Origin of the sequence: Buttiauxella sp. WJP83, from assembly GCF_027594725.1 — a bacterium.
In the GTDB taxonomy this organism is placed as follows: domain Bacteria; phylum Pseudomonadota; class Gammaproteobacteria; order Enterobacterales; family Enterobacteriaceae; genus Buttiauxella; species Buttiauxella selenatireducens.
Map to the genome: position 1 here is coordinate 519,044 of NZ_CP110080.1, position 115,343 is coordinate 634,386.

A 115,343-nucleotide genomic window follows, 5' to 3' on the forward strand; every position below is an offset into this window, starting at 1 on the left:
ATAACCTTGCTGTCTTTGTTCGCATTTTCGTTGAGCAAGGCGGAGTTGGTTTGTTCTACCAGGCCACGGATTTCCTGGTTTAAACGGCCACGTTTCTCACGTTCAATATCACGGTCGTGACGATATTCGATGTATGCGCGTGCCAGCTGCTTGTAGTCGCCCGCCATCAGTTGGTTTTCAACGGCAGTCTGGATTTCGCGAATATCAACCTGACTGCGGCCTTCCATCTGAGCACGCACAATATCTGCGACGGTGGCGCAATAGTCTGCGTCATCGACTCCCGCTGCTTTAGCTGCACGAAGAATAGCTTCTTTAATGCGCTCTGATGTGAAAGGCACTTTGCACCCGTCTCTTTTCATCACATGCGGTGTCATGATCTCTCCGTTTTTAAAATAGGTTATCCACAAAAGGATGTAACAGCCCGGAAGCAGATATAGGTGAGTATTGCCAAAGACTTCCGGATTTCGGCCCACTTTATCCACAGTTAATCCCCAGAGTTATGCTGTGGGCTGTATCATTATAGTAGATGGTAAATACAACATATTGGGCCGGCGTGCATTTTAAGGTCTATATGTAGTGATTTGCATCAAAGATGTTTGTGATTTTATTGATTCAGGACAAAGTAATTTGAGCGGTGCAGGAAGGATGGGGATGAGCAAAAATGCGGAGGAGTTTTTTAGGAGAAATACTCGCCAGCTTGCGAGTCATAACTCAACAATGAAAGATTTTGATGAGGTCTGTCTGAAAGAACAGACCTCACCAGGAACAGATTATTGCAACCAATAAACCGCTTCAAATGGCCTTAAACTTATCTCGCCAGGGTTAGGTGCCGCATCAGCGTAGTTCTTCATCAGCACTTCCCAGTTGCCTTCGAAGGCTTCTGGCGTCCACCACTGATTCTCACGACTTAGGTTTGCCGCAACGACCAGCGTTTGCCCTTGCCACTCGCGACGATAACACCACAAATAAGGATGCTCAGGCAGTAAGTCCTGATAGTTACCCCAGGTGAAGACAGGGTTAGCCTTGCGCAGCTTAATCAGCTGTTGATAAGCATAAAACACCGAGTCAGGGTCATTCACTGCGGCTTTGGCATTGATAGTTTGATAGTTATCGCACAGGTTGATCCACGGCGTCCCGGTGGTAAATCCTGCATTTTCTCCATCGTCCCACTGCATCGGCGTACGGCTGTTATCGCGGGATTTACTGGCGAGGATCGCCAACAGATTGTCGCTGTCCCGGCCCTGCGCGCGTAGCTCGGCGTACATGTTGTGGCTTTCGACATCGCGGTAATCAATGATGCGTTTGAAATGCGGATTGGTCATCCCCAGCTCTTCGCCCTGATAGATATACGGCGTTCCCTGCATACCGTGCAGCACCATCGCCAACATTTTCGCCGCCGGAACACGCAGTTCACCTTCGTCACCAAAGCGCGACACAATGCGTGGCTGATCGTGGTTACACCAGAACAACGCATTCCATGCGACGTTGTGCATCCCCTGTTGCCAGTGGCTAAAAATGGCTTTCAGCGCCACGTAATCAGGCGCTGCCAGGGTCCATTTTTGCCCACCAGGATAATCCACTTTCAGGTGATGGAAGTTAAACGTCATCGACAGTTCATTGCTGTTGAGTGCTGCATATTGCTGGCAGTTGTCGAGCGTGGTCGACGACATTTCGCCTACGGTCATCAGCTCACGTGGAACAAACACATCGCGGCTCATTTCTTGTAGATATTCGTGAACTCGTGGCCCGTCGGTATAGAACCGACGGCCATCCCCGCTTTCAATATCGTTCGGGAAATCCTGGTCTTTGGAGATAAGGTTAATCACGTCGAGACGCAGGCCATCCACGCCACGATCGGCCCAGAATTCACAAACCTTTTTCAGCTCGGCGCGCACTTGCGGGTTCTCCCAGTTGAGATCCGCCTGCTCTGGCGCAAACAGGTGCAGATAATACTGGCCGCTCTCTGCGTGCCAGCGCCACGCATTACCGCCAAATTTAGAGCGCCAGTTGTTGGGCAAAATGTCCGGCGTACCGTCGCGCCAGATATAAAATTCGCGGTACGGGCTGTCCTTATTAAGCGACTCGTGGAACCAGGCATGCTGCGTGGAAGTATGGTTAAACACCATATCCAGAATGATGCGAATGCCGCGCTCATGAGCGCCTGCGACCAGCAAATCAAAGTCATCCAACGTGCCGTAGGTATGATCGATTGCACAGTAGTTTGCCACGTCATAGCCATTATCGATCTGCGGCGAGACATAAAACGGCGTCAGCCAAATCGCATCAACGCCCAGCAGTTTGAGATAATCAAGGCGCTTAATGACGCCGATTAAGTCGCCGGTTCCATTGCCGGTGGTATCCTGGAAACTCTTCGGGTAGATCTGGTAGATGACACCATGTTGCCACCACGGGGGAGTTGTATTCATAGCACTTTCCTAAATCTAAGGGGCCGCTGACGGCCCCAATAAAAACTAAACCACTAACAGCGTGCCCTGACGGTGTTTGCGTTTGTACATCACGCTGGTCAATACAATTGGCACGATCACAGCGATCAAAATTGCGAGGGAATAGACTTCCCAGTAACGCGGCTGAATGGACAAAATGCCCGGCAAGCCGCCAACGCCAATCCCATTCGCCATCACGCCGCTCAAACCACACAGCAAGCCAGCCAGACCTGAGCCGATCATTGCGCACAGCATTGGGAATCGGTATTTCAGGTTGATGCCGTACATCGCCGGTTCGGTCACGCCGAGGTAGGCCGAGATCGCCGCCGGAACGGAAATCTCACGTTCGTTATGTTTACGGCTACAAATAATGATGCCGACGACCGCGGACGCCTGCGCAATGTTCGACAGAGCAATCAATGGCCACACCGGTGTGCCACCCATGCTCTGAATCATCTGCATATCAATGGCGAGCGTTGTCTGATGCACACCGGTAATCACCAGGGGTGCGTACAGGAAGCCAAACAGCGCGGCACCAATCGGGGCAAAGCTGCCGGTCATCAAGTGACGAACCGCAAAGGCCACACCGTCACCAATCCAGCGACCAAACGGGCCGATAAACGCATGTGCCAGGAATACCGCCAGAATCAATGAACACACAGGCACTACTACAAGATAGAGGTAATCTGGCACGATGCGTTTCAGACGCGTCTCAATAAAGCCTAAAGCCAGGCCCGCCAGCAGTGCTGGGATCACCTGCGCCTGGTAGCCCACTTTCTCGATAGTAAACAGGCCAAAGTTCCACACTTCAGGAATTTTGCTACCCAATTCATAGGCATTCATCAACTGCGGTGAGACCAGCGTGACGCCAAGGACTATCCCAAGGATAGGTGTCCCACCCACTTTTCGCACAGCAGACCAGCAAATACCGACCGGCAAATAGAAGAAAATCGCCTCGCCAATCAGCCATAAAAAGTTATAAATCGATTGTAACGACGGGTACATTTGCGCAAGCGTCTGCCCGTTGCTCATCGGTAAATCGCCGATAACGTTACGGAAACCTAAGATCAAGCCACCGCTTATCAAGGCCGGTAACAGAGGGAAGAAGATCTCAGCGAAATGGGAGATCAACTGCTCATGCCATTTCATGTTCTGGCGTGCCGCGAGTTTGGCTTGTTCTTTATCTGCCGTGCTATGCCCCGTGGTGGCGATCAACGCCTGATAGTAATCACCCACCTCTGGACCAATCACCACCTGGAACTGCCCGGCATTGGTAAAGCAACCTTTGACCATCGGCAGCTCTTCGATCTCTTTTGGTCTGGCAATGGCGGGGTCGTTGAGCACAAAACGCAGTCGCGTAATGCAATGACTGACGGTTGCGATATTGGCACGCCCGCCGACAAGGTCTACCAGCTTGTCTATATCCTGTTGTTTCACTTTGGCCATGATGATGTCCCGAGGTGTTAGTAACTGCCTGCAAGGTTATCTTTTAATCTTTTCTTCTAAAATGGGAACGTTCCCGAAACAGGGCGACGATCACAATAAACCGTAAACGAAGGGGATTACTGCAACGATCCAGGGATAACGATCTGCCGGAGATCGCACGTTTGAGTGATTTGGCCGATCAACTGCCTTGCAGCCTGACGACCCGCTTCGGCGTAGCCCGGATCAACGGTGATAATCTCTGGATGGAGGAATTTCATCAGCGGTGTGCTGCCGACGCTCGCCAATTGCAGGCCGGTATGTTGATGTTCTTGCAGATATTTACTGGCACCCAAAGCGAGGGTATCGGTGGCGCACACCAGGGCAGTGGTGGCGGGTGTCAGCACTTCCTCAACATGATCATAGCCTTGTTTCATTGCCAGACCTGGCAGCACAAACTCAGGCGTCAGCTGGTGGGTGTTGCAGAAGGCAAGATAGGCCTGATGGCGACGGTAACCGGTGGTGACATCACTATGGGGAACACCGAGGAAACTTATCTGACGATGCCCTTGTTCATAAAGATGTGCCATTAAAATATTGATGGCCCCCTCATCGTCATAACACACAGAGGCAAACCCTTTCGCGTCCCGGGCCATCAGAACCAGTGTTGACTGCCACGGCTGCAACATTTTCTCGTTGATACCGGTGAAACCAAACAAAATGACGCCATCAATGTTACGACGCTGCAATACGCCCAAATGCTCTTCAACCATTGTTGGAGAAAACTGACTTTCCATCATGATCGGATCGTAACCTTGCTCGTAGAGCGACGGCAGCATGGTTTGCACCGCGAGGTTTTCTGATAACGAGTCCAGACGCGTCACGATAATGGCAACGACTTTATCGCTCTGCCCACGCATGGCGCGTGCCGAACGGGAAGGGGAGAAACCTTCTTGCTGCATCACCGCTTCCACGCGCTCACGTGTGCGGGCGCTGACCCCGCTTTCATTATTTAGAACCCGCGAGACAGTAGATTTTCCCACACCGCTTAAACGCGCGATGTCTTTGATGGTGAGACGGTTTTGCATTGTTCTGGTTTTTCCATTTTTTCAACGGCTTGTGATTTATACAGCAAAGTCAGGCCATCCAACAAACGACAAAGGGACAAAATCTGGTTTACGTAACGTTTAGATAGACAGGCGTAAGCTATATGCACTTTCATTGTGCCCAGTTGCGTAATGAAAGCATCCCATATTCTTTAACCGGAGGCGACATGGAACCTGATCCCAGTCCAAAACCTGTAATGACAGGAACCCTCCGGTAAGACACTCTTCTTTGAAGCGGCTGCCTTACCGGATTGCGTAAGGCAGTGGCACTACCCATCATACTTCAAGCCGCAGGAGCGTTGGCTGCACTCACAAACCCGAATCACTTACCTAAGTAAGCTCATCGGGATTTGCTCAATTGCCGCCTTCCTGCACCTCGAATTATTTTGGGTATAACGATCTTTCGATTATGTCTCTGCTGAAAAATAAAATTGGCCTGCAAGGCAAGGAATAGCCGCGCCTGCATGTCACCAGGTACCGCATATTGTGGTGCCGAGGGGCTACTATGCTGTTAAAAAATCTGACCCGGCAGTTGTTTGCACAACTTAGCCGCCACCTGCCTCGTCGCTTGATCCAACGCGACCTGATGCTGGACGACAACACCGTTGCACAGGCACAAGAGATACCCGCTTCTCTGAGCGAATCCTGCCTGAAATATGCCGCAGCTTCTGACGAACAACTGTATCGCGATTTCCAGAGCCATCCTGAAGGGCTGAATGCGCGGGAAGTTGAAAGCGCTACCGAACGTCATGGCCCGAATCAAATCCCGGCGCAGAAAGCGTCGCCTTGGTGGGTTCATCTGTGGCTGTGCTACCGAAATCCTTTCAATCTCTTACTGACTATTCTCGGCATTTTCTCCTACTCGACTGAGGATCTTTTTGCCGCAGGCGTGATAGCACTGATGGTAGTGATTGCGACCTTGCTGAACTTCGTTCAGGAAGCGCGCTCCACCAAAGCGGCGGATACCTTAAAAGCGATGGTCAGCAACACAGCGACCGTGCTGCGTGTGGTTAATGAAAACGGCGAAAATGCGTTTGTGGAAATCTCGCTCGATAAGCTGGTGCCGGGCGATATCGTTAAACTTGCCGCAGGAGACATGATCCCTGCGGATCTGCGTGTGTTGCAGGCGCGCGATCTTTTCGTTAGCCAGGCGTCACTGACTGGCGAATCGTTACCGGTTGAAAAGGTCGCGGTTGCCCGTGATATGTCGCACAACAACCCGCTGGAATGCGACACGTTGTGCTTTATGGGCACCAACGTCGTGAGTGGTACGGCGCTTGCGATGATTATCGCCACGGGTGGCAACACCTGGTTTGGCCAACTGGCCGGGCGTGTCACTCAACAAGAAAGCGAGCCGAATGCCTTCCAGAAAGGGATCAGCCGGGTGAGCTGGGTGCTTATCCGCTTCATGCTGGTGATGACGCCTATCGTATTGCTGATTAATGGCTTCACTAAAGGTGACTGGTGGGAAGCGGCGCTGTTCTCGCTCTCTGTCGCGGTGGGTTTGACGCCTGAAATGTTGCCGATGATTGTCACCTCGACGCTGGCTCGCGGTGCGGTAAAACTCTCTAAACAGAAAGTGATCGTCAAGCACCTCGATGCGATTCAGAACTTTGGTGCGATGGATATTCTGTGCACCGATAAAACCGGCACGCTGACGCAAGACCGCATTGTTCTGGAATCTCACACCGATATTCTTGGTGCGGTGAGCAACCATGTTTTGCATACCGCGTGGCTTAACAGCCATTACCAGACCGGGCTGAAAAACCTGCTGGATGTGGCGGTACTGGAAGGCGTTGAAGAAGAGAGTGCGCGCAACGCCGCAGCACGCTGGCAGAAAGTGGATGAGATCCCCTTCGACTTTGAACGCCGCCGCATGTCGGTGGTGGTCTCTGAGCAGCCGGAAGTGCACCAGTTGATCTGCAAAGGCGCGTTACAGGAGATCCTCAATGTTTGTACGCAAGTTCGCTACGGTGATGAAATCGTGCCGCTTAGCGATTCCCTGCTGGCGCGCATTCGTCGTGTGACCGACGATCTGAACCGCCAGGGTTTGCGTGTGGTGGCCGTTGCCACCAAATTCCTGCCTGCTAAATGTGAAGATTACGGTCGTGCCGATGAATCGGATCTGATTCTGGAAGGTTACATCGCGTTCCTGGATCCACCGAAAGAAACCACCGCACCAGCCTTGAAAGCGCTAAAAGAAAGCGGGATCACCGTGAAGATCCTGACCGGTGACAGCGAACTGGTCGCCGCGAAAGTGTGCCGCGAAGTCGGGCTGGATGTGGGTGAAGTTGTCATCGGCAGCGAAATCGAGAATATGGCAGATGTTGACCTTGCCGCTCTGGCATTACGCACAACACTGTTTGCCCGCCTAACACCTATGCACAAAGAGCGCATTGTGCGCCTGCTGCGTGGAGAAGGGCATGTAGTGGGCTTTATGGGCGATGGCATCAACGACGCACCGGCATTACGTGCGGCCGACATTGGCATTTCAGTGGATGGCGCGGTGGATATTGCTCGTGAGGCTGCCGATATCATCCTGCTGGAAAAAAGCCTGATGGTGCTGGAAGAAGGCGTGATTGAAGGGCGCAGAACCTTCGCCAACATGCTGAAATACATCAAAATGACCGCCAGTTCTAACTTCGGTAACGTGTTCAGCGTGCTGGTGGCCAGCGCCTTCCTGCCGTTCCTTCCGATGCTGCCGCTGCACTTACTGATTCAGAACCTGCTGTACGATGTCTCCCAGGTGGCGATTCCGTTCGATAACGTCGATGACGAGCAAATCAAGAAACCGCAGCGCTGGAACCCGGCGGACTTAGGGCGCTTTATGGTGTTCTTCGGGCCAATCAGTTCTATCTTCGACATTCTGACATTTTGCGTCATGTGGTGGTTGTTCAAGGCTAACGTGCCGGAAATGCAAACCCTGTTCCAGACCGGTTGGTTCGTGGTGGGTCTGCTGTCGCAAACATTGATTGTGCATATGATTCGTACCCGTCGGATTCCGTTCATTCAAAGCCGTGCCGCGTGGCCATTAATGATCATGACGCTGGTGGTGATGGTGGTCGGAGTTAGCCTGCCGTTCACACCACTGGCAAGCTACCTGCAACTTCAGGCGCTGCCGCTGAGCTACTTCCCATGGCTTATCGCCATTCTTACGGGATACATGACGCTCACCCAGTGCATGAAAGGGTTCTTCAGCCGTCGTTACGGCTGGCAGTAATACCCATCATCCTTCAAGCTGCAGGGGTGTTGGCTGCAGACGCTCACCCCAGTCACTTACTCAAGTAAGCTCCTGGGGATTCTCGTCCTGGCCGCCTACCTGCAACTCGAATGCTAATGGGTATAGTTAATACCTGCGAGATGTGATCGGCATCTCGCCATTTCCTTCCATAGTCTTGATGAATATTTCGACGCGTGTTACCAGAGTGTTTTGCTGTTTTCTGGCCCGTCACTGTTAAAGGAATATTCATGTTTAAATCAATACGTTTGAGCTTGCTGGCTGGTTGTATTGCGGCAACCTGTCAGGCTTGGGCGGCACCGGCAGGCGATCTGCCGTTAATGCCCTGGCCGCAGCAAGTTGACCGCCCGGCGGCGGATGGATCGCTGGTTCTTGATAACGCCATTTCAATTAAAATTAGCGGCGATAAACTGCCTGGTGCCACAGAGCGCTGGCGTCAGCGAATTTCTCAACAGACCGGATGGCAACTGCAACCGGCTCAGGCCAACCCTGACAAACCCACCATTGATATCCAAATCAAAACAGCCGTTGCCTCTTTACCCAAACTCGACAGCGACGAAAGCTACGAATTAAGCGTTACAGCAGAAGGGGTAGAACTCTCGGCAAACACGCGTTTCGGTGCCATGCGCGGCATGGAAACCCTGTTACAGCTCATTCAGAATGGCCCGGAAAATACCGCGATTCCGTTTGTGACCATCAAGGATAAACCGCGTTTCCCGTGGCGTGGTTTGTTAGTCGATTCCGCCCGTCATTTCATGCCAGTTAAAGATATTCTGCGTCAGTTAGATGGCATGGCAGCTGCCAAAATGAACGTCTTTCACTGGCATTTGACGGACGACCAGGGCTGGCGCTTTGCTTCCACCGCGTATCCAAAATTGCAGCAACTGGCCAGTGACGGGGATTTTTACACCCAGGCGCAGATGAAAGAAGTGGTGCGCTATGCCACTTCACTGGGGATCCGCGTGGTGCCAGAAATGGACTTGCCGGGCCACGCTTCCGCTATTGCGGTGGCGTATCCAGAATTGATGAGTGCGCCGGGACCTTACCAAATGGAGCGCCATTGGGGTGTGTTAAAGCCGCTGCTTAATCCTACCAACGACGCTGCCTATAAGTTTGTGGATACATTAATTGGTGAGCTGACCGCTATTTTCCCGGACAACTATTTGCACATTGGTGGTGATGAAGTCGATGACGAACACTGGAAAGCATCACCCCAAATTCAGGCATTTATGAAGCAGCATAATCTGGGTGACACCCACGCCTTGCAGACTTACTTCAACCAGCGACTGGAAAAGATCCTCGAAAAACATCATCGCCAGATGATGGGGTGGGATGAGATTTATCACCCGGAATTACCGAAAAATATCCTGATCCAATCCTGGCAAGGGCAGGACGCTTTAGGGACGGTTGCGGCGAACGGTTATAAAGGCATCCTCTCTACCGGATTTTACGTGGATCAGCCGCAATCGACCGCGTACCACTATCGCAATGAGATCCTGCCGCAAGGGCTTAATGGCATCGATACTATTACCGCTGCGGATAGCGCTCAAAGTTGGTTCTTCAGTATGCCGCGTCTGAAAGGCAAAGCAGTAGAAGGCAGTTTTACTCTGGTGAACAGCGAAAAGGCCTGGCGTGGATTCATCGACTTCAAAGGAAAATCCCGCCGTGCAGTGCGTGATATTGAGTGGTTAAGCCCGACTCAAGTGACCTTTACCGTTGATACCTGGATGGGGGAAATGCGTCCGGTATTAACTCTGGATAACGATAAATTGAGCGGTTATTTGCTGGTGGGCAACGTGCGTTATCCGGCCACCGGACAGAAACTGGATAATATTCCGGATGGCATCCAGCCGGTGGTGCCAACGCCTGAACAGATGACCAATATTCTCGGTGGTGAAGCGGCACTCTGGGCAGAAAACGTGATATCGCCATTGCTGGATATCAAACTGTGGCCGCGCACGTTTGCGGTGGCAGAACGTTTCTGGTCGGCCGAAGATGTGAAAGACATCGATAACATGTACCAGCGTTTGCAGGCGATAGACGCATGGTCGAGCGTATCTGTTGGTTTGCAGCAGCACACGGCGGCCACTCAACAGCTGACGCGCCTTGCGGGCACACCGGACATTATGCCGCTGCAAATTTTGTCTCAGGCTGTTGAACCGGCGCAGTACTACACGCGCCAGCATCTGAAATTCCAGGCGGGAAATTACCATCACTTCGAACCGCTAAACCGTTTTGCGGATGCGTTAGGTGCAGAAAGTACGCAGGTGCGGGCGCTGGATCGGTGGGTCGATAAGCTCATCGCCGATCCGGAAGACGGTAACAGCGCGGATTCTCTGCGCCATACTTTTGCGCGCTGGCAGAGTAACACCTCAGATGTGCTGGAACTTATCGACGGGAATTATCAGCTCAAGGCATTAAAACCGGTGGCTGAGAATGTCGATAAACTGGCGGGCATGGGGCTGCGATTAACGGATCTGGTAGCGAAACAGGGGACGTTGAGTGCGGACGAATCTCATGCGATTCAAAAACAGCTCGATGACGCAGCACAAACACAGGATGAAGTGGTGATTGCGGCGGTTTATCCGTTGCAGAAACTTTTGCGGGCGTGTGTGAAGTAAATTGATTTTTGTAGGGCGGGTAGGTTTGACTCACCCGCCACTACAACTTAATCGTTAGCGGCGGATAGCAATCGCTTCGATTTCAATTTTCACATCTTTTGGCAGACGAGCGACTTCTACGCAAGAACGCGCTGGGAAAGTTGCTTTGTGCTCAGTAAAGAAGGCTTCGTAAGTCGCATTGACGGTTGCGAAGTCATTCAGGTCTTTCACGAAAACGGTCGTTTTAACGATATCGCCCACTTTCAGGCCAGCCGCTTCAACGATGGCTTGCACATTTTCCAGTGACTGACGCGCTTGTGCAGCGACATCTTCTGGCACGCTACCTGTTTTCGGGTTAACAGGGATCTGACCAGACGTGATAATCATGCTGCCAAGATCTACACCCTGAACATATGGGCCGATAGCTGCTGGTGCGTTTTCGGTGCTGATAGTACGAGAAGACATTTTCAATCCTTATAAGAAGTGACAAAAGCTCCCGTCCATTATAAGGACGAGAACTATCCCGGCAATGATTAATCAGCCAGCACAACGTAATGTGCGAACTCCTTCTCACAATATTTGCATTTGAGGCTGATACTTTCGTCGCGTTTTTTCACTGCGAATGAAGAATGAACAGGTTCGCTGCGGCTGATGCAGTTGGTGTTTGGGCAGACCAGCACTTTATCAATGCGCGAAGGCAGGCTCGGTTTGCTTTTGCCGACCACTTCATATTCATCAATACGGTTTACGGTTGCGTGCGGTGCATACAGCGCCAACTGGTTAACTTGCTCGTCGGTCAGGAAGGTATTTTCGATTTTGATCAGATCTTTACGACCTTGTTCGCGTGACGGCAAGTTCAGGCCGATAGTAATGCGCTGTTCGGTTTCCGTTAACTGGAACAGGGTCAGCAGCTTAAAGCCCACCTGAGCAGGAATATGATCGATAACCGTACCGCGTTTAATCGCTTCAACTTGTAATTTGTTGTCGTGTGTCATCTTAATCTTCCTCTTACTCAAACCAGTTCAGGATTCAAAACTAACGCCAGTAGTGCCTGGCGAGCATAGATACCGTTGCCTGCTTGCTGGAAATACCAGGCGTGAGACGTTTTGTCGACATCCGTGGTGATTTCATCAACGCGTGGCAGCGGGTGCAGGACTTTCATATTTTCGCGCGCATCAACGAGATCGGCAGCACGCAGAACAAACTGCGCCTTCACGTTGGCGTATTCCGACGGGTCAAGGCGCTCTTTCTGTACGCGCGTCATGTACAGAATATCCAGGTCGGCAACCACATCGTCGATAGCTTCGTGGCAGCTCCAGGCAATACCTTTTTCATCCAGCATATCGAGAATGTACTTCGGCATCGCCAGCGCATTAGGTGCGATGAAGTAGAAGCGGTTGCCTTCAAATTTCGCCAGTGCCTGCGCCAGGGAGTGCACGGTGCGGCCATATTTCAGGTCACCAACCATCGCGATATTCAGGTTTTCCAGACGCCCCTGCGTTTCCTGGATGGTAAACATATCCAACAGCGTTTGAGTCGGATGCTGGTTGGCACCGTCACCCGCATTCAGCACCGGTACATTGCCTGAGAATTCAGTGGCCAGGCGCGCCGCCCCTTCTTGCGGATGGCGCATGACGATGGCGTCAACGTAAGTGCTGATGACCGAAATGGTATCGGCCAGGGTTTCGCCTTTTTTACCCAGTGACGTATTGCTGCTGTCTGAGAACCCGACCACTGACGCGCCCAGGCGGTGAATAGCGGTTTCAAAAGAGAGGCGTGTACGCGTTGATGCTTCAAAGAAACAGCTGGCAACCACGATATGTTTTAACAGCTCCGGCTGCGGTTTGGCTTTCAGTTTTGCCGCAGTTGAGAGCACCAGTTCAAGCTCTTCACGACTGAGATCGTTTATGGAAATGATATGTTTTTGATATAGGGGGTTAGCCATGGTTATCTCCTGTTCTCGGGCGTCGGGCAAAAAAAAAGGCCCCTCAACGAGGGGCCTTTGGAATTGATTGAAGCAACGGAAAGAAAAACAGGTTAGCGCCGTCTTTCAGACGACGTGGTGTGGCAATTTTTTGAACACACTGGACCATGCTTCCTCCCGGCAAATTGTGGCGCATTATACGCGTGTAAGAGGACACTTCAAGCGAATAATTCACATATTTTCGCCATTAGCAATCGGTTGCAGTGGGGACATCCACATTTCGAATATCCCCTTTGATTGGCTTAATCAGACTTTCTTCTCACGCAGTTCGAAACGTGGAGAGATCAGACCATACAGCGTCCAACCCAGGAAGGTCACGATGGCACCATACATCATCGCTTCTTCACCGGATGAATACAGCGCGTAGAAACTATACATTGCGCCAATAAACGCAAAGATGTTGGCCAGACGCGCTTTACTCGGATCCACTTTCGCCACTTTCTGGATGATGACTAACGCCGCCATCGACAGGATGTAAGGGATAATATTGGTCACAACCGCCAGGTTAACCAACACGTTGAACTGTTTGTTCAGTGATGGACTGATGGTCATCAAAGACAGCACCGACTGGATGATAACGATAACGATCATGCCTTTTACTGGCGCTTCGGCTTTGGTCAGTTTAGAGAAAACTTTCGGGAAATAACCTTCGTCAGCAGAAGATTTAAATACCTGAGCAATTGTGAACTGCCAGCCCAACAGCGAACCTACGCAGGACATAATCATCAATGCCATGATGATTTTACCCACTGTTGGGGTAAACATCTGAGCAAAGGCTAAACCAAACGGCGCGGTTGAATTGGCCAGATCCATGTTTGGAACGATACCGGCGATAACGTTAGTGGAAACAATATAGATAACCGCAGCACCCAGTGTCCCGCCTAATACGGCGATAGGCACGTTACGCTCTGGGTTTTCAACAACATCTGTGTTCGCACAGGCAGATTCTAAACCTAAGAATGCCCACAGCGTCATGGCGATAGAAGAACCGACGGCTTCAAAGACTGGAAGATGATGCGGGTTCCATGACTCAACATACATCGTTGGACTGAACCAGAACCAACCAATGATTGAAATGCCCACGACAGGAATAATCACACCCCATACCGTTACGCCGCTAATGCGCCCGGTAATGCGTGCACCGCCGAAGTTTGCAACTGTCGCCAGCCACAACACTGCGATTGTTGCGATACAAATCCCGATTGGCGATAACGTGGCATTCAACAATTCTGTACCGTAACCCACTGCGGAAATTGCAATCGCAACGTTCGCAATGAGCAGAGAAACCCCGTAGGTGTAGTTCGCCATAAAGTTGCCAGATTTGCCGAAGGCATATTCTGCATAACCGCCCATACCACCTGATTTGCGGCTGAACATCCCACATTTAGCAAATGCGTAAGCCAGGGCCATAGAGCCCAATGCTGTGACTAACCACGAAACGATGGAAAGTGTACCCACTTCCGCTAATTTGGTTGGCAACATGATGATCCCTGAGCCCATCATGTTTACCGCGGTCAAAATGGTGAGCTGAACCACACCCATTTTGTTGTTGCCCTTAGACTTACTCATAATCTGTTTCCTTTTTACCCTTCATACTTCAAGTTGCATCTTTGTTGGCTGCGTTCACTCACCCAAATCACTTACTTTTGTAAGCTCATCGGGATTCATTCTCTTGCCGCCTCAATGCAACTCGAATTATTTTGGGTATATAAACTTAGGATGTGAAGAACCGCACATCACGGTTCTTCACTGTTTCTTTTTATGGAAAAATCAGTTTTTGCCAGTAACCCTGACGTTTGCTGACTTCAGATTTATTGTTTAATAACATAGCCATAAGCGCGTTTTTTACGATCGTCATCCTGCTTGATATAGACACCCTGTAATTCAGGCGCAAAGCCTGGTAACAGATTGATCCCTTCTTCCAGTGCCAGGAAATAACGCTGCACAGAGCCGCCCCAGATCTCGCCCGGAACAACACATAAAACACCCGGAGGATATGGCAGGGCACCTTCAGCAGCGATACGACCTTCAACCTGAGATAACGCCACTAATTCAACGTTACCGCGTACAAACTCAATGTTTGCCTCTTGAGGGTTCATCACCACTTTCGGGAAGTGATCTTTACGGAACATCTCTTTTTGCAACTGCTTCACGTTATGGCTGACGTACAAGTCATGCATTTCCTGACACAGCTGACGGATGGTGTAGCCTTCGTAACGTTCTTCGTAGGTTTTGTAGATAGATGGAAGCACTTCAGATAACGGAGCATCTTCTTCGATCAAGCGTTCAAAACGAGCGATTTGAGCAACAAGATGCTGCATCTTCGCCATGTCTTCGGCAGGCGTCATCAGGAACAGAATGGAGTTGAGGTCACATTTCTCCGGTACGATGCCGTTCTCACGCAGGAAGTTGGCGAGGATAGTCGCTGGCACACCGAAGCTGTCATATTCACCGGTCTGAACATTGATACCCGGTGTGGTCAGCATCAGTTTGCATGGGTCAACGAAGTATTGATGTTCTGCGTAATTATCAAATGAGTGCCAGCGTTCACCTGGGATGAAGTTGAAGAAACGCAGGTCATTCGCCATGGTTTCAGTATCAAAATCTTCCCACTTACGACCATCGATGGTTTCCGGCACGAACGGACGGATATGTTTGCAGAGTTTTAACAGCAACTTACGGGTTTCAATTCCCACTTTTACGCAGTCCATCCACATGCGCTTACCGCTTTCGCCTTCATGCATTTTGGCGTTAACGTCAAGGGCCGCAAACAGCGGATAGAACGGGCTGGTGGAAGCATGCATCATAAACGCATTGTTCATACGTTTATGATTTACATAGCGAGATTGGCCTTTAATGTGTTTATCTTTTTTATGGATTTGCGAAGTCTGAGAGAAGCCCGCCTGCTGTTTATGTACTGACTGTGTGACCAGGATACCAGGATCATTTTCATTCAGTTCAAGCAACAGAGGTGAACAGTCATTCATCATCGGAATGAATTGCTCGTAACCCACCCATGCGGAGTCAAACAGGATGTAGTCGCACAGATGACCAATCTTATCGACAACCTGACGCGCGTTATAAATTGTACCGTCGTAGGTGCCCAGTTGAATCACTGCCAGACGGAACGGACGCTTTTCAGCGCTACGATTTGGCGCAACTTCACGAACTAAATCACGGAGATATTTTTCTTCAAAGCAGTGGGCATCGATACCGCCGATAAAACCGAACGGGTTACGTGCTGTTTCCAGATAGACAGGTGTCGCGCCAGCTTGAATCAATGCACCGTGGTGGTTGGATTTATGGTTATTACGGTCAAACAGCACCAGGTCGCCCGGTGCTAACAAGGCGTTCAATACCACTTTGTTAGAAGATGAAGTCCCGTTTAATACGAAGTAGGTTTTATCTGCGTTAAACACTTTCGCCGCATGCATCTGAGCAGTACACGGAGCGCCTTCGTGGATCAGCAAATCACCCATTGAGACGTCAGCATTACAAAGGTCAGAGCGGAATAACGTTTCGCCAAAGTAATCAAAGAATTGGCGTCCGGCTGGGTGACGACGGAAGAATTGTCCACCCTGGTGTCCTGGGCAGTCGAAGGCGGCATTACCCTGCTGCACATAGTCCACCAGGCTGCCGAAGAACGGTGGCAGAACTTCTTTCTCATACTTAACCGCAGCGGCTTCAAGTTGTTTGCCGTAGAAATCAACATTTCCATCGCACAGTTCAAACACGCCAGTGACGCGAGGCAACACTTCTGCTGGCAGCTCTTCTTCGCAGCAAACCGCGACAAAGATTGGAATACCGAAACCCGTTTGTTCAATGGTATTCAACATACCCGATGTCGCATCTTTAACGGAAATAACGGCAGCTGACACATCAGTAAAATTAGTATTCGTTATATCGACAGTTTCGCGCTCGGTGTTAAAGCATTCTGTCGTGTTGGTACTCACTGCTATTTTTAATTTTTCCATTTTGATTTTTGTCTCTTGTATTCTGAGTAAGTAAAATTTGGGTATAGCATGGCCGTCAGATATTCCCTCAAGGGAGCCCGATGCTTATTATTTTTTTTAAGGCAATAGTTCCCCGCAATAATTCTTATTATTGAATTACTGAAATGAACCAATAAATGCCAGGTGATTGATTCACCGGATTGGCTTAAATGCTAATTTGGATAGTCGGGCGCTGCACATGAAATGACAGGTAACAACATGCTATTCAGCACGTTACTGAGATTTCAATTGTTCAGTGACCAGCAGGCACGAGTATCCGCATAAGCAGATGCCGTGTGGGGAGTTTACTTAGAGTTGAAAAGATGAAAATCAAAACAGCTACGGTGGATGAGCATCATAATATGTGTAACCCGTCGAATGTGGGGCATGGACTTATTATTGTTTTCCATTTTCTATTTCCTTATATGGTGGGAAATCGAGGCTATTGTAATCAGAGGAATATATAAAACCGTGACATTGGTCACTAAATATTTTTAAGTCCAAAATAAAACATTGTTTTCATTTAAGTTAAATGAATAAAATATCGTTTATCCTGGTTGTTGAAATGTAAAGTAATTATCTCAGGAAAGAAGAATATAAACGAAATTATCACCAGCCATCAGGAACACAGTGCCAGTTCTTGAAAATGAGGCATGTAACCTCACCGTGTTGATAACAAAATGGGTGGGATATGTTAATTATTTGTATCGATAGTGGTTTTTTTCAATAACTCATAACCATTCATTTAAACTATGTGATAGTGCATTTTTATTCATTGTAATTATGTTAGCAATTGATGCTGTATTGAGTTTATTTTATGAAGCATATCTCTGGTTGTTGATCGTTATCTGGTTTTTATCTGCTGTTTTTCTTGGTTTCGTCTCTTAACGATTTGCTGTGAAAACAGTAAAAAATGACAAATTCCGCATAAAAAAGAACAGCCGAATTGAGCAACCCCGAAGCTACGACCATTTTTAGGATGCAGAGCAGATTTTCATAAAAAATTCGTAGCGGCAGAAGTGGAATGCTCGTATAAATACAATAATAAAACATCGTTTCAAAAATAAGGTATCGATCATGATTATTGGCAACATCCACTCTTTGCAATCCTGGCTGCCGGAAGAGCTGCGTCTGGCGATTGAGCACGTTAAACAACACATCACCCCAGAAACGCCACTTGGGAAGCATGATATCGACGGCAATCGCCTGTTTATGCTGGTTTCTGAAGATTCAACACAGCCAATCGAAGATCGTCCAGCGGAATTCCACCAGCGCTATCTGGATATCCAGATTGTGATGCGAGGCCTGGAAGGGATGACGTTTAGCTGTCTGCCTGCGGGCACGCCAGAGACTGACTGGTTGGCGGAGAAAGACATCGCCTTCCTGCCAGAAGGCGTGCAGGAAAAGACGGTCATCTTAAATGAAGGGGATTTCGTGGTGTTTTATCCAGGCGAAGTTCACAAGCCATTGTGTGCGGTGGGCAAACCTGCGCCGGTGCGTAAGGTTGTCGTGAAAATGTTGGTAGAATAGTCCTTCGGATGTCGGGTGGCGCAGCGTCACCCGACAATTAACATCTCAACTCTGTCCCAAAGTCGCAACCATCACAGCTTTAATGGTATGCATGCGGTTTTCAGCCTGATCAAAAACAACGCTGTTCGGTGATTCAAACACCTCGTCTGTCACTTCCATGCCACCGTGCAGACCATACTGTTCCGCCATTTTTTTGCCCATAGTCGTTTGGTCGTCGTGGAATGCTGGCAGACAGTGGAGGAATTTCACCTCAGGGTTGCCGGTCAGTGCCAGCATGGCGCTATTGACCTGATAATCACGTAGCAGATTGATACGCTCCGCCCAAATCTCTTTAGGCTCGCCCATCGACACCCACACATCGGTATAAATGAAGTCGGCACCTTTGACACCCGCAGCTATATCTTCTGTCAGGGTAATATTCCCACCGTTGTGCGCGGCAAGAGCCTGGCATTCTGTGACCAGTTTTTCATCCGGCCAACAGGCCTTCGGCGCGACCAGGCGCAAATTCAACCCCGTCAACGCGGCAGCTTCCAGCATCGAATTGCCCATGTTATTACGCGCATCGCCAGCATAAACCAGCGTCATCTCCTGGAATGTTTTGCCTGGCAGTTGCTCTTGCATGGTCAGCAAATCCGCCAGTAATTGTGTCGGGTGGAATTCATTGGTCAGTCCGTTCCAGACGGGGACACCAGCATACTGCGCCAGGGTTTCAACGATTTCCTGGCCAAACCCACGATACTGAATGCCGTCGTACATCCGGCCTAATACGCGAGCAGTATCCTTAATTGATTCTTTATGCCCAATTTGGCTTCCGCTTGGACCGAGATAAGTAACTCGCGCCCCCTGGTCATATGCGGCAACTTCGAAAGAGCACCTCGTACGAGTCGAGTCTTTTTCGAAGATGAGCGCAATATTCTTACCAGTAAGATGCTGAATTTCAGTGCCTTTCTTCTTATCGTTTTTCAGTTTGGCAGACAGGGCGAGTAATTCTTTAAGTTGTGCAGGGGTGAAATCCAATAATTTTAGAAAATGCTTTTGATAGAAATGACTCATATTTTCCTCTCATGGCATAAGCCGACAATTGAATACAAATTCAATTTATATGTATAGATATTCATTTGCAACCCCGAAAGTAAAATCTTTATCGGGAAAGGTGGAGGCAAACTCAGCCGTGTGTGAAAATAGAAGTATCTGTCTACAAAATTGAGGAAAGGGCCATGGCAAATCCAGAACTGCTGGAAGAGCAACGCGAAGAGACGCGTTTGATTATTGAAGAATTATTGGAAGACGGCAGCGACCCTGACGCGCTGTACACTATCGAGCATCACCTTTCCGCAGACGATTTCGAAACTCTTGAAAAAGCCGCTGTTGAAGCATTCAAAATGGGTTACGAAGTCACTGACCCAGAAGAGCTGGAAGTGGAAGAAGGTGACACGGTTATCTGCTGTGACGTGCTGAGCGAATGTGCGCTGAAAGCCGAGCTGCTGGACGAACAAGTTGAACAACTGCTGAACCTCGCCGAGAAATTCGGTGTGGACTATGACGGTTGGGGCACTTACTTCGAAGACCCGAACGGTGAAGAGGGTGACGAAGAAGGTGACGACGATATCGTCGATGAAGACGACGACGGCGTACGCCACTAATCTCTTTTATGCAGCGGTGCAATGCCGCTGCATATCAAGGATCAATAACGACCAATTATGAATTACCCACAACTTCTCTCTCCGGTACTTAATTTCCTGCATTGCCCAACGCCCGGCGCCTGGATTGAAAAAGCCCGACAGCCAGAGCATTTGCCACTGTTGCTGACGGATCATCTGGTGTGCGAACTCAAAGCGGCGCAAACGGCTATGTTTTTCATTCGTAGATATGTCGCGGATAAAAATAGTGCCCAGGCGTTACTCGACTGGCTTAAACCCTACGAAGATTTCACCTTCCGAGAAGGTAGATCACCGGATTTTGTCGCGCTGCATAAAAGTCTGAGCAAAAGCGTGATGCCAAAAACGGAAAGTGACTGGGGCCAGCAACTTATCGACAGCATGGTCTTGTTGATTAAAGAGGAACTGCACCACTTTTGGCAGGTTCGCGAGATTATGCTCGCCCGCAACATTCCCTATGTGAAAATCACCGCCAGCCGCTATGCCAAAGCGCTGCTGAGCGAAACGCGGACCCACGAGCCGGTGATGTTGGTGGATAAATTGATTTGTGGTGCGTATATCGAGGCGCGTTCATGTGAGCGTTTTGCCGCACTCGCGCCGCATCTGGATGATGAGCTACAGAAGTTCTATTTGTCGCTGCTGCGTTCAGAAGCCCGTCATTATCAGGACTATTTAGCTTTAGCGGAAACGATCGCCGGTAGAGATATCACTGACCGAGTGCGTTTCTTCGGTGAAGTTGAAGCGGCATTAATCAGCAGTCCGGATAGCGAATTTCGTTTTCACAGTGGCGTGCCTGCCGTGTAAAGCGCCAAAGCAAAAGCTTTGGCGGCACATCTGCCTGTCGGAGATCAACGAGTCTCCCCTTACAATCGCTTAAGGCTTGAACAGCAACACGCTTATCGCTAAGGTAAGCGCGTTTTTTACCTTCCTGGAAAATATCATGGTAACCATCGCCCTTATTGACGACCACCTTATCGTCCGCTCCGGCTTTGCTCAGCTGTTGGGGTTGGAGCCGGATTTTCAGATTGTGGTTGAGTTTGGTTCCGGGCGCGAAGCGTTGGCCGGACTGCCAGGGCGTGGCGTACAGGTGTGTATTTGCGACATCTCGATGCCAGATATTTCCGGGCTGGAACTGCTCGCCCAACTGCCCAAAGGCATGGCGACCATTATGCTCTCGGTGCACGACAGCCCGGCGTTGGTGGAACAGGCTTTAAATGCCGGTGCGCGGGGCTTTCTGTCAAAACGCTGTAGTCCGGATGAGTTGATTGCTGCCGTTCATACGGTGGCGACGGGCGGTTGCTATCTGACGTCGGACATTGCCATCAAACTGGCAGCCGGACGGCAGGATCCATTAACCAAACGCGAACGCCAGGTAGCGGAAAAACTCGCCCAGGGCATGGCGGTAAAAGAGATCGCTACTGAGCTTGGGCTGTCACCAAAGACGGTTCACGTTCATCGCGCCAACCTGATGGAAAAACTCGGCGTCAGTAATGACGTTGGGCTCGCTCACCGTCTGTTTGACGGATGGTGATGCAACCCTTTTTCTCCCGGCTTATCTCCGTGGTCGCCAGCTTTTTTATCTTCTCTGCTGCGTGGTTTTGCCTGTGGAGCATCAGCCTGCACCTGGTGGAACGGCCCGAGCTGGCAGTTCTGCTCTTTCCCTTCGGCCTGCGCTTAGGCCTGATGCTGCAATGCCCGCTCGGCTACTGGCCCGTATTACTGGGGGCGGAGTGGCTGATGCTTGGCTGGCTGGCGCAAGAAGTGGCGCTGGCGCATCTTCCGCTATTGATAATGGGCGGCGTGCTAACCCTCCTGCCGGTCGCGCTGATTTCCCGCTACCGCCATCAACGTGACTGGCGCACTTTGCTCCGTCAGGGTGGGGCACTGGTTGCCGCAGCACTCTTACAGTCAATGCCGTGGATCGGGCAAGGGCAGGAGACGCTGAGCGCGTTGCTGATAACTCTAACAGGCGGTTTAACCCTGGCTCCGACCTGTCTCGTCTTCTGGCACTATCTCACCAGCACCGTCTGGCAGCCGCTGGGGCCGGGACTGGTTTCACAGCCGGTAAACTGGCGCGCCCGCCATCTTATCTGGTATCTGCTGCTGTTTGTGGTCAGCCTGTGGCTACAGCTTGGGTTGCCCGACGAGCTGTCTCGCTTTACGCCGTTCTGCCTGGCATTGCCGATCATCGCCCTGGCCTGGCACTACGGCTGGCAGGGAGCGTTGATCGCCACGCTGATGAATGCGATTGCGTTGATCGCCAGCCAAACCTGGCACGATCATCCGGTGGATCTGCTGCTCTCACTGCTGGCACAAAGCCTGACCGGGCTGCTGTTGGGGGCGGGGATCCAGCGCCTGCGTGAGCTTAACCAATCCCTGCAAACTGAGCTTGCGCGCAACCGCCGCCTTGCTGAACGCTTGCTGGAAACCGAAGAGAGCGTGCGGCGTGAAGTGGCGCGCGAGCTACATGACGACATCGGCCAGACCATAACCGCGATTCGTACCCAGGCGGGTATTGTGCAACGCCTGGCGCCGGGCAATGAAGGGGTGAGGCTGGGTGGGACGCACATCGAACAGTTATCCCTTGGGATTTACGATTCAGTACGCCGCCTGCTGGGAAGGCTGCGCCCACGCCAGTTGGATGATTTATCTCTGAAGCAGGCGATTCGATCGCTGATGCGTGAAATGGAACTGGAAGGCCGTGGGATCGTGAGCCATCTCGACTGGAAAATTGATGAGCTTTCTCTGAGTGAAAGCCAGCGCGTGACGCTGTTCCGCGTGTGTCAGGAAGGGCTGAACAACATTGTGAAGCATGCCAGCGCCAGCGCGGTAACGATTCAGGGCTGGCAGCAGGACGAACGGCTGATGTTGGTGATTGAAGATGATGGCAGCGGCCTGCCGCCTGACTCCGGGCTGCAAGGTTTTGGCCTGGCAGGCATGCGCGAACGCGTGACGGCGCTCGGTGGCACCCTCGCTATTTCCTGTACTCATGGCACGCGCGTCAGCGTAAATTTGCCAAAGCGATACGCATAAGGGCTGACGATGTTCACTTTCCTGAAAGCCCCCTCGGCGGCGAGCCCAATCAGCGATAAAGCTGAAATTGACGCGCGCTATAGCTACTGGCGTCGGCACATTTTGGTCACCATCTGGCTGGGCTATGCGCTGTTTTATTTCACCCGTAAAAGCTTTAACGCCGCCGCCCCGGAAATCCTCGCCAGCGGCGTAATGGCGCGTACCGATATCGGCCTGTTGGCGACGCTGTTTTACATCACTTATGGGTTGTCGAAATTTTTCTCAGGCATTGTCAGTGATCGCTCAAACGCCCGTTATTTCATGGGATTAGGGTTAATCGCTACCGGCGTTGTTAACATTCTTTTCGGTTTCTCCACCTCTCTTTGGGCATTTGCTTTGTTGTGGGTACTGAATGCTTTTTTCCAGGGGTGGGGCTCGCCGGTGTGTGCCCGTTTGCTGACGGCATGGTACTCCCGGACTGAGCGCGGTGGCTGGTGGGCGGTATGGAATACCGCGCATAACGTCGGTGGGGCGCTGATCCCGATTGTGGTTGGCGCAGCGGCGCTGCATTACGGTTGGCGAGCGGGGATGATGATCGCCGGTTCGCTGGCTATTTTAGCAGGGCTATTTCTCTGTTGGCGTTTGCGCGATCGCCCGCAAACTGTTGGCTTGCCGCCGATTGGCGACTGGCGGCACGACGAGCTGGAAATCGCCCAGCAGCAGGAAGGAGCAGGGCTGACGCGCCGGGAAATCCTCTACAAATACGTGCTGGGGAATCCCTATATCTGGCTGCTGTCACTGTGCTATGTCCTGGTCTACGTGGTGCGTGCGGCAATCAACGACTGGGGGAATCTCTACATGTCAGAGACGCTGGGCGTGGATTTGGTGACGGCCAACTCAGCGGTAACGATGTTTGAGCTGGGTGGATTTATCGGCGCACTGGTCGCAGGCTGGGGTTCGGACAAACTTTTCAACGGCAACCGTGGGCCGATGAACCTGATATTTGCCGCCGGGATTTTGCTCTCAGTCGGCTCGCTGTGGCTGATGCCCTTTGCCAGCTATGTGATGCAGGCTACCTGCTTCTTCACCACCGGTTTCTTTGTCTTTGGCCCGCAAATGTTGATTGGCATGGCGGCAGCGGAGTGCTCTCACAAAGAGGCGGCGGGGGCTGCTACTGGCTTTGTTGGCCTGTTCGCTTACCTCGGCGCGTCGCTCTCTGGCTGGCCGCTGGCACAGGTTATCGACATCTGGCACTGGAATGGTTTCTTCGCGGTGATCGCTATTGCGGCGGGGATTTCTGCCCTGCTGTTGCTCCCGTTCCTGAATGCCCAGTCCCCGCAGACTCATCGCGAAGCGTGATGCATCTCACCTTTTTACCCGGAATAACGCCAAACTAAGAAATTTTCCCGGTTTCTCCTGGAAGCCATCTCAGGCCAAAGCCGCTGCTGATTTTTACAATGCCTGCTATCACGCAGGTTTTTAAATCAGGAGTAATCCATGCTGGCCTTACTAAACCAGGTGCGCAAGCCGACCCTGGATCTGCCGCTCGACGTGCGGCGCAAGATGTGGTTCAAACCGTTCATGCAGTCTTACCTGGTGGTCTTTATCGGCTATCTGACCATGTACCTGATCCGTAAGAACTTCAACATCGCGCAGAACGATATGATCTCTACCTACGGGTTGAGCATGACGCAGCTGGGGATGATAGGCCTGGGCTTCTCCATCACCTACGGCGTGGGTAAAACCCTGGTTTCCTACTATGCGGATGGCAAAAACACGAAGCAGTTCTTGCCGTTTATGCTGATCCTCTCTGCCATCTGCATGTTGGGCTTTAGCGCCAGCATGGGGACGGGTTCGGTCAGCCTGTTTATGATGATCGCTTTTTATGCTCTGAGCGGCTTTTTCCAGAGCGCGGGTGGCTCGTGCAGTTACTCCACCATCACCAAATGGACGCCTCGCCGCAAGCGCGGAACCTACCTGGGATTGTGGAACATCTCCCATAACCTGGGCGGTGCGGGTGCGGCTGGTGTGGCACTGTTTGGCGCGAACGTCCTGTTCGATGGCCACGTCATTGGCATGTTTATCTTCCCGTCCATTATCGCGCTGATTGTGGGTTTTATTGGCCTGCGATATGGCAGCGACTCCCCAGAATCTTACGGCCTGGGAAAAGCGGAAGAGCTGTTCAGCGAAGAGCTCAGTGAAGAAGATAAAGAGACTGAAGACGAGTCGATGACCAAATGGCAAATCTTCGTAGAGTACGTGCTGAAGAACAAAGTCATCTGGCTGCTGTGCTTCTCCAACATCTTCCTCTACGTGGTGCGTATCGGTATTGATCAGTGGTCTACGGTTTATGCCTTCCAGGAACTGAAGCTTTCTAAAGAAGTCGCAATTCAGGGCTTTACCCTGTTTGAAGTGGGCGCGTTGGTGGGCACGCTACTGTGGGGCTGGTTATCGGATCTGGCGAACGGTCGCCGTGCGCTGGTCGCCTGTGTTGCGCTGGCATTAATCATCGCTACCCTCGGCGTTTATCAGCACGCCAGTAATCAGTATGTTTACCTGGCATCGCTATTCGCACTGGGTTTCCTGGTGTTTGGCCCGCAGTTGCTGATTGGTGTGGCGGCGGTCGGATTCGTTCCGAAAAAAGCTATTGGTGCGGCTGATGGCATCAAAGGAACTTTCGCTTATCTGATTGGCGACAGCTTCGCTAAGCTGGGGCTGGGAATGATCGCCGACGGTACGCCAATCTTTGGCCTGACCGGCTGGGCAGGGACTTTCGCCGCGCTGGATGCGGCTGCTATTGGCTGTATCGTGCTGATGGCGATGGTTGCAGTGATGGAAGAGCGTAAAATTCGCCGTGATAAACGCATTCAGCGTTTAGCGACGAGCTAAAACGTTGAAGGGTTTGCTGGGTCGAGGATTCAGCAAACCCGCATGAAAAAGGTTACAGGGACTTAATCATTCGCACTTCGCAATCCACATGCCCGGTGCAGCCCAGTGGCTCAGAAATATGTTCAAAGCCCAGACGTTCATACAGCGCAATGGCTTCAGTCAAAAACGCAGTGGTTTCCAGATAGCAGCGATTAAACCCTTCTTCGCGGGCATAATCCATCGCCTGTATCGCCAGACGTTTTGCCAGACCTTTACCCCGCACTACCGGCAGGAAATACATCTTCTGCAATTCACAAATATCCGGCTCGCTGCACGTTAACGGTGCGACGCCACCGCCGCCAACCACTTTGCCGTCCAGTTCTACAATCCAGAAAGCATGCCCTGGCTGGCTATAAACTTGAAACAACTCATCCAGATTGGGATCGGCAACGGTGTATCCTTTGTCGGCGGTTAAGCCGTATTCAGCAGAGACTGTGCGGATAACTTGGGCGATAGCCGGATTGTCGTGGGCGGTTATCCGGCGCAGTGCGATTTCAACCGGAGCAGCAAGATTCATAGCGTGACTCATTAAGGATGGGGTAAAGACAGCTCATTTTAATACCACTGAGAAAGTTAACAAGCAAGTTCCTAAAGTGTTTTGTCGTTCCCGTTTCGGAGTATTGTGCAGGGGGGAGTTGTGGTTCAATGCTCATTGGCAAGTTTTTTATTAATAATAAAACAATATAAATGGATTCAGTCCATAAGGAAATATATGTCTGAAATACAAACGGAAATAGAAGAAACGTATTCCAGAAGTCTGGTGTTTCATGGGACGGGTAAGGGATATTTCAAAATATGGATAGTCAATGTGCTCTTAACAATAGTGACCCTGGGCGTTTATGGTGCATGGGCTTTAGTCCGGTCAAAACGTTACTTATATAATCATACTGAGCTTTCTGGATCGCGTTTTGATTACAAGGCGACGGGCGGTACAATATTTGTTAGTTGGTTATGCCTGTTGATTTATATTTTTGCTCTTGAGGGGGCTCTCATTGGTCGCCATTCGCTAACGGCTGCGGCTATGGCGTTATTGTTAATTCTATTTTTACCCTATTTATTAGTGCAAAGTATTCGTTATCAGATGCAGTCCACCACATTGAACAACGTGCGTTTTAACTTTAAATGTTCAGGTTTTAAAGCATGGTGGGTGATGCTGGGATGCCCATTATTAATGGGGTTCGGTGTCGGTTTGATCTGCGTTTTGATCATGAGTACTTGTAGTTCAGCCACACTCTTTGACATGCAGCGCATCATCATTACGGCGGTTATCGCGGTATTAGTCGGCATTCTGGGGATGGGGATTATTCAGGGAGTTGCAACTGCGCTTGGGCTGAATCTATTATTCAATAATTTAAGCTTCGGCAAGCAAATATTCAGCTCTGACATTAGTTTCAAAAAATGTATTACTATTTGCCTGATTAGCATTTCATTGATGATTCCTTTCATACTGATTGTATTGAATCTAGTATTACCAGCTTATCTTGAAATAGCCTCTATGGCATTTCTGGATAACCCAGAGCGATTAGCCGAAAAAATGAATTCATTGCAGGCAACGATGGCAGTGGCCTACTTGATTTATCTTTTTGGTATAATCATTTGCGCAAGTTTTCTCTACGTTAAGATGCGTAATTATTATTATTCTGCCGTTGTGCTAAGTGGCCGTGTTGCTTTCCGTTCAACCCTGACCATCAGTGGATTTATGGGGCAGGTAATCATCAATCTTTTGATCACAGTTTGTACACTCGGCTTTGGTTATCCGTGGGCGCGAGTTCGCTACTGCCATTATCTGGCACAAAACACTTGGATTGACGGTGATTTAGATTCTCTGAATCTGGAAGATCATGACGATAAAATTGCCACAGATATTGTGAGCCGCCTTTCTCGTGGCCTGGTACCAAATATTAGCTTGTAGCCATAAAAAAGGCCGGGGAATTTCCCGGCCTTTTATTGCGTGAATGACTAAGATAAGAATGATTGATGCAGGGGGCATATTTCATTGTGAATATTTAAAAGTGCTATTCGAGTCATGTTTCCTGGTGCAGAATTCACTTATCGTTGGTTCCATTCTGTTGTCTTTATTTATGAATGATTAAACCATCACGCAAAGGAATGTTTCATGAACTCAGACATGTTGTTATCAATGCAATTGCCTCTAAAAGTTTTCGCTACGTATCATCAGTTTAATGCCCTTAATGAAGATGACATGCAATGTGGCGATTTAAACGACATGGATATGCGTAGCCTGGGCCTACAAGATATATCTGCAAAAGTAGATCCTTACAGGCTAATAGCTTTCGAATCTCAACCTTTTATACTCGATGATTCCGGTTTTAATCCACAATATCCAGCAGGAAGAGCTATTAGCCACTATGAGTGTGCGAATATTCTCTTTGATGAAATGAAAGAGTTGTCTCACTCTTTTGCCTTTGGAGATTATGGTGAGATTATTATTGATTTGATTGATCATTTTCATTACAAGCAAGGGCAGGATTATCAAAGCCTTCTGTTAGATAAAGCATATACACAAATCATAGAAGGAATTGGTACAAATGAAACATTAATGAAAATAACTAATGAAATTGATAGCCATTTGATAAGACGAAGTAATGTTTTGTTTAATTTAAATGACTTGCAGAGTTTAAGGTTTATTATAAATAAAACAGTATTACCTAAATTTAACCGATGGGAGGATAGATATAACGGGCTTGGTATCAGTGTGCATGATATCTACGCCCAAGAGATAGAAATTGTTAATCTACATAGGTATGCTCAATCTTGGGACGCGATGCTTTATTTTAAGGCTCAAGATCACTTTGGATTAGGCAGAGAGGATATTAATAAAAGTCTATACAGGTGTTTCCGCTTTTTTAGAATCTGGTTCTTTTTACAGCGCCATGAACGTTTTGCTTTTAAACCTTTTTTTACTAACTTCAGCGCTCATGTTCATACCCGGGGTGGGATGTGATTATGTTTGATGCGATTGTTAATTAAGAAATAGTTATTGGTGAACGTGAGATAATGAAATCAATGAAAACTGTTTATAAAATTATAGCTATTGGTTTGTTTGTCACACCTTTTTTATATTATTTATGGACATTGCGTCCTGTTGAAATACTGAGCGAGGAAGCTTTGTATAATTCAGATCCTCAGGGAGTACATGGGCTTTTCATTGGTAATGAAAGTGGTTTTCCGGGTGGTTATTATTACAATGTGGTTGTTGACCATTTACCATTAACAAAATGGGATCAGGTGCATTGGTATATTGTAATGGAATCTGAGATTAAAGTATCTCTTCATATTCCGGATAAAATCGCTCACCATATTTCGATATGGGACGTCGGAGGTGGCTTCATTAACCCTCATCGTTCAGGTGATGGTGATTTAGTTTGTTTCAGAAACATAAAGTCAGAAAACAATTGTATCGAGAAAAACCATCGCCTTTCTATTGATGTTTCTGAATATGGCCAGGAGAAATTTGATTTTAGCAGCGATGACCGAACGTGGATATTAACGAAGCAAGGTGAGTTGGTTACTTATGAATAAAAAAGCCGGGGAATTTCCCGGCCTTTTAACTTTCAGCTAATCCAATTACAGCGCGGCAATCACTGCCTGCTGCTCAATCAGTTTTGCTTTTGCATCGGCGAAAGCCACCATGCGCTCACGCTCTTTAGCCACCACATCTGCTGGTGCACGTGCGACGAAGCCTTCGTTAGACAACTTGCCTTCGATTTTGCCAATCTCGATTTCGATCTTCGCAACTTCTTTAGCCAGACGCTCAATTTCAGCGGCTTTGTCGACCAGGCCTGCCATTGGGATCAGCAGTTCTGCACCGTCGATGATTTTGGTCACTGAAACCGGGCCTTTATCATCAGCAGGCAGCAGGGTGATGCTTTCCAGACGTGCCAGGTTTTGCAGGAAGGTACGGTTCGCGTTTACGCGACGTTCCGCTTCTGCACTCACGTTACGCAGCAGCACTTCCAGCGGTTTGCCCGGAGCAATGTTCATCTCAGCACGAATGTTACGCACTGCGGTGATTGCCTGCTTCAGCCACTCGGTATCAGAGAACGCCGCTTCGTCATCCTGAGCGCTGTTATACGCCGGGAACGGTTGCAGCATAATGGTATCGTCGGTGATGCCTTTGAAGGTTTTCACACGCTGCCAGATGGTTTCCGTGATGAATGGAATGATTGGATGCGCAAGACGCAGCAAACCTTCCAGCACGTTGATCAGCGTATTACGCGTACCGCGCAGTTCCGCCTCACTACCGCTGTTCATGACCGGTTTTGTCAGCTCCAGATACCAGTCACAGAACTGGTTCCAGGTGAATTCATACAGAATGTTGGCCGCGATATCAAAGCGATAGGTGTCCAGCGCTTCACGGTAGGCTTTCACTGTGCGGTTGAATTCCGCCAGAATCCAGCGGTCTGCCAGCGACAGAACCATTTCGCCGCCGTTAAAGCCGCAATCCTGGTCTTCGGTATTCATCATCACGAAACGGCTGGCGTTCCACAGCTTGTTACAGAAGTTGCGATAACCTTCCAGGCGCTTCATGTCCCAGTTGATGTCGCGACCCGTAGAGGCCAGCGCTGCCAGCGTAAAGCGCAGTGCGTCGGTGCCGTGTGGTTCGATGCCGTTCGGGAATTGCTTCTCGGTACGTTTGCGGATTTTCTCAGCCAACTGTGGCTGCATCATGTTACCGGTGCGCTTCTCAAGCAGGTCTTCCAGGGAAATACCGTCAACCATATCCAGTGGATCGATAACGTTACCCTTGGACTTAGACATTTTCTGCCCTTCGTCATCACGGATAAGACCGGTCATGTAGACGGTTTTAAACGGAACCTGTGGCTTGCCGTCTTCATCTTTGATGAAGTGCATGGTTAGCATGATCATGCGCGCAATCCAGAAGAAGATGATGTCGAAGCCGCTGACCATCACGCTGGTCGGGTGGAAGGTGCGCAGCGCTTCGGTATTCTCAGGCCAGCCTAAAGTGGAGAACGTCCACAGACCGGAAGAGAACCAGGTATCCAGAACGTCTTCGTCCTGGTTAAGCGCAACGTCGTCGCCCAGGTTGTTCTCAGCACGCACTTCCGCTTCGTTGCGGCCTACATACACGTTGCCATTGGCATCGTACCAGGCCGGGATGCGGTGACCCCACCACAGCTGACGAGAAATACACCAGTCCTGAATATCGCGCATCCAGGAGAAGTACATGTTTTCGTATTGCTTCGGCACGAACTGAATGTCGCCTTGCTCAACCGCTTCAACGGCAACTTTCGCCAGTGGAGCCGTGCGCACGTACCATTGGTCGGTCAGCATCGGTTCGATAACCACGCCGCCACGGTCGCCGTAAGGAACGGTCAGATCGTGTGGTTTGATCTCTTCCAGCAGACCCATTTCTTCGAATGCAGCAACGACAGCTTTACGTGCGGCAAAACGTTCCAGTTTCTGGAACTGAGCCGGGATCTCGTTACCATAAACGGTAGATTCTTCACCGTTGGTATCAAACACTTCTGCCGCTTCACGGATATCACCGTCGAAGGTCAGGATGTTGATCATTGGCAGAGCATGACGGCGGCCAACTTCGTAATCGTTAAAGTCGTGTGCAGGGGTGATTTTTACACAGCCGGTGCCTTTTTCCATGTCTGCGTGTTCGTCGCCAACAATTGGAATAAGACGGTTAACCAGCGGCAGCATCACGAATTTACCGATCAAATCTTTGTAACGCGGATCTTCTGGGTTCACCGCTACGCCAGTATCACCGAGCACGGTTTCTGGACGAGTGGTAGCAACAACCAGGTAATCTTTGCCGTCAGCGGTTTTCGCGCCGTCGGCCAGCGGATAACGCAGGTGCCACATAGAACCTTTGGACTCGCGGTTTTCTACTTCCAGATCGGAGATAGCGGTACGCAGTTTCGGGTCCCAGTTTACCAGGCGCTTGCCGCGATAAATCAGGTCTTCTTTGTACAGGCGTACGAACACTTCTTTCACCGCGTTGGACAGACCTTCGTCCATGGTGAAGCGTTCGCGCTCCCAATCTACGGAATTGCCAAGACGACGCATCTGACGGGTGATGGTGCCACCAGACTCTGCCTTCCATTGCCAGATTTTCTCGATAAACGCATCACGGCCGTAGTCGTGGCGTGTTTTACCTTCTTCGGCGGCAATTTTGCGCTCTACGACCATCTGGGTCGCGATGCCGGCGTGGTCAGTCCCCGCCTGCCACAGGGTGTTTTTACCCTGCATGCGCTGGTAACGAATCATGGTATCCATGATCGTCTGCTGGAAGGCGTGACCCATATGCAAGCTGCCGGTAACGTTCGGCGGCGGGATCATGATGCAGAAGCTTTCCTGGCTGGTGTCGCCATTTGGCTTAAAGTAGCCCTGCTGTTCCCAGTGCTCGTAAAGCGGCTGTTCGATATCTTGCGGGTTATATGTCTTTTCCATTGTCTGCTATGTCGTTCCCGGCGGGGTATGAGTCGCCGTAGTCAAGTGGAAACCAGCAACGCGATACGCCTTGTAGCGATCGCGGGCCAGTTGTTTCTGGGATTCTTCGTAAGGTACGAAGTCTATCACTTCATGGAAAGCGGTGGCAAAATCTGCGAACTGCGGCAAAAGGCTAATCAGTAAATCGCGTGGTGAACTACCACGTCGCTGCGGCCAGGCCAATTCTACCGGAGCACCATAACGCGGGCCTTCACCGGCAAGATTATGCGGGACAAACGCATGTGCGTCGCGCTGCCAAAGTGCTTCATCCAGACGGATAGCTTGTTGTTCATCAACACAAGCAATCAGCAGGCGTTTCCCTGCGCGAAAGCTTTCTGCCGCCAGTTCACACACCAACGCTTCAACGGCATTCAACTCCCCTGAGGGCGTGTCGTTGTCGAGCAGGTAGAACGTCGCGTTTTTCATTTGTGCTGCTTCTTATGTTCAATGTGGACGCCCTCACCCTAACCCTCTCCCCCAGGAGAGGGAACTTTCTTTTCCCCCTCTCCCTTGAGGGAGAGGGCCGGGGTGAGGGGGGATTTCGTCGTTAGTCTTCGCCGTTAAACCCTGAACGATTTAACAGGAATTGCGACAGTAACGCCACTGGACGGCCGGTCGCACCTTTGGCTTTACCTGAACGCCAGGCCGTACCTGCGATATCCAGGTGAGCCCAGTTGTACTTACGGGTAAAGCGTGACAGGAAGCAAGCCGCAGTAATTGCGCCACCAGGGCGGCCACCAATGTTTGCCATATCAGCAAAATTGGAGTCCAGTTGATCCTGGTATTCATCGGCGATTGGCAGACGCCACGCACGGTCACCGGCTTGTTCGGATGCACCGATCAGTTCGTGCGCCAGCGGGTTGTGGTTAGACATCAAACCGGTGATGTGGTGACCCAAAGCAATCACACATGCGCCGGTCAGAGTTGCCACATCGATAACCACATCTGGCTCGAAGCGCTCAACATAGGTCAGCACGTCACACAATACCAAACGGCCTTCTGCGTCAGTGTTGAGCACTTCGACAGTTTGGCCGGACATCGTTGTCAGCACATCACCCGGGCGATAAGCACGTCCGCCAGGCATGTTCTCACAACCCGCCAGAACGCCAATCACGTTAATCGGCAAGTTAAGTTCTGCAACCATGCGCATAACGCCGTACACAGAAGCGGCACCGCACATGTCGTATTTCATCTCATCCATGCCTTCGGCAGGTTTGATGGAAATACCGCCGGAGTCGAACGTCAGGCCTTTACCGACCAGCACGATTGGACGCACATCAGGATCGGCGCTGCCTTTGTATTCGATGACAGACATCAGTGATTCGTTCTGGGAACCATCACCTACCGCGAGGTAGGAGTGCATGCCCAGCTCTTTCATCTGCTGTTCGCCGATAACACGAGTGACGACGTTTTTGCTGAAAGAATCTGCAAGCTGGCGCGCCTGGGATGCCAGGTACGCTGCGTTACAGATGTTCGGTGGCATATTGCCCAGATCTTTTGCTGCTTTAATACCGGCAGCAATGGCCAGACCATGCTGAATAGCACGTTCGCCGCTCGTCAGCTCGCGACGGGTTGGCACGTTAAAGACCATTTTACGCAGCGGGCGACGTGGCTCGCTTTTGTTGGTCTTCAACTGATCGAAGCTATACAAAGACTCTTTTGCCGTTTCCACTGCCTGGCGTACTTTCCAGTAAGTGTTACGACCTTTAACGTGCAGTTCGGTCAGGAAGCAAACGGCTTCCATCGAGCCAGTATCATTTAGGGTATTGATCGTTTTCTGGATAACTTGCTTATACTGACGCTCATCCAGTTCACGCTCTTTGCCACACCCAATCAGCAGAATGCGCTCTGAAAGCACGTTCGGAACATGGTGAAGCAATAAAGTTTGACCGGGTTTTCCCTCAAGCTCACCACGGCGCAATAAGGCGCTGATGTAGCCATCGCTGATTTTATCGAGTTGTTCGGCGACCGGGGACAGGCGACGCGGTTCAAAGACTCCCACAACGATGCAGGCACTACGCTGTTTCTCGGGGCTACCGCTTTTTACACTGAACTCCATGCACTACGCTCCTGAATCTTAAAGACAACAACGGTGGCTACAGCTAGAATTGCAAGCTTTCGTAACTCATGTCCGCGGTTGCGATGACTTCGTGTTAATCTTACGAGTATGTTTTTACAGTTTCGGCGACGTTAATTAAATCACTTTGTGCCAGAAACAGGCTGAGCTTATTAATCTTAGCGATGTTTTCGACGACTCAAGAGAATAAATGACGTATAAGCGATGAAACAAGCGATTTTCCTGCAAAAAGACTCGTTTTCACAGGCGTATTTAATGTGATTATCATAAGATATCTGGTTCGGGAGACGTTCAAAAGCCAACTTGCGATCCTCTTCATCCTGCTGCTGATCTTCTTTTGTCAGAAGCTTGTCAGGATCCTTGGGGCGGCGGTTGACGGCGACATTCCGACAAATCTCGTTTTCTCTCTTTTAGGGCTGGGCGTGCCTGAAATGGCGCAACTTATCCTGCCTCTTAGCCTTTTCCTTGGGCTACTCATGACGTTTGGCCGTCTGTATACCGAAAGCGAAATCACGGTAATGCATGCCTGTGGCTTGAGTAAAGCGGTGCTGATCAAAGCTGCAATGATCCTCGCACTCTTTACTGGCGCGGTGGCTACCATCAACGTGATGTGGCTCGGCCCGTGGTCTTCACGTCATCAGGATGAAGTGTTGGCGGAAGCCAAAGCTAACCCTGGTATGGCTGCTCTGGCACAAGGGCAATTCCAGCAAGCGACCGATGGCAGCTCAGTACTGTTTATCGAGAGCGTCAACGGTTCAAGCTTCAAGGATGTGTTCCTTGCGCAATTGCGCCCGAAAGGTAATGCACGTCCCTCTGTCGTGGTGGCTGATTCCGGCCATTTATCACAGCGGCCAGATGGCTCTCAGATTGTGACGCTCAATACCGGTACCCGTTTTGAAGGTACTGCGATGCTGCGTGACTTCCGTATCACTGACTTCCAGGATTATCAGGCGATTGTTGGGCACCAGACGGTAGCGCTTGATCCCGATGATTCCAGTCAGATGTACATGCGCACCTTGTGGGCAAGCGATGCACCGAACGCCCGCGCAGAATTACACTGGCGCCTCACGCTGGTGTTGACCGTATTTATCATGGCGTTGATGGTTGTTCCGTTGAGTGTGGTGAACCCGCGTCAGGGTCGTGTGCTTTCGATGCTGCCAGCCATGCTGTTGTATTTGGTGTTCTTCCTGCTTCAGACGTCCCTGAAATCCAATGCGGCGAAGGGGAAAATCGACCCAATGATTTGGATGTGGTTGGTTAACCTGGTCTATTTTGCCATCGCAGTTGTGCTCAATGTGTGGGATACGGTGCCGATGCGTCAGCTACGTGCACGCTTTAGCAAAACACGAGGAGCAGCATAAATGTTTGGTGTTCTCGACCGTTATATCGGTAAAACCATCTTCACCACCATCATGATGACGCTGTTCATGCTGGTGTCGTTGTCGGGCATTATTAAGTTTGTTGACCAGTTGAAAAAGGCCGGTCAGGGCAGCTATTCGGCGATGGGCGCTGGGGTTTATACCGTCCTGAGTATCCCAAAAGACATCCAGATTTTCTTCCCGATGGCCGCACTTCTTGGAGCGCTGTTGGGGCTGGGAATGTTGGCACAGCGTAGTGAGCTGGTGGTCATGCAAGCCTCCGGTTTTACCCGTATGCAAATCGCATTGTCAGTCATGAAAACGGCGATTCCGCTGGTGTTGCTGACGATGGCGATTGGCGAATGGGTTGCACCGCAAGGTGAACAAATGGCGCGTAATTACCGTGCACAACAGATGTACGGTGGTTCTTTGCTGACGACCCAACAAGGTTTATGGGCGAAAGATGGCCATAGCTTTGTCTATATCGAACGTGTGAAAGGTAACAACGATCTCGCAGGCGTTAGCATCTACAGCTTTAGCAAAGAGCGACGTCTGGAATCAGTGAAGTATGCTGCCTCCGCGCAATACGATGTGGAACACAAGGTATGGCGATTGTCTCAGGTTGATGAATCTAATCTCAGCGACCAGAAACAAATTACCGGCTCACAGACTGTCAGCGGCGAGTGGAAAACTAACTTAACCCCAGACAAACTGGGCGTGGTAGCACTTGACCCTGATGCGCTATCGATTAGCGGCCTGAATAACTACGTGAAGTATCTAAAAGCCAGTGGGCAAGATGCCGGGCGTTATCAGCTCAATATGTGGAGCAAAATCTTTGCGCCACTCTCTGTCGCGGTCATGATGTTGATGGCGCTGTCGTTCATCTTCGGCCCGCTGCGTAGTGTGCCGATGGGGGTGAGGGTCGTCACCGGTATTAGCTTTGGTTTTGTGTTCTATGTGCTTGACCAAATCTTTGGCCCACTGAGTCTGGTGTACAGCATCCCGCCGATTTTGGGGGCGTTGCTGCCAAGCGCGACTTTCTTCCTTATCAGCTTATGGTTAATGATGAAGCGCTCCGGCTAATACCCTTCGTCTTTCGAGCTGCATTTTTGTCGTCTTTATTTGAATCAGCTTGGGTATAGAGGCTATACCCAAAATAATTCGAGTTGCAGCAAGGCGGCAAGGGAGCAAATCCCCAGGAGCTTACTTGAGTAAGTGACTGGGGTTTGTGAGTGAAGCCAACACCGCTGCAACTTGAAGTATGAAGGGTATTATTAACGTTTTCTCCCACCCATAATACTCCCCAACACTCCCCTAATAATTTGATTCGTCACCTGGCGTGCAGCAGTTTTCGCCATGGTTTGCACCACGCCATCTTTCTTGCCGCCTCGTGGCCCAGTCGTACCAAACAGAATGTCTTTCAGCCCGCCAAGAATACCGCCATCAACCGCAACCGACTCGCCTTTTGCGGGCGGTGCATTTTGCTGTTCACCCGCTGACTGAACACCTTGCTGTAAGCGCTCATAGGCGGATTCCCTGTCGACAGTTTCATCGTATTTACCGTACAGCGCAGAATGATTGAGTAACCCGTTACGCTCGTCGTCGGTGACAGGCCCCATGCGTGAACAAGGTGCTATCACCATGGCGCGTTCAACGACCGTTGGGCTGCCTTTTTCATCCAGTAAAGAGATCAGCGCCTCGCCGGTTCCCAACTCCTGAATCGCTTTCTCGGTGTCGAATTTAGGGTTTGCCCGCATGGTTTGCGCGGCGGTTTTTACCGCTTTCTGGTCCTTTGGCGTAAAGGCACGTAACGCATGTTGGATACGATTACCTAACTGCCCGAGAATAGTGTCAGGAATGTCCGACGGGTTTTGGGAAACGAAATACACCCCAACCCCTTTGGAGCGAATCAGGCGAATAACCTGCTCGATTTTATCCAGCAGAACTTGCGGCGCATCGTTAAACAGCAGATGCGCTTCATCAAAAAAGAACACTAATTTGGGCTTTTCCAGGTCGCCGGCTTCTGGCAACTGTTCATAGATTTCTGAAAGCATCCACAGCAAACTGGCGGCATACAGCTTCGGCATCTGATAAAGCTTTTCGGCTGACAGAATATTGATAACGCCTTTACCGTTGGCGTCGGTACGCATCCAGTCTTTGATATCCAGCATCGGTTCGCCAAAGAAATATTCGGCACCTTGTTGTTCAAGCTGCAACAGCCCGCGTTGAATAGCGCCAACCGAAGCGCTGCTGATATTGCCGTACTGGTTCTGGAATGATTTAGCGTTATCACCGATGTACTGCGTCGCGGCGCGCAAATCTTTAAAATCGAGCAGCAATAGCCCCTGGTCATCAGCAATACGGAAGATAATTTGCAACACGCCCGCTTGTACCTCGTTGAGATTGAGCAGGCGTGAAAGGAGCAATGGACCAAGGTCAGATACTGTTGCGCGAACCGGATGACCTTTCTCACCAAAAATGTCCCACAACACCACCGGATTATTGTGCGGTGACCAGTCCGTCACGCCAATTTTTGCCAGTCGTGCGAGCAGCTTTTCAGACTCCACACCTTCTTGCGCAATACCGGTGAGGTCACCTTTTACATCCGCCATAAACACCGGTACGCCAATCTCTGAAAATGACTCAGCCAGTTTTTGCAGCGTCACCGTTTTGCCTGTGCCGGTCGCACCGGTTATCAGCCCGTGGCGGTTTGCCATACCGGGCAGCAAATGCAGTTCTTGTTCAGTGGTTCTGGCAACCAGGAGCGGTGCAGTCATGATGATTTCCCTGTGGCGACATTTCCATAAGCATAGCAATTGCATACAGAACGTCATCAGCCAAAATCCTGGTTTGCGGCAGTCCTCGCAGCAAAGGCTATGCTTTGCATATGTATTACTTATTGTTGGGAAACTATGTCCAGATTCTTCTTTAATGACCGTAATCAAATGGTCAACGACGCCATCGAAGGCGTCATCATCAGCTCTCGTTTTCGTAATCTGAGCCGTTTAGAGACCGATCCCGCCATCCGCGTGGTGGTACGCAAAGACTGGAACAAAAGCAAAGTCGCGATTATTTCAGGCGGTGGCTCGGGTCATGAACCGGCTCACGCAGGGTTTGTTGGCAAAGGGATGTTAACCGCTGCCGTTTGCGGAGACCTGTTTGCGTCACCCAGTGTGGACGCCGTGTTAAACGCGATTGTGGCGGTCACGGGGGACAGAGGCTGCTTGCTTATTGTCAAAAACTACACGGGCGACCGTCTGAATTTCGGCCTGGCAGCGGAGAAGGCCAAAAAACACGGCCTGAAAGTCGAGATGGTTGTTGTGGGGGACGATATTTCTCTGCCCGATAACAAACAGCCTCGTGGGATTGCCGGAACCGTGCTGGTACACAAAATTGCGGGCTTTGCCGCAGAGCAGGGGAAGTCTTTGAGTGATGTTCGAGACATTGCGCAAAGTGTCTGCGACAGCATTGCCAGCATGGGTGTTGCCATGCAAACCTGCAATCTGCCGGACCAGGATGAGGAAGAAGGGCGTATCAAAGGCGGACATATCGAGTTAGGGCTGGGGATTCACGGTGAACCCGGAGCCAGCACGCTGGATAGCCAAAACAGCCAGAAGACGATTGCCACGCTTGTGAAACATTTGCGTAAAAAGACCGGCACTGATGCAAGGCTCGCAGTGCTGATTAACAATCTTGGTGGCGTTTCGCCTCTGGAAATGGCTCTGCTCACCAAAGAGCTCGTGCATTCAGAATTAAAGGATCAAATCGACTATTTAATTGGCCCGGCACCGCTGGTTACCGCGCTGGATATGAAAGGGTTTTCACTTTCAGCCATTGTGCTCAATGAGACGTTTATCAAAGCCTTGCATGCCGATGTGGAAACGGCAGGCTGGTGTCCGCTGGTGAAACTCCACGCGATGCCGATGCAAAAACACAGTGTGGTACGTACAGCGTTATCGGCGAAACCGTCGGAAAACGCGGATGTCAAAGCGCTGGTTGCAAACATTACGCATACGCTTATCGAGCAAGAAAAAGCGTTGAATTCGCTGGATGCGAAAGTGGGGGATGGCGATACCGGCTCCACATTTGCGCAAGGTGCCAGGGATATCGCGCAGCTCAATGAGGATGGCAAACTGCCACTCAATGATAGCGCTGCGTTGTTAGAGTTAATCGGGGAGAGACTGGCAACGGTGATGGGCGGTTCAAGCGGCGTGCTGATGTCTATTTTCTTTACCGCCAGCGGGCAAAAAGTGGCTAAAAAGCAGCCGCTTGCGGATGCGCTGTTATTTGGTCTGGCACAAATGAAACGCTACGGTGGAGCAGATCTGGGCGATCGCACGCTCATTGACGCGTTACAGCCTGCGCTGGAAGCCTTCAAAAATAGCGACCTGAGCGCTGCGGTGAAGGCCGCGCAACAGGGCGCTGATGCCACCGCGCAAATGCAAAAAGCCAATGCCGGGCGCTCGTCATATGTGAACAGCGAGAACCTGAAAGGGGTGAAAGACCCAGGCGCTGTGGCAATTGCAGCGGTCTTTGCAGGGCTTGAAAAATAACGGCACCGGGGAATTCCCCGGTTTATTATGCTTGCCCGTTCAAGGCCATCTGCGTCAACCACAGCCGCGTATCAAACTCCAGTTGGTGATATTGCGGTTCCATATGGCAGCACAACGAGTAAAACGCTTTGTTGTGATCTTTTTCTTTCAGGTGCGCAAGTTCGTGAACCACGATCATGCGCAAAAAGGCTTCCGGTGCATTTTTAAAGACCGTTGCCACACGAATCTCAGCTTTAGCTTTTAACTTGTTTCCCTGAACGCGGGACACCGCCGTGTGTAAACCCAACGCATTATTCAGCACATGAATTTTGCTGTCGTAAGCCACTTTGTTGATCGGTGGCGCATTACGCAGGAATTGGTTTTTAAGGTCCTGCGTCCAGGCATACAACGCTTTATCCGTGGTGATGCTATGGGTATCGGGATACCGTTTTTGCAGCACTTCCCCCAGACGTTGTTCAGCAATCAGAGTCCGAACCTGGGAGAGCAAATGCTCCGGGTAGCCTTGTAGGTAAGTTAATTTGCTCATTCGTTCTCACTTGCTTGACGTCTTTCAAAAGGCAGTTTGGAAAAAAAAGGGTATACTCACGCCCCCATTCGGGGATTACGCCGAAATTTTACCATCCAGGAGGGCCGATGAGCCAATTAGACAACGGTTTCCGTTCACTGACACTAAAACGTTTTCCAGAAACGGATGACGTTAACCCACTACAGGCGTGGGAAGCTGCGGATGACTACTTACTGCAGCAACTGGACGAAATCGAAATCAGTGGCCCGGTCCTGATTTTCAACGATAACTTCGGGGCGCTTTCTTGCGTGCTGGCTGAACACAAGCCGTATAGCATCAGCGACTCGTATCTGAGCGAACTGGCTATCCGTGAGAATTTACGTGAGAACAACATCGTTGAGTCCAGCGTCACGTTCCTTGATAGCACCGCAACATATCCGGAAGCACCGGCAGTCGTTCTGATTAAGATCCCTAAAACGCTGGCCTTGCTGGAACAACAGTTGCGCGCACTGCACGCCGTGGTCACACCGGAAACCCGTATTATAGCGGGTGCGAAAACGCGTGATATTCACAATTCAACCATCGAGTTGTTTGAAAAGATCCTTGGACCGACCACGACCACTCTGGCCTGGAAAAAGGCTCGTCTGATCAACTGTACTTTCAATGCACCAGTGCTGAAAGAATCCGCAGAAACCCTGAGCTGGAAACTGGAAGGCACGCCGTGGACGATTCACAACCACGCGAACGTCTTTTCTCGTACCGGTCTGGATATCGGCGCACGCTTCTTCATTGAGAATTTACCGACAAACCTGGAAGGCGAGATCGTCGACTTAGGTTGTGGTAACGGCGTGATTGGCCTGCATTTGCTTGAACAAAACCCGGAAGCGAAGGTTGTTTTTGTTGATGAATCACCGATGGCGGTGGCGTCAAGCCACAAGAACGTTGAATTCAACATGCCGGAAAACCTGGAGCGCTGCGAGTTTATGATTAACAACGCGCTGTCGGGCGTTGAGCCGTATCGTTTTAACACGATCCTGTGCAACCCGCCGTTCCATCAGCAGCATTCACTGACTGACCAGGTTGCGTGGGAAATGTTCCACCATGCGCGTCGTTGCCTGCAAAATGGCGGTGAGCTGTACATCGTTGCTAACCGCCATCTGGACTACTATCACAAACTGAAGAAGATCTTCGGTAACTGCGATACGGTTGCGACCAACAAAAAGTTCGTTGTTTTAAAAGCGGTAAAACTCGGTCGTCACCGCTAAATCTCCAGCGCTAACTGGGTGCCCTGCGCGATTGCGCGTCGGGCATCCAGTTCCATCGCTACATCCGCACCACCAATCAAATGCACGGTTTTCCCCCGTTCTTGTAATGGCTCAACCAGTTCACGGCGCGAATCTTGTCCGGCGCAAATAATCACGTTATCCACGTTTAGTGTTTGCGGCTCTCCACCTACCGTGATGTGCAGCCCTTCATCGTCAATGCGTTCGTAAGTTACCCCTGCCAGCATTTTTACACCACGCGCCAAAAGCGTCGTGCGATGTATCCACCCCGTCGTTTTGCCTAGTCCTTCACCAGGTTTACTGGTTTTGCGTTGCAGCATCACAATCTGGCGCGGGCTTTTATGCAACTGAGCACCTTCAGGACGCAGGCCACCCGCGTGTTGCAGGCTGGTGTCGATACCCCATTCCACACAAAACTCGGCGATATTCTGGCTGGTGGATTCTCCTTCCTGGCTTAAATACATCGCGGTATCAAAGCCAATACCGCCAGCCCCGATAATCGCTACACGGTTACCCACTGGCGCTTTCTCACGCAAAACATCGATATAACTCAAGACTTTAGGGTGTGCGATGCCCTCAATAATCGGCAAACGTGGTTCGATACCGCAGGCAAGAATAATCTCGTCGAATGCTTCGAGCATGGGCGCGGTGACGTATTGATTCAAACGAACCTCAACGCCTGTTAAATCCAGCATGCGACGGTAATAGCGCAGCGTTTCGTAAAATTCCTCTTTGCCAGGAATCTGTTTGGCGATATTAAACTGGCCGCCAATTTCGGCGCCGGCATCAAATAATGTCACTTTGTGACCACGCCCTGCGGCATTAATCGCAAAGGCCAGGCCCGCAGGACCAGCACCGATGACCGCCAGATTTTTATGCACCATCGTCGGGATAATCGGCATTTTAGTTTCATGACAGGCGCGTGGATTGACCAGGCATGACGTCACTTTGCCGAGGAAAATCTGATCGAGGCACGCCTGATTGCAACCGATGCAGGTGTTGATTTCATCTTCGCGCCCTTGCTGGGCTTTGGATACAAACTCCGCGTCGGCGAGGAAGGGGCGCGCCATTGACACCATATCGGCGTCGCCATTCGCAACAATGTTCTCAGCGGTTTGTGGATCGTTGATTCGGTTGGTAGTGACCAGTGGGATCGTCACCGCGCCTTTGAGTTTGCGTGTTACCCAGCTAAACGCCCCGCGTGGAACCGGCGTAGCGATGGTTGGAATTCTCGCCTCATGCCAGCCAATGCCGGTGTTAATTAATGTGGCACCTGCTTTTTCTATCGCTTTAGCAAGCTGTATAGCTTCATCAAGCGTGCCACCGCCATCGACTAAATCCAGCATCGACAGGCGATAGATGATAATAAAATTCGTCCCCACTTTTTCACGCACCGCCCGTACGACTTCTATCGCAAAACGCATGCGTCTTGCGTAATCGCCGCCCCATTCGTCATCGCGCTGGTTGGTTCTTGCTGCCAAAAACTGGTTAATCAAATAGCCTTCGGAACCCATAATTTCGACGCCATCGTATCCGGCAAGCTGCGCAAGGTTTGCGCATTGGGCGAAATCTTCAATCAGGGTCAGGATCTCTTCATGGCTCAGGGCATGGGGTTTAAAACGGTTGATCGGTGCCTGAATTGCGGAAGGGGCAACAGGGTTTGGCTGGTAGCTATAACGCCCGGTGTGCAAGATTTGCAGGGCAATTTTTCCGCCTTCGCGGTGCACCGCATCGGTGACAACCTGATGATTGGCCAGTTGGCTGACATCATTGAGTACCGCGCCGCTTTCTACGCCAACACCCGAAGGTGAAGGTGCGACACCGCCTGTGACAATCAGCGCAACACCGTGGCGTGCGCGCTCAGCATAAAACGCCGCTAAACGATCGGCACCCTTTGGGTGTTCCTCAAGTCCGGTATGCATCGAACCCATTAGCACACGGTTTTTCAGCGTGGTGAAACCCAGGTCTAGCGGGGCGAACAGCGATGGATAGCTCATATTTTCTTCCTGCATATACCCGTCGTCTTTCAAGTTGTATGTGCGTTGGCTGCGTTCAATCACCCGACAAATCTGCTAAAAGCAGATTTGAACGCTGCCTGCAGCGGCCCCGAAGGGGTTAGGTCCATTAGTGGGCCTAATAATCACTTACTTGAGTAAGCTCATCGGGACTCTTTCTCTGGCCGCCTGCCTACAACTCGAAATCCATTGGGTAGAGTCATTATTATTATGTGGTCGGATGAGTTAGTAATTTAGCGGGCTACGGCGCTTATGGGAAAAAAGGGATCAAATGATTGTGACGGGATTCAAAGTTCTTTCGTTTTCTTGCTCACACCTCCAACATTAACGGCGATCGCGATGAATTATGAATTTACGTTTTTTAATTCATAAATTGCCGAAAAATGATTGGTAATATTATATATCGGCACAGATATATATTTTATATAAATATATATGGTTCGTATTTTCTATTTTTACAAATATGAATGTGATGCGGATAATATATTTACTATTTGCCTGGGTGTCGGTGAATTAAAGTTGTTATGTTCTTGTTGAGTACCTCTTATAAATAACCCTGGTTTGAACGCCATTGCTGATGTGTTTGCTTAATACATTGGCAGGGGCTATTTAATAATGAATATTATAAGGACATAGTATGGATGTGAAAATAAAAACACTGGCACTTTTTGTGGGCGCAATGTTATCTACAGGAGCCATGGCATCAAGCCAGCAAAGCGCACTTGAACAACGTCTTAATCAATTAGAACAACGCTTACAAGCCGCAGAGCAGCGGGCTTCTAATGCAGAAGCAGAAATTCAACAACTTAAATCTAAACCGCAACCGGTACAGGCCACCGCACCGGTAGCGGTCGTCAGTGAGCAATCGGTTGATAGTTCAACCGATAATAAGTCGCCAAAATTAACATTAACCGGCTATGGCGATTTGAAAATATATGGTGATGTGGAATTTAACATGGACGCCGCCAGTCGCAGTAATGGCCTGACGTCTATGCGTCGCAGTGCCAATACAAATTGGGCTGATGGGAATAATGAGCGTTGGGATGTTAATGGTCGTATTCTGCTTGGTTTTGATGGGTATCGCCGGATGCAAAATGGTAATTTCGCCGGATTCACCGTACAACCATTAGCCGATTTAACCGGCCATATGAATCTTGATGATGCGGCTTTCTTCTTTGGTCATGAGAACGACTGGAAGGTGAAAGTCGGCCGCTTCGAAGCCTACGATATGTTCCCTCTGAATCAGGATACTTTTGTGGAGTATTCCGGTAACACCGCCAACGATCTCTATGGTGATGGTTACGGCTACATCTACATGATGAAAGAAGGGCGTGGGCGAAGCGATTCAGGCGGCAATTTCATGCTGAGCAAAAATATCGACAACTGGTACTTTGAGCTCAATACCCTGCTGGAAAATGGGACTTCGCTGTATCAGGACAAGTCTTATCACGGCAATGAATTGGTTAACGATAAAAATGTCGCTTACCTGCGTCCCGTTATCGCGTGGTCAAAAGAGCGTTTCTCAGTCGCCGCTGCAATGGAAGCGCAGGTCGTAGACAACGCTTACGGTTATGTCGATGCAAACGGCCAAACGGTAGATCAATCAAGCCGTACAGGCTACGGGTTGACCATGACGTGGAATGGACAGAAAACCGATCCGGATAATGGCATCGTTGCCAACCTGAATACCGCGTATCTGGATGCTGCCGATGAAACCGACTTTACCGCAGGCGTAAACGCCCTGTGGAAGAATTTCGAGCTCGGCTATATCTACGCCCACAACGACATTGATAAGTTTGATGTAACAAGTGCCGTACAAAACTGCGATAGCGACTGCTGGATAACCAATGCGGGTACTTACGATATCCACACCATCCACTCTTCCTATCTGTTCCCGAACGTCATGGGCATGAAGAACTTTAATATTTATCTCGGTAGTTACGTGTCGTGGGTCGATGCGGATAACGATTCCAGCAAAGGTAGCGACAACACCCGTTATGGCGGGCGCGTAAGATTCAAATACTACTTCTGATTTGAATCATCAACGCCCTCGCCAAACCTTAAGGGTGAGGGCGTACTACCAGCCCCGGTGCCTGCCACATTGACGTTGTCAAACCATTATCAACCAGCGTCAGTTGATCGGCATAGACCTTCATCCATTTGCGTTTCATCTCGTCATACAGTTCACGATGCGCCAGGTTCGGCTTAAATTCATGTTGCCATTGAACCAGTCTCTCGCCTGCATCTGCCAGATTGTTAAATAACCCAGCCCCGACGCCCGCAGCAATGGCGCAACCGAGCGCTGTCGCTTCTTTGACGACGGGGACGCGCACCGGTAAGCCCGTCACGTCACTTAAAATCTGGCTCCACAACGCGCCTTTTGAGCCACCACCGGCAAATACCAGCGACTCAAACTGAATACCCGAAAATCCGGAGATCTGTTCAAGATTGCAGGCCGACACAATCGCCGCGTTTTCTTCAAGCGCCCGAAATAACGTGGCTTTGTTGCATTTTTCAGGGTCGATGGAGAGATTAATAAACGACGGAGCGGCGTGATACCACTGCTTGAAATGCATGGCGTCCGAGAATATCGGCATGACGCCGTGGGAGCCCGCCGGAACGCGAGCGGCCATATCTTCGAGGAGCGCGTAAGTATCCACACCAAGCCTTTCGGCCATCAGTTTTTCTTCCGCGCAAAATGCATCGCGGAACCAGCGCATCGTCAGGCCGGTGAAAAAACTGATGGATTCTGCCTGCACCATATTACTGATAACGTGAGGATTCACGCGGATATTCATGTCTGGATCGGTTTTGATGGCGGGGAGATTTACAACCTGCTGCCAGAAGGTGCCGCCCAATACCGCCGCTTGCCCCGCCCGAACCACACCCAGCCCGACGCAGCCGAGCTGCACATCGCCACCCCCCATCACGACCGGAGTTCCTTCAAGCAAACTGCTTTGTTGCGCGGCTTCCTGGGTGACCAGGCCGAGCACGGTGCCGGTTTCTTTTACCGGAGAGAGAATATCCGCACGCAATCCGGCCATATCCAGTAAAGCGGGCTGCCAGTCGCGGGTCGAGAGATCAAGCATGCCAGTGGTTCCGGCATTGGAAGGATCGACGGCCAGTTCACCGCTGAGTTTCGCCGCCAGCCAGTCGCTGATCATCGTCACGGTAGCCGCCTGGCGATAAATATCGGGACGATGATGCGCAAGCCACAGCAGACGCGGCATCGCGCTTAATGCCAGAGTCTGGCCGGAAACATGGTAAACCTCGGATTCAAACTGGTTATCGTGGATCTCTTTAAGCTCGCTAACTTCACGGCTGGCGCGGGCATCAACGTTTGCACATGCCCAGATCGGGTCGCCATTTCTGTCATAAAGCACGATCCCTTCGCGCATCGAACAGCAGGAAATCGCGCTAATAGCGCCAGGAGGAAGATGCGCTTTTTGCAGCGCTTCGCGGATGCACTGGCAGGCAAGCTGCCAGTTGGTGATGAGGTCAAACTCCATGGAGCCGGGAACATCGGCCACACGCAAGTGTTTCCATTCGGCCTGACCGACGGCAATCTGGTGGCCTGACGTATCGAAGATCACGGCGCGGATGCTGCCCGTTCCGGCGTCCAGTGCAAGTAAATAACTCATGAAAACGATCCCCGCAGCTTATGGCGCGGGGTTAATCAGCCAGTGCTAACACCGCCCGCGCAGTCTCTTCTTCCGTCACCAGGCCATTGATACGGCGACCTTGCAGTGCGGCATAAATCGCATCCGCTTTATCTGTCCCTCCAGCAACACCCAAAATCGTAGGGAGATGCGCCAGGTCATCAAGCGTCACGCCAAGCAATTCGCGGTGAATTTCCAATCCCTCCACCAGTTCGCCATCCGCTTGCAGGAAATAGCCCAGAATATCGCCCACTGCACCTTTGCGGGCGTACATCAGTTGTTCGCCTTCGCTGATATAACCGGAACGCAAAATAGTGGCATCGCGCTTTTGATTAATCGCACCAATACCCACCACCGCGACATCCGCGGCGGTTGCAGCGAGGATCACATCGCGCACGCTGGATTCCATGCGCAAAATCTCTGCCACCTGCGGAGATGAAACCCGCAAAGGGGCGGGGATCATGCTGACACTACACGCGGCATCTAATTGGCCGATGCCTGTCATATAGGGTCCGACTCCGCCAGAAAGCGTCACCAGACGAATTTGCTGTGAACCGATAAACCCACTCAAATGTTGCAGGCAGTTCATGGTCGCTTCACCAAAACCCACCGCCAATAATTGCCCTGGTTCCAGAATCCCCATCAGCGACTGAGCCGCGCCAATGCCTAAACGAGTGTTCATCGTCGGCGTGTTGTGTGCTGGAAGCACACGGGCAATTTTCAGGTCAAAACGCTGCTGTAACTGAGTCTCCAGCGCCAGGCACCCCTCAAAACGGGAGTTAATCTGTACGCGAATGACCCCCGACTGACGGCCTTTTTCCAGCAGGCGCGAAATCTTTAAGCGCGGTAAGCCAAGTCGCTCACCAATGTCATTCTGGGTTAAGCCGTCGTGGTAGTAAGACCAGGCCACTCGCGCCAGCAATTCTTCTTCTGCCATCGGCAAGGCGGCTAACTTGCCTTCTTCTGCTGCTCGTTTATCGCTCATAGATGAACTCTTATTAAAATTTAGATCATATGTTCGGAGGTGCGAGATAAGAAATGTGAAGCACCCGGCAAAAAGACCATTTTCAGATGCAAATGGTTTAGCTGATCTATTTAAAAATTTTGTGATCTCTGCCCTGTTGTAAATATAACTCTGTGTCTACGCTTTTGAACATTATTAATTCAAATTCTCTTTTGTTCAATTGTGGAGTGAAGATGCCCAACACCACCGCAATGCTGGAAGCTCACCACATCAGCAAACAATTTTCAGGCGTAAGCGTTCTGAAAGGTATTGATTTTGCTCTGTATGCAGGGCAAGTCCACGCATTGCTGGGGGGGAACGGTGCAGGGAAGTCGACGCTGATGAAGATTTTCGCCGGGGTCGAAACTGCGGATAGCGGTGAACTGAAGGTCCACGGTAAAGCATTTGGGCGTCTTAAACCGGGGCAGGCGCATGAGTTAGGGATTTACCTCGTGCCGCAGGAACCGATGTTATTCCCCAACCTCACGGTGCGTGAAAACATCCTTTTCCGTCTGCCGCGTAAAAGTGATGTTGAGAAACGGCTGCAAGAGAAAATGCACCAGCTTGAGTGCCAGATACCCCTCGGCGCAACCGCCAGCACGTTAGAAGTGGCCGACCAGCAAATGGTTGAGATCCTGCGTGGTCTGATGCGCGAAGCGAAGATCTTGATCCTTGATGAACCGACCGCCTCACTCACGCCAGGGGAAACTGAGCGCCTGTTCCGCCAGATCCGCGCATTGCAAAATCTGGGCGTCGGCATTGTGTTTATCTCGCACAAACTGCCTGAGATCCGCCAGATCGCCAGCCATATCTCGGTGATGCGTGACGGTGCGGTGGTGCTGCAAGGACAAACCTCACAGCTGTTGGATGAACAGTTGATCAATGCCATGACGCCCGTCGACCGGAAGCAGGCGCTGAGTGATACGCAGAAACTGTGGCTGGCGCTGCCGGGAAATCGACGCACCGAGCCGCAAGATTTTCCGGTATTACGCGTGGAAGAGCTCACCGGCGAAGGGTTTATCGATCTCAGTTTTGAGTTGTACGCAGGGGAGATCGTCGGGCTTGCGGGGCTGGTCGGGTCCGGGCGCACGGAGTTAGCAGAAACACTGTATGGCCTGCGGCCGGTACGCGGTGGTCGCATCTATCTGGAAAATCGTGAGATTAGCGGTGATCGCACCAAGTCACGTCTTGATCGCGGGCTTATCTATTTACCGGAAGACAGGCAAGTTTCAGGTCTTTTTCTTGATGCGCCGATCCGCTGGAATACCGTCGCGCTTAACGAACCGAGTCTCTGGCAGCAAAGCAAACGGGAAGCCGCGGTGGTGGAGCGCTACCACCGTGCGCTGGGGATCAAACTCAATGATGCCGAACAAACCGTGCGCACGCTCTCGGGTGGCAACCAGCAAAAAGTCCTGCTGGCCCGCTGTCTGGAAGCCAATCCATTGCTGCTGATCATCGATGAGCCAACACGGGGCGTTGATGTCGCGGCGCGGGCGGATATTTATCAACTGATCAAAAGTGTGGCGGCGCAAAACGTTGCGGTGCTGATGATCTCATCCGATCTCGACGAGTTCAGTGGGCTTGCGGATCGTGTACTGGTGATGCATCAGGGCGCAATGAACGGGGAATTACGCCAACCGTCTATCACGGTGGATCGCATGATGAGCATGGCATTTGGCGGAGGTAAAGCATGAAGAAATTGCTGCGCAACCGCGAACTGAGCGCGCTACTGGCGATCGTCGCTCTGTTTGCCGTGCTGGTGGCGCTCAATCACAGCTACTTCAGCCTGCAAACCCTGAGCATGATCTTCACCAGCGCGCAGATCCTGATCCTGCTGGCTGTAGGGGCGACGATGGTGATGCTGACACGCAACATCGACGTTTCAGTGGGATCAACCGTCGGCTTATGTGCCATTGCAGTGGGTGTGGCACTAAACAGTGGTTACGACTTGCCTGTTTCGATGCTGTTCGCTTTGGGGATTGGCGCGGTGGCTGGCTTCTTTAACGGTGTGTTGGTGGTGTGGTTACGCATTCCAGCAATTGTCGCCACGCTTGGCACACTCGGACTCTATCGCGGCGCGATGCTGTTGTGGACGGGTGGCAAATGGATTGAGGGGTTGCCCGCCAGCCTGAAATCATTGTCTGAACCTATCGCGTTGGGTATTTCGCCACTCGGTTTTATGGTGCTGGTCTTAGTGGCGATCGCCGCATGGATGCTGGCGCGAACCGCTTTCGGGCGTGATTTCTACGCGGCGGGCGATAACCTTGCCGCCGCCCGGCAACTCGGTGTTGCGGTAAACCGCACTCGTCTGCTGGCCTTCACCTTCAACGGCATGCTGGCGGCCATCGCCGGGATTATCTTCGCTTCGCAAATTGGCTTCGTGCCGAACCAAACTGGCAGTGGGCTGGAGATGAAAGCCATCGCCGCCTGCGTGCTGGGAGGCATTTCATTACTCGGCGGGACAGGAACCGTGATTGGCGCGTTCCTCGGTGCATTCTTCCTCACCCAAATCGACACCGTATTAGTGCTGTTCAAGCTTCCCGCCTGGTGGAATGACTTTATCGCAGGCCTGGTGTTGCTCGGTGTGCTGGTGTTGGACGGGCGCTTACGACAGGCGCTGGCTCGTCACCAACGGGCGCAGAAATACAGCCGTTTTATACCGCCACTGCCAGGGGCAAAAAACGTACGGCAATTTCCCCGTAAGAAGAAGGATGTGGCGTAAATGACAAAGCTGAAACTTAACTGGGAAGTGGCGCTGTTACTGATTCTGGTGGTGGAGATTTTGCTGTTTGGCGCGATTAATCCACGCATGCTGGATATCAACATGCTGCTGTTTAGCACCAGTGATTTCATCTGTATTGGGATTGTGGCACTGCCGTTGACGCTGGTGATTATCAGCGGTGGCATTGATATTTCCCTCGGCTCCACGATTGGTTTGTGTGCGATTGCGCTGGGTGTGATGTTGCAGGCGGGAATGCCGATTGCTGTTGCCGTGATCCTGACGCTCTGCGTCGGTTTGCTGTGCGGATTGTTTAACGCCGCCTTGATTCACTACACCGGTATTAGCCCGCTGGTTATCACGCTCGGCACACTTTATCTGTTCGGTGGTGCCGCGCTGCTGCTTTCTGGCATGGCGGGCGCGACAGGTTATGAAGGCATCGGCGGCTTCCCTGATGTGTTTACGAATTTTGCCAATCTGACGCTTTTCGGCCTGCCGATTCCGCTGCTGATGTTCGCCGCTATCACGTTTCTGTTCTGGCTGCTCGCTCATCGCGCACGCTTTGGTCGCCATATTTTTCTGATTGGACAAAACCCACGTGCGGCGCGCTATGCGGCATTGCCGGTCAACGGTTCGTTATATGGCGTGTATGGCATGGTGGGGCTGGCTTCGGCGATTGCGGCAATCGTGCTGGTGTCTTACTTCGGTTCGGCGCGTTCAGATCTCGGGCGCGATTTACTCATGCCTGCATTAACAGCGGCAGTATTGGGTGGCGCGAATATATACGGCGGCTCCGGTTCGATTCTGGGCACGGCGCTGGCGGCGCTGTTAGTGGGGTATTTGCAACAAGGTTTACAGATGGCTGGCGTACCTAATCAGGTATCGAGTGCGTTGTCCGGTGCGCTGTTGATTGTGGTGGTCATTGGTCGGTCGGTGAGTTTGCACCGCGAATATCTACAAACGGCGTGGCGTCGTTTGCGCGGACACAAAAAACTATCGGGAGTTTGATTGATTATGAAGCAGACAACAAAACGCGTATTACAGCTCAGTGCGTTGGCTTTAGCCTTTGGTGCGGTGAGTGCGCAAGCCGCTGACAGAATTGCCTTTATCCCAAAACTGGTTGGTGTGGGCTTCTTTACCAGTGGCGGAAACGGCGCGATGCAGGCGGGCAAAGACCTGGGTATTCCGGTGACCTACGACGGGCCAACCGAGCCGAGCGTTTCCGGCCAGGTGCAGCTTATCAACAACTTCGTGAACCAGGGTTACAACGCAATTATTGTCTCGGCGGTTTCCCCAGACGGCCTGTGTCCGGCGCTTAAACGCGCGATGCAGCGTGGGGTGAAAGTGCTGACCTGGGATTCCGACACCAAACCCGAATGCCGCAGTATTTACATCAACCAGGGAACGCCACAACAGCTCGGCGGCATGCTGGTGGATATGGCCGCGAAACAGGTGACCAAACCTGCTGCTAAGGTCGCGTTCTTCTACTCAAGCCCAACCGTGACGGATCAAAACCAGTGGGTAAAAGAGGCGAAGGCGAAAATTGCGAAGGATCATCCTGAGTGGGAAATCGTCACGACCCAGTTCGGCTATAACGACGCCACTAAATCCCTGCAAACCGCTGAAGGGATCTTAAAAGCGTATCCGGATCTGGATGCGATCATCGCCCCGGATGCCAATGCATTACCTGCCGCAGCACAAGCTGCTGAAAACCTGAAACGGACTGATGTCGCCATTGTGGGCTTCAGTACGCCAAACGTAATGCGCCCGTATGTGGAACGCGGCACGGTGAAAGCTTTTGGTCTGTGGGACGTCGTGCAGCAGGGTGAAATTGCGGTCAACGTCGCAAATACCTTGCTGAAAAAGGGCGATCTTAACGTGGGCGATAACGTCGATGTGGCGAAAATCGGCAACCTGAAAGTCGAACCCAATAGCGTTCAGGGCTACCAGTATGAAGCGAAAGGCAATGGCATTGTATTGCTGCCAGAGCGCGTAGTGTTCACTAAAGACAACATCGGTAAATACGATTTCTGAGGGAGGAAAAATGGCAGATCTTGACGATATCAGAGACGGCAAAGATTACGGCATTGGCCGCCCGCAGGAGAATAAGGCGTTTTACCTGAAGGGGAGCGGAGCGCTGGATTGGGGCATGCAGTCGCGACTGGCGCGGATTTTTAATCCCGAAACCGGGCGTACCGTGATGCTGGCGTTTGACCATGGATATTTCCAGGGGCCGACAACTGGCCTTGAGCGCATTGATTTGTCCATCGCGCCGCTGTTTCCCGAAACCGATGTGTTGATGTGTACGCGTGGAATTTTGCGCAGCGTCGTGCCGCCCGCTACCAATAAACCAGTGGTGTTGCGTGCATCAGGCGGCAATTCCATCCTTAGCGAACTGTCGCGTGAAAGCGTGGCGGTGACGATGGAAGATGCGCTACGGCTGAATGCCTGCGCGGTCGCGGCACAGATTTATATCGGCAGCGAGTACGAGCATCAGTCGATCAATAACATCATTAAGCTGGTGGACGAAGGCACGCGCTATGGCATTCCAACCCTTGCGGTCACGGGTGTAGGCAAAGAGATGGCGCGGGATGCGCGCTATTTTTCTCTCGCGAGCCGCATCGCGGCCGAAATTGGCGCGCAATTTGTGAAGACCTATTTTGTTGAAGAGGGTTTCGAGAAAGTTACCTCCAGTTGCCCGGTGCCGATTGTTATCGCTGGGGGCAAGAAATTGCCGGAGCAAGAGGCGCTGGATATGTGTTTCAGAGCCATCGACCAGGGGGCATCGGGTGTAGATATGGGGCGCAATATCTTCCAGTCTGACGCGCCTCTCGCCATGCTCAAAGCGGTGAAAAAGGTGGTGCATGAGAATGTCTCCGTCCGAGAGGCGTATCAGTTCTGGCTGGATGAGAAACATCATGGAGGCAAATCATGAACGTGACGCTGGTGGAAATTAACATTAAGCCGGAACGGGTCGATGAATTTATGGATGTGTTCCGCGCCAATCACGAAGGCTCAATTAAGGAGCCGGGTAATCTGCGTTTTGATGTGCTGCAAGACCCGGAGGTTGCCACGAGATTTTTCATCTACGAGGCTTATCAAAACGATGAGGCGGTGCTGGCGCATAAGCAAACGCCGCACTATCTAGCCTGTGTGGAAAGGCTGGATGGGATGATGTCTGAACCGCGTAAGAAGAGAAGTTTTGTGGGGCTGTTGCCGGGGTGATTTATATGGCGGGTGTGAACCCGCCTGCAAATGTCACGCGACATGTTTTTTCAGCGTTTCCAGCATACCGTCAGCACTGTATTTCCAGGCAATTTCAGGCTGAACAGCGATGGGTTGCGTGAGTAAAAATTGTTTAAGTTCTTGTTGGTTATTTCCATCATAGATAAAGCAACGAGAGGGATGGTAAAACTCCTGTGCTTTGATGGCCTGGTTATTAGTGATTAATTGTTTATTGAAGACTAATGCTTCTACGGCGCGGAGTGTTAGCCCTGTCTGGTCTGGTTTGTTTATTTCAAGAACAAAGCGCGATTGGTTTAGTTTTTTTATGTTCTCGTGGTAACTCAATTTTATATTTGTGCAGTTCGATGGATAGTTATGGTTGTTGTATTTATCCATTAAATAGAAATCAGTATCACAATGGCATTCATTTAACAACGGCGTGATTTCATTTATCAGCGAAACTCTTTCTGATTGGTAGCCACCCACATAAAAGCAACGATTTTCAATGGTGTGCGCTGAATGGCTAATGGATTGAATTTGTTTCCAGGTAAATGGCAGAAACTGCGGGATGTAAGTCAGCCCGTAGGTCTTACTGTCTTGTGGGTCAAAACTGAAAATAATATCGAATACCGGCCTGACGGTTTCAATATAATCCTGATTTTGACCAAGCTGCCCTAGCGTTCTGCGCTTATTGGTCAGGGCTTCAACAGAGTCACGCAGAATGAGTATTTTCTTACATGGCATGGTTTCCACGTAATCCAGAAAAGGAAATACGCTGTAACCGTTGCAAACAATCACATCGTCTTTATTAATTGCAGAAAAACGTCTGGCACAGTGTATTTTCTTATGCATTTTTTTTAGCTGTGCGCCGGGAAGCCATTTATTCACTGATTTGAAGCGGCGCATAATTCGATTGATCTGAAGAACAGGATATTCTTTTGCTAATGAGTCAAGCATCATCTTTTCAAAATCATTAACCCATTCCAGAAAGAAATAGCGCATAAAAATCATAACCACGTGAGAAAAATTTCATGCGATTTTACAGCAATAACGTAAAACTAAAAAGAAGGGGATAAATGGCAGGTTTATCCCCTCTGTGTTTTTTAGGATCAATGTTCTTCTGTTTCGACGACTTCCGGTTGCGTGACTCTCAGACTGGCTAGCGCCTTCCTCGCACAGCCCAGCACATGTTCACACTGCTCAATCGTGATAGTCAGCGGTGGCTCGACACGAATGGTTTTCGCATTGTTGAGCGTCCCGGCGACCAGCACCTGCTGGCGGAACATTTCACTGGCAAAGTTATAGCCAATTTCGTTGTCGCTGAACTCGATGGCAATCAACAAACCTTGCCCACGCGCATCAACTACCAGTTCCGGGAACTCACGTTTCAGGGCCTGGAAGCCATCCATCAACAGTTGTCCTTTCTGTTGTGCTTGAGCGGGAAGATTTTGCTCAAGCAGAACATGGATTGTGGCAAGAGCCGCCGCACAGGCTAACGGGTTGCCACCAAAAGTTGTGGTGTGCAGGAAAGGATTATCAAACAGCACAGAGAAAACTTCTTCTGTCGCAACGGTCGCGCCAATCGGCATCACGCCGCCGCCGAGTGCTTTGGCGAGGCATAAAATATCAGGCTGTACGTTTTCGTGTTCGCAGGCGAACATTTTACCCGTACGTCCCATACCGGTTTGCACTTCATCGAGAATTAGCAGTGCGCCAAATTCATCGCAAAGCTGACGAACCGCCGTTAAATACCCGACCGGTGGGATAATGACGCCGCCTTCTCCCTGAATAGGTTCAAGGATCACGGCTGCGACATCATCACCCGTTTTACGGCACTCACTGAGCATTGTGCGTAACGCGTCGATATTGCCAAACGGTACATGTCTAAAGCCCGGCAGCAACGGCATAAACGGTTTACGGAAAGCCGATTTTGCGGTTGCAGACAATGCCCCGAGAGATTTGCCATGAAACGCGCCACTGGTGGCGATAAAGGTAAATTTCCCGCGTGGAGATTGATAGGCTTTGGCGAGTTTAATCGCCGCTTCAACTGATTCTGTACCGCTGTTGCTAAAGAAGCTGTACTTGAGTTTACCCGGAGTGAGGGTCGCAAGGGTTTTGGCTAGCATTGACCGTAAGGGGTCGAGCAGCTCCTGACTGTGCAGGGGTTGTTTTTCGAGCTGATGCTGTACGGCGGATACCACTGTTGGATTACGGTGCCCCACGTTAAAAATGCCGAACCCACCCAGACAATCTAAATATTCCTTACCCTGGGTGTCGACAAGCGTATTTAAACTGCTCGCTTGCCACTCTACGGCTCCGTAATCCCCGCCGGCGGTCACTGATTTGCGATACTCAAGAAAACCCGGATTAACATGCTGTTGGAAGTTATCGATAACCTCTCGGTTTAACGCTTTCATCTCCTCATGGCTCAGTGACTTCTTTTCGATGATGTTGAGAGCGTGCGCTGTGCAGGCAAGAGCCGAAGCGCTGGTAGGTAACCTGTTCAAAATGTGCTCCTGGGGATGACGTATCACGCGATACACGAAATAAGTATTGCAGGGAATACGCCACTTCGCTTCCCCTAAGCAAAATCAGGATAAACGCTCAGGCGGAACGCGAGTTGAGCAATGTTTACTCACAATTGAACATATTTTGTAGATTTAAATGCTGAAGCCATGCTGCTCTGAGCGGGACGATTTGCACTCTGTTTGCACGATAAATGTGCATGCTGCCCCTGGATATTGCATCACTCTATAACCAGATATATCAATGTCACTTATGGCTTCGTTGAAACCATAATTGCAACAAATTAATAACGAACGATTAATGCTTTATGTAAAGAAGGCTAAATTAATCCGTTCAGTTTTATTTATCCTATAAGGTAGACTTCTTTCTCTTATTGCTGCTTACAGGGTGGGTGGTAAATATCAATTATTAAATAATGAGAGTTCGCTTGTGCCATTAAATATCAACGACCTTGATTACTCGTTATCTGAGCTCAATATCGCCATTAAAGACCATTACGATTGGGCCGCAAAAATACTGTCTTTGAACCTGCTAGGGGGAGAGGCGGATGAAGAGATTGTGCACCCCGATTCTCATTGCCATTGCCGTTTTAGCAAATGGCTGAAGCTGCGTCTCGAAGGAGAGGCGCTGGACAGGGAAATGATTGCGCTCATCGACCGCCAGCATACGGTAATGCATGATGTCGCGCGGGAATTAATGCAGTCGATTATTTCCAAAAAGGTGACAGAAGAATTAGTCCTGCGCTACCACTCCACGCAACAGATATTGATTGAAAGCCTTGACCGTTATAAAGAATATCTCTTCTCCTACCGAAATTTACATGATGCATTGACCGGCCTGCCGTTGCGCCATTTGTTATATCGTGAATTCCCCCTTATTCGCTCAAAATATAATTTGAGCGACAGCCGCGTGTATGTGCTGATTATGGATATCGACAGGTTTAAGTCGATTAACGATACCTGGGGGCACAATGCGGGTGATGATGTATTGCGATCGGTCGCTCTGGCATTAAGAGCGGCAACACGGGATAACGAACGCATATATCGGTTTGGGGGCGAAGAATTTATTACGTTACTCATCGCGAAAAACGATGAGGATGCCGGTCTTGCTGCCGAACGTATGCGCAAGCATCTGGAATCCCATTCGATTAAGGTTGCGGGCGTTGAAATCAGTGTGACTGTGACAGGGGGGTTGACGAAAGTCAGAGCTCAGGATTCGCTGCACGAGGCGATTGGCCGTGCCGATAAAGCGATGTATTACGGTAAAAACACCGGGCGTAACCGCTGCATTATGTCCACGATTGCAGAAGATCTGATTACGCGGCATCCATGCGGTGTTCCCCGCGAACCAGAGCGGCGCGGTCGAACTCATGTTCGATGATCCCGCCTGCCATGTAAGCCGCCCGGTCTGACATATGCGCAATCACATCGGCGTCGTGGCTGACCAGCAGATAGGTCATGCCAAACTGCTGTTTAAGGCGGTTCAACAGATTGAGAATTTCTGCCTGCACCGACATATCCAACGCCGAAGTCGGTTCATCAAGCAGCAGGATTTTAGGCCGCAGCAACAGTGCCCGGGCAATGGCGACACGCTGGCGCTGACCACCGGAAAGCTGGTGGGGATAACGCTTCATGGCGTCAGCTGGCAGTCCAACCTGTAACAGCGCTTCCTCCACGCGGGCAGCAATTTGCGCCTCCCCGTGAATCGTCAGAGGTTCGGCGAGCGTTCGGTAAATCGTGTGGTTGGGATGCAATGATGCGTAGGGGTCCTGAAACACCATCTGCACATTACGCCGCAGGAAGCCCTGAAAACGTGTACCGGGTTTGATTGCATCATCCAACAGTTTGACGTCGCCTTGCCATTCGCGCTGTAACCCTGCCAGCACCCGCAGAATGGTGGATTTTCCGCATCCTGATGCGCCAATCAAACTGAATGTCTCGCCTGGATTAATGGCAAAACTGGCATCGCTAACGGCAGTTTTGACCTGGCCCTTTGCCGTAAATTGCACGCGCAAATTGCTGACTTCAACGATCGCCATGGTGTTCTCCTTGCAGATTCTGACTTCTGTCGAGCGTCGGCAGCATCGTGCCGTAAGTCGCGGCATTTGGGCGGCATGTCCAGAGTGTGCGGGTATAAGGATGTGTGGCTGTTGCCAGTTGACGGGCTTCCATTTCGTCGACTTTTTGCCCCTGGTACATCACCAGTACTCGTTGGCAGTGTTGAGCGACCAGCGGCAGATCGTGGCTAATCAGTAACATCGCCATCTGGCGTTGTTCGCATTGTTCTACCAGCAATTCCAGAATCTGGTTGCGCAGACGCGCATCCAGAGCTGAAGTGGGTTCGTCGGCGATCAGAACTTTGGGGTTGTTGACCAAAGCGATGGCAATCATCACGCGCTGCCCCATACCGCCGGAAAGCTCCGCCGGATAGCGGGACAGCACATTTTCCTGTAATCCCACCGCGTTAATCACTTCGCGGACTCGCTCGCGGCGCTGTGCCGTGGACAGTTTTTGGTGCAACCGCAACGCTTCATCAATCTGCTGAGCGACATTTTTCACCGGGTTGAGCGCGTAGCGCGGATCTTGTAAAACCATTGAAATGTCATTGCCGCGCAGGCGCTGCCAGTCGCGGTCGTGCATCGTCAGCAAGTCGTGATTCAGCACGTTGAGTTGAGTGGCACTGACTTTGCCGGGTTTGCGTACCAGTCCCATGAGCGCGCGAGCGGTCATGGATTTGCCCGAACCGGATTCGCCCACCAGTGCCAGCCTTTCAACGCCAAGCGTAAACGAGAGGTTTTCTACTACGCGTGCGCCGGGGTAATCAATGTTTAAACCCTGAACGTGAATTCGATTATCAGTCATGACCCGGCTCCAGCACGTCACGCAATCCGTCGCCCAAAAGGTTAAAGGCCAGGCTGCTGATTAAAATCGCGGTGCCTGGGATCGCGGCAATCCACCATTGATCGAAAATAACCTGCATGCCGTCGGCGATCATTGAACCCCATTCCGCCATGGGTGGCCTTGCGCCAAGGCCCAGGAAACCCAGCCCAGCGGCGGCAAGAATAATACCTGCTAAATCAAGCGCCAGCCGCACAATGGCGGAAGGTAAACAGAGCGGCAGAATGTGGCCTGCCAACAGGCGCAGCCCACTAATCCCCATCATTTCGGCGGCAGCGAGATAGTCGCTGTGACGCAGGCGTTGAATTTCGCTGCGTGCCTGGCGCGCATACGCAGGCCACGTGGTTAATGCCAGCGCCAGCGCGCCATTAACCAGGCCTGGGCCAAGCATCGCCACAAAGGCAAATGCCAGAATCAGTCGTGGCATCGACATCACGACATCGGTAAAACGCATCAGTACGCGCTCCAGCCAACCCCCGTAATAGCCAGAAATAATGCCGATAAGCAGCCCGACGGGCAGCGTAATGAGCGTGACCAGCAACACCAGACCAAGGGCCGGGCGTGAACCGTAAATCAGACGTGAAAGCATATCGCGGCCATAGCTATCCGTGCCCAGCCAGTGTTGAGCATTCGGCGCTTGCAGACGTGCTGCGGCGTCTTGCCAGCTCGGGTCGAAGGGTGCCAGTAATGGCGCAAAAATGGCAACCAGCACCAATAACGTAATAATCACCAGGCCGCAGAGCGCTGCAGGCGATCGCAAAGTACGGCGCAAAAACAGATAAGACGGCATCAGTGCACCCTCGGATCGGTGACACGCACCAGCACGTCAGTCAGATTATTGATAATGACAAACGACACGCCAATCAGCAGTGTGCCGCCCATAATCGCGGTGGTATCTCCGGCGAACAGCGCGGTAGTGAGATAGCGCCCGATGCCCGGCCAGGAGAAAACCGTTTCAGTCAGCACCGCCCCTTCCAGCATTCCGGTGTATGCCAGCGCAATGACCGTGAATAGCGTGCCGCGAATATTGGGCAGCACGTGACGCACCAGAATCGCCATCTCTCCGGCACCTTTGGCGCGGGCAAGCGTAATGTACTCTTTGTTCATTTCGCTCAGACAAGCGGTGCGCGTTAAACGGGTAATACTCGCCAGCGAATAATAGGCCAGCAGCAACACGGGTAAAGTGAGGTGGTTGATGGCGTTCAGGAATGCGTCGCGGTCACCGGAAAGCCAGGTATCAATAAGCACAAAACCGGTTTTGGCTTCTACGCTGTACTGATAAATATCGTCCAGACGCCCTGGCCCGGCGCTCCATTGCAGGCGGGCATAAAACAGCGCCAGCATCAGCAAACCCAGCCAGAAAATAGGAACCGAGTTGCCCAGCAACGTGAAGGTTCGCACCGCCAGATCCCACGGTGAGCCTGCGAATCGCGCGCAAAGCACGCCGAAGATGACCCCAAGAACGCTGCCGATAATCAGCGCGAGGGTGGCGAGTTCTAATGTGGCCGGAAAGGCGGAAAGCAAATCCTGTAAAACCGGCTGGCCGGTGGCGCTGGCTGTGCCTAAATCACCTTGCGCGAGGTTTGTTAGATAGTGCCAGAACTGAACGGGAAGGGGTCTATCCAAACCAAGCTGGTGGCGAACTTGTAAGTAGGTGGCCTGGCTTGCGTGATCGCCGACGATTTGCAGCACGCGGTCGACGGGCGAAAGTGCCGAAAGGGCGAAGGTGATGAGCAATAAGCCGAGAAGCGTCAGTGCCAGGGTAACCAGCCCCTGCGCGAACGTCAGCAACGGACGGCGAAAGCGGCCCGTTGCGGCTGAAGTGGAGATGTCTGACATTTGGACTCTTTTGTGGTGTTGGAAAAACAACCCTCACCCCGACCCTCTCCCTGAGGGAGAGGAGGGATCATCGAATTATTCCCTCTCTTGGGGGAGAGGGCCAGGGTGAGGGCGAGAGCGTCCCTTACTTAGTCACGGCGTCGTAATACACCATATCCGCATTCAAACCTTGCTGATAACCCTTCACGTTTTCACGTACTACGATTTGGGTTTTACCCTGATCAACAAATACATATGGCGAATTATGCTGCACTTCTTCCTGTATTTTCTTATACAGATCCAGGCGTTTAGCCGGGTCAACTTCCGCAACGGCCGCCAGAGTTTGTTTGTTCAGCTCAGGGATTTCCCAGCTATTTAAACCAGCAACCGTGCTGCCTTTGCCGTCGTTAAACGCAAAAGAGCTGGCGTTGGAGTGGGCATCGAAATAGTCAGGCAGCCACATACGGATCGCGGCCTGATGCTGTTTCGCACGTACGCGGGCGTAAACCTGGCTACCGGCGGCTGGCAGCAGATCAATCTTCACGCCGCCCTGAGCGAAACTCGCCTGCATCGACTGCGCGATGGTGATAAACGGCGCTTTGTTCTCGACGTCCAGCGTGAATTGCGCGTCTTTAATGCCTGCTTTAGCGAGAATTTCTTTTGCTTTAGCCGGATCAAATTTGAATGGATTGTTGGTCAGCGCGCCCGCGAAACCGACAGGCAGGAAGCTCTGGTGGATAAAGTATTGGCCTTTCAACAGATCTTTGGTGATGCCTTCGTAATCGACCAGATAACGGGACGCTTCCCAAAGGGCTGGGTTTTTCAGCAGAGGATTGCTGCTGTTACCGACGTTGAACACCATGTAGTTCTGTTCGGCAGAAGGAATGCTCAATACTTTTACGCCAGGTTTCCCTTCCAGGGCACTGGTTTGATCCGCGCCCAGACCACGGGCAATATCTGCGTCACCTTGCTGAATCAGCAAACGACGCGCTGCTGGATCCGGTACGTTTTTAATAATGATGTTTTTAATTTTTGGCGCGTCACCCGGAGAGGTTGGGTTGGCGTCCAGCACAATCGCCTGGTGCGGCTGGTAAACACGCATTTTGAACGGGCCGCTGCCCGCAGAGTGCATTTTCAGCCATTCATTGCCGAAATCACCCGCTTTGGCATTCGGAGTCACCGCTTTTTCATCGACGATAGACGCGATTGGCGTGGAGATAATATTCAGCGCAACCGCCGGGCTGACGTCCGCGGTCCAGTGTAATTCCAGCGTGTGGTCGTCGATTTTCTTCAACTGGCTGGCGATGTTTTCTGGCTGCCAGCCCAATACGTTAAGAATAAACGCCGGTGACTTATTCAGCGTGACTGCGCGGGTATAAGAGAAGATAACGTCTTCCGGGCGCAGCGGGTTGCCGGAGGCGAATTTCGCATCCGGGCGCAGTTTGATGGTCAGTTTCTTATTGGCCACGTCGCCCTGCCAGCTTTCAGCCAGCACCGGAATCACTTTTGCCGGATCGTTACGGTCTGCCTGAACCAGGCGCTGATACAGGCTTGGCACGGTTTGAATACTGGAAAGCTCGTTCGCTTCGGCGGGATCAAGGCTGACGATGTCATCCAGGCCCTGGGCAACGATTAATGTATTTGGCGGTGTGGCGGCAAAGCTGCTTGCGGAAATAGCCGCCAGCAGCAGTAATGGCAGTACTTTTCTTTGCATGTGGCACCCTGCTTAAAATGGAAAATTATTCTGTTGTTATTCTATGGCCTGCATACGTTAGGCCAGTTAGGCCGAATCATAAAGCCCAAATAAGTATTTCCTTATAACCATACGGTATTTCGATGTTTATTTTGCCTGAGTGAGGAAATTAAAAATGAAAACGCCGGGCATTGCCAGGCGTTGGTAGTACTAAAAATAGTGTTTAAATATTCTACTCATTAATACGTGGGTGCTGTTGTACCAGATTGGAACGTTTCGCCTGTAGCTCTTCAATCTCACGATCAATATCTTCTATTTTCTGCTCGATATTGTCGTGATGCTCCTGAACAATTTCACGTGCTTCGGCAATATCAGATGCCGCAGGCGTAGCCCCCTTCAGAGGTTTATTCGCGGTTTCTTTCATTGTCAGACCGGTCACCAGGCCAATCACCGCAACCACCATCAGATAATAGGCGGGCATCATCAGGTTATCGGTTGTTTCGACTAACCAGGCTGCGACTGTTGGTGTAACACCCGCGACCAGCACTGAAATATTAAAGGCGCTTGCCAGCGCACTGTATCGAATATGCGTTGGGAACATGGCGGGGAGCGTCGATGCCATAACGCCTGTGAAAGAGTTAAGAATCACAGCCAGAATGAGCAGCCCAGCGAATATGAGCCCCAGCACATTACTGTTAATCAGGATAAAGGCAGGGATGGCCAGAACCAGTAGCGCCACACTACCGAAGACGATAAACGGACGACGGCCAAAACGGTCGCTCAATAAGCCAATCATCGGCTGAACAAACAGCATCCCGATCATGATGGCGATGATAATCAGTACGCCATGTTCTTCGGAATAATGCAGGTTATGCGACAAGTAGCTCGGCATGTACGTCAACAACATGTAGTAGGTCACGTTGGTTGAAATAACGATACCGATACAGGTCAGCAGGCTGCGCCAGTGTTTGGTGGCAATCTCTTTAAAGGAGATTTTCGGACCGTGTGCCAGACCTTCTTTATCGCCTTGCTCAAGCTGTTCAATATGCTGCTGAAACGCGGGGGTTTCTTCAAGCGCATGACGCAGATACAGACCGATAATTCCTAATGGCAGAGCGAGGAAGAAGGGCAGTCGCCAGCCCCATTCGAGGAAGTTATCTTCGCCGACAACGGCTGTAATTAATACGACGACACCCGCACCACAAACAAAACCGGCGATGGAGCCGAAGTCCAGCCAACTCCCCATAAAGCCGCGTTTGCGGTCCGGGGAATACTCCGCCACAAAGATGGAAGCACCGGTGTATTCGCCACCCACAGAGAACCCTTGCGCCATTTTCGCAAGTAACAACAGGATTGGCGCCCAAATACCGATACTTGCGTACGATGGAATAAGGCCAATACAGAAGGTACTCAATGACATAATGATGATGGTGATGGATAAAATTTTCTGGCGACCATACTTATCACCCAGCATGCCAAAGAACAGGCCGCCTAATGGGCGAATCAGGAAGGGGACAGAGAAAGTACCCAATGCGGCAATCATCTGCACACTCGGGCTGGCATCCGGGAAGAAAATCTTACCAAGGGCATAGGCCACAAAGCCGTACACACCGAAATCAAACCATTCCATCGCATTGCCAAGCGATGCTGCAGTAATCGCCTTTTTAAGGCGGCTATCGTCGATGATGGTAACGTCACTGACCTTGATAGGTCTGACTTTCTTTTTCCTTTTTAACATTATTATCCTCTTTTTCCTTTTGGGAGCGAAACCGTCTCCCTTACTAAGTGTAGTGAGCGAGTGACAAATTGAAGGTTAAAACTCCAGCACTCAGCGCCACTATGACAATCCCATTAATAACCTCATGAAATTATTGAAAAATATGTTTCAATCTTTAAACCATTATAAAAAATATGGCTTAATTATAAAAGTGTGATCGTCATCAAGTTTACCCGCTAAAGTAAATCTTTGCAGCGCCGAAATAACAATAAATCAAAAGAATTAACAACCGGGTAACTTAACAAGGGAGTTGCTATGACTGCGCGGACGGCCGCTACACAGCATGAATACCTGCTCAGTGATGACATGACATTGATGTCCACGACTGATTTGAAAAGCACGATCACCCATGCGAACGACGCGTTTGTGAAGGTGAGCGGTTACTCGCTTCAGGAGCTCACCGGTTGCCCGCACAATCTGGTGCGCCATGGCGATATGCCAAAAGCGGCTTTCGCTGACATGTGGTACACCCTGAAGCAGGGAGAACCCTGGACGGGTATTGTCAAAAATCAGCGTAAGAATGGCGATCATTACTGGGTTCGCGCCAATGTCGTGCCGGTGGTCCGCAACGGCAAAACCACCGGATATATGTCGATTCGCACCAAAGCGCAGCCGGAAGAAATTGCTGCCGTAGGGCCGCTCTACAAAGCGCTCAAAGAGGGGCGTTGCAAATATCGTCTGTATAAAGGTCTGGTATTGGGCAAGAGCGGGTTAGGGAAATTGCCGACGTTACCGCTGCGTTGGCGTATTCGCATGATAATCAGCACCGTTTTCATATTGATGTTGGCTGCATCTATTGCACTGGGGCAAAGCGGGCTGTCTGTGATGATCGGGGCGCTGGCGAGCGTATTGGGTTGCGCATTGCTGGAGTGGCAAATTGCGCGCCCGATGGAAAATATTGCACGTCAGGCACTGGAAGTGGCGACCGGAAATCAGCAGCGTGTGCAGCATCTCGCCCGAACGGACGAAATCGGCATGACGCTGCGCGCTATCGGCCAGCTTGGCCTGATGTGCCGCTGGCTGATTCATGATGTCAGCCATCAGGTTGAAAATGTGCGCAGTGGCAGTGAGACGCTGGCGCAGGGCAACGATGAACTCAACGAGCGCACGCGTCAGTCCGTCGTCAACGTGCAGCAAACGGTCACCACCATGAGCCAGATGGCGGTATCGGTGCAGAACAACTCGGAAACCGCTGCCGCGGCAGATAAACTTTCCTGCTCTGCGAGCCAGGCCGCAACCCATGGCGGCAAAGCGATGGAAACCGTAGTGACGACAATGGCTGACATTGCCGACAGTACGCAACGGATTGGTTCCATCACCAGCCTAATCAACGACATTGCCTTCCAGACCAATATTCTGGCCCTTAATGCCGCAGTAGAAGCCGCGCGTGCCGGAGAGCAGGGGAAAGGGTTTGCGGTGGTTGCGGGTGAAGTCCGTAACCTGGCACAGCGCAGTGCGACGGCGGCGAATGATATCCGCAAACTTATCGATGCCAGCGCCAGTAAAGTGCAATCTGGGACTATTCAGGTTCACGAAGCCGGTCGCACCATGAACGATATTGTCGAGCAGGTGCGCAATGTGACGCAGTTGCTTGGGCAAATTAGTCATGCCACTTCTGAACAGGCGGAAGGGTTGTCTGATTTAACCCGTGCGGTTGCCGAACTGGACGCTATCACGCAAAAAAATGCGGCGTTAGTGGAAGAGAGTGCGGAAGTCTCTGCGATGGTGAAGTACCGAGCGACGCGACTGGAGGATGCCGTTACGGTGCTGCACTAATTTAAAAACCAGAAGCGCACGTTTTTACAACCACGGCGGATTTTTTTAGCTAGTCTGGGACAGATTGAATGTTTCTACTCGACCCTAATCTATGGAGAGCGTTATGACGCAATCGTCCCAAACTAACCGCCGCTTTGTGCTGGCGCAGCGCCCGCAAGGCATGCCGACCGATCAAGACATTCGTCTGGAAGAAGCTCCTGTCCCGCAGCCTGCCGCAGGCCAGTTACTGCTGCGAACCCTCTATTTATCCCTCGACCCTTATATGCGCGGGCGTATGGATGATGCCGAATCCTATACACCGGGGCTGGCAATTGGTGAAGTCATTGGTGCAGGCACCGTTTGTCGCGTCGAGAAATCTGAACACGCAGATTACAAAATTGGTGATCTGGTTCTGGCATATACCGGCTGGCAGGATTACGCACTTTCTAACGGCGAAGGCTTGCAGAAGCTCGATGCAAATATGCAGCACCCTTCGTACGCGCTCGGTTTACTCGGGATGCCTGGTTTTACGGGTTATATGGGGTTGACCGATATTGGTGAGCCGAAAGCGGGCGAAACGGTGGTCGTTGCAGCAGCCAGTGGGGCGGTGGGCTCGGTGGTAGGGCAAGTGGCAAAATTGCGCGGAGCAAAAGTCGTGGGGATCGCGGGTGGCGAGGAGAAGTGCCGTTACGTCACCGAGACTTTAAAATTTGATGCCTGCATTGATCACAAAGCGCCAGATTTTGCCGAGCAGTTGAAAAAGGCCTGTAGTAAAGGCATTGATGTCTATTTTGAAAACGTCGGTGGCGCGGTGTTTGATGCGGTTCTGCCACTTTTGAATACGAAAGCGCGTATTCCTGTGTGCGGTGTCATCAGCCAATACAACGGTATGAATAGCGCTTTTGAGCAGGATCGTTTGCCGCTGTTAATGGGGACAATCCTGAAAAAACGTCTGCGCGTGCAAGGGTTTATTATTTCGCAGGATTACGCCGATCGTTATCCTGAGTTCTTTAAACAGATGAGTCAGTGGCTGGCGGAAGGGAAAATTCAGTTCCGCGAAGATATTGTCGATGGTCTGGAAAACAGCGTGGAAGCGTTTCGCGGTTTGTTGGTCGGTAAGAACTTCGGTAAGTTGATTGTGAAAGTCGCGGAGTGATTTTTTATAGAGCGGCGCGAAGACGCCGCTCTCATTAGCCTTTAAATGGCCCATCACACACTGAATTTCGCTCCAGTAATTCTGATGTGAAAATATTATCCCGTGATAAATATCCGCCATCTAACATGGATATTAAACGACTGATCACTTCGTTAATCATATCGCTGACCGGATCTTTGATGCTTGATAGCGCGGGGGTTAAATAAGGTGCTGTTGGAATATTATCAAAGCCGAGTAGGGATATTTCATGTGGAACTGAAATCCCCATATCACTCAATTTTTTCATCGCGCCCACGGCCATTTCATCATTACTGGCAAGAATCGCGCTGACCTTCTGTTGACGAGCAAGCAATGCTTCTACGGCTGATACGCCGCTGTCTGGCGTCCATTTACCTTGCACAATCAATGCGTCATTTACACCGATATAATGTTGATTTAACGCTTCTTTATAACCCGCCAGACGTTCAATAGCCGTAGGCGAATCCATTGCGCCGGTAATAAATGCAATATCTTGGTGCCCACGCTCAATGAGATATTTCGTCGCAAGGAAACTGGAGCCTTTATGATCGCAGCAGATGCAATGGCTTTGGTGTTTTCTTAATTTTCGGTTCACCACCATAATCGGTTGTTTATGCTGGTCAATAATTTCGTCCATTTCATCAATGGTCAAAAAACGCGGGTAAATAATCACCGCATCGCAGCGTAAATCGAGCAAGAATTGAATAGCTTCGCGTTCTTCTTGTGCGCTATGTTTACCATCCACCAGAATAAGCTGACGGCCATTATCTTCTAATTTCTTCGCAGCCTGCGACAGTATTTCACTGAAATAACTGCCGTTATAAAGGGTGTTGGTTACGACTAAACCAATGCATTCTGACTTATTCGTCGCCAGATTTCGCGCCAGCAAATTTGGCCGATATCCGGCCTCTTCAATCGCTTTATAGACCTGGTCTTTTGTGGCTTCGCTGACGTATCCCTTGCCGGATAAAACGCGTGAAACGGTGGCTTTTGAGACGCCTGCTTTTTGTGCCACTTCTAGCATTGTCGACATGGGAGCTTCCTGGCTTTTTTGAAGGCCCTATTTTACACATTCCCGGACGACAAAATACTGCCTTAAAGGGATTGCCGGGGGTCTGTAACAGCCATTTATGTCGATCTTCATCACAAAACAAACAATATGCGGAATTAGTGTTTGATCTGTTTGTTTGTCGTAGTCAATCTAATGTGGAACCGGTTACCTACTTCTCATGACCCTACTCGTCGATGCGGTGAAACCGGAAAGAATATTCATAACTAAATGAATTTAAACATAAAACTAGAGTGACGTACGGAAGAGTGGTAACTCATGGCTAAGAATTACGCGGCAGTATCTCAGTCGATAGTCGATGCAATTGGTGGCGCGGATAACGTGGGTGCGGTGACACACTGCATGACGCGTTTGCGGTTTGTGTTAAATGACGGTAGCCGCGTGGATGCCGCGAAGCTTAAAGCTATCAACGGTGTAATGGGCGTAGTTCGTAGCGAAAATCAGTGCCAGGTGATCATCGGTAACACGGTTTCCCAGGCGTATGCTGAAGTGCTGAAACGACTGCCTGAAGGCATGCAACCAGCGGTTCCTGCCAATGGTAAAAACAAAATCACTCTGAAACGAATCGGCGCAGGGATTCTGGATGCACTGATTGGCACCATGTCGCCGTTGATTCCCGCGATTATCGGCGGTTCAATGGTGAAATTGCTGGCTATGATCCTTGATATGACTGGCGTGTTTGGAAAAGGCTCTTCCACGCTCATCATTCTTAATGTAATTGGCGATGGCGCATTCTTCTTCCTGCCGATAATGGTTGCCGCGTCGGCGGCGGTAAAATTCAAAACCAATATGTCGCTGGCGATAGCGATTGCCGGTGTGTTGGTGCATCCAAACTTTGTTGACCTGATGGCAAAAGCGGCACAGGGCCAACCGGTTGAATTTATGGGTTTATCGGTCACAGCGGTGAAATATACCTACACCGTTATTCCTGCGTTGTGCATGACTTGGTTGCTCTCTTACATCGAAAGATGGGTTGACCGCATCACGCCTGCGGTGACAAAAAACTTCCTGAAGCCGATGCTTATCGTGCTTATCTCCGCACCGATTGCCATCATGCTGATTGGCCCGCTGGGGATCTGGATTGGTACCGGTATTTCTTCACTGGTTTACACCATTCATCATTACCTTGGTTGGTTGTCTGTCGCCATTATGGGCGCACTCTGGCCGCTGCTGGTCATGACCGGTATGCACCGCGTATTTACACCGTCTATTATTCAGACCATTGCTGAAACGGGCAAAGAAGGCATGGTTATGCCATCTGAAATTGGTGCCAACCTCTCTTTGGGCGGTTCATCATTGGCCGTGGCGTGGAAAACCAAAAATCCTGAACTGCGCCAGACTGCGCTCGCTGCGGCGGCATCGGCGATAGTGGCAGGCATTTCCGAACCTGCACTTTACGGTGTCGCGGTGCGTCTGAAACGCCCACTGATTGCGGCATTAATCAGTGGTTTTGTCTGCGGTGCTGTCGCAGGAATTGGTGGGTTGGCGAGCCATTCCATGGCATCTCCGGGCCTGTTCACCAGTGTGCAATTCTTTGATCCCGCTAATCCAATGAGCATCGCATGGGTGTTTGGTGTGATGATTCTGGCCGTGGTGCTCTCTTTCTTCCTGACGCTAATCCTGGGTTTTGAAGACATTCCAGTTGAGCAGAGTGACGAGAAAGAGCAAATTCAACCAAACGCCGTTGTTGCACCGCAACATGCTGTAAACGCTAACTAACTAAGAAGAGGGACTTTATGTCAGCATCAATTTTTCCTGATGACTTTTTATGGGGCGGTGCAATCGCTGCAAACCAGGCTGAAGGCGCATACCTCGAGGGTGGGAAAGGGCTTTCAACGGTAGATACCATCCCACACGGTGAGCATCGCCTCGCCGTGAAATTAGGTTTAGAAAAACGTTTTTCATTACGTGATGATGAATTTTACCCAAGCCACGAGGCCATCGATTTTTACCATCGCTATAAAGATGATATTGCCCTGATGGCAGAGATGGGTTTTACCGTTTTCCGTACTTCAATTGCCTGGAGTCGCATTTTCCCGAAAGGGGATGAGAAAGAGCCAAACGCGGCTGGTATCGCGTTTTACCGTGACCTCTTTGCTGAGTGCAAAAAGCATAATATCGAACCGTTGGTGACGCTGTGCCACTTTGATGTCCCGATGCATTTGGTGCAGGAATATGGTTCGTGGCGCAGCCGGAAAATGGTGGAGTTTTTCACCCACTATGCCCGTACCTGTTTTGAAGCTTTTGATGGCCTGGTGAAATACTGGCTCACCTTCAATGAAATCAATATCTTGCTCCACGCACCATTCTCTGGTGCAGGTCTGGTATTCGAAGAAGGTGATAACAAAGAACAAGTGAAATACCAGGCGGCACACCATGAGCTGATCGCCAGTGCTTTAGTGACCAAAATTGCTCACGAAGTTAACCCAAACAATCAGGTCGGATGCATGCTGGCGGGAGGGAATTTCTATCCGTACTCCTGCAAACCTGAAGATGTCTGGGCGGCACTAGAAAAAGATCGTGAGAACCTGTTCTTTATCGATGTGCAGGCGCGTGGTGCGTACCCGTCGTACGCGAAACGTCTGTTCCGCGAGAAGGGATTTGAGCTTGAAGTGCTGCCAGGCGATGAAGAAATCCTCAAGAATACGGTCGATTTTGTCTCGTTTAGCTATTACGCCTCACGCTGTGCCTCTGGGGATATGAACGAGCTCAACAGCAATGCGGCAAACATCGTTAAATCGCTGAAAAACCCCTATATTCAAGCAAGTGAATGGGGATGGGGCATTGACCCACTCGGCCTGCGCATTACCATGAACATGATGTACGACCGTTACCAGAAGCCACTTTTCCTGGTAGAAAACGGCCTGGGTGCGAAGGATGAAGTTAACGCGCAGGGTGAAATCAACGATGACTATCGTATCAGCTACCTGCGTGAGCACATCAAAGCCATGGCTGATGCCATTGAAGATGGTATTCCGGTCATCGGCTACACCTCATGGGGCTGTATTGATTTGGTTTCCGCATCAACAGGCGAAATGAGTAAGCGCTATGGTTTCATCTACGTTGATCGCGACGACCAGGGCAACGGCACGCTGGCACGTACGCGTAAAAAATCGTTCTGGTGGTATAAGAAAGTGATCGCCAGTAATGGTGCTGATTTAGACTAGTTTGTCTGCGTGGCGACTCGGTTTACTTGCTGGGTCGCCGTTCTGGGGGCTGATTGCCCGGCTCAGATGCGTTAATATGAGTGTCCAATCTCCTTTCACAAAAAGATCGTCATGAATATTATTCAAACTAAAATTCCCGAAGTCCTTATTTTTGAACCAAAAGTTTTCGGTGATGACCGCGGTTTTTTCTTTGAAAGCTTTAATCAGAAAGTTTTTGAAGAAGCCGTAGGACGTTCGGTTAATTTTGTTCAGGATAATCATTCAAAATCTTGCAAGGGCGTGCTTCGCGGTTTGCACTATCAATTGGCACCGAATGCCCAGGCAAAACTGGTTCGCTGTGCAGTTGGAGAAGTATTTGATGTTGCAGTGGATATCCGCCAGCATTCTGCAACGTTTGGCCAGTGGGTGGGCGTGCTATTAAGTGCTGAGAACAAACGCCAGTTATGGATCCCAGAAGGTTTTGCCCACGGCTTTATGACTGTCAGTAATGAAGCTGAGTTTTTGTATAAAACGACAAACTTCTACGCGCCACAGAGCGATCGCAGCATTCTTTGGGAAGACAAGGATATTGGCATCGCATGGCCAGAAATTGATGCGCCACGCCTGTTGTCCGATAAAGATCGTCAGGCTAAAAGCTTCAAAGAAGCTGACTATTTTTAATCGATTTGCGCGTACGTAGCAGCATCAAGTCGTCTGTTTACTTCAGGGGTTGCGTCGGCAACCTCTTTGTTTTCTACCGGAATGACTTCTCAAGCGGTAATCCCTTCCCACAAATTACAACTTTCTTCTGACGGTCAATTTCCGTGGATTTTCTACACTGAAAAAAAATGTCTGTTGAGGTTCTACATGCCCTGGCAACCTTTTCTCTCAGTGATCCCGGGATCAGTGCCTGCGGATCTTGCCATTAAACACATCACTTGCAGTGATATAAGTGATCACTGGCCGCTGAAGGATGAGGTAGTAGAACAGATCGATGACATCAACCGACAGCTTGCTAATGATCTCTCTTTAGAAGCCCCGGAAATATTTTTAGATAACCAAGGGAAGCGGCGGATCCGTTGTCGTAACAGGCTCTCCGAACAAGCTTTTCGTTTTCGGCCCGCACTGGAAGAATGGCGAAGTCAGTTAGTTCCCACTGCGCTTGCACTGTGGGCTGTGCAGCATCCACTGGCAGTGAGGTTGATAAGCGGTGGTGAAATGGATATCAATAGTCGATCGTGGTTTATTCACGCCAATGATGCACGGGGCATTCGTTCTCGCGCAAAGGTGATGGCCGCCATTGCTGATTTTCATCTCAACGATCGCGTTTCTGTAAACTGGATTAGCCTCGCTTGCGGTGCGGCCGTACCGGTACTCAATACGTTGCACAGTGCAAAATTGAAGTCTCAGAAATTTACCTTATTGCTGATTGATCATGATCGGCAATCGCTGATGTTTGCTCGTGGGTTGGCGACGCAATATGGGCTGGTTGAAGGGCAGCATTTTCAACTGCTGATGCGGAATTTATTCGATCGGATGATTGTCAGTGACAAGCTCGTTCAGGAACTGGGTGAACAGTCCGCTGAATTAGTCGATGGATTAGGGATTTTCGAATACTTCTCAGAGTCTGAGGCGGTACATTTTATTCGCCACGCGTTACGTTTGGTAAAACCTGGTGGCGTGTTGATTATTTCGAATATGTTGAAAAGCAGCCCACAAATTGAATTCGCATTGCGTTGTGTTGGCTGGACTACGATTTACCCGCGAACGCTTTTCGAGTTAAGAGAAATTATTTTGGCGGCGGGGATTAATCTGCAAAATGTGACCGTGACACTGCCCAGTGATGGCGTTTATGCGGTGATGGAAATTAATGTGAGCGAATAACCCGTTTTATAATCCTGCTCCTGAAACCAGGAGCAGGAGAATTCATTAAGCCAGGTAATTCATGCCCTGTTTCAGGACAAAATCACACGCCTGAGTTTTCACTTTCTCTGCCAGCGGCGAGTTGCCGATGGTTTCCAGATTCAATTGCTGGCCTTTACCGGTATTCAGCAGGCCCATCAAACCCTGAGTGTAATCTTGTGGCGGAGTTTCTTTCGTCTCACTTCCCAGGCCCAGTTTATCCAGAAGCTGATTTTTGACGTTTTCTGGATTGGTGGCTGATACCAATTTGTTCTTCATGCAGTACTGCAAAATGCCCGCGGCGTTGGTCATGGTGTTGGCGCTCAGTGCACTAGTCCCACTGGCGAGCAGGCTGGTTAGTGATGCCGCGGAGTTACCTGTGGTTCCAGAGGTACTGGTGGTGGTTTTGCTCAATTCATTCGCCGCACTGGTGAGCTGATCCTGCCAGCTTGCCGCCATCGTCTGAGCAGCAAAAACGGATGCTGCCAGTGCCAGAGCACATGTAATCTTATTGTTTGCTTTCATCTGTTTATACTCATTTATACCCGTCATACTTCAAGCTGCTTATGCGTTGGCTGCACCCGCTCACCCCAGTCACTTACTCAAGTAAGCTCCTGGGGATTTACGGCTTTGCCGCCTTTAAGCAACTCGAATTATTTTGGGTAAACATAACCTGCATCGCAGGAGAATTTCGTCGAGTATACCGCCTTCTCTGGGTTCTTCGGAGCCTGGAGAGTTCTTAAAACATCCAGAAAAGAGAATTTATCAGGGGCCGATGTAGCGCAGCACCACTTTTACTGCCATTTCACGGTAATGGGAGGTGCTATCAACCGGCTCTGTTCCCTCTTCAAAGAGGTTTGAGAAGGTGTAGCTGTTCGCCACATGGTAGAAGCTGAAGCTACTGATCAGGCGGTGTACATCTTTGGCCGTGACGAGTTTGTTGAACAGCTGTTTTTCCTGTCCGCGGGTCAGCACATCTTCCAGCAATTCTAGTGCGCTGCGGTTTATTTCGCGCAGGTAAGTGGACTCTTTGACAAAACGCCCACGCTGCATGTTTTCCATGCAGATAATACGAATGAAATCTGGATGGGTGGCGTGGAAATCAAATGTCCACTCCACCAACTCCACCATCGCTTCGACTGGCGGCTGATCAGAGAGATTAAGTTGGCGTTCACAGCTGCGAATCTGGGTGTAGACATATTCCAGCACCTGAACGTAAAGCAGCTCTTTGCTTTTGAAGTGATAAACCACCATGCGTTTGGTGGTGTTGGCTTTCTCGGCAATTTGCTCCATGCGTGCGCCATTAAGGCCAAATTCAGCGAACAAACTAATGGCACTGAAAAAAATCTTTTCTTTCAAACTGGCGTCATCAAAACGCTCAGGAAGATAAATTTCGTGGGTTTCCACGCAAGGCTCCTTAAAGTCATCGGGCCGCGGGTATCGCCCAGGCCTGATGACATTAAAACAAGTTTGCGCAGGCAAAGCACTGCCGAGTTACAGAAGCCCTGAAATACATCACACTCGTGGGCGTTTGCGGTACAGCCACAGGCCGGGAATAGATAAGCCAATCGACAGCGCTCCGACGATAAACGACGCTTTCAGGAAGTTAGTGAGGAGCTGAATCATAAGATCTTCGGTGTAACCGAAGTGACTCAGTTTCACGGCTGAAATCATTGCGGTATAGGCAGATATCCCAGGGAACATCGGAATCACGGCGGCCACGGTAAAGACTTTCGGATGCGCAAGATACCAGCGCGACCACTGGATACCGATGGTACCCACCAGGAGTGAAGCGATAAAGGTGCTCCATTCAATGTTTAAACCCGCCGTCATCATCGCCATTCTGGATCCATGGCCAATCGCACCCAGCAGCGCGCAATACGGCAAAGCACGCTGTGGGACATTAAACACCATGGCAAAACCTGCGGCGGGAATAGCTGCCAGCGCCATGTCTTGTAGCAGCGCCAGTAAAAAGTTGATTATTCCCATCCTGTTAATCCCCACAATGACATCGCCATCACTACGCCAATGCAGGTGGCAAGCGTCAGCAGGCTCGCCATTGCCCATCTCGCAAGGCCCGTGTTGACGTGTCCTTTAAACATATCGGCGACGGCATTTATCAGCGGAAAACCAGGAACCAGCAGCAGAACGCTTGCCGCCATTGCAATGTTTGATGTCGAAGCGAACGGCCCTTTGGCAATGAGCAGACCCGAAATCGTGGTCGCGACAAATGCCGCAATGCAGAAGTTAATTTGTGGATGTAAATGGCGTGACGTGAGCAGCAGCCGCACATACATTGCAACGGAACTGGCAAGGAATGCGACGATTGCGCCATCCCAGCCGCCATGGTTGAGCTTACAGAAACAGCCGCAGGAAAGACCCACCATCAGCACCACTAACCAACGGGGATAGCGTAGCGGAGTGATGTGCGCAAAGCGTTTCAAAACGCCCTTATGATCCAGTAGCTTATGCTCTGCCAGGATCACGATATGTTGCACTTCCGTCACGACGTGCATATTGATGCCCCGGTCGGTGTTCTTGCGAGTTGTGGTGAGGCACTGATTATCTTTAATGGTGCTCAGTACGATAGCATTCGCTGAAATTGAACTTTCAACGCTATCCATCCCCAATGCCACTCCCAAACGGCTGGAAAGCTCTTCTACCAGGGCGCTTTCTGCACCGTGCTGCAGCAAAAAAAGCCCACACTGAATGCAAAGGCGGGTGACTTCGCGTTGCGGGTTTACCTCTGTCGACATGCCTGGCCTATGAAAGATGAAAAGCGACGTCTGTCGCTCAAATTTTAACATCCTCCATTTTTAACATAGGCCGCCCCCTGTACTCAGGCGCGCCAGATCAACATTTAGCGAAATAACGCATTTCGCACACTTTTTCAGTGAATTATGAGCTCGTCCACACTTTGGGTGAGACTTTCGAAAAGTGCACGTTTTAGACGGATATTGGCCTTCTTTTCCTCTGTGCAGACGATAAAAATGCATTGTCGAGCATTTAATAAACATAAAAATAACATTTATATAACGTCTTATCAGAGAGCGTACCTTATGAAAACTCAAGTCGTGATAATTGGGGCTGGCCCATCGGGTTTGTTACTGGGGCAATTACTGCACAATGCGGGTATTAGCAATGTGGTGCTAGAAAGGCAAACGCCTGAGCACGTACAGGGGCGGATTCGTGCGGGGATCCTGGAAAATGGCACGGTAGATTTACTGCGCGAAGCAGGGGTAAGTGAAAGAATGGATGCCGAAGGGCTAGTCCATGAAGGCGTCGAGTTTTTGGTCGACGGAATTCGTATTCCCGTTCCGCTCAAAGAGTTAACGGGGGGTAAAACGGTGATGGTGTACGGCCAGACTGAAGTGACGCGTGATTTGATGGAAGCGCGCTGTAAAAGCTCTGCGCAGACGATGTACGGTGTCAGCAATGTGCAATTGTTTGATGTTATGAGTGATTCACCGTATGTCACCTTTGAAAAACAGGGCGAAACTTACCGCATCGATTGTGACTATATTGCGGGATGTGATGGATTCCATGGTGTTTCACGCAAGGCGATCCCGTCGGAAATCACACGTGAGTATGAACGGGTTTATCCGTTCGGCTGGCTGGGCTTGTTATCCGACACACCACCGGTAAATCATGAATTGATCTATGCCCATCACTCACGCGGATTTGTTTTGTGTAGTCAGCGCTCACTAACCAGAAGCCGCTACTATTTGCAGGTTCCACTGAGCGACAGCGTTGAAGCCTGGTCGGATGAACGGTTCTGGGACGAGCTTAAACAGCGGTTACCAAAAGAGTTGGCGGAAAAGTTAGTGACTGGTCACTCACTTGAGAAAAGTATCGCACCGTTACGCAGTTTTGTGGTTGAGCCGATGCAGTACGGCAACCTTTTCCTGGTAGGCGATGCTGCGCACATTGTGCCACCGACGGGGGCAAAGGGGCTAAATCTGGCCGCTTCTGATGTGAATTATCTGTATCGGATTTTATGTAAGGTGTACCAGGAAGGGCGAACCGATTTGCTGGAAACCTATTCGCCAATGGCATTGCGTCGGGTGTGGAAAGGCGAGCGTTTTAGCTGGTTTATGACCAATCTTCTGCATGACTTTGCAGGCATGAATGCGTTTGACCGCAAAATGCAGCAAGCGGATCGTGAGTACTATCTGACTTCGCGCGCAGGATTAACGACGATTGCGGAAAACTATGTCGGTTTGCCGTTCGAATCCGTTGAATAAACTACACTTATTCGGCAATAGCCTGTGGATTTCGTACTCTGAAAGAGGATGTGATGAATCTGAACCCCAGTATTCCGGTATTTAAGCTATATGGTGAAAACCGGAATTGGCCTGCGGCAGATTTGCTGCATTGTGAATCGATTCACAGCCGCAGCAGCCTCTATGAATGGCATATTCGAGTTCATCAGCATGCGGACCTGGTGCAATTACTCTATTTGCATAAAGGCCAGGTGGAGATCGATATTGAAGGCGTTAAGCACCATGTGGGGCATGCCTGTATTCAGGTGGTGCCTGCATTGTGCGTGCACGGCTTTAAATTCTCCCCGGGAGCTCAGGGGTATTCTCTGTCGTTTTCTGCGCCACTTATCGCCCAGTTTGAACAGCAGTTTGGTCGCCCGTTGCAGGTGCTCAGACAAGCGGCATGCGTGCCAGTTAAAGGCTCGAACAGGCAAATCAATACTTTGTTCAGTACGTTGCAGAGTGAGTACGAGGGGGCAGGAGAAGCGCGTGACATGATGCTGCATTCTTTGATCAGCGCATTGTTAGTCTGGCTCAATCGCCAGAGTGCTCCGGCTCCAGACAATAGTTCACGTGTTGAGCGTAAACGTGCGGTAATTCATCAATTCAATCAATTGGTTGAAAGCCATTATCGTCAACAACTGCTTGTAACGTATTATGCCAGCGAAGTGGGGTTATCAACGGTGTATCTGAACTCTCTATGCCATGAGTTCTATGGCTGTAGCGCCCTGAATGTGCTGCATCAACGCGTGTTGCTCGAAGCTAAACGTAGTTTGCTGTATACCAGCATGACAATTAGCCAAATCTCGGATTTTCTCGGCTTTAGTGACGCAACCTATTTTTCACGCTTTTTCCGCCGTTATACGGGGACGACGCCGAAGGATTTTCGTCTTCATCCGATGCGTGAATTGAAAGTTCCTTAATTGAAGACGAGTAATTTTTTAATTATATTTAAAATATTATTTATCAATGCTAATTATTATTTCCTGACTTACGGGCGTCTTGTAATAGCCATCATTATTTGAAATACTCGCGCATCATTAACCCCTCCTTGTAATTTAAGTTTTCATCTTACTTAACTGTTATTTAAGTATTACGCCATTTATATAATTAATGAATAAATGAACGCGCAGTCACATTTTAAATAATAGGTTATTTTAATCAAAGGAATGATATGGAAAATATAATCACTTCCAGTAATTTACCAGGCAAGATAATGGTCGTTGTACCCTGCGTGTTAACGGCAGCAGGGATAGTCCATCGATTAAAATCCATGCCTAAAATTAACAAATTAGTCAATAATATCAAAAAGATTGATGAGGCCTATGGCGATGTATTAAAGGTACCTGGCTCGTTTGTCATATTGAATATCAGCGAATCCTCAAATCTACTCGCCGAAGAGATAAAATTTATCAACTGGTGCCTGATGGTAAAACCGGGCACGACAATTGTCGCTTACACGCGTAACCACAAACTGAGCGTACTGAATTATATTTCTGCTTTAGGTGTACGGGCGATTATTTCTCAATATGAGCCAGCCTTAACATTCACTGACTTAATAATAAAGTCATTCTCCACTAAGTCGATGCTTTCCAGCCCGATGATCAAGAGCATTCTGGATGCGAGAATCTCATGTGAACTGACAGTATGCGAAGCTCAGGTCATTGGGGAATTATTTCAGGGCTACAACGTCAGCCAGGTCGCGCAGAAATTAGGGCGCAATATCAGAACCGTGAGTGCGCATAAAAGACATGCGATGGAAAAGCTCGGGCTTCAGTGCGAGAAAGATCTCCACGTACTGGGTTGTACGTTGTTAGGTAAGTAATCGTTTTAAAGGGATAGGTATATGCAGGAAAGCAAATCAAAGATTTTTTTGCGCAACCCATTTTGCCGTGCGTTAGTCATTAGTAAACGGCCACTGATGAGGGAAGGCCTTCAGTTTCTGATGAAGGAACGTGCGGAGAAATCGTCACTCATTCTTTTGGATAACTATTTAGATCTCAGGCCAGAAATTTTGCTGCATGTCGATGTGGCGATCATTGAGCTGGATAGCACTTTGCAGGAAATCTTCGGGGCCTGCGATTTTTTCAATCAATTGCAAAATCAGTATCGGCAAGTGGAGTGGGTTTTCACCCTCCCTGCGAATTTGGTAAATATTGCCATTGAACGATTGCTGACATCTAACACCGCATTGCTCTCTTTACATGAACCCATGAACAGTATTATCGAACATGTCTTTAATTGCGGTGGCCAAATCGAAAGAATCAGCAGGTATCTTTTGCAGGAAAAAGCGGTTAACGCGTCCAGTAATATGATGAACAATGCTCGCTTAACATTTTCAGAACGCCGGGTTTTACGGCTCCTCAGCAAGGGGTGGCAACTGGCCCAAATTGCGACGCTGCTCGAGAAAAGTTACAAAACAATCAGTGCGCAAAAAAGCAGTGCTCTGCATCGACTTGAGCTAAAAACAGATGCTGAAATGTATGCGTGGATGCTCAGCGAACATGGCATGCAGGAACTGAATTTACCGTAGTAACACCAGGGGAAATGAAGAAAAAATAAGGTATGACTGAGGCCCATTCATTCGCCCTCAGTCATCTGATTATTGGCAAACATCAACCCACTGTGCGGCGGTCAGTTCAGCCAGACGATCAGGGGAAATACGCACTGCACTATGAATGGCTCCCGCCGCGGGCAACACTTCTTCGTACTGTTTAAGCGAAATATCACAGTAAACCGTTAACGGATTTTCCAGGCCAAACGGACAAACACCACCGACCGGATGACCCGTCCAGATAACCACTTCATCGCTGCTTAGCATGCGGGCTTTGGCCCCCAAAGCGGCTTTGAGTTTTTTATTATCCAGACGAGCATCACCTTTCGCGACAACCAACACGACTTGATCTTTAACTTTTAACGACAATGTTTTAGCAATTTGACCCGGTTCAACGTTATGGGCAACGGCTGCCAGAGCAACGGTAGCGGTACTTTGGTTTAATTCGATGATGTCGATATCCGGGGCGTTTTCGGCAAAGAATTGCCGGACTGACTGCAGGCTCATGCTTTTCTCCCATTCTTGGTCGCAAATAATTTGGCATAAGGCTGTGCTATATGTAAACCAGTGAACATTGATTTATACCCGTCTGGGTATATACGTGCCTGAAGACGTTGAGCCAACAACAATGCTGTGATGTGAAATACCTAAACAACTCAAAGTTTCAGTGATTTCTGGATCTTCTTCACAATCACTGCAACCGGTTTCAGTAACCGGTTGCAGAGTAAGAAAAGGCGATGAATACTGAAACGGTCACACACCTGTACCCAATAATAAGAGCAGCCTATGAAACATATTTTTTTATGCTGTGCCACTGATGCCCCTGCCAGTGTTTTAGACAATAAAGCTATATCTAATAAGGTCCCGGTTACGGGGATCAATTCTATGCATTACGGACTGTTGCGCGGCAATAAACTCCCCGCAGCAACATTCGCATTGAAAGCCTGACAGGAGCACCGCTATGTCATCGAATCATGCAGCCTTTAATTTGATTTTCCGCTTTGTAGAAAACTACGTGAGTCCCGTCGCTGGGAGGATTTCTTCACAACGCCACGTCATGGCGATTCGTGATGGATTTATTTCTGCGATGCCATTCATGATTGTCGGCTCGTTCCTGCTGGTCTTCGCTTATCCGCCTTTCTCGCCAACCACCACTTGGGTGTTTGCTCGAGCATGGCTGGACATGGCAAAACAGTTTGAAGGACAAATTCTGACGCCGTTTGATATGACGATGGGCATTATGTCTATCTACATTTGTGCGGCTATTGCCTATAACCTCGGCAAACATTATGTGAAGTCACACGGTCTTGATCCGTTCATGTGTGCGATGCTTTCACTGATGGCTTTCTTGTTGGTCGCCGCGCCTAAAACGAAAGGGACTTTACCGGTGGATAGCCTGGGCGGTACGGGGATCTTTACTGCGATCCTAGTGGCGGTTTACTGCGTCGAAATGATGCGGTTCCTGAAAGCGCACAATATCGGGATCAAACTGCCAGACCAGGTTCCACCGATGATCAAAAACTCCTTTGATCTTCTGATTCCTGTGCTGGTTGTGGTGCTAACACTTTACCCACTCAGCCTGCTGATTCAGTCGCAGTTTGACATGCTGATCCCGCAAGCAATTATGTCGGTGTTTAAACCTCTGGTATCTGCCGCTGACTCACTGCCTGCAATTCTGCTGGCGGTGCTGATTGGCCACTTGCTGTGGTTTGCAGGGATCCACGGGGCGGCGATCGTTTCCGGCATGCTGCAAATGTTCTGGCTGACCAATCTGGGGATGAACCAGAGCGCATTGGCACAAGGTGCGCCCCTGCCACACATCTTTATGGAGGCGTTCTGGACCTTCTTCATCGTTGTCGGTGGTTCGGGTGCAACCATGGGCCTGGTGATTTGTTATCTGCGTAGTAAATCGGCCCACCTACGTTCTATTGGTCGCCTGAGTATCGTTCCAACTTGTTTTAACATTAACGAGCCGGTGATTTTCGGTACACCCATCGTGATGAACCCAGTGTTCTTCATTCCTTTCTTGTTGGCACCAATGGTTAACGCCGTGCTGGCATGGGGCGCGATGAAGATGGATTTGATTGGTCGTGTAATTTCAGTTGTACCGTGGACTGCGCCAGCGCCTATCGGTGCGGCATGGGCGCTGGGCTGGGATTTCCGTGCGGCGATTCTGGTTATTCTGCTGGCAGTGGTTTCCGCCATTATCTACTTCCCGTTCTTCAAAGTGTACGAGAAGCAGTTGCTGGAACAGGAAGCTGAAGAAGCTCAGAAAGCCTCTGGCGAAGAGAGCCAACAGCCAGCCTGATGGTGTTTGAAAAAGTGAGATGAAACGGTGGGGAAACTCGCCGTTTTACTTACAGGTACAGTCTCCGCAACGTTGTACATCTGGCAACTTATAGCGTTGGCAGCAGGTACGGCGAACCAATAAACCTTCGTTTGGGATTACCGTGCGGTAAAGAGGATTATCCTGCACATCTTGCAGTCGTTTTTCAAAGAAACAGGCGTGGCGTAATTGCGCGATTGTCGCTTCATCAAGCAACTCTCTAAGCTCGCCAAAAAACCAATTCAGCAAATACCCCGTATTGCTCCAGATAAGCTTTCCATTGATCTCACCAGTGCTTTCCAGTGCCTCAACGACAGGCATGAGCCCTTCTACCAGTAGTTTCTCAAGGCGTTGCTGTAATGGCAGGGTGGTTGCCACTCTATCTTCATGAACGTCTATCCAGAATGTGGCGGCTCTACCCGTTTCATGAAACTCGACATGAATATGTTGGGGGCCGATATCCAGCGCTCTGGGTTGAGATATCAGCGCCATGACCAGCGGAGGAACCAACAGGCCGAGATACCATTGCGCCCACAGTGACTTCAGCGGTTTTCCCTCGCGGGCAAGTTGTGGCTGGTTGCGATAAATATGGTCACTGTAACAGGCGAGAAGTGAGGTTAATGCAGCAGGTTGCGCCCATTGAAACAGCGTCTGGCTTGCTGCTGGCGCGGCTTCACCGAGTTTGATGAAGTCGTTAAAGTAAGGTCGATGAGTGATGAAATGCGCGCGCAACTCCTCTGCCAGCGTCGGCTGCGAGCTGGTAAATGGTGACTGCCATGCAAATTCATCCAAAAACAGTGAAGACTGTAAAGACATCGACAAACAAGACCACTAATACAAATGATAATGATTGCCAATCCTATCTATAGGCATGGCCATTAGCAAGGCTATTTTGTGCGCGTGTTAATGGAGGACTTTTCGACTCAGGAAGGGAGCAGCGACTCGCTGACAAAAATGCTATTACGGCCCTGGCGCTTTGCCCGATAAAGAGCACTGTCAGCCTGACGTAACGCTTCTTCAATGTTCTGCTGCTCAAGCACTGCAAGACCGATGCTTGTCGTTACGTGAGTGGCAACATCTTCATTAAACAAATGTGGGATTTTTAAATCATAAACCCGCTGACGGATCCGTTCAGCGGTTTGCAAAGCCTGCTCGGCATCCACATTCGTCAGCAATACCATAAATTCTTCACCACCGTAGCGGGTGACAATATCGCGCGAGCGCACGGCATCGCGAATGGCTGCGGAAACATGCGTCAAAGCCTGATCGCCCATGCTATGGCCATAATTGTCGTTGTAAGCTTTAAAGTGATCGATATCGAGCAATAATACGAAATGTGTGCCACTGCCAAGAGCCAGCACTGTCTCAAGACGGTTTTGAAAGCCACGGCGGTTATACAGACCGGTAAGAGGATCTAACATACTCAAATCGTTAAGGGTTTCTTTCTCTTCGAGCAGTTTGTCCATTAAGCGACGAGTAAAATTATCATTTCGTTGCTGAATGATAGTCTGAATGCTAATGCCTATACCTGGGAGAACAATTGAATATAAAACACGTGGCCAGTTTTCTCCTTGATCGAGCCATAATATCATCCCGGTCACGGGCAGGCATGCAGCAATAAATGCTTGTATATTATTAATAAAAGAGATTGAACCAATAAATAATATCGCCAATAAAGCAATAATTAGAAAATTGAGATCTCTAATTGGCATAGCACTGACTTTTATATAGATATGCCACGCCCAAAGTAATCCAATTATTAACGAGACAGCATTAATGTTGATCAGCTTTTTTTTGTTTACAAACTGCCACAGCAGGCATGAGAGGCTTATCACCAGCACCATGATTATCGGCACCGTAAGATGCTGAGTGTTGGCAGAAGGCACCACAATACTAAATCCCGCAGAGACCGCGTTCAGTAATAAAAATAAACGCAAAGAGAGTTGGTGTTTCCCTTTGAGTAATGTGCGCCAATTTGTTGCTGTCATATCAAATAGTTCTTTCGACCCGAACACAACGTTATGTTGTTGAATAATTTTATAAAAATAAGACAGGGAAAGTGATTACTTAAAGTAATTATGTCGTTGTTAATCAGAGATTTTATTTCGTCGCTCAATCTATCACCTAAATGAAATTATGTCATCCGATGATGAAGAATGCTTAACATTTCTAATGTATACAAAGAGCACGCTGTCGCTGACAAACGAGAAATTATATCATATGATATTGGTTATCATTTACAATTTGCGAGATGGCGATGATGTTACAACGGCAGTTAGAAAGCGCGTGGGGTGTGCTGATACCCGGGGGGATCGTCGCCGCATTGTTGTATCTGGATCTTTCTTTTACCCAGTGGCGAGTGCTTATCGTGCTGGGGTTATTGGCGACGACAGCGATGCTCTACCATAAACGGTTACGTCATTTTGTGTTGTTGCCATCATGCGTTGCGTTTGCCAGTGGGCTTGCGCTGGTGATGATGAATCTGGGAATGATGAAATAAGAGAGTAAAACTGAGGGAAATCAGAAAACAACTGAGATGCAATTTTTACCTAAAAAATTGGTGCGAAGAGAGGGACTTGAACCCTCACGTCCGTAAGGACACTAACACCTGAAGCTAGCGCGTCTACCAATTCCGCCACCTTCGCACAGTTTTTCAAGCTTGCACTTAAAGATTTTGATATCGCCTTCGCATTGGTGCGAAGAGAGGGACTTGAACCCTCACGTCCGTAAGAACACTAACACCTGAAGCTAGCGCGTCTACCAATTCCGCCACCTTCGCGCAGTGCGAACGATATCTTGCGTGGTTAATGGTGCGAAGAGAGGGACTTGAACCCTCACGTCCGTAAGAACACTAACACCTGAAGCTAGCGCGTCTACCAATTCCGCCACCTTCGCATACCCACAATACCGAAGTATTGTAACCACGGAGGCGCATTCTAGATGTTTTCTGCGCGTCGTCAACAGTTAATTTGGTGCCGCTTTTCTAATCGCTGCAAAAAGCGGCACAGTCGTGTGTTAGCGCTTCTTTGCGCTACGCATAACTACTGAGCGATAAACTTTGAATCGGCCAGTTTGAGCAATCACTTCGTGGTTGCCAAAGGTTTCGTCCAGCACGTCCGGATAGGCCAGGAAGGCGTTCGCGACGATACGCAATTCACCACCCATATTGAGATGACGAACAGCACCACGAATCAACTGGTGAGCGGCATCAAGGCTGGTTTGCAGGCCATCATGGAATGGTGGGTTTGAAATAATCATGTCAAAACGACCATTCACTTCGGAATAGACGTTGCTGGCGATAACGTCGCCTTCAATCTCATTGGCCGCAAGTGTTGCACGGCTGGCTTCGACGGCTGGTGCCGAAACATCACACAACGTCAGGCGGACTTTTGGAGAATGTTTCGCCAGCGAAACTGCCAACACGCCAGCACCGCAACCGACATCTAACACTTTGCCTTTGGTATGCTGCGTGAGCGTAGAAAGCAGCAATTTACTGCCGGTATCCAAACCGTCACGGCTAAAGACGCCTGGCAGTGTTTTCACGGTCAGACCTTCGTGTTGATACTCATCCCACCAGGAATGTTCATCAAACTGTGGCTGTTTTTCCAGGCGGCCATGATAGAAACCGCAACGACGTGCGCTATCAATTTTATTCAGCGGGCTGAATTCGGCGAGCATTTGCTCCGCGCTGCGCACACCACTGCGGTTTTCACCCACCACAAAAATGTCGCTACCGACTGGCATCAGCGAAAGAATATTCATCAACTGGAACTGAGCTTCTGGCTTATTTTTCGGCCAGTAGTAAATCAGGGTGTCGCAGTCGCCAACAGTGCTGGCATCAGCCACCAGGCCGTATTGTGCATCTTCGCCCATCTGAGCGCTTAATACCTGCCAGTGGTGAAATTGCTGGGTATGAACGCGACTTGCTGCCGTTTCAAAACGAGCTGGCATATCGTCTTGTAAGTCACCGGCAAACAGCACACGGCTTTCGGTAAAATCATCGCTATGGCGCAGTAGCACTTCACTTGCCGGGGTTAACGCAGTCATCAAATTACTCCTGGGAAATCAGAGCCGGGATTATAGAGCTTTAATGGCGCACATTCGATGAATTTGCTATATTTGCACCCCAATTGGCACTCTCTACCTGGTTTCGCTATGCCCCAAATACCTTTGCGACGTGACTGGTTGTTACAACAACTGGGCATTACCCAGTGGGAGCTGCGACGTCCGGCCGCATTAAAGGGCGAAATTGCAGTCTCACTGCATGAAAACGTTAAGCTGCTGATGATTGCTGAAAATCTTCCAGATTTAAGCGATCCGTTGGTTAGCGATGTTTTGCGCAGCCTGAATCTGGATGCACAGCAGGTCATGCAGCTAACGCCTGAACGCGCCGCGATGCTACCAGGCGAAAGCCGCTGTAATAGCTGGCGACTAGGAGTGAGTGAACCGCTCTCCATTCCAGGGGCGCAATTAGCGACCCCCGAATTAAACGAGCTTTATCATAATGGTGCCGCAAGAAGGGCACTGTGGCAGCAAATTTGCGAATATGAACACGATTTCTTCCCTCACCACAAATGACTTAGCGGCGGCTTACGCCATTGAACTTCGCAGCCATGCTTTCCCATGGAGTGAAAAAACTTTCGCCAGTAATGAGGGCGATCGCTATCTTAATTTGCGCCTCGACGTCGATGGCAAAATGGCAGCGTTTGCGGTTACTCAAGTCGTGCTGGATGAAGCGACGTTATTTAATATTGCTGTAGACCCCGCTTACCAACGACAAGGCTTGGGTCGCCAGTTGCTGGAACATTTAATCAGCGAGCTGGAAAAGCGAGATGTGTTTACCCTGTGGTTAGAAGTGCGCGCATCGAACCATGCGGCGATTGCACTCTATGAGAGCCTGGGGTTTAACGAGGCGACGATTCGTCGTAACTACTACCCCACAAAAGAGGGTCGCGAAGATGCCATCATCATGGCATTACCGTTAGGCTAATTTGAAAAAGGTGTGTTGATGAACTGGGACTGGATTTTATTTGATGCTGACGAAACGTTATTTACCTTTGACGCTTTTGGCGGCTTACAGCGGATGTTTCTCGATTATAGCGTGACGTTTACCGCTGAAGATTTCCAGGATTACCAGGCGATTAACAAACCTTTGTGGGTCGATTACCAGAATGGTGCCATTAGCGCATTACAGTTACAGCACCAACGCTTCCAGGGTTGGTCGGAAAGATTGTCAGTCCCTGCGGGCGATCTTAACGCTGCATTTCTGAATGCGATGGCTGAAATTTGTGTGCCATTACCGGGTGCAGTCTCGTTGCTTAATACCCTAAAAGATAAAGTAAAAATCGGTATTATCACCAATGGCTTTACTGCATTGCAGCAAATTCGTCTTGAGCGCACCGGCCTGCGTGACTATTTCGACCTGCTGGTGATTTCAGAGCAAGTTGGCGTAGCAAAACCCGATCGCAAAATCTTTGATTTTACGTTTGAGGAAATGGGCAACCCACCGCGTGAGCGCGTTTTGATGGTGGGTGACACCGCAGAATCAGATATTCTGGGCGGCATAAACGCGGGAATTGCCACCTGCTGGCTGAACGCCCACGGAAGAAGCTTGCCGGAAGGCATTACGCCGACCTGGGAAGTGACCTCACTCAGTGAACTGGAGCGATTGTTGTGTAATTGATGACGCCGATTGTTAAACCTGACCTGATGAGTAAAATAGCCACCAGGTAACGTTCATTTGCCGCTCAGCTACGCCTGTGCGGAATCCACAGAAGATTTCATTATGACTTTGTCTCCTTTTTTGCAAGAAGTGGGGAAACGCCGCACTTTTGCGATCATTTCTCACCCGGATGCCGGTAAAACGACCATCACTGAAAAAGTGCTGTTGTTCGGACAGGCGATTCAAACTGCAGGTACGGTAAAAGGCCGTGGCTCCAGCCAGCATGCTAAATCTGACTGGATGGAAATGGAAAAGCAGCGTGGTATCTCGATTACTACGTCCGTTATGCAATTCCCGTATCGCGACAGCCTGGTAAACCTGCTTGATACCCCAGGGCACGAAGACTTCTCGGAAGATACTTACCGTACTCTGACCGCTGTCGACTGCTGTTTGATGGTTATCGATGCCGCGAAAGGTGTAGAAGATCGTACTCGTAAGCTGATGGAAGTTACCCGTCTGCGCGATACGCCAATCCTCACCTTTATGAACAAACTCGACCGCGACATCCGCGACCCGATGGAAGTGATGGATGAAGTTGAACGTGAGCTGAAAATTGCTTGTTCACCTATCACCTGGCCCATCGGCTGCGGCAAGTTGTTTAAAGGTGTTTATCACCTTTATAAAGACGAAACTTATCTGTACCAAACAGGTAAAGGTCACACCATTCAGGAAGTGCGCATCGTTAAAGGGCTAGATAACCCTGAGCTTGACGCGGCTGTGGGTGAAGATCTTGCCGCGCAATTGCGTGATGAACTGGAACTGGTACAGGGTGCTTCCCACGAGTTTGATCGTGAGTTGTTCCTTGAAGGCGAACTGACACCGGTCTTCTTCGGTACTGCATTGGGTAACTTTGGCGTTGACCATATGCTCGATGGCCTGGTTGAATGGGCTCCTGCGCCAATGCCGCGCAAAACTGACACCCGTCAAGTTGAGGCGCAAGAAGATAAGTTCACCGGTTTTGTGTTTAAGATTCAGGCCAACATGGACCCGAAACACCGCGACCGCGTGGCATTTATGCGCGTGGTTTCCGGCAAATACGAAAAAGGCATGAAGCTGCGCCAGGTTCGTACCGGTAAAGACGTGGTGATTTCTGATGCGCTGACCTTTATGGCGGGTGACCGTTCACACGTTGAAGAAGCCTATCCAGGCGACATCATCGGCTTGCACAACCACGGGACCATCCAGATTGGTGATACCTTCACTCAGGGTGAGATGATGAAGTTCACCGGTATTCCGAACTTCGCACCAGAACTGTTCCGTCGTATTCGTCTGCGTGACCCATTGAAGCAGAAGCAGTTGCTCAAAGGCTTGGTCCAGCTTTCTGAAGAAGGCGCGGTGCAGGTGTTCCGCCCAATCGCCAACAATGATTTGATTGTCGGGGCGGTCGGTGTGCTGCAGTTTGATGTGGTTGTGGCGCGACTGAAGAGCGAATACAACGTTGAAGCGATTTACGAATCGGTCAACGTTTCGACGGCGCGCTGGGTTGAAAGCACCGACGTTAAGAAGTTTGAAGAATTCAAACGGAAAAACGAAATGCAGTTGGCTCTCGATGGCGGCGACAACCTCGCTTACATCGCCCCAACCATGGTCAACCTGAACCTGACGCAAGACCGTTACCCGGAAGTGACCTTCCGTAAAACTCGCGAGCACTAATTACCTCGAAGTCATCGCCTCTCAGGGCGCGGCAGCCGTCGCGTCCTGCTACTTTTCTCGTCTTATTAATCCCTTACGGAATGTTCTTAATTTCCCGTATTTAGCCCTCGCTTGCCTGTTTTTCGCCCAATCTCACCAGCAATTCTGTGATTGTTGTCTATATTTAACAAACCGGTGACAAATTGGTTGGTTAAATCTGCCATGTAAAAGAATTTTTCAGGCGACTTCCTTCAACCCGATTGTCATTGGCGTTATTTAAAACTGAACACAATTTTTAGGCTGTATCACTTGGCCTTAATTTTAAGGAAAGCTGTCTTATTGAGGCTTGTGCTCAAATTGTGAGCAAAACAATAGGAATTAATCGATGACGATGACTACGACTAAGATTTCTAAAACTCTGTTAGCTGTTGTTCTGGGTTCTGTGCTGGCAAGCGGTAGTGCGCTGGCAGAAGACACCATGCTGAACAAAACTGAATCTACAGCCAACACAGCAGGCGAAAAAATTGATAGTTCTGTAAAAGACGTCGGTAATTTCATGGATGACAGCGCTATCACGGCAAAAGTGAAAGCGGCCCTTGTCGATCACAAAGATATTAAAAGTACCGATATCTCAGTGAAAACTGACAAAAAAATCGTGACGTTAAGTGGATTCGTTGAAAGCCAGGCGCAGGCTGAGCAAGCCGTAAAAGTGGCTAAAGGCGTGGAAGGGGTTTCTTCCGTCAGCGACAAACTGCATGTACGTGACGGGGCTGATAAATCCGTCAGCGGTTATGCAGGCGATACCGCAACCACCAGCGAAATTAAAGCTAAGCTTTTAGCTGACGACATCGTGCCTTCGCGCAATGTGAAAGTTGAAACCACCGAGGGTGTCGTGCAGCTGTCGGGTACCGTTGAATCTAACGCACAGTCCGCGCGAGCTGAAAGTGTCGCAAAAGCAGTTGATGGCGTTAAAAGCGTCAAAAACGACCTGAAAGTGAAGTAACCGAGCATACAGAAGCTTTCTCCACAGGCTCTGCCTGTGGAGTAGGTCAGCAACATCGTTACTCAAATATCGCCAATGAGTGCGTATTTCGCACCCATCCAGAAGCGATTCGGGTTCACTATGGTTAAGGAGAGGCTTATGTTTCGTTGGGGCATTATTTTTCTGGTCATTGCGTTGATTGCAGCAGCACTGGGTTTTGGTACTCTCGCGGGTACTGCGGCAGGTGCAGCAAAAATTGTCTTCGTGGTAGGTATTATTCTGTTCCTGGTTAGTCTGTTTATGGGTCGAAAACGCCCATAGAATAATTTGGGTATATAATCATTTGAGACAGACCAGAGAGCCAGTCTATTTTCATTTAGACTGGCTCTCGCATATTTAAACTAAAGAAAAAATTAAGAACTAAGGAAAGCAGGGTGGGGCAACGAATACCCGTTACGCTCGGTAACATAGCGCCGCTTGCGTTAAAAGCGTTTCGTCCCGGAAAACTTGCCATTGTTTGTGAAGGTGGCGGGCAGCGTGGGATTTTTACAGCCGGTGTGCTGGACGAGTTTATGCGCGCTAATTTTAATCCGTTTGACCTTTTCTTAGGTACCTCCGCGGGTGCGCAAAACCTTTCCGCTTACGTTTGTCACCAGCCGGGTTATGCCAGAAGAGTGATCACCCGTTTTACCACTACCCGTGAATTTTTTGATCCACTGCGCTTTGTGCGCGGCGGGCATCTCATCGATCTCGACTGGCTCGTTGAAACCACATCGTCAAAAATTCCACTCTCAATGTCGACGGCTGAAAAATTGTTTGAGTCCGACAAAGCGTTTTATATGTGCGCCTGTCGTAGCGATGACTACACGCCAGGATATTTTTCGCCAAACAGCACCAGTTGGCTGAACATCCTCAAAGCCTCAAGCGCCATCCCTGGTTTTTACCGCAGCGGAGTAGAGATTGATGGCATAGGTTACCAGGACGGGGGAATAAGCGATGCAATTCCGGTGCGAGAAGCGGTGCGTCTTGGGGCTGATACGCTGGTGGTGATCCGCACTGTGCCCTCACAAATGTATTACACACCTGAATGGTTTAAACGTATGGAACGCTGGCTTGGTGACAGCAGCCTGCAACCTATGCTCAATCTGGTCAATCATCACGAAACCAGTTATCGAGAGATACAGAATTTCATTGAAAAGCCGCCGGGAAAACTGCGCATTTTCGAGATTTATCCGCCGAAACCGCTGATGAGCATGGCGTTAGGAAGCCGAATACCGGCGCTGAATACGGACTATAAAACAGGCCGTTTATGCGGACGCTATTTCCTCGCGACCGTGGGCAAACTGCTGACGACGCAGCCGCCGATAAAACGCCATCCTCCCCGCATTCTGGTGCCAGGTTCAGTTGTGGTTGCGCCTGAAGTGGTCGCTCATGAGCCATTATCCCAGGCGGTGATCGAAACCCCAGAAGCGAACGATTCCACCTTTAATAACGAAGGTACGGCGTGACAACGATTTTTTATGATACTCACTGTCACTTCGACTTCCCGCCGTTTAGTGGGAATGAAGCCATTAGCCTGTCGCTTGCCGCTCAGTCTGGAGTCGAAAAAATAATCGTTCCAGCGGTTGAAGCTGACCGCTTTGGCTTGGTTTTGGCGCTGGCTGAAAATTATCCGGCGCTATACGCCGCGCTGGGTTTGCATCCGATCGCGATTCACAAACACCAGGAGGCGTCGCTGGCGCTACTGGAACATCATCTGGTACAACGGCCGAGCAAGCTCGTGGCCATTGGCGAGATCGGTCTTGATCTCTATATGGATAATCCGCTTTTTGAGAAGCAAGAAGCGATGCTGGTTGCCCAGCTAAAACTGGCTAAACGTTATGATCTGCCGGTTATTCTCCATTCTCGCCGAACGCACGACAAACTCGCCGCCCATTTAAAACGCCACGACTTACCGCGAACCGGTGTAGTGCATGGATTTTCGGGTAGCCTGCAACAGGCTGAACGCTTTGTGGCATTGGGTTACAAGATTGGCGTTGGAGGAACAATCACCTATCCGCGAGCCAGCAAAACGCGCGATGTGATGGCGCAATTACCGCTGGATGCCCTGGTGCTGGAAACGGATGCCCCAGACATGCCGCTCAATGGTTGGCAAGGACAAGCAAATCGCCCGGAACGTATCGTTGAGGTTTTTCAGACTCTTTGCTCGCTACGCCCAGAACCTGCGGATGTTATCGCCAACACTTTCATTCATAACTGCAATGAATTGTTTAATTTGGAATAGTTAGCAGCTGAATGTGATGAGCCTCACTATCTGAGATAAACGCTTTCCTGAATTTGTAGAAATATGTGATTGCCATGGCACGTGCAGGCATCTCTACCGCTATAATCCCGCCCGCTGTAAGTTTTTGCTCGTCATCATTTTTCAAACAATACACAGGGACTCTGTATGCAACTACTCATGGGATTGATCGGCATGATCGTTCTGCTGCTGATCGCGGTTTTACTTTCCAGTCATCGAAAAGCGATTAATCTGCGCACCGTACTGGGTGCCTGGCTTATCCAGGTCGGTATCGGGGCTCTGATCCTGTATGTTCCAGTCGGTCGTAAAGTTCTTTTGGCCATGTCTGAAGGGGTCGCTAACGTTATCGCTTACGGTAATGCGGGTATTTCCTTCCTGTTCGGTGGATTGGTTTCGGACAAAATGTTCGAAGTCTTCGGCGGCGGTGGCTTCGTTTTCGCCCTGCGCGTTCTGCCAATTATCGTCTTCTTCTCCTCACTGATTGCTGTGCTTTACTACCTGGGCATCATGCAGTTAGTGATTCGTATTCTTGGCGGTGGCCTGCGTAAGCTCCTGAAAACCTCTCGCACCGAATCCCTGTCTGCTACCGCAAACATCTTCGTTGGCCAGACTGAGGCTCCGCTGGTTGTTCGCCCTTATATCGCGACCATGACCCGCTCAGAATTGTTCGCCGTCATGTGTGGTGGTTTAGCCTCTGTTGCCGGCTCCGTGTTAGCGGGTTACGCACAAATGGGCGTGCCGCTTGAGTACCTGATTGCCGCCTCCTTCATGGCAGCACCCGGCGGTTTACTGTTCGCTAAAATTATCCTGCCTGAAACAGAAACACCGAACGATGCCCCTGAACTGGAATCCCTGAAAAACGATCCCGATCGCCCAGCGAACGTGTTGGATGCAGCGGCATCCGGTGCGGCTTCGGGTATGCAATTGGCCCTGAACGTTGGCGCAATGTTGCTGGCATTTGTGGCATTGATTGCACTGCTTAACGGTATGCTTTCTGGTATCGGTGGCTGGTTCAACTATCCGCAACTCTCGATGGAGCTGATTCTGGGCTGGGTGTTCTCACCGCTGGCATGGGTTATCGGTGTGCCATGGAGCGAAGCTAACATTGCGGGTTCCTTCATCGGTCAGAAACTGATCATCAACGAATTTGTGGCCTACCTGAACTTCGGGGAATACCTGAAAGATGACGCCACCGTTGCAGCAGCGGGCCTGCAAGTTCTGTCAGATCACACCAAAGCAATTATTTCCTTCGCGCTGTGTGGTTTTGCTAACCTTTCTTCTATCGCTATCCTGATTGGTGGCCTCGGAAGCATGGCACCAAATCGCCGTCATGATATTGCCCAGTTGGGTCTAAAGGCGGTAGCAGCAGGTACATTGTCTAACCTGATGAGTGCGACGATTGCTGGGGTGTTCCTGTCATTATAAATAAACGATGTTAAAATTTTAACATCACTGTGAAATCAATGGCCGGCACTTTCGCTGGCCATTTTTTATTTCCGAATCGCATTTTTACTCTATCTAACGTTGTTAAATCACATATACTGTACAAAGCATGTAATTTCTCCTTTGGCTTTTGTGAAGCGAGACACAAAATTATCAACGCGGTGAATGTTATAATTATAACATTACCACCTGTGATGTGCGGTGAGACGGATCTCAACGTGATGGTGACCAGTGTTGCCTCTGCTCTTCAAGGAACCAAGTCCGCTCCAACGTGTTGAGTTTCGAAGCCAGAGACTTCTATATCTTTTGTTGGAGAGTGTTATGACCGATTTAACTGCAAGCAGTCTGCGTGCCCTGAAATTGATGGACCTGACTACCCTGAACGACGATGACACGAATGAAAAAGTGGTAGCACTTTGCCATCAGGCCAAAACAGCGGTGGGTAATACTGCGGCGATTTGTATCTATCCTCGTTTCATCCCTATTGCTCGTAAAACTCTGAACGCCCAAGGCACGCCTGATATCCGCATTGCTACCGTGACTAACTTCCCACATGGCAATGATGATATCGAAATTGCATTGGCAGAAACCCGTGCGGCTATCGCTTACGGTGCAGACGAAGTTGACGTGGTATTCCCGTACCGCGCGCTGATCGCAGGTAACGAGCAGGTTGGTTTTGAACTGGTGAAAGCCTGTAAAGAAGCCTGTGCTGCGGCGAACGTTTTGCTGAAAGTGATCATTGAAACTGGCGAGCTGAAAGAAGAAGCGCTTATTCGTAAAGCGTCTGAAATCTCTATCAAAGCGGGTGCTGATTTCATCAAAACTTCTACCGGTAAAGTCCCTGTAAACGCCACGCCTGAAAGCGCACGCATTATGATGGAAGTGATCCGTGATATGGGCGTTGAGAAATCTGTTGGTTTCAAACCAGCGGGTGGCGTGCGTTCTGCTGAAGATGCGGCGCTGTTCCTGTCTATTGCTGATGAACTGTTTGGCGCTGACTGGGCTGATTCCCGTCACTACCGTTTTGGTGCATCCAGCCTGCTTGCGAGCCTGTTAAAAGCGCTGGGTCATGGCGACGGCAAAAGCGCCAGCGCCTATTAATCTCTTCTTGCGGCGGTATCTCCGCCGCATTTCACCTGATGTACTCAGGGGGTTACCGTGTTTCTCGCTCAAGAAATTATTCGTAAAAAACGTGATGGTCATGCTCTAAGTGATGAAGAAATTCGTTTCTTTATCAATGGTATTCGGGATAACACTATCTCGGAAGGGCAGATTGCCGCGCTGGCAATGACCATTTTCTTCCACGACATGACTATGCCGGAACGCGTATCTCTGACCATGGCGATGCGAGATTCTGGAACCGTACTGGACTGGAAGAGCCTCAATCTGAACGGCCCAATCGTTGATAAACACTCAACGGGCGGCGTGGGTGATGTGACCTCATTAATGCTTGGCCCAATGGTGGCGGCATGTGGCGGTTATGTGCCAATGATTTCTGGTCGTGGCTTAGGCCATACCGGCGGTACGCTCGATAAACTCGAAGCGATCCCTGGATTCGATATTTTCCCGGACGATAACCGTTTTCGCGACATCATCAAAAATGTCGGCGTGGCGATTATCGGCCAGACAAACTCGCTCGCACCCGCGGATAAACGTTTCTACGCCACGCGTGACATTACCGCGACCGTAGACTCCATCCCGCTGATTACCGCTTCTATTCTGGCGAAGAAACTGGCCGAAGGCCTGGATGCGCTGGTGATGGACGTGAAAGTCGGGAGCGGCGCATTTATGCCGACATATGAACTGTCTGAATTACTCGCCGAGGCCATTGTTGGCGTGGCGAACGGTGCGGGTGTGAAAACCACCGCCTTGCTGACTGACATGAACCAGGTACTGGCATCCAGCGCAGGTAACGCGGTTGAAGTTCGCGAAGCGGTGCAGTTCCTGACCGGCGAATACCGTAACCCTCGTCTGCATGAAGTCACCATGGCGCTGTGCGTGGAAATGTTACTTTCCGGCAATCTGGCGAAAGATGACGCTGAAGCGCGCGCCAAACTGCAAGCGGTGCTGGATAACGGTAAAGCGGCAGAAGTGTTCGGACGCATGGTCGCAGCACAAAAAGGCCCGGCAGATTTCGTCGAAAACTACGCGAAGTACCTGCCAACCGCGGTGCTGAGCAAAGCCGTTTATGCTGATAAATCCGGCTTTATCTCTGAAATGGACACCCGTGCATTAGGCATGGCGGTGGTGGCGATGGGCGGTGGTCGCCGTCAGGCTTCTGATTCCCTGGACTACAGCGTCGGTTTTACTGACATGGTGCGCCTGGGCGATAGCGTTGAGATTTCCCGTCCGCTGGCCGTTATTCACGCAGCAAGCGAAGACCAGTGGCAGGAAGCAGCCCGTGCTGTAAAAGCGGCAATTAAAGTAAACGATACGCAGCCCGCAGAAACGCCGGACGTCTATCGCCGTATTAGCTAAATGCTGGCATACTGATCTGATCACTTTTTGAAACGCCCCTGGGCGTTTCAGGCCCGAATACGCAGGAGAAATTATGAAACGTGCATTTATTATGGTGCTGGATTCTTTCGGTATCGGCGCGACTGAAGATGCTGACCGTTTTGGTGATGTAGGCTCTGATACCTTTGGGCACATCGCAGAAGCTTGCGCAAAAGGCGAAGCAGACAAGGGCCGTAAAGGGCCATTACATCTGCCAAACCTGACTCGCCTTGGACTGGTGAAAGCCGCTGAAGGTTCTACCGGTAAAATCCCGGCAGGTATGGACGGTAATGCAGAAGTTATCGGTGCATACGGTTGGGCGCATGAGCTTTCATCTGGTAAAGATACCCCGTCAGGCCACTGGGAAATCGCGGGTGTTCCTGTGCTGTTCGACTGGGGTTACTTCTCCGATCACGAAAACAGCTTCCCACAAGAACTGCTGAACAAACTGGTTGAACGTGCAAATCTGCCGGGCTACCTCGGTAACTGCCACTCTTCCGGTACTGTGATTCTGGATGAACTGGGTGAAGAGCATATGAAAACCGGGAAACCGATTTTCTATACCTCCGCTGACTCCGTGTTCCAGATTGCCTGCCACGAAGAGACCTACGGCCTGGATAAACTCTACGAACTGTGTGAAATCGCGCGTGAAGAGTTGACCGAAGGCGGCTACAACATTGGCCGTGTTATCGCTCGTCCGTTTATCGGCGACAAAGCGGGTAACTTCCAGCGCACCGGTAACCGTCATGATCTGGCCGTTGAACCACCAGCACCAACCGTGTTGAAAAAACTGGTTGATGAGAAGAATGGCCATGTTGTTTCGGTTGGTAAAATTGCGGATATCTACGCTGAAGTCGGTATCACCAAAAAAGTGAAAGCGACGGGTTTGGATGCGTTGTTCGATGCCACCATCACAGAAATGAAAGAAGCGGGCGACGACACTATCGTATTCACCAACTTTGTTGATTTCGACTCCTCTTACGGCCACCGTCGTGATGTTGCAGGTTATGCCGCAGCGCTGGAACTGTTTGATCGCCGTTTGCCTGAGCTGATGGAATTGTTGAAAGAGGACGATATTCTGATCCTCACCGCTGACCACGGTTGTGACCCAACCTGGCAAGGGACTGACCATACTCGTGAACACATTCCGGTATTGGTTTATGGCCCGAAAGTGAAAGCCGGCTCCCTTGGCCACCGTGAAACTTTCGCGGATATCGGCCAGACAGTTGCAAAACACTTTGGTGTTTCCGACATGGATTACGGCAAAAACATGCTCTGAAATCCATAGGATTTCGTTCTCTTTGAATAAGGATAATTTATGGCAACGCCACATATTAATGCAGAAATGGGTGATTTCGCTGACGTCGTACTGATGCCAGGGGACCCGCTGCGCGCTAAACATATCGCAGAAACTTTCCTCGAAGATGTTCGTGAAGTTAACAACGTGCGTGGCATGTTGGGTTTCACCGGGACTTACAAAGGCCGTAAAATCTCTGTAATGGGCCACGGTATGGGTATCCCATCCTGCTCCATCTACACCAAAGAGCTGATCACTGATTTTGGCGTGAAGAAAATCATCCGTGTGGGTTCTTGCGGCGCGGTACGCACCGACGTGAAACTGCGTGACGTGGTTATCGGCATGGGTGCTTGCACCGATTCCAAAGTGAACCGTCTGCGTTTCAAAGACCATGACTTCGCAGCGATTGCTGACTTCGACATGGTGCGTAACGCGGTTGACGCTGCTAAAGCGCTGGGCGTTGACGCTCGCGTAGGTAACATCTTCTCTGCTGATCTGTTCTATACGCCAGACCCGACGATGTTTGACGTGATGGAAAAGTACGGCATCCTGGGCGTGGAAATGGAAGCGGCGGGTATCTACGGCGTGGCGGCGGAATTTGGTGCTAAAGCACTGACCATCTGCACCGTGTCTGATCATATTCGTACTCACGAGCAGACGACTGCAGAAGAGCGCCAGACAACCTTTAACGACATGATCAAGATTGCTCTTGAATCTGTGTTACTGGGCGACAAAGAGTAATTTTCCCCCTCACCCTAACCCTCTCCCTTAGGAGAGGGGACTGGTTTTCTCCCTCTCCTGGGGGAGAGGGCCGGGGTGAGGGTATCAGTCCGCACTTATCTCAACGTACTGCTTTCGCAATCCACTCTGACAATTCCCGCAACTCCGTTTCCTGCCCCGGGAAATCCACCAACAGCGCGTCGCACTCCTGTTGTAGCCTATCCGCGCGATACAAGCAGCCCTGCAAACGCGCCGCCAGCACCTCAAGAGGGGCGGGATTCAGGCTGTCTGTGAATATTTGCGTGCGCGTGATATGCCCTTTCTCAACGTCGAAGTGCAATTCAACACCACCCCAGGTAAAACGTTGATCAAGCAAATGACTAAATGCCGGAGCCTGACCGAAATTCCATTCCCAACTGCTTTGGCGAGCAAAGGTTTCAGCAAAACCGGGGAGATCGGGTAGGGCGTCAGGGGAGATGTGTTCTGCCTCTACACGCTCACCGTAATAAGCGAAGAAAGCGTCGCGCACGGCATCACAAATTTGCTCATGGGTCAGGCCTGGCAACAGATCGCTGAGGTTTGCCACTCGACCACGCACGGATGTAATACCTTTGGCCTGAAGCTTTTTCTCATCCGGATTGAGATAATTTGCCAGGCGGCTTAAATCAGCGTTAAGCAACAAAGTGCCATGATGGAAACCCCGATCCATCGTCTCTTTATAGGCCGAGCCAGATACCTTGCGCACCCCTTCAGCGGTAGCGACTTCCAGATCGTTGCGCCCGGAAGCCGTAGCGCGAATGCCAAGCTGATTAAGTGCATTGACCACAATTGCGGTCGAGACACTTTTATCGTATTCCGGTTTTCCCGCCATAAAGGTGAAACAGGTATTGCCCAAATCATGGAATACCGCACCGCCGCCGCTGCTGCGTCTCGCCAGCCGTACGTTATCTTCTTCCATGCGCCGGGTATTGCACTCTTTCCACGGGTTTTGCGCCCGGCCAATCACCACCGTATCTGCGTTGCGCCATAAAAACAGTACGCGTTGAGTGGCAGGCATCTGGCGGAAAATACACTCTTCTACCGCCAGGTTGAACCAGGGATCGTAAGAGTCTGAAATAAGCAGACGTAAAGTAGACATAGTAGAAGTCCTTTCTTACTTAAGGTTTATTGGCGCTCTGTTCTTCCTCATCTTCTTTAACTTCGGTATTCGCCGTCAGAAGGAAGGGAGATTGTTGCCAGCGCGTGCGTTTGCCCTGCAAAAGAGTACGCGCCAGCACAATGCCAATTGCCAGCGCCAGTAACATCATCAGGCGCAGAATATTCGTGGTGTTATCCACTTGCTTAGCTTCAGTAGGCAGTGTGTGAGTATCGAGCGTGATACGCAGATAACCCACTGGCCCATCTTTATCTTCAATCGGCTGAACAATTTGATGATTAAAGTAACTGCCCGCTTTTTTACCGTCCAGGGCGAGCCGGTCGCGTACGCCAATCCCTTCACCTGCACGTAGGATTAGGCTGCCGCTATTGTCGTAAACGCCCGCATCCAGAATGCGGCTGTCCTGCGTCAACAAATTCAACACCGTTGAGATCTTTTTCTCATCGGGATTTTCAGATTTCATCAGCGGAATAAGGTTATAGCTCACCTGGCGTGCCAGAGTTCTTGCCAGCTCTTCAAGCTGTACGTTTCGGGCTTGCTGATGCCCCTGGCTAAACCACGATGCGCCCTGCATCAGCGCGACTAAAAGTGCGAGGCAGATAAGCACAATCACTGCACGATGCAGCCTGAATTTCATTTTTGCCCGAGCCATAATGCACCTTAGAAAAATTGCCGGTTTTACTGCGCAGTTTAATGTTGCCAGAAGCTGCACAGACAAGGTAGCCTCATGCGTTGTTTTGTTCTGCATACCCTTCAGCATTCGAATTACAGGCACTCTTGCCGACTGCCGGAAATGCGAATGCTGAATGGTATATTAAAATTTTTCAGGAGCTGTGATGCCAAATAGTCTGACCTGGTGCGACTTGCCGACCGACGTATCTCTCTGGCCTGGTTTGCCGCTATCGTTAAGTGGCGATGAAGTTATGCCGCTCGATTACCGTGCTGGCCGCAGTGGCTGGCTGCTGTATGGTCGGAATCTGGATAAAGAGTGCCTGAATCGCTACCAACGTAAGCTAGGCGCTGCGATGGTTATTGTCACCGCGTGGTGTGTTGAAGACTATCAGGTTATTCGCCTGGCAGGTTCATTAACGCCTCGCGCAACTAAACTTGCGCATGACGCCGGATTGGATGTCGCCCCGCTGGGCAAAATTCCCCATCTGCGCACGCCTGGCCTGCTGGTGATGGATATGGACTCCACCGCTATTCAAATCGAATGCATTGATGAAATTGCCAAACTTGCGGGCACCGGCGAAATGGTCGCTGAAGTTACCGAACGTGCGATGCGTGGCGAGTTGGACTTTGCTGCGAGTTTGAAACAACGCGTAGGAACGCTCAAAGGCGCGGATGCGACTATTCTGCGCGAAGTTCGTGATGCATTGCCGTTGATGCCGGGCCTGACGTCGCTGGTGCTGAAACTCGAGTCATTAGGCTGGAAAGTCGCGATAGCTTCCGGTGGTTTCACCTTTTTCGCCGAATATTTGCGCGACAAGCTACATCTGGATGCGGTCGTGGCCAATGAGCTGGAAATTTGCGACGGCAAGCTGACGGGTGAAGTCACTGGGCAAATTGTTGATGCGCAATTCAAAGCCGAAACGCTTATGCGTCTGGCGGATAAATATGAAATTCCTGTCGCGCAAACCGTCGCTATTGGCGATGGGGCGAATGATTTACCGATGATCAAAGCGGCTGGCCTGGGAATTGCTTTCCACGCTAAACCTAAAGTGAATGAGAAAACCGAAGTCACCATTCGTCATGCTGATTTGATGGGCGTATTCTGCATTCTGTCCGGTAGCCTTATCCAGGAAGAACGCTAATGGCGAAAGCCCCAAAACGTGCATTTGTCTGCAATGAGTGCGGTGCAGATTATCCTCGCTGGCAGGGGCAATGCAGTGCCTGTCACGCATGGAACACCATCACAGAGGTGCGTATTGCCGCCTCTCCGACGGTTGCGCGTAATGAGCGTTTGTCAGGGTATGCCGGCAGTGCAGGCGTCAGTAAAGTACAAAAACTTTCAGAGATTAGCCTCGAAGAACTGCCGCGTTTCTCGACCGGTTTTAAAGAGTTTGACCGCGTGCTAGGTGGCGGTGTGGTACCGGGTAGTGCCATTTTGATTGGCGGTAACCCCGGTGCCGGTAAATCCACGTTACTGCTGCAAACCCTGTGCAAACTCAGCGAACAGATGAAAACGTTGTATGTCACTGGTGAAGAGTCGCTGCAACAAGTGGCGATGCGTGCTCATCGTCTGGGGCTGCCGACCAATAACCTGAATATGCTTTCGGAAACCGGGATCGAGCAAATCTGCATGATTGCCGAAGAAGAAGCGCCAAAACTGATGGTTATCGACTCCATCCAGGTCATGCATATGGCCGATGTCCAGTCGTCGCCGGGCAGTGTGGCTCAGGTGCGTGAGTCTGCCGCCTACCTGACACGCTTTGCCAAAACACGTGGTGTGGCGATTATCATGGTCGGCCACGTGACCAAAGATGGTTCGCTTGCCGGACCGAAAGTGCTCGAACACTGCATTGACTGTTCGGTGATGCTCGATGGTGACGCCGACTCCCGTTTTCGTACCCTTCGCAGCCATAAAAACCGCTTCGGTGCCGTGAATGAGTTGGGCGTGTTTGCCATGACGGAGCAAGGGTTACGTGAAGTCAGCAATCCTTCCGCCATCTTCCTGAGCCGCGGTGATGAAGTGACGCCCGGTAGCTCGGTGATGGTTGTCTGGGAAGGTACGCGCCCATTGTTGGTAGAGATTCAGGCGCTGGTGGATCAATCCATGATGTCCAATCCGCGTCGTGTCGCCGTGGGTCTTGAACAAAACCGCCTGGCTATTTTGCTGGCCGTGTTGCACCGCCACGGTGGTCTGCAAATGGCCGACCAGGATGTGTTCGTCAATGTGGTAGGCGGTGTGAAAGTCACCGAAACCAGTGCTGACCTGGCCTTATTGCTGGCAATGGTCTCCAGTTTACGTAACCGTGCATTGCCACAAGATTTAGTGGTGTTTGGTGAAGTTGGGCTGGCAGGGGAAATCCGCCCAGTGCCTAGCGGCCAGGAACGTATTTCTGAAGCGGCAAAACACGGCTTTAAACGCGCCATCGTGCCACAGGCAAATGTGCCGAAAAAATTACCGGAAGGGATGCAGGTATTCGGTGTGAAAAAACTTGCGGATGCGTTGTCGGTGTTTGACGACTTATAATTTATTTTTCGCCGTATTTTTGCAGGAGGCAGCATGTCGTCTTTCGAGTACCTGAAGACCGCAATTCGTCAGCAAAGCGTTACGCTGCAACAGGTGGCAGAATCCTGCGGCATGACCAAGGGCTATCTTAGCCAGTTACTGAACGCCAAAATTAAAAGTCCAAGTGCGCAGAAACTGGAAGCATTACATCGTTTCCTCGGGCTGGAATTTCCGCGGCGTGAGAAAAAAGTCGGCGTCGTGTTTGGTAAGTTTTATCCGCTGCATACCGGCCATATCTATTTGATTCAGCGGGCAGCAAGCCAGGTAGACGAACTCCATATCATCATGGGCTACGACGAAACCCGTGATCGTTTGTTGTTTGAAGACAGCGCGATGTCTCAGCAACCGACAACCGGTGACCGCTTGCGCTGGCTGCTACAGACCTTCAAATATCAAAAAAATATCCGTATTCATTCGTTTAACGAAGAAGGGATGGAGCCGTATCCGCATGGCTGGGATGTCTGGAGCCGCGGCATCAAAGCTTTCATGGAAAGCAAAGGGATCAATCCCGACTGTATTTACACATCCGAAGAAAGTGATGCGCCGCGTTTTATCGAACAGCTTGGTATTGAAACGGTACTGATTGATCCGAAACGGACGTTCATGAACATCAGCGGTGGGCAGATCCGCGAAAACCCATTCCGTTACTGGGAATACATTCCAACGGAAGTAAAACCGTTCTTTGTCAGAACCGTCGCTATTCTGGGAGGGGAATCGAGCGGTAAGTCGTGGATGGTGAATAAGCTCGCTAATATTTTTAACACCACCAGTGCCTGGGAATATGGCCGTGATTACGTCTTCTCGCACCTTGGCGGTGATGAGATGGCGCTGCAATATTCTGACTACGATAAGATTGCCATTGGCCATGCTCAGTACGTTGATTTTGCAGTGAAATATGCCAATAAAGTCGCATTTATCGACACCGACTTTGTCACTACACAGGCGTTTTGCAAAAAGTATGAGGGGCGTGAACACCCGTTTGTGCAGGCATTGATTGACGAATACCGTTTTGATTTGGTGATTCTGCTGGAAAATAATACGCCGTGGGTGGCTGATGGTTTACGCAGTCTTGGTAGCGATACCGACCGAAAATCCTTCCAGAATCTGTTGGTGTCGATGCTACATGAAAACAACATCAGCTATGTGCACGTGGAAGAGTCTGACTACGATTCTCGTTTCTTACGCTGTGTTGAGCTGGTGAAGAACATGATCGGCGAGCGGGGCGCGTGAAATCACCCTCACCCCGGCCCTCTCCCTGAGGGAGAGGGAGAAAGCCTGTTAGTCCCCTCTCCTGGGGGAGAGGGTTAGGGTGAGGGCGTTACAACAATTACTTAGTCACGCGTTTGTACTTAATACGCTTAGGCTCCAGCGCATCCGCACCCAGGGTGCGTTTCTTGTACTCTTCGTACTCGGTAAAGTTGCCTTCAAAGAATTCAATTTTACCTTCATCCTGGTAATCCAGAATGTGCGTTGCGATACGGTCAAGGAACCAACGGTCGTGCGAGATAACCATTGCACAGCCTGGGAATTCCAGCAGGGCGTTTTCTAACGCGCGCAGGGTTTCGATATCCAGGTCGTTGGTTGGTTCATCGAGCAGCAGCACGTTGCCGCCAACTTGCAGCAGTTTCGCCAGATGCAGACGGCCACGTTCACCACCAGACAGCTCACCCACACGTTTACCCTGGTCAACACCTTTAAAGTTAAAGCGACCAACGTAAGCGCGGCTTGGCATTTCGGTGTTACCGATACGCATGATGTCCTGGCCGCCGGAAACTTCTTCCCATACGGTTTTGCTGCTATCCATCGCATCACGGAACTGATCGACGGAAGCCAGTTTAACGGTTTCACCCAGCTCAATGGTGCCGCTGTCAGGCTGTTCCTGACCAGACATCATACGGAACAGCGTTGATTTACCCGCGCCGTTCGGACCGATGATGCCAACGATCGCACCTTTCGGTACAGAGAAGGACAAGTCGTCAATCAGCAGGCGATCGCCATAGGATTTACGCAGATTGGTCACTTCAACGACTTTATCGCCCAGGCGCGCGCCTGGTGGAATAAACAGTTCGTTGGTTTCGTTACGTTTCTGGTATTCGGTGTTGTTCAGTTCTTCAAAGCGAGCCAGACGCGCCTTGCCTTTAGACTGACGGCCTTTAGCACCTTGACGTACCCACTCCAGTTCTTTCTCAATGGATTTACGGCGAGCCGCTTCCGTTGAGGCTTCCTGAGCCAGACGTGCGTCTTTTTGCTCAAGCCAGGAGGAGTAGTTGCCTTCCCACGGAATACCTTCGCCGCGGTCAAGTTCCAGAATCCAGCCTGCAACGTTATCAAGGAAGTAACGGTCGTGGGTAATCGCCACAACGGTGCCTTCGAAGTCGTGCAGGAAGCGCTCAAGCCATGCCACGGATTCCGCATCCAGGTGGTTCGTTGGTTCGTCGAGCAGCAGCATGTCTGGTTTTTCGAGCAGCAGGCGGCACAGTGCCACGCGGCGGCGCTCACCACCGGACAGGTTCGCGATTTTCGCATCCCAATCTGGCAGACGCAGTGCGTCAGCGGCACGTTCAAGCTGTACGTTAAGGTTATGGCCGTCATGCGCCTGAATGATTTCTTCAAACTTGCCTTGTTGTGCGGCTAGCTTATCGAAGTCAGCGTCCGGTTCAGCGTACTTCGCGTACACTTCATCCAGACCTTTCAGCGCGTTGACCACTTCGGATACCGCTTCTTCAACCGATTCGCGAACCGTGTGCTCAAGATTAAGCTTAGGTTCTTGCTCCAGATAACCGATTTTCAGGCCTGGTTGTGGGCGGGCTTCGCCTTCGATGTCGGTATCAATGCCGGCCATAATGCGCAGCAGCGTGGATTTACCGGCACCGTTCAGACCCAGTACGCCAATCTTGGCGCCAGGGAAGAAACTGAGCGAGATATTTTTCAGAATATGACGTTTCGGCGGAACAACTTTGCCGACACGATGCATGGTATAAACGAATTGAGCCACAGTGCGACTTCGCCTCTTTTTCGTGATGTAAGATGGTACATATCAGTGGCGAAGTGTAGCCGTTTTCAGCAGGTAATCCCAGCAGGGGAAGTGGGATGTGTTACCCGAAACGGCCTTAACGCTTTTATAGACAAAATAACGCCCTCTGGCGTGGCGAAAGTGCAATACCAGGGTTAGCATGAAGTAATTAATGGCGGCATGATGCTGCCGGTGAACATGTGAGGAGAACTTGTGGGGAAAGCCAAACAAGTCGTGGGACAATTGCTGGTAGCAGTTGTAGGCCTTGCGGCATTAACTCATGCAGTTCGCGCGGATTCGCTCGATGAGCAACGCAGCCGATATGCACAAATCAAACAAGCGTGGGATAACAAGCAAATGGATGTGGTGGCGCGAATAATGCCCACTTTGCAAGATTATCCGCTGTATCCCTATCTCGAATATCGCCAAATCACTGATGACTTAATGAATGAGCCAACGCTCGTCGTCAGTCGCTTTATTGAAGCGAATCCAACACTGCCGCCAGCCCGCACGCTGAAATCACGTTTTGTGAATGAACTGGCGCGCCGTGAAGACTGGCGTGGGCTGCTGGCATTTAGCCCGGAACAACCGGGTACCACTGAAGCCAAGTGCAACTATTACTACGCGAAATGGAATACTGGCCAGGCGGATGCCGCATGGGTTGGAGCCAAAGATCTGTGGTTAACAGGGAAAAACCAACCTTCGAGCTGCGATCGTCTGTTCTCAGCATGGCGCTCGTCAGGAACACAAGATCCGTTGGCTTATCTCGAACGTATTCGTCTGGCGATGAAAGAAGGCAACTCTTCACTGGTTACGAATCTCGCAAGCCAAATGCCGGCGAACTATCAGACTATGTCTACTGCGCTAATCAGTCTGCAAAATGACCCGAATACCGTGCTGTCGTTTGCCCGTACCGTTGAAGCAACAGACTTTACGCGCCAGGCTGCGGCGGTGGCGTTTACGCGTGTCGCACGGGATGATGTAGAAAATGCGCGCATGATGATCCCATCACTTGTTCAGGCGCAGCAACTCAATGATGCTCAGGCGCAGGAGCTTAGAGACACCGTTGCCTGGCGTTTAATGGGTAATGATGTCACGACAGACCAGGCTATCTGGCGCGACGACGCTATCATGCGTTCAGAGTCGACAAGTTTAGTGGAACGGCGTGTGCGTATGGCATTGGGAAATGGCGATCGTACCGGCCTGAATACCTGGCTTGCACGTTTACCTATGGAGGCCAAAGAGAAGGATGAATGGCGTTACTGGCAGGCGGATTTGTTGCTTGAGCGCGGCCGTGATACCGAAGCAAAAGAGATCCTTAATTCTTTGATGCAGCAACGCGGATTCTATCCGATGATAGCGGCTCAACGTTTAGGGGAAGAGTATCCGTTGCGTGTCGACAAAGCGGTTGCTGTCAATCCGGCGCTGGTGCAGGGGCCAGAAATGGCACGGGTACGCGAGCTGATGTATTGGAATCTGGATAACACGGCACGTAGCGAATGGGCGAATTTGATCACGAGCCGCAGCAAATCAGAGCAGGAAGGGCTAGCGCGTTACGCATTCGATCAAAACTGGTGGGATCTCAGCGTGCAGGCGACGATCGCCGGAAAACTTTGGGATCATCTGGAAGAACGCTTCCCGCTGGCTTACAAAGATATTTTTTCCCGATACGTGAACGGCAAAGATATCTCCCAAAGCTATGCCATGGCGATTGCTCGTCAGGAAAGCGCATGGAATCCGAAAGTGAAATCGCCGGTAGGTGCCAGCGGGTTAATGCAAATCATGCCGGGAACCGCCACGCATACCGTGAAGATGTTTAATATTCCGGGTTATACCAGCACTAACCAGCTGTTAGATCCGGAAACCAATATCAACATTGGCACCAGCTACTTGCAGTACGTTTCTCAGCAATTTGAAAATAATCGAATTTTCTCATCCGCTGCCTATAACGCAGGGCCTGGGCGAGTCAGAACCTGGCTTGGTAATAGCGCTGGACGCATAGACGCGGTTGCGTTTGTTGAGAGTATTCCGTTCTCGGAAACGCGGGGATATGTGAAAAACGTACTGGCTTATGATGCGTATTATAAGTACTTCATGGGTAAATCAGCGCCATTGCTGACGGATGCTGAATGGCAACGTAAGTATTGATTTTGGAATGTCTATGTTATGCTTCTGTACTAGTTAAATAGTATGGTGGCATAACATGACTCAGCACTCTCAATACTCGGCAGAGCACGCCGAGCAAAGCAATCAGGAGTGGCTCCGCTTTGTGGAGTTGCTACAGCAATCGTTCGATAAGCAGCTGCATATGCCGCTTTTAATGTTGTTGCTGACGCCAGACGAACGTACTGCCCTCGGGACTCGAGTCCGAATCATTGAAGAGTTATTACGTGGAGAGATGAGCCAGCGTGAACTTAAAAATGAATTGGGTGCGGGGATTGCGACCATCACACGCGGGTCAAATAGCCTGAAATCTGCTCCAACGGAATTACGTGTCTGGTTGGAGCAAGAGTTGTTAGGCGGTAAAAACTAACGATATACGTCGTTATGGAATGGACTCAGCGCCAAAATAATCGCCTGGTGGTAAACGCTGCTGCGAGTCAACTTCCCGGCGGTAAATACCCCAATCGCACCCTCTTTACGACCAATTTCATCAATACCGGTATAGGCCGACATCACGGGTCCTAACGCTTCTCCTGCACGTACTTTTTCAAGAATAACTGCGGGTAGCGGGAGAGTGGCCGAACGCGCTTCGCCGCGCTGGCTCTGGTTTTCAATGACGACCCAGCTAAAAGTACTGTCGTCGTCAATTCCGGCTTCAACGGCGACCCAAAAATCTGCTTCAGGGCGAACCTGACGGGCATTCATCACCCGGCATCGTGCGCCAGTTCGCGTTTCATGGTTTCCAAAGGGCTGTTCCGGCACACCGCTATCGACGTCGACAGGTTCAATATGGCAGCATCCCTCACCATAAATGTCGTCGAATGCCTGGCGAATTGCCTGAATTTTAGCTGGATTGGTTGTCGAGCAGACGACATAGTACATAATCAGTGAAACTCTCAAGAAATTGTTGCCGCAGTATAACGGAAAAAACGCATGTTACAGGTATACCTTGTTCGCCACGGCGAAACGCAGTGGAATGCGCAACGTCGCATTCAGGGCCAGTCAGACAGTGCGCTGACTGAAAAAGGGGAACGTCAGGCCGAGCAGGTGGCTGAGCGCGCCAAAACGTTAGGTATTACGCACGTGATTTCCAGTGATTTGGGGCGCACCCGCCACACCGCTGAGATCATCGCTCAGGCATGTGGCGTAGACGTTACGCTGGATGCGCGTTTACGTGAACTGGATATGGGCGTGTTAGAACGTCGCAATATCGACACACTAAGCGAAGAAGAAGAGGGCTGGCGTCGTCAACTGGTGAACGGTACTGCTGATGGGCGTATCCCTGAAGGCGAAAGCATGCTTGAAATGAGTGAGCGTATGCATGCGGCTCTGAATGCTTGCCTGGATTTGCCATTTGGAAGCCGCCCATTACTGGTTAGCCATGGTATGGCACTAGGCTGCCTGATGAGTACGATTCTGGGACTACCGGCCTGGGCTGAACGTCGTTTACGTTTAAGAAACTGTTCGATTTCCCGCGTGGATCACCAGCAAAGCCTGTGGTTAGCTTCTGGCTGGGTGGTTGAAACGGCAGGGGACATCTCGCATCTCGACGCCCCTGCAATGGATGAATTACAGCGCTAGTTAACGGCGTACTGGAATCAGGTACTCGCAACGGATCTGCATTGGTCGGTCTTGAACACGCGCTTCTTCTTGCGGGAAGAAGCGTTCAATATCCTGGCCTTTACGACGAGTCAGATTAAGCGATGGCATGCAGGTGCCGTAAATTGTCAGGATGAACTCCTGCAAGCCCGTGCCCGGCCCTTCGTAGTCGAACTGAACGTAATCCCCACCTTCCAACCTGACCGGATGAGAGTCTGGTAAGAATCCATTCGCCATTTCTGGTGTCAGTGCAGTGGTATAGAAGACTTCTTGTTCGTCATCTTTCTCAATGCTTGGGCGTGGTTCATGCAAACCGTACAGCACCCGTGGCAACGTCGGCGCATTGCCGAGGAATTGTGTCCAGAATTGGATACGCATTTCATTACGGAAATCAGAGATTTGCTCAAGCGTACAGCTGTAACTTTGTGTGACACCCACCAAATGAGTTTCTGGCAGCGTGACAAATTGCGCTCGCGGTAGCGTATATGCGTCTAAACGTAGCGGTGGACGCATGCCAAACGAGCTCCAGTCTGGGGAGCGGCGATACAATGCAGGCGTTTGAGCAAACTGCTTTTTGAAGGCACGAGTAAAGGTTTGCTGCGAGTCAAAACGATACTGTAACGCTATATCAAGAATAGGTCGCGCAGTCAGGCGCAGTGCCACAGCAGATTTTGAAAGCCGGCGAGCGCGAATGTATGCGCCAATGGCGTGACCGGTTACCTCTTTAAACATCCGTTGTAGATGCCACTTGGAATAACCTGCTTTTGCCGCCACATTATCCAGTGACAGAGGCTGATCCAAATGGCCTTCTAGCCAGGTTAATAGATCGCGAATGATCCCTGCCTGATCCATATAATATCCTCGTCCTGACACAGTGAGTGCCGTTAATGCCGGCGATGATAGCACTTTTTGTTGTTTTGACATTCAGAGTTTTTTTTAACAAGACGTGCCAAAATCAGTAACTCATTCCGGTAATTTTATTAATAACGTGATATTAAACGATTTTTTAATACGAAGAGTTAATAGTCTCTAACGGTAATCTTAACCAATGGTAACAATATGAAATATAAAGTTTTAGCCGCACTGGGTTCATTACTGCTTATCTCGCTGGGCGCGAAAGCCGAACAAATCGGTTCAGTGGATACCGTTTTTAAGATGATTGGCCCAGACCATAAAATTATTGTCGAAGCGTTTGATGACCCCGATGTACAGAACGTCACGTGCTATGTCAGTCGTGCTAAAACCGGTGGCATTAAAGGTGGGTTGGGTCTTGCGGAAGACACTTCTGATGCTGCTATTTCCTGCCAACAAGTTGGGCCGGTTGAATTAAGTGAGAAGATCAAATCAGGGAAAGCACAGGGAGATGTCGTGTTCCAGAAACGGACTTCTCTGGTTTTCAAGAAGCTACAAGTGGTGCGTTTTTATGATGCGAAGCGTAACACGCTGGCTTATCTGGCTTATTCTGACAAAGTCGTCGAAGGTTCGCCAAAAAATGCGGTAAGCGCCGTGCCGATTATGCCGTGGAAATAGTAGGGAGTGCGCGATGAGCCAGGCCACTATCTGGTTAGTTGAAGATGAAACCAGTATTGCTGATACGTTGATCTATATGTTGCAGCAGGAAGGATTCTCTGTACGTGCCTTCGATCGCAGCTTGCCTGTGTTGGATGCCGTACGTGAAGAACGTCCAGATTTGGCTATTCTGGATGTTGGCTTGCCAGATATTAATGGCTTCGAGCTTTGTCGTCGTTTACTCGCTGATTATCCAGAATTACCGTTGCTGTTTCTCACTGCGCGCAGTGAAGAGGTCGATAGGTTGATTGGCCTGGAGATCGGCGCAGATGATTACATCGCGAAGCCGTTTTCACCTCGTGAAGTCTGTGCCAGGGTACGAACCGTGCTGCGTCGTTTGCAAAAACAACGGCAAGGCCTGGCGGGAAGTGTTCAGCGGATTGGGCTGTTTGAATTTAATGAAATGGCGGCGCAAATATCCTGGTGCCAGCAGCCACTGCTACTCACGCGTTATGAGTATTTGTTAATGAAGACATTTTTGCAGTGGCCTGGACGCGTGTTTTCCCGCCAACAGCTGATGGATTTGGTGTGGAGTTCAGCCGAAGAAAGTTTTGATCGAACGGTTGATACACACATCAAAACGTTGCGCGCCAAACTGCGTGCGATCAACCCCGATCTGTCACCGATCAATACGCACCGTGGCTTAGGTTACAGCCTTGGAGCGAATTAATGCGCATTGGAATGCGTCTGCTGCTGGGTTATTTTTTAATAGTGGCTATTGCAGCCTGGTTTGTTCTATCCATCTTTTTACAAGAGGTGAAACCCGGCGTCCGGCGTGCTACGGAAGGCACGTTAATTGATACTGCTACGTTGCTTGCCGAATTTGCTAAAGCCGACATGTTGGCGGGAAATGCTCATAATGGCCAACTCGCACAGGCGTTTTCACGACTCAATCAGCATAATTTCCGGGCCAACATCAGTGGCATAACCAAGTCTAAAAATGAATACCATGTCTATCTGACGGATGCTAAAGGCATCGTCTTGTTTGATTCCAGCGGCAACGCGACAGGCCAGGATTATTCACGCTGGAACGATGTGTGGCTCACGCTTCACGGGAAATACGGCGCACGCAGTACGCCAATTAACGCGAACAATCCTGAAAGCACAGTGATGTATGTGGCAGCACCTGTCCGCGATGGGCAAAACATTATCGGTGTGCTGAGCGTGGGTAAACCCAACAGTGCAATGGAACCGGTAATACGTCGTAGCGAACGGCGTATTTTGTGGGCAGGCGTCGCGCTGCTTGGTATCGCTTTGTTGATTGGTTTTGGGTTTGTGCTGTGGATTAACCGATCTATCGGCAAACTGGTTCGCTATGCCGACTCGGTCACAACGGAGCACCCTTTACCTCTGCCTAAACCTTCCAGTAGTGAATTACGTAGGCTGGCATTGGCCCTGGAAAGTATGCGAGTGAAGCTTGAAGGGAAGAACGGTATCGAGCAGTACGTTCATGCTTTGACCCACGAACTGAAAAGCCCTATGGCAGCTATTCGGGGGGCAGCAGAGATTTTACGTGAAGGTCCCCCACCTGCGGTGGTAGAGAAGTTTTCGGCAAACATTCTTCAGCAAAATCTACGTATGCAGCAATTGGTCGATAATTTATTACGCCAGGCTAAGTTAGAAAGCCGAATCGAAATCACGACGCAAACAATCAATCTGCCCGCACTCTTTTCCACGTTATGCGATAGCCGTGAAGTGGTCGCTCGCGGTAAACAGATTGCGTTAAGCATTGATGACAATATCCCAACCGGCGTATCCGTTGAAGGCGATGCGGCCTTACTTGAACAATCGATTGGGAATTTGCTGGATAATGCACTCGATTTTACCCCTCCAGGCGGTGAGATTGTGTTGAGTGTTGAGCAACGCCTTGGGCAGACCACTATTCTTGTTTCAGATACTGGAAGTGGGATCCCGGATTACGCGCAAGGCCGTTTATTCGAGCGTTTTTACTCATTACCGCGCAGTAATGGGCAGAAAAGTAGTGGTTTAGGGTTAGCGTTTGTTCAGGAGGTTGCACGTTTGCATCGCGGGACCATCATTCTGGAAAATCGCTCCGAGGGAGGCGCGCAAGCCAGGTTGGTCTTACCAGGAAAATAATTTCACCTCTTCACCGTCCCTTCACACAACTTCATTTAGCCCCCACATTCACCGCTTATCCTCGCCACATCAAAAATGGAGGGGATTATGTTGAAATCTGCGTTGTTCTGGAAAGTGATGACCCTGTTGGGATGTATGGTTGTGTTGTTGATTCCGTTAAGCATGCTGAGTTCGCTGATTAATGAACGCAGCAATTATCGTGATGATGTTGAGCAGTCGCTGGC

General features: G+C 50.4%; 102 protein-coding genes and 3 tRNA genes (2 of these 105 running past the window's edge). 60 read left to right on the top strand and 45 right to left on the bottom strand.

Translation table 11 applies throughout. The features are described from left to right. Positions 1-374, bottom strand: the start of a protein-coding gene (gene nrdD, locus OH773_RS02505) for an anaerobic ribonucleoside-triphosphate reductase (RefSeq protein ID WP_183270768.1). 1,762 nt of this gene lie to the left of the window's left edge; the window shows 374 of its 2,136 coding nt (coding positions 1-374); it begins with the start codon at positions 372-374; its stop codon lies beyond the left edge, outside the window. A 202-nt stretch (positions 375-576) separates the two neighbouring features. Between nrdD and OH773_RS02510 the strand changes: the two genes are divergently transcribed. After that, complete coding sequence (locus tag OH773_RS02510; protein WP_270142695.1) at positions 577-786, top strand: hypothetical protein; 210 nt, start codon at positions 577-579, stop codon at positions 784-786. On the opposite strand, the gene treC is transcribed toward OH773_RS02510, so the two are convergent. The 3 genes from treC to treR form a co-directional block, all read right to left on the bottom strand. Next, positions 771-2,426, bottom strand: coding sequence for an alpha,alpha-phosphotrehalase (gene treC, locus OH773_RS02515; RefSeq protein WP_270142698.1), 1,656 nt, complete (start codon positions 2,424-2,426; stop codon positions 771-773). The two genes, OH773_RS02510 and treC, sit on opposite strands and share 16 nt — an antisense overlap. 45 nt (positions 2,427-2,471) lie before the next feature. After that, a complete protein-coding gene (gene treB / locus OH773_RS02520) occupies positions 2,472-3,890 on the bottom strand; it encodes a PTS trehalose transporter subunit IIBC (RefSeq protein ID WP_270142700.1) in 1,419 nt (472 codons plus the stop codon). A gap of 116 nt (positions 3,891-4,006) precedes the next feature. Continuing rightward, on the bottom strand, positions 4,007-4,954 hold the full coding sequence (treR, locus tag OH773_RS02525) for a trehalose operon repressor TreR (protein ID WP_270142702.1): 948 nt from the start codon (positions 4,952-4,954) through the stop codon (positions 4,007-4,009). Positions 4,955-5,480: 526 nt separating this feature from the next. On the opposite strand from treR, the gene mgtA reads away from it, so the two are divergent. Then, on the top strand, positions 5,481-8,192 hold the full coding sequence (gene mgtA, locus OH773_RS02530) for a magnesium-translocating P-type ATPase (protein ID WP_270145650.1): 2,712 nt from the start codon (positions 5,481-5,483) through the stop codon (positions 8,190-8,192). Positions 8,193-8,440: 248 nt separating this feature from the next. Continuing rightward, positions 8,441-10,831, top strand: coding sequence for a beta-N-acetylhexosaminidase (locus tag OH773_RS02535; RefSeq protein WP_270142704.1), 2,391 nt, complete (start codon positions 8,441-8,443; stop codon positions 10,829-10,831). Positions 10,832-10,885: 54 nt separating this feature from the next. Here the strand turns inward: OH773_RS02535 and ridA are convergent, their stop codons facing one another. The 6 genes from ridA to speFL all read right to left on the bottom strand — a co-directional run bounded on the left by ridA (position 10,886) and on the right by speFL (position 17,196). Then, complete coding sequence (ridA, locus tag OH773_RS02540; protein WP_270142706.1) at positions 10,886-11,275, bottom strand: 2-iminobutanoate/2-iminopropanoate deaminase; 390 nt, start codon at positions 11,273-11,275, stop codon at positions 10,886-10,888. A 68-nt stretch (positions 11,276-11,343) separates the two neighbouring features. Continuing rightward, complete coding sequence (gene pyrI, locus OH773_RS02545) at positions 11,344-11,805, bottom strand: aspartate carbamoyltransferase regulatory subunit (protein WP_183270762.1); 462 nt, start codon at positions 11,803-11,805, stop codon at positions 11,344-11,346. A 17-nt stretch (positions 11,806-11,822) separates the two neighbouring features. After that, positions 11,823-12,755, bottom strand: coding sequence for an aspartate carbamoyltransferase (pyrB, locus tag OH773_RS02550; RefSeq protein ID WP_270142709.1), 933 nt, complete (start codon positions 12,753-12,755; stop codon positions 11,823-11,825). Between the two features lie 285 nt (positions 12,756-13,040). After that, the gene (potE, locus tag OH773_RS02555) at positions 13,041-14,363 is read right to left on the bottom strand and encodes a putrescine-ornithine antiporter (RefSeq protein WP_270142712.1); all 1,323 of its coding nucleotides are present in this window, start codon (positions 14,361-14,363) and stop codon (positions 13,041-13,043) included. Between the two features lie 242 nt (positions 14,364-14,605). Then, positions 14,606-16,768, bottom strand: a complete 2,163-nt coding sequence (gene speF, locus OH773_RS02560; protein WP_183270759.1) for an ornithine decarboxylase SpeF — start codon at positions 16,766-16,768, stop codon at positions 14,606-14,608. A 323-nt stretch (positions 16,769-17,091) separates the two neighbouring features. Next, a complete protein-coding gene (speFL, locus tag OH773_RS02565) occupies positions 17,092-17,196 on the bottom strand; it encodes a leader peptide SpeFL (protein ID WP_121814831.1) in 105 nt (34 codons plus the stop codon). A gap of 667 nt (positions 17,197-17,863) precedes the next feature. Here speFL and OH773_RS02570 point away from each other — a divergent pair. Beyond that, positions 17,864-18,316, top strand: coding sequence for a YhcH/YjgK/YiaL family protein (locus tag OH773_RS02570; RefSeq protein ID WP_270142716.1), 453 nt, complete (start codon positions 17,864-17,866; stop codon positions 18,314-18,316). 45 nt (positions 18,317-18,361) lie between these two features. On the opposite strand, the gene argF is transcribed toward OH773_RS02570, so the two are convergent. Next, positions 18,362-19,369, bottom strand: a complete 1,008-nt coding sequence (argF, locus tag OH773_RS02575) for an ornithine carbamoyltransferase (RefSeq protein WP_270142718.1) — start codon at positions 19,367-19,369, stop codon at positions 18,362-18,364. A gap of 164 nt (positions 19,370-19,533) precedes the next feature. Here argF and rraB point away from each other — a divergent pair, with 164 nt between their 5' ends. From rraB to uhpT, 6 genes are all read left to right on the top strand, one after another. Continuing rightward, entirely contained in the window at positions 19,534-19,959 is a 426-nt protein-coding gene (rraB, locus tag OH773_RS02580; protein ID WP_270142720.1) for a ribonuclease E inhibitor RraB, read from the top strand. A gap of 57 nt (positions 19,960-20,016) precedes the next feature. Further along, positions 20,017-20,778: a tRNA isopentenyl-2-thiomethyl-A-37 hydroxylase MiaE gene (gene miaE / locus OH773_RS02585; protein WP_270142722.1), complete on the top strand. Its 762-nt coding sequence runs from the start codon at positions 20,017-20,019 to the stop codon at positions 20,776-20,778. Between the two features lie 136 nt (positions 20,779-20,914). Beyond that, the gene (gene uhpA / locus OH773_RS02590; protein ID WP_183270754.1) at positions 20,915-21,505 is read left to right on the top strand and encodes a transcriptional regulator UhpA; all 591 of its coding nucleotides are present in this window, start codon (positions 20,915-20,917) and stop codon (positions 21,503-21,505) included. Next, positions 21,505-23,007, top strand: a complete 1,503-nt coding sequence (gene uhpB, locus OH773_RS02595) for a signal transduction histidine-protein kinase/phosphatase UhpB (RefSeq protein ID WP_270142724.1) — start codon at positions 21,505-21,507, stop codon at positions 23,005-23,007. The genes uhpA and uhpB overlap by 1 nt, the downstream gene beginning before the upstream one ends. Positions 23,008-23,016: 9 nt before the next feature. After that, the gene (locus tag OH773_RS02600; RefSeq protein ID WP_270142726.1) at positions 23,017-24,345 is read left to right on the top strand and encodes an MFS transporter; all 1,329 of its coding nucleotides are present in this window, start codon (positions 23,017-23,019) and stop codon (positions 24,343-24,345) included. Between the two features lie 138 nt (positions 24,346-24,483). Continuing rightward, complete coding sequence (gene uhpT / locus OH773_RS02605) at positions 24,484-25,875, top strand: hexose-6-phosphate:phosphate antiporter (protein WP_270142728.1); 1,392 nt, start codon at positions 24,484-24,486, stop codon at positions 25,873-25,875. A 52-nt stretch (positions 25,876-25,927) separates the two neighbouring features. On the opposite strand, the gene OH773_RS02610 is transcribed toward uhpT, so the two are convergent. Continuing rightward, on the bottom strand, positions 25,928-26,431 hold the full coding sequence (locus OH773_RS02610; RefSeq protein WP_270142730.1) for a GNAT family N-acetyltransferase: 504 nt from the start codon (positions 26,429-26,431) through the stop codon (positions 25,928-25,930). 195 nt (positions 26,432-26,626) lie between these two features. Between OH773_RS02610 and OH773_RS02615 the strand changes: the two genes are divergently transcribed. The 3 genes from OH773_RS02615 (at position 26,627) to OH773_RS02625 (ending at position 29,457) form a co-directional block, all read left to right on the top strand. Then, positions 26,627-27,826, top strand: coding sequence for a YjgN family protein (locus OH773_RS02615; RefSeq protein ID WP_270142732.1), 1,200 nt, complete (start codon positions 26,627-26,629; stop codon positions 27,824-27,826). A gap of 204 nt (positions 27,827-28,030) precedes the next feature. Beyond that, the gene (locus OH773_RS02620) at positions 28,031-28,879 is read left to right on the top strand and encodes a DUF3289 family protein (RefSeq protein WP_270142734.1); all 849 of its coding nucleotides are present in this window, start codon (positions 28,031-28,033) and stop codon (positions 28,877-28,879) included. A 53-nt stretch (positions 28,880-28,932) separates the two neighbouring features. Continuing rightward, positions 28,933-29,457, top strand: a complete 525-nt coding sequence (locus tag OH773_RS02625; RefSeq protein WP_270142736.1) for a DUF943 family protein — start codon at positions 28,933-28,935, stop codon at positions 29,455-29,457. 45 nt (positions 29,458-29,502) lie between these two features. Here OH773_RS02625 and OH773_RS02630 read toward each other — a convergent pair whose 3' ends face one another. From OH773_RS02630 to pepA, 3 genes are all read right to left on the bottom strand, one after another. Continuing rightward, positions 29,503-32,358 carry a valine--tRNA ligase gene (locus OH773_RS02630; RefSeq protein WP_270142738.1) on the bottom strand — a complete coding sequence of 952 codons (2,856 nt, stop codon included), beginning with the start codon at positions 32,356-32,358 and terminating at the stop codon, positions 29,503-29,505. Positions 32,359-32,364: 6 nt separating this feature from the next. Next, a complete protein-coding gene (locus tag OH773_RS02635) occupies positions 32,365-32,823 on the bottom strand; it encodes a DNA polymerase III subunit chi (RefSeq protein WP_183270747.1) in 459 nt (152 codons plus the stop codon). Positions 32,824-32,944: 121 nt separating this feature from the next. Further along, a complete protein-coding gene (pepA, locus tag OH773_RS02640) occupies positions 32,945-34,456 on the bottom strand; it encodes a leucyl aminopeptidase (protein WP_270142741.1) in 1,512 nt (503 codons plus the stop codon). 275 nt (positions 34,457-34,731) lie between these two features. On the opposite strand from pepA, the gene lptF reads away from it, so the two are divergent. After that, a complete protein-coding gene (gene lptF, locus OH773_RS02645; RefSeq protein ID WP_183270745.1) occupies positions 34,732-35,835 on the top strand; it encodes an LPS export ABC transporter permease LptF in 1,104 nt (367 codons plus the stop codon). Next, positions 35,836-36,915, top strand: a complete 1,080-nt coding sequence (lptG, locus tag OH773_RS02650; RefSeq protein WP_270142744.1) for an LPS export ABC transporter permease LptG — start codon at positions 35,836-35,838, stop codon at positions 36,913-36,915. It begins immediately after the preceding gene. A gap of 191 nt (positions 36,916-37,106) precedes the next feature. On the opposite strand, the gene OH773_RS02655 is transcribed toward lptG, so the two are convergent. Continuing rightward, positions 37,107-38,609 carry a helicase HerA-like C-terminal domain-containing protein gene (locus OH773_RS02655; protein ID WP_270142746.1) on the bottom strand — a complete coding sequence of 501 codons (1,503 nt, stop codon included), beginning with the start codon at positions 38,607-38,609 and terminating at the stop codon, positions 37,107-37,109. Positions 38,610-38,744: 135 nt separating this feature from the next. On the opposite strand from OH773_RS02655, the gene OH773_RS02660 reads away from it, so the two are divergent. Continuing rightward, entirely contained in the window at positions 38,745-40,385 is a 1,641-nt protein-coding gene (locus tag OH773_RS02660) for a glycerone kinase (RefSeq protein ID WP_270142749.1), read from the top strand. Positions 40,386-40,410: 25 nt separating this feature from the next. Here the strand turns inward: OH773_RS02660 and OH773_RS02665 are convergent, their stop codons facing one another. Next, positions 40,411-40,911 (bottom strand): M48 metallopeptidase family protein, encoded by a 501-nt coding sequence (locus OH773_RS02665; protein WP_270142751.1) that lies wholly within the window; start codon positions 40,909-40,911, stop codon positions 40,411-40,413. Positions 40,912-41,018: 107 nt separating this feature from the next. Between OH773_RS02665 and rlmG the strand changes: the two genes are divergently transcribed. Then, positions 41,019-42,155, top strand: coding sequence for a 23S rRNA (guanine(1835)-N(2))-methyltransferase RlmG (rlmG, locus tag OH773_RS02670; RefSeq protein WP_270142753.1), 1,137 nt, complete (start codon positions 41,019-41,021; stop codon positions 42,153-42,155). On the opposite strand, the gene OH773_RS02675 is transcribed toward rlmG, so the two are convergent. Beyond that, the gene (locus tag OH773_RS02675) at positions 42,152-44,170 is read right to left on the bottom strand and encodes an oxidoreductase (RefSeq protein ID WP_270142755.1); all 2,019 of its coding nucleotides are present in this window, start codon (positions 44,168-44,170) and stop codon (positions 42,152-42,154) included. The two genes, rlmG and OH773_RS02675, sit on opposite strands and share 4 nt — an antisense overlap. Before the next feature lie 661 nt (positions 44,171-44,831). On the opposite strand from OH773_RS02675, the gene OH773_RS02680 reads away from it, so the two are divergent. Then, the gene (locus OH773_RS02680; protein ID WP_270145652.1) at positions 44,832-46,220 is read left to right on the top strand and encodes a carbohydrate porin; all 1,389 of its coding nucleotides are present in this window, start codon (positions 44,832-44,834) and stop codon (positions 46,218-46,220) included. A gap of 28 nt (positions 46,221-46,248) precedes the next feature. Here the strand turns inward: OH773_RS02680 and lsrK are convergent, their stop codons facing one another. Together lsrK and lsrR are read right to left on the bottom strand one after the other, a co-directional pair. Then, entirely contained in the window at positions 46,249-47,829 is a 1,581-nt protein-coding gene (lsrK, locus tag OH773_RS02685) for an autoinducer-2 kinase (RefSeq protein WP_270142757.1), read from the bottom strand. A 31-nt stretch (positions 47,830-47,860) separates the two neighbouring features. Beyond that, on the bottom strand, positions 47,861-48,832 hold the full coding sequence (gene lsrR / locus OH773_RS02690; protein WP_270142759.1) for a transcriptional regulator LsrR: 972 nt from the start codon (positions 48,830-48,832) through the stop codon (positions 47,861-47,863). 230 nt (positions 48,833-49,062) lie between these two features. Between lsrR and lsrA the strand changes: the two genes are divergently transcribed. The 6 genes from lsrA to lsrG are packed head-to-tail and all read left to right on the top strand — an operon-like array spanning position 49,063 to position 54,794. Then, positions 49,063-50,544, top strand: coding sequence for an autoinducer 2 ABC transporter ATP-binding protein LsrA (lsrA, locus tag OH773_RS02695; protein WP_270145655.1), 1,482 nt, complete (start codon positions 49,063-49,065; stop codon positions 50,542-50,544). Next, entirely contained in the window at positions 50,541-51,572 is a 1,032-nt protein-coding gene (lsrC, locus tag OH773_RS02700) for an autoinducer 2 ABC transporter permease LsrC (RefSeq protein ID WP_270142761.1), read from the top strand. Before lsrA ends, lsrC begins: the two co-directional genes overlap by 4 nt. Beyond that, complete coding sequence (gene lsrD, locus OH773_RS02705) at positions 51,573-52,577, top strand: autoinducer 2 ABC transporter permease LsrD (RefSeq protein ID WP_270142763.1); 1,005 nt, start codon at positions 51,573-51,575, stop codon at positions 52,575-52,577. A 6-nt stretch (positions 52,578-52,583) separates the two neighbouring features. Next, entirely contained in the window at positions 52,584-53,603 is a 1,020-nt protein-coding gene (gene lsrB, locus OH773_RS02710; RefSeq protein ID WP_270142765.1) for an autoinducer 2 ABC transporter substrate-binding protein LsrB, read from the top strand. Positions 53,604-53,613: 10 nt separating this feature from the next. Beyond that, entirely contained in the window at positions 53,614-54,504 is an 891-nt protein-coding gene (gene lsrF / locus OH773_RS02715) for a 3-hydroxy-5-phosphonooxypentane-2,4-dione thiolase (protein ID WP_270142767.1), read from the top strand. Next, positions 54,501-54,794, top strand: coding sequence for a (4S)-4-hydroxy-5-phosphonooxypentane-2,3-dione isomerase (lsrG, locus tag OH773_RS02720; protein WP_183270731.1), 294 nt, complete (start codon positions 54,501-54,503; stop codon positions 54,792-54,794). The genes lsrF and lsrG overlap by 4 nt, the downstream gene beginning before the upstream one ends. Positions 54,795-54,827: 33 nt before the next feature. Here lsrG and OH773_RS02725 read toward each other — a convergent pair whose 3' ends face one another. Further along, positions 54,828-55,796: a hypothetical protein gene (locus tag OH773_RS02725; protein WP_270142770.1), complete on the bottom strand. Its 969-nt coding sequence runs from the start codon at positions 55,794-55,796 to the stop codon at positions 54,828-54,830. Positions 55,797-55,903: 107 nt separating this feature from the next. Continuing rightward, entirely contained in the window at positions 55,904-57,301 is a 1,398-nt protein-coding gene (gene ygjG / locus OH773_RS02730) for a putrescine aminotransferase (RefSeq protein ID WP_270142778.1), read from the bottom strand. Between the two features lie 448 nt (positions 57,302-57,749). Between ygjG and OH773_RS02735 the strand changes: the two genes are divergently transcribed. After that, positions 57,750-58,700, top strand: coding sequence for a diguanylate cyclase (locus tag OH773_RS02735; protein ID WP_270142780.1), 951 nt, complete (start codon positions 57,750-57,752; stop codon positions 58,698-58,700). Here OH773_RS02735 and OH773_RS02740 read toward each other — a convergent pair. The 6 genes from OH773_RS02740 to proP form a co-directional block, all read right to left on the bottom strand. Then, positions 58,636-59,358, bottom strand: a complete 723-nt coding sequence (locus OH773_RS02740) for an ABC transporter ATP-binding protein (protein WP_270142782.1) — start codon at positions 59,356-59,358, stop codon at positions 58,636-58,638. The genes OH773_RS02735 and OH773_RS02740 overlap by 65 nt on opposite strands. After that, positions 59,345-60,181, bottom strand: coding sequence for an ABC transporter ATP-binding protein (locus OH773_RS02745; RefSeq protein ID WP_270142784.1), 837 nt, complete (start codon positions 60,179-60,181; stop codon positions 59,345-59,347). Before OH773_RS02745 ends, OH773_RS02740 begins: the two co-directional genes overlap by 14 nt. Next, positions 60,174-61,007 carry an ABC transporter permease gene (locus OH773_RS02750; protein WP_270142786.1) on the bottom strand — a complete coding sequence of 278 codons (834 nt, stop codon included), beginning with the start codon at positions 61,005-61,007 and terminating at the stop codon, positions 60,174-60,176. Before OH773_RS02750 ends, OH773_RS02745 begins: the two co-directional genes overlap by 8 nt. Next, positions 61,007-62,056, bottom strand: a complete 1,050-nt coding sequence (locus OH773_RS02755) for an ABC transporter permease (RefSeq protein ID WP_270142788.1) — start codon at positions 62,054-62,056, stop codon at positions 61,007-61,009. Before OH773_RS02755 ends, OH773_RS02750 begins: the two co-directional genes overlap by 1 nt. Before the next feature lie 124 nt (positions 62,057-62,180). Beyond that, complete coding sequence (locus OH773_RS02760; protein ID WP_270142790.1) at positions 62,181-63,749, bottom strand: ABC transporter substrate-binding protein; 1,569 nt, start codon at positions 63,747-63,749, stop codon at positions 62,181-62,183. A gap of 211 nt (positions 63,750-63,960) precedes the next feature. Then, positions 63,961-65,466: a glycine betaine/L-proline transporter ProP gene (gene proP / locus OH773_RS02765; protein WP_270142792.1), complete on the bottom strand. Its 1,506-nt coding sequence runs from the start codon at positions 65,464-65,466 to the stop codon at positions 63,961-63,963. A 294-nt stretch (positions 65,467-65,760) separates the two neighbouring features. On the opposite strand from proP, the gene OH773_RS02770 reads away from it, so the two are divergent. Both OH773_RS02770 and OH773_RS02775 read left to right on the top strand, forming a co-directional pair. Next, the gene (locus OH773_RS02770; protein WP_270142794.1) at positions 65,761-67,281 is read left to right on the top strand and encodes a methyl-accepting chemotaxis protein; all 1,521 of its coding nucleotides are present in this window, start codon (positions 65,761-65,763) and stop codon (positions 67,279-67,281) included. Between the two features lie 103 nt (positions 67,282-67,384). Continuing rightward, positions 67,385-68,416, top strand: coding sequence for an NADP-dependent oxidoreductase (locus tag OH773_RS02775; protein ID WP_270142796.1), 1,032 nt, complete (start codon positions 67,385-67,387; stop codon positions 68,414-68,416). A gap of 34 nt (positions 68,417-68,450) precedes the next feature. Here OH773_RS02775 and OH773_RS02780 read toward each other — a convergent pair whose 3' ends face one another. After that, complete coding sequence (locus OH773_RS02780) at positions 68,451-69,467, bottom strand: LacI family DNA-binding transcriptional regulator (protein ID WP_270142798.1); 1,017 nt, start codon at positions 69,465-69,467, stop codon at positions 68,451-68,453. A gap of 294 nt (positions 69,468-69,761) precedes the next feature. On the opposite strand from OH773_RS02780, the gene ascF reads away from it, so the two are divergent. The 4 genes from ascF to OH773_RS02800 all read left to right on the top strand — a co-directional run bounded on the left by ascF (position 69,762) and on the right by OH773_RS02800 (position 74,533). Beyond that, the gene (gene ascF, locus OH773_RS02785; RefSeq protein ID WP_270142800.1) at positions 69,762-71,222 is read left to right on the top strand and encodes a PTS cellobiose/arbutin/salicin transporter subunit IIBC; all 1,461 of its coding nucleotides are present in this window, start codon (positions 69,762-69,764) and stop codon (positions 71,220-71,222) included. A gap of 17 nt (positions 71,223-71,239) precedes the next feature. Further along, complete coding sequence (locus OH773_RS02790) at positions 71,240-72,670, top strand: 6-phospho-beta-glucosidase (protein ID WP_270142802.1); 1,431 nt, start codon at positions 71,240-71,242, stop codon at positions 72,668-72,670. A gap of 111 nt (positions 72,671-72,781) precedes the next feature. Then, positions 72,782-73,330, top strand: coding sequence for a dTDP-4-dehydrorhamnose 3,5-epimerase (gene rfbC, locus OH773_RS02795; RefSeq protein ID WP_270142804.1), 549 nt, complete (start codon positions 72,782-72,784; stop codon positions 73,328-73,330). A 66-nt stretch (positions 73,331-73,396) separates the two neighbouring features. Then, positions 73,397-74,533: a class I SAM-dependent methyltransferase gene (locus OH773_RS02800; RefSeq protein ID WP_270142806.1), complete on the top strand. Its 1,137-nt coding sequence runs from the start codon at positions 73,397-73,399 to the stop codon at positions 74,531-74,533. A 45-nt stretch (positions 74,534-74,578) separates the two neighbouring features. Here OH773_RS02800 and OH773_RS02805 read toward each other — a convergent pair whose 3' ends face one another. The 4 genes from OH773_RS02805 to OH773_RS02820 all read right to left on the bottom strand — a co-directional run bounded on the left by OH773_RS02805 (position 74,579) and on the right by OH773_RS02820 (position 77,307). Beyond that, complete coding sequence (locus OH773_RS02805; RefSeq protein ID WP_270142808.1) at positions 74,579-75,076, bottom strand: DUF2501 domain-containing protein; 498 nt, start codon at positions 75,074-75,076, stop codon at positions 74,579-74,581. A gap of 240 nt (positions 75,077-75,316) precedes the next feature. Then, complete coding sequence (locus tag OH773_RS02810; RefSeq protein ID WP_183270714.1) at positions 75,317-75,958, bottom strand: TetR family transcriptional regulator; 642 nt, start codon at positions 75,956-75,958, stop codon at positions 75,317-75,319. Between the two features lie 108 nt (positions 75,959-76,066). Further along, the gene (locus OH773_RS02815) at positions 76,067-76,540 is read right to left on the bottom strand and encodes a threonine/serine exporter (RefSeq protein WP_270142812.1); all 474 of its coding nucleotides are present in this window, start codon (positions 76,538-76,540) and stop codon (positions 76,067-76,069) included. Next, positions 76,531-77,307 carry a threonine/serine ThrE exporter family protein gene (locus OH773_RS02820; protein WP_270142814.1) on the bottom strand — a complete coding sequence of 259 codons (777 nt, stop codon included), beginning with the start codon at positions 77,305-77,307 and terminating at the stop codon, positions 76,531-76,533. Before OH773_RS02820 ends, OH773_RS02815 begins: the two co-directional genes overlap by 10 nt. 303 nt (positions 77,308-77,610) lie before the next feature. On the opposite strand from OH773_RS02820, the gene pobA reads away from it, so the two are divergent. From pobA to OH773_RS02840, 4 genes are all read left to right on the top strand, one after another. Continuing rightward, on the top strand, positions 77,611-78,795 hold the full coding sequence (pobA, locus tag OH773_RS02825) for a 4-hydroxybenzoate 3-monooxygenase (protein ID WP_270142816.1): 1,185 nt from the start codon (positions 77,611-77,613) through the stop codon (positions 78,793-78,795). Between the two features lie 53 nt (positions 78,796-78,848). Beyond that, positions 78,849-79,736 (top strand): helix-turn-helix domain-containing protein, encoded by an 888-nt coding sequence (locus OH773_RS02830; RefSeq protein ID WP_270142818.1) that lies wholly within the window; start codon positions 78,849-78,851, stop codon positions 79,734-79,736. A 251-nt stretch (positions 79,737-79,987) separates the two neighbouring features. Continuing rightward, positions 79,988-80,638, top strand: coding sequence for a helix-turn-helix transcriptional regulator (locus OH773_RS02835; protein WP_270142820.1), 651 nt, complete (start codon positions 79,988-79,990; stop codon positions 80,636-80,638). A 120-nt stretch (positions 80,639-80,758) separates the two neighbouring features. Continuing rightward, complete coding sequence (locus OH773_RS02840) at positions 80,759-81,346, top strand: helix-turn-helix transcriptional regulator (RefSeq protein ID WP_270142822.1); 588 nt, start codon at positions 80,759-80,761, stop codon at positions 81,344-81,346. A gap of 69 nt (positions 81,347-81,415) precedes the next feature. On the opposite strand, the gene OH773_RS02845 is transcribed toward OH773_RS02840, so the two are convergent. Further along, on the bottom strand, positions 81,416-81,874 hold the full coding sequence (locus OH773_RS02845) for a YbaK/EbsC family protein (RefSeq protein WP_183270707.1): 459 nt from the start codon (positions 81,872-81,874) through the stop codon (positions 81,416-81,418). Positions 81,875-82,328: 454 nt separating this feature from the next. On the opposite strand from OH773_RS02845, the gene OH773_RS02850 reads away from it, so the two are divergent. Continuing rightward, positions 82,329-83,675, top strand: a complete 1,347-nt coding sequence (locus tag OH773_RS02850; RefSeq protein ID WP_270142825.1) for a PTS sugar transporter subunit IIC — start codon at positions 82,329-82,331, stop codon at positions 83,673-83,675. 45 nt (positions 83,676-83,720) lie between these two features. Here OH773_RS02850 and fhuF read toward each other — a convergent pair whose 3' ends face one another. Then, positions 83,721-84,509, bottom strand: coding sequence for a siderophore-iron reductase FhuF (gene fhuF / locus OH773_RS02855; protein WP_270142827.1), 789 nt, complete (start codon positions 84,507-84,509; stop codon positions 83,721-83,723). Between the two features lie 107 nt (positions 84,510-84,616). Continuing rightward, positions 84,617-85,681 carry a GGDEF domain-containing protein gene (locus OH773_RS02860; protein ID WP_270142829.1) on the bottom strand — a complete coding sequence of 355 codons (1,065 nt, stop codon included), beginning with the start codon at positions 85,679-85,681 and terminating at the stop codon, positions 84,617-84,619. A gap of 272 nt (positions 85,682-85,953) precedes the next feature. On the opposite strand from OH773_RS02860, the gene OH773_RS02865 reads away from it, so the two are divergent. Beyond that, positions 85,954-86,193, top strand: coding sequence for a DUF1435 domain-containing protein (locus tag OH773_RS02865; protein ID WP_183270878.1), 240 nt, complete (start codon positions 85,954-85,956; stop codon positions 86,191-86,193). 58 nt (positions 86,194-86,251) lie between these two features. Here the strand turns inward: OH773_RS02865 and OH773_RS02870 are convergent. The 4 genes from OH773_RS02870 to rsmC form a co-directional block, all read right to left on the bottom strand. Then, positions 86,252-86,338 (bottom strand) — tRNA-Leu (locus OH773_RS02870). Between the two features lie 47 nt (positions 86,339-86,385). After that, positions 86,386-86,472 (bottom strand) — tRNA-Leu (locus OH773_RS02875). 29 nt (positions 86,473-86,501) lie between these two features. Further along, positions 86,502-86,588, bottom strand: a tRNA-Leu gene (locus OH773_RS02880). 120 nt (positions 86,589-86,708) lie between these two features. Continuing rightward, positions 86,709-87,740: a 16S rRNA (guanine(1207)-N(2))-methyltransferase RsmC gene (gene rsmC / locus OH773_RS02885; RefSeq protein WP_270142831.1), complete on the bottom strand. Its 1,032-nt coding sequence runs from the start codon at positions 87,738-87,740 to the stop codon at positions 86,709-86,711. Between the two features lie 108 nt (positions 87,741-87,848). On the opposite strand from rsmC, the gene OH773_RS02890 reads away from it, so the two are divergent. The 13 genes from OH773_RS02890 (at position 87,849) to deoD (ending at position 100,308) form a co-directional block, all read left to right on the top strand. Next, positions 87,849-88,271 (top strand): DNA polymerase III subunit psi, encoded by a 423-nt coding sequence (locus OH773_RS02890; protein WP_442865641.1) that lies wholly within the window; start codon positions 87,849-87,851, stop codon positions 88,269-88,271. Continuing rightward, positions 88,240-88,683, top strand: a complete 444-nt coding sequence (gene rimI / locus OH773_RS02895) for a ribosomal protein S18-alanine N-acetyltransferase (protein ID WP_270142833.1) — start codon at positions 88,240-88,242, stop codon at positions 88,681-88,683. The genes OH773_RS02890 and rimI overlap by 32 nt, the downstream gene beginning before the upstream one ends. Before the next feature lie 18 nt (positions 88,684-88,701). Next, the gene (gene yjjG / locus OH773_RS02900) at positions 88,702-89,376 is read left to right on the top strand and encodes a pyrimidine 5'-nucleotidase (RefSeq protein ID WP_270142836.1); all 675 of its coding nucleotides are present in this window, start codon (positions 88,702-88,704) and stop codon (positions 89,374-89,376) included. Between the two features lie 102 nt (positions 89,377-89,478). Then, positions 89,479-91,068, top strand: coding sequence for a peptide chain release factor 3 (prfC, locus tag OH773_RS02905; RefSeq protein WP_270142839.1), 1,590 nt, complete (start codon positions 89,479-89,481; stop codon positions 91,066-91,068). A 364-nt stretch (positions 91,069-91,432) separates the two neighbouring features. Further along, positions 91,433-92,050, top strand: coding sequence for a molecular chaperone OsmY (gene osmY / locus OH773_RS02910; protein WP_270142841.1), 618 nt, complete (start codon positions 91,433-91,435; stop codon positions 92,048-92,050). A gap of 138 nt (positions 92,051-92,188) precedes the next feature. Next, positions 92,189-92,350: a DUF1328 domain-containing protein gene (locus OH773_RS02915; protein WP_064513877.1), complete on the top strand. Its 162-nt coding sequence runs from the start codon at positions 92,189-92,191 to the stop codon at positions 92,348-92,350. A 113-nt stretch (positions 92,351-92,463) separates the two neighbouring features. Beyond that, on the top strand, positions 92,464-93,537 hold the full coding sequence (locus tag OH773_RS02920) for a patatin-like phospholipase family protein (RefSeq protein WP_270142845.1): 1,074 nt from the start codon (positions 92,464-92,466) through the stop codon (positions 93,535-93,537). Next, positions 93,534-94,313 carry a TatD family hydrolase gene (locus OH773_RS02925; RefSeq protein ID WP_270142847.1) on the top strand — a complete coding sequence of 260 codons (780 nt, stop codon included), beginning with the start codon at positions 93,534-93,536 and terminating at the stop codon, positions 94,311-94,313. Before OH773_RS02920 ends, OH773_RS02925 begins: the two co-directional genes overlap by 4 nt. A 165-nt stretch (positions 94,314-94,478) precedes the next feature. Further along, positions 94,479-95,756 (top strand): NupC/NupG family nucleoside CNT transporter, encoded by a 1,278-nt coding sequence (locus tag OH773_RS02930; RefSeq protein WP_270142857.1) that lies wholly within the window; start codon positions 94,479-94,481, stop codon positions 95,754-95,756. A 339-nt stretch (positions 95,757-96,095) separates the two neighbouring features. Then, entirely contained in the window at positions 96,096-96,875 is a 780-nt protein-coding gene (deoC, locus tag OH773_RS02935) for a deoxyribose-phosphate aldolase (protein WP_270142860.1), read from the top strand. A gap of 57 nt (positions 96,876-96,932) precedes the next feature. Then, positions 96,933-98,252, top strand: a complete 1,320-nt coding sequence (deoA, locus tag OH773_RS02940; RefSeq protein ID WP_270142862.1) for a thymidine phosphorylase — start codon at positions 96,933-96,935, stop codon at positions 98,250-98,252. Between the two features lie 73 nt (positions 98,253-98,325). Further along, positions 98,326-99,549 carry a phosphopentomutase gene (gene deoB, locus OH773_RS02945; protein WP_270142865.1) on the top strand — a complete coding sequence of 408 codons (1,224 nt, stop codon included), beginning with the start codon at positions 98,326-98,328 and terminating at the stop codon, positions 99,547-99,549. 39 nt (positions 99,550-99,588) lie between these two features. Further along, positions 99,589-100,308, top strand: a complete 720-nt coding sequence (deoD, locus tag OH773_RS02950) for a purine-nucleoside phosphorylase (RefSeq protein ID WP_183270692.1) — start codon at positions 99,589-99,591, stop codon at positions 100,306-100,308. 100 nt (positions 100,309-100,408) lie between these two features. Here the strand turns inward: deoD and lplA are convergent, their stop codons facing one another. Both lplA and OH773_RS02960 read right to left on the bottom strand, forming a co-directional pair. Next, entirely contained in the window at positions 100,409-101,425 is a 1,017-nt protein-coding gene (gene lplA / locus OH773_RS02955; protein ID WP_270142868.1) for a lipoate--protein ligase LplA, read from the bottom strand. 19 nt (positions 101,426-101,444) lie between these two features. After that, positions 101,445-102,095, bottom strand: a complete 651-nt coding sequence (locus OH773_RS02960; RefSeq protein WP_270142871.1) for a YtjB family periplasmic protein — start codon at positions 102,093-102,095, stop codon at positions 101,445-101,447. A 184-nt stretch (positions 102,096-102,279) separates the two neighbouring features. Between OH773_RS02960 and serB the strand changes: the two genes are divergently transcribed. Genes serB through nadR form a run of 3 tightly spaced genes read left to right on the top strand, consistent with a single transcriptional unit; the run spans position 102,280 to position 105,908 of the window. Next, positions 102,280-103,257, top strand: coding sequence for a phosphoserine phosphatase (serB, locus tag OH773_RS02965; protein WP_270142873.1), 978 nt, complete (start codon positions 102,280-102,282; stop codon positions 103,255-103,257). Further along, on the top strand, positions 103,257-104,639 hold the full coding sequence (radA, locus tag OH773_RS02970; RefSeq protein ID WP_064543359.1) for a DNA repair protein RadA: 1,383 nt from the start codon (positions 103,257-103,259) through the stop codon (positions 104,637-104,639). The genes serB and radA overlap by 1 nt, the downstream gene beginning before the upstream one ends. A 33-nt stretch (positions 104,640-104,672) precedes the next feature. Beyond that, complete coding sequence (gene nadR, locus OH773_RS02975) at positions 104,673-105,908, top strand: multifunctional transcriptional regulator/nicotinamide-nucleotide adenylyltransferase/ribosylnicotinamide kinase NadR (RefSeq protein ID WP_270142877.1); 1,236 nt, start codon at positions 104,673-104,675, stop codon at positions 105,906-105,908. A 97-nt stretch (positions 105,909-106,005) separates the two neighbouring features. Here the strand turns inward: nadR and ettA are convergent, their stop codons facing one another. After that, positions 106,006-107,673, bottom strand: coding sequence for an energy-dependent translational throttle protein EttA (ettA, locus tag OH773_RS02980; RefSeq protein ID WP_270142879.1), 1,668 nt, complete (start codon positions 107,671-107,673; stop codon positions 106,006-106,008). 231 nt (positions 107,674-107,904) lie between these two features. Between ettA and sltY the strand changes: the two genes are divergently transcribed. Together sltY and trpR are read left to right on the top strand one after the other, a co-directional pair. Continuing rightward, the gene (sltY, locus tag OH773_RS02985) at positions 107,905-109,839 is read left to right on the top strand and encodes a murein transglycosylase (RefSeq protein WP_270142881.1); all 1,935 of its coding nucleotides are present in this window, start codon (positions 107,905-107,907) and stop codon (positions 109,837-109,839) included. Between the two features lie 55 nt (positions 109,840-109,894). Next, a complete protein-coding gene (gene trpR / locus OH773_RS02990) occupies positions 109,895-110,224 on the top strand; it encodes a trp operon repressor (protein ID WP_270142883.1) in 330 nt (109 codons plus the stop codon). Here the strand turns inward: trpR and yjjX are convergent. Further along, positions 110,221-110,736 (bottom strand): inosine/xanthosine triphosphatase, encoded by a 516-nt coding sequence (gene yjjX / locus OH773_RS02995; protein ID WP_270142885.1) that lies wholly within the window; start codon positions 110,734-110,736, stop codon positions 110,221-110,223. The two genes, trpR and yjjX, sit on opposite strands and share 4 nt — an antisense overlap. Positions 110,737-110,787: 51 nt before the next feature. Here yjjX and gpmB point away from each other — a divergent pair, with 51 nt between their 5' ends. Beyond that, entirely contained in the window at positions 110,788-111,435 is a 648-nt protein-coding gene (gene gpmB, locus OH773_RS03000) for a 2,3-diphosphoglycerate-dependent phosphoglycerate mutase GpmB (protein WP_183270683.1), read from the top strand. Here the strand turns inward: gpmB and robA are convergent, their stop codons facing one another. After that, positions 111,436-112,305 (bottom strand): MDR efflux pump AcrAB transcriptional activator RobA, encoded by an 870-nt coding sequence (robA, locus tag OH773_RS03005; protein WP_183270682.1) that lies wholly within the window; start codon positions 112,303-112,305, stop codon positions 111,436-111,438. A 207-nt stretch (positions 112,306-112,512) separates the two neighbouring features. Between robA and creA the strand changes: the two genes are divergently transcribed. The 4 genes from creA to creD form a co-directional block, all read left to right on the top strand. After that, the gene (creA, locus tag OH773_RS03010) at positions 112,513-112,983 is read left to right on the top strand and encodes a protein CreA (protein ID WP_270142888.1); all 471 of its coding nucleotides are present in this window, start codon (positions 112,513-112,515) and stop codon (positions 112,981-112,983) included. A gap of 13 nt (positions 112,984-112,996) precedes the next feature. Further along, positions 112,997-113,692, top strand: coding sequence for a two-component system response regulator CreB (gene creB, locus OH773_RS03015; protein ID WP_270142890.1), 696 nt, complete (start codon positions 112,997-112,999; stop codon positions 113,690-113,692). Next, the gene (creC, locus tag OH773_RS03020) at positions 113,692-115,119 is read left to right on the top strand and encodes a two-component system sensor histidine kinase CreC (protein WP_270142892.1); all 1,428 of its coding nucleotides are present in this window, start codon (positions 113,692-113,694) and stop codon (positions 115,117-115,119) included. Before creB ends, creC begins: the two co-directional genes overlap by 1 nt. A gap of 87 nt (positions 115,120-115,206) precedes the next feature. Next, positions 115,207-115,343, top strand: partial view of a cell envelope integrity protein CreD gene (gene creD / locus OH773_RS03025; RefSeq protein WP_270142894.1) — the start only. 1,222 nt of this gene lie beyond the right edge of the window; 137 of the gene's 1,359 nt are visible here — the first part of the coding sequence; the start codon lies at positions 115,207-115,209; its stop codon lies beyond the right edge, outside the window.

Bases quoted from the DNA above. Each gene is read 5' to 3' on its own strand.
- treC (WP_270142698.1), bottom strand. From the start codon at position 2,426: ATGAATACAACTCCCCCGTGGTGGCAACATGGTGTCATCTACCAGATC.
- treB (WP_270142700.1), bottom strand. From the start codon at position 3,890: ATGGCCAAAGTGAAACAACAGGATATAGACAAGCTGGTAGACCTTGTC.
- treR (WP_270142702.1), bottom strand. From the start codon at position 4,954: ATGCAAAACCGTCTCACCATCAAAGACATCGCGCGTTTAAGCGGTGTG.
- OH773_RS02535 (WP_270142704.1), top strand. From the start codon at position 8,441: ATGTTTAAATCAATACGTTTGAGCTTGCTGGCTGGTTGTATTGCGGCA.
- ridA (WP_270142706.1), bottom strand. From the start codon at position 11,275: ATGTCTTCTCGTACTATCAGCACCGAAAACGCACCAGCAGCTATCGGC.
- pyrI (WP_183270762.1), bottom strand. From the start codon at position 11,805: ATGACACACGACAACAAATTACAAGTTGAAGCGATTAAACGCGGTACG.
- pyrB (WP_270142709.1), bottom strand. From the start codon at position 12,755: ATGGCTAACCCCCTATATCAAAAACATATCATTTCCATAAACGATCTC.
- potE (WP_270142712.1), bottom strand. From the start codon at position 14,363: ATGAGTAAGTCTAAGGGCAACAACAAAATGGGTGTGGTTCAGCTCACC.
- speF (WP_183270759.1), bottom strand. From the start codon at position 16,768: ATGGAAAAATTAAAAATAGCAGTGAGTACCAACACGACAGAATGCTTT.
- speFL (WP_121814831.1), bottom strand. From the start codon at position 17,196: ATGGAAAACAATAATAAGTCCATGCCCCACATTCGACGGGTTACACAT.
- OH773_RS02570 (WP_270142716.1), top strand. From the start codon at position 17,864: ATGATTATTGGCAACATCCACTCTTTGCAATCCTGGCTGCCGGAAGAG.
- argF (WP_270142718.1), bottom strand. From the start codon at position 19,369: ATGAGTCATTTCTATCAAAAGCATTTTCTAAAATTATTGGATTTCACC.
- rraB (WP_270142720.1), top strand. From the start codon at position 19,534: ATGGCAAATCCAGAACTGCTGGAAGAGCAACGCGAAGAGACGCGTTTG.
- miaE (WP_270142722.1), top strand. From the start codon at position 20,017: ATGAATTACCCACAACTTCTCTCTCCGGTACTTAATTTCCTGCATTGC.
- uhpA (WP_183270754.1), top strand. From the start codon at position 20,915: ATGGTAACCATCGCCCTTATTGACGACCACCTTATCGTCCGCTCCGGC.
- uhpB (WP_270142724.1), top strand. From the start codon at position 21,505: ATGCAACCCTTTTTCTCCCGGCTTATCTCCGTGGTCGCCAGCTTTTTT.
- OH773_RS02600 (WP_270142726.1), top strand. From the start codon at position 23,017: ATGTTCACTTTCCTGAAAGCCCCCTCGGCGGCGAGCCCAATCAGCGAT.
- uhpT (WP_270142728.1), top strand. From the start codon at position 24,484: ATGCTGGCCTTACTAAACCAGGTGCGCAAGCCGACCCTGGATCTGCCG.
- OH773_RS02610 (WP_270142730.1), bottom strand. From the start codon at position 26,431: ATGAATCTTGCTGCTCCGGTTGAAATCGCACTGCGCCGGATAACCGCC.
- OH773_RS02615 (WP_270142732.1), top strand. From the start codon at position 26,627: ATGTCTGAAATACAAACGGAAATAGAAGAAACGTATTCCAGAAGTCTG.
- OH773_RS02620 (WP_270142734.1), top strand. From the start codon at position 28,031: ATGAACTCAGACATGTTGTTATCAATGCAATTGCCTCTAAAAGTTTTC.
- OH773_RS02625 (WP_270142736.1), top strand. From the start codon at position 28,933: ATGAAATCAATGAAAACTGTTTATAAAATTATAGCTATTGGTTTGTTT.
- OH773_RS02630 (WP_270142738.1), bottom strand. From the start codon at position 32,358: ATGGAAAAGACATATAACCCGCAAGATATCGAACAGCCGCTTTACGAG.
- OH773_RS02635 (WP_183270747.1), bottom strand. From the start codon at position 32,823: ATGAAAAACGCGACGTTCTACCTGCTCGACAACGACACGCCCTCAGGG.
- pepA (WP_270142741.1), bottom strand. From the start codon at position 34,456: ATGGAGTTCAGTGTAAAAAGCGGTAGCCCCGAGAAACAGCGTAGTGCC.
- lptG (WP_270142744.1), top strand. From the start codon at position 35,836: ATGTTTGGTGTTCTCGACCGTTATATCGGTAAAACCATCTTCACCACC.
- OH773_RS02655 (WP_270142746.1), bottom strand. From the start codon at position 38,609: ATGACTGCACCGCTCCTGGTTGCCAGAACCACTGAACAAGAACTGCAT.
- OH773_RS02660 (WP_270142749.1), top strand. From the start codon at position 38,745: ATGTCCAGATTCTTCTTTAATGACCGTAATCAAATGGTCAACGACGCC.
- OH773_RS02665 (WP_270142751.1), bottom strand. From the start codon at position 40,911: ATGAGCAAATTAACTTACCTACAAGGCTACCCGGAGCATTTGCTCTCC.
- rlmG (WP_270142753.1), top strand. From the start codon at position 41,019: ATGAGCCAATTAGACAACGGTTTCCGTTCACTGACACTAAAACGTTTT.
- OH773_RS02675 (WP_270142755.1), bottom strand. From the start codon at position 44,170: ATGAGCTATCCATCGCTGTTCGCCCCGCTAGACCTGGGTTTCACCACG.
- lsrK (WP_270142757.1), bottom strand. From the start codon at position 47,829: ATGAGTTATTTACTTGCACTGGACGCCGGAACGGGCAGCATCCGCGCC.
- lsrR (WP_270142759.1), bottom strand. From the start codon at position 48,832: ATGAGCGATAAACGAGCAGCAGAAGAAGGCAAGTTAGCCGCCTTGCCG.
- lsrA (WP_270145655.1), top strand. From the start codon at position 49,063: ATGCTGGAAGCTCACCACATCAGCAAACAATTTTCAGGCGTAAGCGTT.
- lsrC (WP_270142761.1), top strand. From the start codon at position 50,541: ATGAAGAAATTGCTGCGCAACCGCGAACTGAGCGCGCTACTGGCGATC.
- lsrD (WP_270142763.1), top strand. From the start codon at position 51,573: ATGACAAAGCTGAAACTTAACTGGGAAGTGGCGCTGTTACTGATTCTG.
- lsrB (WP_270142765.1), top strand. From the start codon at position 52,584: ATGAAGCAGACAACAAAACGCGTATTACAGCTCAGTGCGTTGGCTTTA.
- lsrF (WP_270142767.1), top strand. From the start codon at position 53,614: ATGGCAGATCTTGACGATATCAGAGACGGCAAAGATTACGGCATTGGC.
- lsrG (WP_183270731.1), top strand. From the start codon at position 54,501: ATGAACGTGACGCTGGTGGAAATTAACATTAAGCCGGAACGGGTCGAT.
- OH773_RS02725 (WP_270142770.1), bottom strand. From the start codon at position 55,796: ATGCGCTATTTCTTTCTGGAATGGGTTAATGATTTTGAAAAGATGATG.
- OH773_RS02740 (WP_270142782.1), bottom strand. From the start codon at position 59,358: ATGGCGATCGTTGAAGTCAGCAATTTGCGCGTGCAATTTACGGCAAAG.
- OH773_RS02745 (WP_270142784.1), bottom strand. From the start codon at position 60,181: ATGACTGATAATCGAATTCACGTTCAGGGTTTAAACATTGATTACCCC.
- OH773_RS02750 (WP_270142786.1), bottom strand. From the start codon at position 61,007: ATGCCGTCTTATCTGTTTTTGCGCCGTACTTTGCGATCGCCTGCAGCG.
- OH773_RS02755 (WP_270142788.1), bottom strand. From the start codon at position 62,056: ATGTCAGACATCTCCACTTCAGCCGCAACGGGCCGCTTTCGCCGTCCG.
- OH773_RS02760 (WP_270142790.1), bottom strand. From the start codon at position 63,749: ATGCAAAGAAAAGTACTGCCATTACTGCTGCTGGCGGCTATTTCCGCA.
- proP (WP_270142792.1), bottom strand. From the start codon at position 65,466: ATGTTAAAAAGGAAAAAGAAAGTCAGACCTATCAAGGTCAGTGACGTT.
- OH773_RS02770 (WP_270142794.1), top strand. From the start codon at position 65,761: ATGACTGCGCGGACGGCCGCTACACAGCATGAATACCTGCTCAGTGAT.
- OH773_RS02775 (WP_270142796.1), top strand. From the start codon at position 67,385: ATGACGCAATCGTCCCAAACTAACCGCCGCTTTGTGCTGGCGCAGCGC.
- OH773_RS02780 (WP_270142798.1), bottom strand. From the start codon at position 69,467: ATGTCGACAATGCTAGAAGTGGCACAAAAAGCAGGCGTCTCAAAAGCC.
- ascF (WP_270142800.1), top strand. From the start codon at position 69,762: ATGGCTAAGAATTACGCGGCAGTATCTCAGTCGATAGTCGATGCAATT.
- OH773_RS02790 (WP_270142802.1), top strand. From the start codon at position 71,240: ATGTCAGCATCAATTTTTCCTGATGACTTTTTATGGGGCGGTGCAATC.
- rfbC (WP_270142804.1), top strand. From the start codon at position 72,782: ATGAATATTATTCAAACTAAAATTCCCGAAGTCCTTATTTTTGAACCA.
- OH773_RS02805 (WP_270142808.1), bottom strand. From the start codon at position 75,076: ATGAAAGCAAACAATAAGATTACATGTGCTCTGGCACTGGCAGCATCC.
- OH773_RS02815 (WP_270142812.1), bottom strand. From the start codon at position 76,540: ATGGGAATAATCAACTTTTTACTGGCGCTGCTACAAGACATGGCGCTG.
- OH773_RS02820 (WP_270142814.1), bottom strand. From the start codon at position 77,307: ATGTCGACAGAGGTAAACCCGCAACGCGAAGTCACCCGCCTTTGCATT.
- pobA (WP_270142816.1), top strand. From the start codon at position 77,611: ATGAAAACTCAAGTCGTGATAATTGGGGCTGGCCCATCGGGTTTGTTA.
- OH773_RS02830 (WP_270142818.1), top strand. From the start codon at position 78,849: ATGAATCTGAACCCCAGTATTCCGGTATTTAAGCTATATGGTGAAAAC.
- OH773_RS02835 (WP_270142820.1), top strand. From the start codon at position 79,988: ATGGAAAATATAATCACTTCCAGTAATTTACCAGGCAAGATAATGGTC.
- OH773_RS02840 (WP_270142822.1), top strand. From the start codon at position 80,759: ATGAAGGAACGTGCGGAGAAATCGTCACTCATTCTTTTGGATAACTAT.
- OH773_RS02845 (WP_183270707.1), bottom strand. From the start codon at position 81,874: ATGAGCCTGCAGTCAGTCCGGCAATTCTTTGCCGAAAACGCCCCGGAT.
- OH773_RS02850 (WP_270142825.1), top strand. From the start codon at position 82,329: ATGTCATCGAATCATGCAGCCTTTAATTTGATTTTCCGCTTTGTAGAA.
- fhuF (WP_270142827.1), bottom strand. From the start codon at position 84,509: ATGTCTTTACAGTCTTCACTGTTTTTGGATGAATTTGCATGGCAGTCA.
- OH773_RS02860 (WP_270142829.1), bottom strand. From the start codon at position 85,681: ATGACAGCAACAAATTGGCGCACATTACTCAAAGGGAAACACCAACTC.
- OH773_RS02865 (WP_183270878.1), top strand. From the start codon at position 85,954: ATGTTACAACGGCAGTTAGAAAGCGCGTGGGGTGTGCTGATACCCGGG.
- rsmC (WP_270142831.1), bottom strand. From the start codon at position 87,740: ATGACTGCGTTAACCCCGGCAAGTGAAGTGCTACTGCGCCATAGCGAT.
- OH773_RS02890 (WP_442865641.1), top strand. From the start codon at position 87,849: ATGCCCCAAATACCTTTGCGACGTGACTGGTTGTTACAACAACTGGGC.
- rimI (WP_270142833.1), top strand. From the start codon at position 88,240: ATGAACACGATTTCTTCCCTCACCACAAATGACTTAGCGGCGGCTTAC.
- yjjG (WP_270142836.1), top strand. From the start codon at position 88,702: ATGAACTGGGACTGGATTTTATTTGATGCTGACGAAACGTTATTTACC.
- prfC (WP_270142839.1), top strand. From the start codon at position 89,479: ATGACTTTGTCTCCTTTTTTGCAAGAAGTGGGGAAACGCCGCACTTTT.
- osmY (WP_270142841.1), top strand. From the start codon at position 91,433: ATGACGATGACTACGACTAAGATTTCTAAAACTCTGTTAGCTGTTGTT.
- OH773_RS02915 (WP_064513877.1), top strand. From the start codon at position 92,189: ATGTTTCGTTGGGGCATTATTTTTCTGGTCATTGCGTTGATTGCAGCA.
- OH773_RS02930 (WP_270142857.1), top strand. From the start codon at position 94,479: ATGCAACTACTCATGGGATTGATCGGCATGATCGTTCTGCTGCTGATC.
- deoC (WP_270142860.1), top strand. From the start codon at position 96,096: ATGACCGATTTAACTGCAAGCAGTCTGCGTGCCCTGAAATTGATGGAC.
- deoB (WP_270142865.1), top strand. From the start codon at position 98,326: ATGAAACGTGCATTTATTATGGTGCTGGATTCTTTCGGTATCGGCGCG.
- deoD (WP_183270692.1), top strand. From the start codon at position 99,589: ATGGCAACGCCACATATTAATGCAGAAATGGGTGATTTCGCTGACGTC.
- lplA (WP_270142868.1), bottom strand. From the start codon at position 101,425: ATGTCTACTTTACGTCTGCTTATTTCAGACTCTTACGATCCCTGGTTC.
- OH773_RS02960 (WP_270142871.1), bottom strand. From the start codon at position 102,095: ATGGCTCGGGCAAAAATGAAATTCAGGCTGCATCGTGCAGTGATTGTG.
- serB (WP_270142873.1), top strand. From the start codon at position 102,280: ATGCCAAATAGTCTGACCTGGTGCGACTTGCCGACCGACGTATCTCTC.
- radA (WP_064543359.1), top strand. From the start codon at position 103,257: ATGGCGAAAGCCCCAAAACGTGCATTTGTCTGCAATGAGTGCGGTGCA.
- nadR (WP_270142877.1), top strand. From the start codon at position 104,673: ATGTCGTCTTTCGAGTACCTGAAGACCGCAATTCGTCAGCAAAGCGTT.
- trpR (WP_270142883.1), top strand. From the start codon at position 109,895: ATGACTCAGCACTCTCAATACTCGGCAGAGCACGCCGAGCAAAGCAAT.
- yjjX (WP_270142885.1), bottom strand. From the start codon at position 110,736: ATGTACTATGTCGTCTGCTCGACAACCAATCCAGCTAAAATTCAGGCA.
- gpmB (WP_183270683.1), top strand. From the start codon at position 110,788: ATGTTACAGGTATACCTTGTTCGCCACGGCGAAACGCAGTGGAATGCG.
- robA (WP_183270682.1), bottom strand. From the start codon at position 112,305: ATGGATCAGGCAGGGATCATTCGCGATCTATTAACCTGGCTAGAAGGC.
- creA (WP_270142888.1), top strand. From the start codon at position 112,513: ATGAAATATAAAGTTTTAGCCGCACTGGGTTCATTACTGCTTATCTCG.
- creB (WP_270142890.1), top strand. From the start codon at position 112,997: ATGAGCCAGGCCACTATCTGGTTAGTTGAAGATGAAACCAGTATTGCT.
- creC (WP_270142892.1), top strand. From the start codon at position 113,692: ATGCGCATTGGAATGCGTCTGCTGCTGGGTTATTTTTTAATAGTGGCT.